This window comes from uncultured Porphyromonas sp., assembly GCF_938046015.1.
Taxonomy (GTDB): Bacteria; Bacteroidota; Bacteroidia; order Bacteroidales; family Porphyromonadaceae; genus Porphyromonas.
Genome location: NZ_CALIXW010000046.1, coordinates 1 through 115,343, shown reverse-complemented (window position 1 = coordinate 115,343; position 115,343 = coordinate 1). Strand labels below are relative to the sequence as shown.

The following is a 115,343-nucleotide window of genomic DNA, read 5'->3' as shown; positions in this document are numbered from 1 at the left end:
CTCTCCATCTCGACCCTCGTCACCCTCGTACTCATCCCCACGCTCTACGCGGCCCTCGAGGCACGCCGTCTGAAGCGCCGACGCATCTAGCCCCTAGCCTACTGATATGAAAAGTGTATTCATCTCCTACAATCAGGCCTACCACGAGGAGATCATAGAGCTCCTCGGCAAGCTCAGCCTACGCGGCTATACCTACTGGGAGGTCACCCAGGGACGCGGCAGCGCCACGGGCGACCCCCACCTCGGCTCGCACGCCTGGCCTACGCTCAATTCGTCCCTCTTGGTCATCGTGCCCGCTGACAAGGTGCCCACCCTCTTGGAGCGCCTCAAGGCCATGGACGAGGAGACGCCCGCTCAGGGCCTCCGCGCCTTCGTCTGGGCGGTCGAAGCCTCCATCTAGGCGAGCCTCCTCCCCCTCGGCTCACAAGAGCCCTCACGAGCGGTCTGCATCCTCTGTAGGCCGCTCGTGCCCTATATATAGAGGTATAGGAGCCGAAGGGTATCCCCGCTGAGCCGACGCGCCACGGCTCCCACCGAGCGCCTCTGAGGAATATCAGTCCAGGAGCTGACTGATGCCCATCAGCGCGCTCACTGCCGTCCCTCAGGGAGCTGAGGGATATCCCTCAGCAGCCCCACCCCTATCCCTGCAGGCAGCCGAGCGCCCTCCATCCCCCTCGTCCTAGGCTAAGGATAGGTGCGTGAGGCCACTAGGCGCTTTGCCTTCGGCCCCGTGGGGCGCTAGCCGTTTGATAGTCAGAGGGAGATTGCGTACCTTCGTAAGGAACGAATACGATAGATCACGATAATGAGTCAAGAGAAGGATTGGGGCAAGGCAACACTTGTCTCCTCGCAGCGCATCAAGGCCGGCACACGCTACTACTACATAGACGCTAAGCTCGACAGCAAGGGCAATAAGTACATCGTACTCTCCGAGACCAAGCTCAAGGAGGGCGAGGCCAAGCCCGAGCGGCACCGTATCTTCGTCTACGAGGAGGACTTTGCCAAGCTCACCCGCGCCCTTGCCGAGACCATCCTCAGCCTCTCTGGAGAGCAGGCCCTCGCCGAGGCTATCCCCGCGCTGAGTGCCGTGAGCCAGGAGCTCCCCCAGCCTCAGGACGAGGAGACGAGCACAGCCGCAGCCCCTCGAGGGACGGAGGTTCACAGAGACCGCAGCGTGCTGGAGCTGATGTCCTCCCTACGTGCGGACGAGACGGAGGACGAGGACGACGAAGATCTGAGCCTCGAGACGATCAATATCGAATGGACCGATGAAGCCTAGCCACCGACACGCCTACCGGACGGCCGCCCTCTTGTGGATCATCGCAGGGGCCAATGTGGTGCGCCTCGGCATCCTGAGCTGGCAGCGCTATGAGGGCAGCCTCCTGCTGCCCCTGCTGTGGCTCGCGGCGAGCTTCGCCTTCTTCGGCCTCTTCATCTTCCCCCGCGTCTCACGGCGCAATCTAGACTATGTCGCTGCGCTCGAGGCCCCCTATCTGTGGCAGTGCTTCAGTCCCCGCTCCTGGCTCATCATGGGCTTCATGATCGCCCTAGGCATAAGCATACGCAGCCTGGGGCTGGCCCCCGATAGCTTTATCGCGGGCTTCTACTGCGGTCTGGGCAGCGCCCTGCTGCTGGCCGCACTTCCCTACCTACGCAAGGGCTGGCAACGAGGATGACCGACCGCACACAGTTCGAGGACAAGAAGGCAGCCTACTATACCCTAGGCTGCAAGCTGAACTTCGCCGAGACCTCCACCATCGGGCGGCAGCTCCTGGCCGAGGGCATACGTAGCGTACGGCCTGGGGAGCGTGCCGACATCTGCGTCATCAACACCTGCTCCGTCACCGAGCAGGCCGACCGCCGCTGCCGCTACATGATCCGCAAGGCTCGGCGCGAGCACCCCGACTCCTTCGTCATCGTCACGGGATGCTATGCTCAGCTGAGCCCCGAGGAGGTGGCTCAGATGGACGGCGTGGGGCTCGTGGTGGGCGCAGAGCAGAAGCTCGACATCGCCCCCTACCTCGAGGCTATCAGCCGCCCCTCGGCCGAGGCACGCCTGGTGCACGGCCGCACGCGAGACATACACAGCTTCCACCTCAGCTCCTCCAGCGACGAGCGTACCCGCCACTTCCTCAAGGTGCAGGACGGCTGCGACTATCACTGCAGCTACTGCACCATCCCCAAGGCGCGCGGCCGTAGCCGCAATGGCTCCATCGCCTCGCTCGTCGAGGAGTCCGAGCGTATCGTCGCCTCGGGCGGACGCGAGATCGTGCTGACGGGCGTCAATATCGGGGACTTCGGCCGCAGCACGGGCGAGCGCTTCATCGACCTGGTGCGCGCCCTCGACCAGCTCGAGGGCCTCGACCGCCTACGTATAGGCAGCATCGAGCCCAACCTCCTCACCGATGAGCTCATCGACTACTGCGCCACCAGCCAGCGCGTAGCGCCCCACTTCCACATCCCCTTGCAGAGCGGCAGCGACGAGGTGCTGCGACTGATGCGCCGCCGCTACGACAGCGCCCTCTTCCGCCAGCGTGTGGAGCATATACGCCGTGTGCTGCCCGAGGCCTTCATCGGCATCGACGTCATCGTCGGCACGCGCGGTGAGCGGCCCGAGTACTTCGAGGACTGCTATCACTTCCTCGAGGGACTGGACTTCTCCCAGCTGCATGTCTTCTCCTACTCCGAGCGCTCAGGCACCAGCGCCCTACAGATCCAGTACACGGTGAGCCCTCAGGAGAAGCACAAGCGCAGCCAGCGCCTGATGCGTCTCTCCGAGGCCAAGCTACGCCGCTACTATGAGCGCCACCTCGGCCGCCCGCAGCGCGTCATCTGGGAGCAGGGCTGCTACGAGGGCCTCATGCTAGGTCACAGCGAGTATTATCTACGTATGGCGCAGCCCTACGACGCAGCTGCTGTAGGCACGCTCTCGTGCATCACCCCCCAGCAGCTGCTGGAGGGCGAGCAGGGGCTCTACCTACGCTAGCGCAGCGCACTCGAGGCCACAGCACGGGAGGAGGAGGGAGACAGCGAAGACAGACACTACATACTACCCCTATACGATATACCACAGCTATGTCATCTGCTACTACCCCTAAGGTCGGCGTACTGGTGCTGAACTGGAACGGCCGACAGCTGCTGGAGGACTTCGCCCCCTCCTGGGTCACGCACACACCAGACTATGCCGAGCTCGTCATCATCGACAACGGCTCGACCGATGAGTCCCTCAGCTTCCTCCAGAGCGCCTATCCCGAGGTCAAGGTCCTTGCCTTCGAGGAGAACTACGGCTTCGCAGAGGGCTACAACCGTGCCATCGCCGCCCTCGACCACCCCTACGTCGTGCTGCTCAATAGCGACGCTGCCCTCAGCGCGGGCTGGCTGGACGAAGCGCTCCAGCTGCTGGAGACGGAGCCCGAGCTGGGCGCCGTACAGCCCAAGATCCGTGCCCTGCGGTCGCCCGAGGCCTTCGAGTACGCAGGCGCAGCAGGCGGCTACATCGACGCCCTCGGCTATCCCTTCTGCCGCGGCAGGCTCCTGGACACGGTGGAGGTAGACGAAGGGCAGTACGACGAGCCGGCCGAACTGCTCTGGGCCTCGGGCGCCTGCCTCATCGTGCGCCGCAGTGTGTACCTCGAGCTCGGGGGGCTGGACACGCGCTTCTTCGCCCATCAGGAGGAGATCGACCTGTGCTGGCGCATGGTGAGCCGCGGCTGGCGTATCCGCCTTGCCCCTAGTGGCGTCGTCTATCACCTCGGCGGCGGGAGCCTCTCGGCAGAGAGCCCGAGGAAGGTCTTCCTCAACTTCCGCAACAACCTCCTCATGCTCTACAAGAACCTCCCCACGCCGCGCCTCTACCTCGTGCTCCTGCTGCGCCTCATCCTCGACGCCGTGGCAGCGCTCGTCTACCTCCTGCAGGGACGAGGACGCCACGCAGTGGCCGTGCTGCGCGCCTGGCGGGGCTTCCTCATCCTACGCCCGCACTACGAGCTGCCGCGAGGCAATAATATGCGCGCTCGGCGCACCGACCTCCCGCTGCCGCTGAAGCCCTACAGCCTCCTCCTCCACTATTATCTCCTCGGGCATAGGCGCTACAGCCAGCTGCCCTAGCCCTTAGCCCAACCTCCTCTCACCTATGACTCTACTCAAGCCACTGGCCGAGCGCATGCGCCCGACGAGCCTAGAGGGCTACTTCGGTCAGCGCCACCTCGTGGGCCCCGAGGGCGTCCTCAGACGCATGATCGAGCAGCAGCGCCTGCCCTCGCTCATCTTCTGGGGGCCGCCAGGCGTGGGCAAGACGACGCTGGCGGAGATCATCGCCCGCAGCCTCGACACCAGCTTCCACAGCCTCAGCGCCGTGCACTCAGGCGTCAAGGAGGTACGCGAGGTGCTGGAGCGCATCGGAGGGGAGCAGGCGGGACTCTTCGGCCGCAGCATCCGTCCCATCCTCTTCATCGATGAGATCCACCGCTTCAGCAAGAGCCAGCAGGACTCGCTGCTGGGCGCCGTCGAGCAGGGACTGGTGACGCTCATCGGCGCCACGACGGAGAATCCCAGCTTCGAGGTCATCCGCCCCCTGCTCTCGCGCTGCCAGGTCTACACCCTCGAGCCGCTGGGTGCCAAGGAGCTCCTGGGGCTCCTGGAGCATGCCCTCACGACGGACGAGCAGCTACGTACGCGGCACATCGAGCTTAGGGAGACGGCCGCCCTGCTGCACCTCTCGGGCGGCGATGCCCGCCGCGCGCTCAACATCCTCGAGCTCGTCACCCTCTCCTCCACGGCCGATCCGCTGGTGGTGACGGACGCCCTCGTCTCCAGCCTCGTGCAGACCAATCCGCTGGCCTTCGACAAGGGCGGCGAGCTGCACTACGACATCGCCTCGGCCCTGATCAAGAGCATACGCGGCAGCGACCCCGACGCCGCCATCTACTGGCTGGCACGCCTCATCGAGGGGGGCGAAGACCCGAGCTTCATCGCCCGCCGCCTGATGATCTCCGCAGCCGAAGACATCGGCCTAGCGAACCCCAATGCGCTGCTGCTGGCCGAGGCCTGCACCGCCAGCCTCGAGCGCATCGGCTGGCCCGAGGGACGTATCCCGCTGGCCGAGACCGTCATTTACCTAGCCTGCAGCGAGAAGAGCAACTCCGCCTACCTCGCCATAGACCGCGCCCTCGCCCTGGTGCGCCAGACGGGCAATCAGCCCGTACCGCTGCACCTGCGCAACGCCTCGACCTCGCTGATGAAGGACCTCGGCTACGGCAGCGACTACCGCTATCCGCACAATGCCCCGGGGCACTTCCTCGAGCAGCAGTACCTGCCCGAGGCGCTCCGAGGCCAGCAGCTCTGGGAGCCCCAGCCCCACAGTGCCGCCGAGCAGCAGCTGGACGAGCGGCAGCGTAAGCGCTGGCGTCGCTAGCCGCACGCTCCCTTACGCTTCGGCTCCTCGCCCCTTAGCTGGGCACTCCGTCCTCAAGGCCCCGTCTACTCCCCCGAGTAGGCGGGGCGCTGCCTTTCTAGGGGGCTCAGGCAAGTCCCACCCGTTCCCACGAGTACCCTAAGGAAGCAAGTGAGGCAAGGCTAGGAGGCAGGCAGGGCGGGAGGCAAAGCAGGGACGTGCAGCGCTCCCAGCTAAGGGGGAGCGAGCGGAAGGATAAGGGGGAGCGGGAAAAGTAATATAAGAATGCGGCAAATATTATATTACTTTCAGCCAGATATTATATAATATTCCTCCGAATATAATATAAGAATTGCCGCAAAGTAATATAAGAATCGGCGGCAAGCCCTAAGGGGCAGCACGCCACGCCTTAGTTCGCAGGGCCATCCGAGCCTGCTGTCGCCTCCGCCAAGGCCGTGGCGAGAGGCTGCAGCTAAGGGAGCAGAGCGCCCGCAAGAGGGGCACAGAGCGAGCGCCCTAGGGAGGCGCAGCGGCCTAAGCCCTTAGCCAGAGCCCCCCTTCGAGACTAGCCGCAGCGCAGTGGAGCCGCAGCCCTCGGTAGCGGCGTGAGCCGTGGGCGGGCACTCCGCGAGACGGGTGATACATGGTATTCGATAAATAAGTAACTTTGCGTATCACTTAATTAGAACAGCACCTTATGAGAATCACAACTAACCTCATCTGCGTCGTCGCCACTGCGGGTAGCCTCGCGGCACAGACGAGCAAGAGCCCCATCAAGGGGACGCTCCTCGGCGGGAGCACGCAGCGCCCCGTGGACTTCGCCAGCCTGCTGCTCCGTAGTCCCAAGGACAGCACCCTCGTGACGGGCACCCAGAGCAAGGCTGACGGCTCCTTTCGCTTCGAGGCCCCCCACGGCAGCTACATCCTCGAGGTACGTGCCCTAGGCTACAAGACCTGGTACCGACAGCTCACCCTCACCAGCGCTACCGACCTAGGCAAGATCCTCCTCAGTGAAGACGCTAAGCAGCTCGGGGAGGTGCAGATCGCCGCTAAGCGACCCATCATGCAGCGCAAGGCCGACCGCATGGTCTTCGACCCCGAGCAGCTCGCCCCCGCAGGGACTACCGCCCTAGACCTCCTACGTGAGACCCCTGGGGTCAACGTCACCGACCAGGGCATCAGCCTCATCGGCAAGGGCTCGGTCGTCGTCCTGATCAATGACAAGCGCGTCCGCCTCTCGGGGACAGCGCTCGCCAACCTCCTACGTAGCTACTCCAAGGCCGACCTCAGCGAGGTGCAGATCCTCACCACACCGCCTGCCAAGTACGAGGCCGAGGGCAATGCGGGCGTGCTGAACATCGTGCTGAAGAAGGCCAAGAATGACTTCTTCGGCGGGAACATCAGCACCAGCCTCAAGTATCGAGACGAGCATTGGGGCTACTCTGCCTCCACCGGGCTCAACTATAAGAAGGGTCGCATCAGCTCCTCCCTGCAACTCAACGCAGGCCAATTCACCAGCGTCGGCGGCTTCGCCACCTACCGCAGCTACACGCAGCGGCCGCTCTACTCCAGCAGCGAGAGCAAGTTCAACATCACAGGCCAGTGGGCGGGACTACGTGCCTCACTCGACTACCAGCTGAGCCCTGAGCTGAGCCTTGGCGCCAGCCTCTCCTTCTCACCCAGCATAGAGAAGCCCCGCCGAGAGAACCTCACCGAGGACTACACGACCCTCCCCTCAGGAGAGCGACAGCTCCAGCTGCGCATGCCGGGGACGGCCGATGAGCGCGAGCGCGCGGGCTATACCTCGGCCAACGTGCACCTGGAGAAGAACTTCGCAGGACACGCTGGGCGCCGCCTCAGCTGGGACGTCGACTACGTGGGCTTCGATAGCCGGGAGGAGCGCAACTTTGACTCCAAGAGCTACGACGGTACGGGGGCCCTCCTGCCCGGGCAGGACTTCCGCTTCGACTCCGAGACCCATCAGCAGACACGCTCCTATATCAGCAGCATCGACTACAGCCACCCCTTAGGGGCTATGCAGCTGAACTTCGGGGCTAAGGGCAGCTGGACGCGCACGAGCAACGTCAATGACTACGCCGCCAGCAGCACGCTCGGGGAGCGCCACGACCAGCTACGCTTCGACGAGCATATCTACGCCCTCTACGCCGACATAGCACGCCCCCTCTCGGCTCAGTGGAGTCTACGCAGCGGGCTGCGCCTAGAGTACACGCATACCGATGGACAGGTCAACGGGCAGCACCGCCTCAAGACGCGGGACTACCTCAACCTCTTCCCCACGGTCTTCGTCGGCTATACGCCCAGCGAGCGCCACGCCTTCAGCCTCAACGGGAGCATACGCCTGCAGCGTCCTCACTTCGGCCAGCTCTCGCCCTTCCCTAAGTATGAGAACCGCTACAGCACCCTGCAGGGCAAGGAGGACCTCCGTGCGGCACAGCAGGCCAACCTTAGCCTCGGCTACACCCTCGGCGGGAAGTTGAACCTCCAGCTCTCGGGGAGCTACCTCTGGGATGGCATCGCCCAGGTCGTCCGCCTCGACCCCGCGACCAATCAGGCCTACTACACGCACGACAATGCCGCAGAGGATAGACGCCTGACGCTGGATATGAGCTACGTCTTCAACAGCTGGAGCTTCCTGCAGAGCTACATTAGCCAGCAGGTCAGCTACACAGACTCGTACACCCGCTACGAGGGGCGCAAGCTCTACGGCAGCACGGGACTCAGCTACAACTTCAACATCAACAACACGCTCTTCCTCAACCGCAGCAAGACGCTCCAGGGGACGGTCTCTCTCTACTACAGCTCGCCTACGTATGACGCAGGGCTTCGGATCGGCCACATCCTCAGCGGAGGGCTAGGGCTCTCCTACAGCCTTCTGGAGGGCAAGCTCCGTCTCACCACAGGGCTCTCCAACCTCTTTGCCAAGGATGTGGTCACACGTCTGAGCAATGCCGACTACGGGATGCGCGTCGTCAATTCGGCTATGCCCAACGACTTCAAGATCGGCCTCAGCTACCACTTCGGGGCGCCCGTCAAGGGCAAGGAGGCCCGCCGCAGCGCTGAGGAGCTGCGCTCCCGCATGTAGCCCCGCCCTATGGATAGCTCCACGACACGCGGCACCACCCTTGGCCTCTGCCTCATCGCCCTGCTGGCCCTCAGCGTCACGCTGCTAGCCGAGTGTAGCTGGGCCCAGCAGCTACGCCTCAGTCCCATGGTACTGGGGGTCGTGCTGGGGATGCTGCTGGCCGATACGCTGCGCCCGCAGCTGCCCGAGGGCTGGGACGGCGCCTTCCGCATCGCAGGCAAGCAACTGCTACGCGCGGGGATCGTCTTCTACGGCTGCCGCCTGACGCTGGAGGCACTCACCGAGCTCGGCCCCGAGGCCATCCTCATCGACACGATCATCGTCCTGGGGACGCTCCTCCTTGGGGAGCTCCTCGGCCGTGCCCTAGGGCTGGAGCGGAGCGAGCGGCTCCTCATCGCCTCGGGGAGCGCCATCTGCGGCGCCGCAGCCGTGCTCGCCACGGAGCCCGTAGTACGGGCACGCTCGCACAGCACGGTGGTGGCAGTGGGTACGGTGGTACTCTTCGGGACGCTCTCGATGTTCGTCTACCCGCTGCTCTACCGCTGGGGCGCGCTGGAGGCCCTAGGCCTGCGCGGCGTCGGCATCTATACGGGCGCCACGGTCCACGAGGTGGCGCACGTCGTCGGGGCAGGGGCGGCGATGAGCCCCGAGATTGCGGCACTAGCGACCCTGACCAAAATGATACGCGTCCTGCTGCTGGCTCCCGTGCTCCTCGGGCTGAGCTTCCTGATGCGCGAGCGGCATGCTGACGACAGTGCCTCGGGCAAGGGGCGGGTGCAGATCCCCTGGTTCGCCTGCTACTTCATCCTCGTGGTGCTGGCCAACTCCCTCCTAGCTCACCTCTCCAGCGCAGGCGGCTGGACGGAGAGCTATAGGATGGTGACGGGCTGGATACAGACGGCCGATACCTTCGTCCTGACGATGGCCATGACGGCCATAGGCATGGAGGCGCGGCTGGCAAAGTTCCGTCAGTCGGGCGTGAAACCCTTCCTGCTGGCCCTCGGCCTCTACCTCTGGCTCGTCGGTGGCGGCTACCTCCTGGTACGCCTCCTCGCCTAGTGCGAGCGCGACCCAAGCGGTCTTCCGACCCGATCCCCTCCCGCTCTAAGGGCCTTTTAAGAGCACCCCCCCAGCGCCCGCAAAGGTAGCGGCGCCCTCCAGACGAGTAGCCCGAGGGGGCTGTCCTGAGCGGCCTAAGCGCTTCTCCTGAGGCCTCTCCCACCTCCTTCCTCCGGTAGCCCGATACGCCACGCGGGGCTCACCCATCAGTCGATGGATGAGCCCCGCGTGGCTTTTGTCGCCTCTTGGGAGGGCTGCAGACTAGCGGAGGAGGACGGTCACCCCGCGGGCACCGTGAGCGCCCATGACGAGGGCCTGCTCGATGTCAGCGGTCTTGCTGGGCCCGCTGATGAAGCCCGAGAAGGGGCTCTGAGGATTGAGCTGACGCACGCGGCGCATGGCCTGATGCATGTTGTCCACAAGGTCGGAGCGGTTCAGGACAAAGACGAGGTTCTCCGCGATGAAGAACTCCGCCCGCCACTCGTCCCGCTGCTCGACCCAGCAGCAGCCGTTCTCACAGACGCCGAGAGGCGTCTCGACGATGGTGACATCCGTACCGTTCATGGCCGTCGGGTCGCCTGCCTCACTGGGACGCAGGCTGCCGAGGCCGGGCAGCTCGAGGTCGCTGATGAAGCGCTGGGCCTCGGGGTAGAGCTCGCGGATGATGGCCGCCAGATCGTCCCCAGGCTGCAGCAGGACGACGCGTCCGCCGACCTCCGTCATGATGCGCTCGAACTGCTGGACGCGGTCCGGGTAGGTAATCGCTGCGAAGCCCTCTAGGTCGGGGTGAGCCTCGCGATGGGTGGTATAGCGTCGGATGTTCTCCAGGACGCCTTGCTTAGCGTGTGACATAGGCCTTACTTCTTCTTTACTTGCGTCTTGATCCACCAGTCGTTGAAGCTCTGAGAGGCGAAGTGCGGGAGTTCGCGCGCCTGCCCCCAGGCGTTGAGCTTATTATAGAGGAGGAAGCGTGGGAGGTGGTTGGCGACGGGCGCACAGCGTAGGGCGGTGTTGAAGAGCCCTGGGCGCTCCATCAGGAACTTCAGGCCGTAGCTCATCAGCTTCTTCTCCTTATTGGCCTGCCCCAGCTTGTCGAGCTGCTGGCGCCAGCGGTAGATCTGCTCGCCGAGGTCGATCTTGACAGGGCAGACATTGGAGCAGGAGAGGCAGAGCGTACAGGCCGAGACGTTGCCCGCATAGCGCACGGGGTCGTGCGCCATACCGAGGTTGATGCCGATGGGCCCAGGAATGAAGTAGCTGTAGCTGTAGCCGCCCGAGCGTCGGTAGACGGGGCAGGTATTCATGCAGGCGCCGCAGCGGATACAGTTCAGCAGCTTGTCGTGCTCCTTGTCGGCGATGATCTGCGAGCGCCCGTTGTCGACGATGACGAAGTGCAGCTCCCCGCCCTCCTGCGGCTTGCGGAAGGAGGAGGTGTAGGTCGTAGAGGCCTGTCCCGTGGCACTACGAGCCAGTAGACGCTGGAAGACGGCCAGCTGGTCGAGGCTCTCGATGACCTTCTCGATGCCGAAGGAGCAGATGTTGAGCTTCTGGCAGGCCATGCCCATATCGGCGTTGCCCTCGTTGGTGCAGACGACCACCTCACCTGTCTCCGCGATGGCGAAGTTACCACCCGTCATCGCGGCATCGGCCTCGAGGAAGTGGCGACGCAGGTTGGCACGCGCCGCATGCGTCAGGTAGGTCGGGTCGCTATTGCCTGGCTCGGTGCCCATCTCACGGACGAAGAGCTCAGCCACCTCCTCGCGCTTGATATGAATCGCGGGCATGACGATGTGGCTAGGATGCTGGTGCATCAGCTGGAGGATGCGCTCGCCGAGGTCACTCTCTATGACGTCGATGCCGCGTGCCATGAGGTAGGCGTTCAGCTCACACTCCTCACTGAGCATAGACTTGCTCTTGACTAGGCGCTTGACACCGTGCTGCTCCAGTAGGCCATGGACGATACGATTGTGCTCCTCGGCATCTACGGCCCAGTGGACCGTGACGCCGTTGGCCTGGGCCTGGGCCTCGAAGCGCTCCAGCAGGCTATCTAGGTGGGTGACGTTGTAGCGCTTGATGTCGTGTGCCAGCTGGCGCAGCTCCTCCCACTCGGGGAGCTGCTTGCTCACGCGGTCGCGCTTCTGCCGTACGAACCATAGGGACTGATTGTGCCAGCTCGTACGCTCCATATTCTCGATAAAGCGGGCTGCTGCCGCTGCATGTGAGGTACTCATAGGTTGGCTGCTAGGATTTCGATGGCGTGAATGGTCTGTATAGGATAGTGCTCACGGTCAATGACGCCCTGCATGTGCATCAGGCAGCTGCTGTCACTACCCGTGATGTAGGCAGCGCCCGTACTCATGTGGTCCTTGACCTTGTCCCGACCCATGCAGGCACTGACCTCAGGCTCCTCGATGGCGTACATCCCCCCGAAGCCACAGCACTCATCGATACGCTCGGGCTCGACGACCTCGATGCCCTCGACGAGCTCCAGGAGGTTGCGGATCTTGTTCATGTAGGGGAGGTTACGCTCACTGGGCGTAGAGAGGTGGAGCTCGCGTACTCCGTGGCAGCTGTTGTGGATGCTGACGCGGTAGGGGAAGCGGCTGGGCAGGGAGCTGACCTTGAGGTCATCGTGCAGGAACTCGATGACGTCGCGCACGCGGCCAGGGGTCTGGCAGCGGTGCTCCCCGGCGAGGATATGGCCATAGTTCTCCTTGACGAAGGCGACACAGCTGGCCGAGGGGCCGACGATGACGTCGAAGCCCTCAAAGAGCTCCTCGAAGCGTCGCGCAAGGTTCTTGGCTTGGTACTGATAGCCCGCATTGGCCATGGGCTGGCCACAGCAGGTCTGGTTCAGCGGATACACTACGTCATGGCCTAGAGCTGTCAGTAGCTGGTAGGTCGCTATCCCTACGTGGGGGTAGATAGCATTGACGTAGCAGGGGATGAATAGTCCTACTCTCATATACTATAAACCGTTTAGAGTGATGAGGCGAAGCTGTTCCTCCATGTGCTTCGTCCACTGCTAAGGTAAAACCTCTTGAGGACAATACCAAATACCTTGCGCAGAGCCTTGTGCCTGCAGGCTCAGCCGACTAGCGAGCACCCTACTCCCCGCCCGCACGCGCTCCCCTCCTCTCCGAGTTCACCCGGAATCCTAAGCCTAAGGTCAGCGCCGTCCCCCTTAGCCGCGAGGCTAGCACCAGCCGCTATTCCGAGAGCTAGCCCTCAAGGTAAGCGACGCGCATACCCATACTTGAGGTAAGGGCAAAGGGAGCCACAAGCACCCGCGGGGAACACCCGCAACGCAAGCCAGCGTGAAGTCGAGATCCTAGGGCGACGGCACCACGACGGCTCGGAGGGTCGCCCCTGTAGGGCTGTGTTTCTTATACTTGCGGTCTACCCAGGGTTTGGTCGCCCTTTCAGGGCCGCGCACCCTGGGCTTTTCCGGGGTCGCCCCTGTAGGGGCTTAGCACTCCGTCCGAGCAGCACGCGGGGCTAGGGGGGAAGGCGCGCGAGGGATATCAGTCAGGGCGCTGAGGGACGTCCTTGAAGCGTCTGAGGGATACCCCTCGCGGGGGCGCACTGATATCCCTTAGCGAGGCTCGAGGCTCGCCCTCGAGCGCACTCCCATCGAAGCATAAAAAGGCGCAGCGCCCCGACGTCACGAGGACGTCGAGGCGCTGCGCTCAGTTGATGAGCCTTTCAGGCGCTCGCTGAGGGCTCGGAGCTAGAGGCCGCGGCCGTGGCAGTGCTTGAACTTCTTGCCGCTACCGCAGGGGCAGAGGTCATTGCGACCGACGCTGTGCGTAGCGCGGGCAGGCGTGCGGCGCTGAGCCTCCTCGTGCGCCTCGCTGCCGACCTCATCGCGTCCCTCGCGGTACTGCTGCTCGGCGATCTGTCGCTGCGTCTCGGCTGCCTGGATCTCGAGCTCGCGGAGCTCCTGGTCACTAGGCGGCGCGATGTTGAGGTGGACGCGCATCAGCACGGAGGCCGTCTTGCGGTTCATCTCCTCGATCATCTGGCGGAAGAGCTCGTAGGACTCCAGCTTGTAGACGAGGAGGGGATCCTTGTTCTCATAGCTAGCGTTCTGCACCGAGTTGCGCAGCTCGTCCATCTCACGCAGGTGCTCCTTCCACGCCTCATCGATGTGGTGCAGGACGACGGACTTCTCGAACTCCTTCATGATCGTGCGGCCCTCGCTGGCATCGGCGTCGCGGAGGTTGCAGCTGACGTTGTAGACCAGACGGCCATCGGTCAGCGGTACCATGATGCGCTCGTAGATCTGGCCCTGCTCCTGGTAGACCTGATGGAGCACAGGATAGGCCTGCTCGGCGATCAGAGCGGCACGGCGCTGGAAGGCGGCCTCGACGGCGTCGTAGAGTAGGTCTGCTAGCTGATCGGCCTTGGTCCTGCGGAAGGTCTCCGCGTCAAAGGGCGCCTCGATGGCGAAGGTACGCATGACGTCCACGCTGAAGCTGTCGAAGTCCTCGGCCTCGCGGTGTGCGTCGACGAGGATACGCCCAGCGTCGTAGAGCGTATTCATGACGTCCATCTCGATACGCTCACCCATGAGGGCATGGCGGCGACGCTTGTAGATGACCTCACGCTGGGAGTTCATCACGTCGTCGTACTCGAGGAGACGCTTGCGGATGCCGAAGTTGTTCTCCTCGACCTTCTTCTGTGCGCGCTCTACGGCCTTATTGAGCATGCTGTGCTCCAGTACCTCGCCCTCCTGGAAGCCCATCTTGTCCATCATCGCGGAGAGACGGTCGGAGGCGAAGAGACGCATCAGGTGGTCCTCCAGCGAGACGAAGAAGACAGAGGACCCGGGGTCACCCTGACGACCTGCACGACCACGCAGCTGGCGGTCTACACGGCGCGACTCGTGGCGCTCGGTACCGATGATCGCGAGCCCACCTGCAGCCTTGACCTCGGGCGTGAGCTTGATGTCGGTACCACGCCCAGCCATGTTGGTGGCGATGGTCACGACACCGGGCTTACCTGCCTGGGCGACGATCTCGGCCTCCTTCTGGTGGAGCTTAGCATTGAGGACATTGTGGGGGATCTTGCGCAGGGTGAGCATCTTGCTCAGCAGCTGCGAGATCTCGACCGAGGTCGTACCGACCAGCACGGGGCGTCCACCCTCGACGAGGCGGACGATCTCCTCAATGACGGCAGCGTACTTCTCACGGGCCGTCTTGTAGATGCGGTCGTTGAGGTCGTGGCGCGCGATGGGGCGGTTGGTGGGGATGACCACGACGTCCAGCTTGTAGATATCCCACAGCTCACCAGCCTCGGTCTCGGCCGTACCGGTCATCCCAGAGAGCTTGTGATACATGCGGAAGTAGTTCTGCAGCGTGATCGTGGCGAAGGTCTGCGTAGCGGCCTCCACGTGGACGCGCTCCTTGGCCTCGATAGCCTGGTGCAGCCCGTCGGAGTAGCGACGGCCGTCCATGATACGGCCCGTCTGCTCGTCGACGATCATTACCTTGCCGTCCATGACGACGTACTGGTCGTCCTTCTCAAAGAGCGTGTAGGCCTTGAGGAGCTGGTTGACCGTGTGTACGCGCTCGCTCTTGACGGCGTAGTCGGAGAGCAGCGCCTCCTTGCGGGCAGCGTGCTCCTCGGGCGTGAGGCCCTCAGCGGCAAGCTCCGCCAGGAGCGAAGCGATGTCGGGAAGGATGAAGAAGCGGCTGTCATCGGTGCCTTGCGTCAAGAGGTCGATACCCTTGTCCGAGAGCTCGATGCTATTCTGCTTCTCGTCGATGACGAAGTAGAGCTCGTCGGTGACGATATGCATCTGGCGCATGTTGTCGGCCATGTACTCCTCCTCGACCTTGAGCATACCGGTCTTGATACCAGGCTCGCTGAGGTACTTGATCAGAGGCTTGCTCTTGGGCATACCCTTGTAGGAGCGGAAGAGTAGGAAGTAGCCTTCCTCCTGCTCCTTCTTGTCGTCGCTCCCGATCTTCTTCTTGGCGTCGATGAGGAGCTGCTGGCAGAGGCGGCGCTGCGCCTCGACGACGGTCTCCACATTGGGCAGGAACTGCTCGAAGAGCTGGTCGTCACCCTTGGGCACAGGGCCCGAGATGATCAGTGGCGTACGGGCGTCGTCGATGAGCACGGAGTCCACTTCGTCCACGATAGCATAGTTGTGCTTGCGCTGCACAAGGTCCTCGGGGCTGGTGGCCATATTGTCGCGCAGGTAGTCGAAGCCGAACTCATTGTTCGTCCCGAAGGTGATGTCAGCGTTGTAGGCCGCGCGGCGCTCGGGCGTGTTGGGTCGGTGCTTGTCGATGCAGTCGACGCTGAGACCGTGGAACATGTATAGGGGGCCCATCCACTCCGAGTCACGCTTGGAGAGGTAATCGTTGACGGTGACGACGTGCACACCGTTCCCCGTGAGGGCGTTGAGGAAGACGGGCAGCGTCGCCACCAGCGTCTTACCTTCACCCGTAGCCATCTCGGCGATCTTGCCGCGGTGCAGTACCGTCCCCCCGAAGAGCTGCACATCGTAGTGCACCATGTCCCAGGTGATCTCGTTGCCCCCAGCGACCCAGTGGTTCTGATAGACGGCCGTGTCGCCCTCAATACGGACGAAGTCGTGCGTCACGCTGAGCTCGCGGTCGAAGTCCGTAGCCTGTACTCGCAGCTCGGGAGCCTCCGCAAAGCGGCGCCCCGTGCTCTTGACGATGGCGAAGGCCTCGGGGTGGATCTCGTCGAGGACGAGCTCCAGCTTGTCGAGGATCTCCTTCTCGAGCTTGTCTACCTTGCTCCAGATCTCCTCGCGAGCATCGAGGTCCTTGCCCTCGACGCTGGCCTTGAGGGCCTCTACCTCGGCACGCTCGTTGGCGACATAGTCCTGGATGCGCTGGCGAAGGGCTGCCGTGCGTGCACGCAGCTCATCGTGGCTGAGGGCGTCGATCTCGGGGTAAATAGCTTTGACACGCTCCACCCAAGGGGTGATCTCCTTGAGGTCACGCTGTGATTTGTTGCCGAAGAGCTTCGACAGAAAGTCTGTAAATCCCATTATGTATCTTGTGTTTGTTGCTTGGAAAGGGTGTGGAAGCTCCCCCAAAGGCGGGGGGAGCCCATGGCCTAGGCTAGGCCTCAGAGGGGCTCGGCGCACGCTCCGAGGAGGGCGCAGTAGGGTCTACGAGCCTCTCGGCTAGTAGGCGGCGTTGGGGGGGCGTATCCTCAGGACACGGGCGATGGCCTTGACGACGTCGGGCGCCGCGAGGATAGGATAGTCGAAGGTCTTAGGCGTGAGCCCCGCTCCCCAGAGGATGCAGGGGGTATCGACGCTGAGGGCCTGCAGCCATAGGTTGGGGCTGTCGGCACTCTCCTCCACCTCCCAGCCGGGCAGCAGACTCCAGTAGACATCTGCCTGATAGCGGGTGTGGACGGCACGGCGAAGGGCTAGAGCCAGCTCACCCGCAGCGCCCTGCATGAGGCGCCCGCCAGCGACGGCCGCTCCTACGCCCTCCATCTCAGCGAGGAAGGCGGCGGACTCGTCCTGCAGTGAGGCGAGGCTGAGCTTGCGGCTCTCAGCGAGCTTCTTGTTCAGGTAGAGGCGGCCATCAGCGCAGCGCTCCACCCAGCTGCCCTGACCATGCAGGGCGGAGAGATAGAGGTTCAGCAGGGCCGCGCCCTTCTTGGCACTGAAGCGCCCCGAATGCGCCTCCAAGGCCTTGGGCCGTGGCCTGCGGTAGTGGCTGTAGCCTGTGCCCGTCAGGGCAATGAGGCAGCGCCCGCGGCCGAGCTTGCGCTCCAGCTCGCTGACGATGCTCGCCAGATCTCGGTCAAGACGCACGTAGGCATCGACCTCCTCACTGCTCAGCTCGCTCGTCTGCCCCTCGGGGGCTACGTCGAGGCTGTAGGAGAGGGCTAGGAGGCCTGGGGTCTTGCTCTCGGCATAGCCGCCCTGGTCGATAAGCTTGAGCGCCAGGCGCGTGACCTCTTCGTTAGCCAGCGCACTGCGCTTGAAGGCCTGGGCATCCCCGCTGGGATAGCGGTGACTGAAGCTACGCCCCCAGTCCGACCAGCTCTGTGCCGGGCTGGTATAGCGGCTAAGGGGTGACCAAGCGAGCTGCCCTGAGACGAGGCGCTTATTGGGCCCGTCGCTGCTGCGATTGTAGGCCTCCAGCGTGGCGGGCATACGCTCGTAGTAGCTGCTGCTGGACCAGGCCGCCATGCGGCTATCGAGCCAGTAGGCTCCGTTGGCCGTCCAGCCGCCTGCAGCGATAGCCGTGGCGGCATCGGCCGAGAGGCTGTAGACGATACTCGAGCCGCCCGAAGCCTCCTTCATGCGGTCGCCCAGCGTCTGTACCAAGAGCGCCTTGGGCGAATAGCTGTCGCGGGTATAGTTCCCCTGATAATTAGTGTCGTAGAAGAGCTCCTGCACGCGGCCAGCGTGCGGCAGCCAGACGACAGGGCGCTCCACCCCGTGCGTGGCGGGGTAGGCTCCCGTATGGAGCGTAGCGGTGGCGGAGGCTCTATTGAGCTCGGCCAGCGGATAGCTAAGGCGGGGATAGACCTTGCCCTCCTGCATGAGGCGCCCGAAGCCGCCCGAGCCCAGCAGCGGCTGCAGCTGCTCGAGGTAGTCGGTGCGTAGATCCTCTACCGTGATGTAGACCACGAGCCGAGGGAGCTCCTCGGCACGTAGTCCCTGCTGCATCGCCACGAGGGCTAGCAGCGAGGTCATCAAGTAGCGCATGCTGCGCTGCTCTAGGGGGGAGAGGAACTTACTCATTACTTATCTAGGGTCCACCTCGGGACGTGGGCGAGGCATGAGGTACAGCAGGCGCGCCAGGATCCACAGCGCGAGGGCCGCGATGAGGAGGTACATGGCGGGGTGGAGTGTCTGCCCCGTGAGGTAGGCCAGCAGCGGGCAGAGCAGGAGCAGGACAAGCTCCACGCGATAGGCCAGGCGACGGAGCAGCATCCAGCGCGCACCGAAGAGCTGCAGGACGAAGGAGGCGAGGTAGAGGGGATTCAGCGCCAGTACCGCCACATTGGGGTAGGTCATCGGATGCTCCGAGACGAAGACGATGAAGCAGAGGAGCGTGCCAGCAAGGCCTGCTAGGAGGAAGATCAAGCCCTCCACGATCCCTGGGAGACGACGCCTCTGACGGCGGAGGATGAAGTGCCCAATCGAGGCGAAGAGCAGCAGACTAAAGACGGGCAGCGGCGCTAGGAGCTCCGACCAGAAGGAGTCCTCGACGGGCGCGGGCGGCGGAGTCACCCCCTCGGGAGCCTCCAGCCAGCGTGCCGAGAGCACGGGGCGGATCTTGCGCGGGCCCTCAGCCGTAGGATAGCAGACGAAGAGCTTGGTTAAGAGCTCGGCAGCCGTCAGCGGGATGAAGAACTGATCCCGCAGCGTCATCAGATCATCCAGCTCACGCCCCATCGCCAGGTCCGTGCCGAAGACAAGCCAAGGCGAGGGCGCCTCCAGCTCGTTGATCACGCTGCGCCAGCTACGGGGTGGCACGCTATCGGCGGGGTCGACATAGTAGAGGGTAGGCGGCCCTTGCTTGGGATCATAGCCCGGGAGCGTCTCCAGATAGAGGTCTATGGGGCGGGTGCTGCAGTTGTTGCGGAAGGCATTGTACCTGTAGGTAGCGTTCTCGGGACGGATGTTGTCCAGGAGTCGCGCCCACAGCTGGGCACGCTGCAGGCTATCGGTGAGGAGTGTCACCTCGCGCACGGCACCACGGCTGAGGTACTCGGCCAGATAGGCCTCGGTGGGCATGGGGACGACCAGGTAGTCCGTCTTGCCCTGGGTAAAGCGGATGGTGAAGTCGTCGTCGAAGTTGAAGATCCCGTAGTTGAAGGTCACATCCAAGCCCTGCACGGCATCCTGTACACGCAGCCCCGCATGGCCGTAGAGCGTATAGGAGGCCTCGGCACTCGGCGCGGCGGCGAGGAAGCTGATCTGCGCCTCAGGGCTCAGCTGAGCGGGCAGTCCCTGCGTGGCGCTGGTCCCTAGGCTCTGAGCCGCGACGGGAAGCAGGGCGCTGAGCAATAGGCACAGCACTAGAGCCACCTGCAGCAGTATCCGCCTGTAGCTCAAGCCGCGCCCTTCGACGCGCCCCTTATATAATAGATGTATAGCTTCTATATCCTTCACGCTTTCACAAAGGTACGAAATAGCCCGCGAGGCATCAAACACCCGCCCCGCCTCTACTCATAGGGTAGCCGCTGCCTCCCCCTACCCTAACCCGACTGAGCCCCCAGCGTAGGGAGTAAGGAAGGCTGAGGAGGCGGCCAAGGATCCGTATGGAGCCCAGCGCTAAGGGCGAAGGCTCACGAGGGATACCCGTCACGGAGCTGAGGGATGGCAGTCAGCGCCGTGAGAGATAGCCATCAGCCGCGTGAGGGATAGCCCTCAGCGCGATCAGCTAAGGCCGTCACCACGCCGCCGCGCCTTGTATCGCGCCTCGGGGAACTAGGCGGAGCTCCTTCGCCTTCCCTTCGCCCTCACTCGGGAGACAAAGGCCAGCGCCCTCGCCCTTAACCCCAATAAAAAAGCGCCCTGCTCCCGAAGGCCGTCGTGGCTTAGGGAGCAGGGCGCTTGTATGCTTGCCTAGCGCTTGACACGCTCAGGGTTCTGCTTGACGAAGTCCGCCCAGTTCTTGGCCGCGCCCGCCGAGGCACGCTGCAGGGGCGAGGAGGTGAGGAAGTGATGGCAGAGGGCGGCCGCAAGGCCGTCCGTGGCGTCCAGCTCGCGCGGCATATCGGCCTGGGGGATCTTGAGGTAGCGCTGCAGCATGCCCGCGACCTGCTCCTTAGAGGCCGCACCGCGGCCCGTGATGGCCTGCTTGATACGCATCGGGACGTACTCGGTGATCGGGAGGTCACGCGCCAGCGCCGCGGCCATAGCTACGCCCTGGGCGCGGCCGAGCTTGAGCATACTCTGCACGTTCTTCCCGAAGAAGGGGGCTTCGATGGCCAGCTCATCGGGGTGGAACTCGTCCACCAGCGAGAGCACACGGTCGTAGATACGCTTGAGACGCAGGTAGTGATCCTCGTACTTGTCGAGCTTGATGACGCCCATGGCCAGCAGCCGCGCCTCCTGCCCACGCACCACGATCAGGCCGTAGCCCATCACGATGGTACCTGGGTCTATGCCCATGATGATGCGTTCGTGCTGGGGCATCAGTGCACTAGAGGCGAAGTGGTCAGCTCGAGGGAAACCTCCTCGAGGATGGTGCTGAAGCCCAGGACACGTTCGCCGAAGGTATCCACCAGGCGCTGCGCCAGCCCCAGCCCATGATCCGAGAGCAGCTCCTGCAGGTGGTAGCCGCTCGGCACGTAGAAGTGCAGGGCATAGCTCTCACTATCCACATCGCCGTCCTCACGCAGGACGCGGTGCAGGCGCAGCCCCTCCACCTGCCCCGCGCGCTCCAGCACGGGCAGGTAGTGTGTACGCATAAACTCGATGAACTCGCCCACCGTGGCGGGCGCCATGACGAAGGTCGTATTGTAGAGTACCATAATGCTCGTATAACTAAGGGCCAAGGGGATAAGTTCGTCCCCCACTAGCCCGAGTGCCTTAAAGGACGCAGCGCTACCGACCTCGGGGATCGATAGCGCTGCGTCTGGTGGAGCCTCTTGTCGGATTCGAACCAACGACCCCGAGATTACAAATCACGTGCTCTGGCCAACTGAGCTAAAGAGGCAGGTGGGTAAGCGACCTATATCGCACCGCTACGACCTAATACCCTTGCTGCGATCAAGCCCTGGGGGAGTCAAAGGGAGCTGGTCGTATAGGACTTACCCACCGCAAAGATAGCGCAAATCCCCCATACCGCCAAGACTGCGCTCCGCCGCCTCCCTTCAGAGGAGCAGCAGCCCCTCCCCCCAATACGAGCCCCGCCTCATAGCAGTAAGGACATGCCGACATAGCACTCCAAGAGCAGCAGCATCAGCAGGAGCACACTCCCCCAGCGGCGCCGGCACTGCATCTGCGGAGGCTCCATGCGGAAGAAGCGGAAGTACAGCTGGATGTCTCCTCTGAAAAAGCTAAGCCTATAGTACACGACACCGCTCAGGAGGGTAAGAAGGACGCAGTAGGCTATCCCTAGAGGTCCCCTATCTAAGCCCCAGAGCACACCCACACCAAGGACAAGCGCATAAACAGGGGCGGTGAAAGCAATGATCAGAATGACAAACATGGGCTTCAGGGCATAGACTTCGGGGACCTTATCCACTGCTTCGTTCATCCGCCGCTGTCTGTGCTGCATATACTCCTCATAGGTCCAGCCTGCTCGCGGCGTAGTCTTGCGGTAGAGGTAGCGCGTTAGCTCGTAGGGCGCGAAGGGCGCACCGTAGATCGTCTTCGCATAGAAGCGAAAGACCTGATAGTGGAGGTTACTCCCGATCAAAGCAAGCACAGACCACATAGCAAATACCCGAGATAACTTCACCTCAAAGGCCAGCAAGCCCCCTAACGCCCGTCGTAGAGCTTACTTCTTCACCGTGTCGGGCTGAGCTAGGAGCCGATCGAGATAGACGCTGTCCACAAAGCGCTGACCATCGATCTCCCACAGCATCCCGAGGCTATCCAAGGGGACGAAGCAGTACAAGTTCACTCCCTCAGGGTCGCGCTCGTAGTAGAGCGAGAAGATGCGGTTCGCCCCGCGGTCCTCACTGCTGCGGATGAGGAAGGACTCGACCTCCTTCCCTCGCGTGTAGACGAAGCTCTTGCCGTCGATCCGATAGCTCGGGACCATCGTACCGTACTTACGGAAGGAGTAGCGCCCCTGGCGGTCCCGCTTGACACGGAAGAAGGTACGCCGCTCCCACGACCGCTGCTGCACTTTGCTCACCCCTGACTGGGGCTGTGCCCCTTGGTGCTCCGCGGACTGGGGCTTCATCCCGAGGCAGAGGAGGGCGAGACCTAAGAGGCCACCCCAGAGGATACTACGCTGTTTCATCTTCTTAGCTATTGGTATAGTTGGTCTAAGGCTCGCGTGCGCTAGGGACGGAGCACGGGCTGGTGGGGGCGGACGTAGCGCTTGACGTAGACCTTACTGAGGTGCAGGCTATCTACATAGCGCTCGCCATCGACATCCCAGATCACCCCGAGGGAGTCCCGAGAGGTAAAGGTGATACGCTTCGGCCGCTTTGCCGTATCCGTTTGCTTATAGACAGTGAAGATACGACTCGGCCCTACGACCTCGCTCCCGAGGATCCCGTACTCGTCCTCCTGAGTGATCAGTCTATTGCCGCGCAGCCTATAAGAGGTACGGGTATTCAGGTCTTCATAAGTGCGCAAGGCGTACTGCCCGACCTCCTCCCACTCTATGAAGAGGAAGGTCTTATCCTTCCAGTCACCTGCCAGCACCTGGGTCGCCACGCCCTGCGGATCGGGCTCAGGGACCTCGTCATACTCCTCACGCTCCTGCCACGAGGCAGGGCGACGGCTGCAGTACTCGGAGCTATCGTCCGCGTCATGGGGGCAGGGATAGTGCTTGAAGGGGAAGCGACTCCGATAGCGAGCGTCCACGTATCGGTTCTCCCCCACCTGCCACTGGATGCCAAGGCTGTCTAGGGGTGTGAAGCGGAGGTGCTCTACATACTTTGGGTTTCCCTCTGCAGTAAGCGTGAAGACCTGACTGCGTCCCTGAGCCTCGCGCTTACGAATGTCATAGGTATACTCCTCCATGCCGAAGGTCGCGACGAGTCGATTACCCTCGATCGTATAGCGGGGGTTCGTAGCCTCACAGTAGTCATAGATCGCGTACTGCCCCGTGCTATCTCGCTGCAGGCGGATAAAGACACGCGACTTCCACGGCTGCGCCGGGGTCTTCACCTTGCTGCGCTGGGGGACGGGCTCTGCCGTGACGGGGCGCAGCCGCATCCCGAGGCAGAGGAGGGAGCAGGCGAGGAGCGCGCCCCAGAGGATGTTCGTTCGATTCATCATACTAGCTTGGTGTCCCGACTGGGGCTATAAGGGTGCTCGTCATGCTCCTCGTGCGACCATGCTAGACCTTTAGCTCGGGCAAGACGTGCTGCGGATCGGCAACTCAAGCAGAGGGCCCGACAGGGCTTCCATCAAGGCTTGATGCTAGAGGAGGGCGATCATGGGAAAGGCTCCAAGGCAGATAAGGATCATAAGCAGCATAGCCACCCAGCGACGCTGGCACTGCTTTGCAGGGGGCTCCTGGGCATAGTGCTCAAAGTAGGGAATGTAGCGTCCTTTGTATCGGACGACATAGTGATCGAAGAGTATGGAGAGGCCAACAATCGTCAAAGGGAAGGCAATGACCGCCTGCCACGACTTACCCAAGTAGAGCCATAGGTTTACCCCCAAGAGCCACTGAAGGATGTTTGTAAAGGCTAAGACCAGTAGGATAGAGGAGAGTCCAGAGATACGAGAACTGCCAGCCTTAGCTAGGTCCGAAACGAAGCGGTTCGTCAAGTCCTGCCGCTCGTACATGAAGGCAGCATAGCTCATCCGTCTATGCGCTGGACCCAGTCTATACCAGAGGTAGCTCAGTTCATAGGGAACGAATGGAGCACCTTCCAGCTTTGCATGCAAGCGCAAGGACTGATAGTAGACATTCATCCAGAGGGACAGCAGAGGGTTCATTGCCAGGGGCTGCTCGCTAGGTAGTTACTAAGTCCCCAAGGGTCCTTCCCAAGGGATTCTGAGGGCGAAGCTAAGTAAAAGACGGGACACAGCAAAGCTCGGCACATCGCCCCCCTCGGGAGCCCAGCTGTAGGCTGCGGGACACGACCGCGCGGCGCGCTGCTTGAGCCTGAGCTGGGGACTAAGGGGACGGGGGCTGACCGATATCCCTCAGCGGGCTGAGGGACGGCAGTCACGGAGCTGAGGGACGCCCGTCAGCACCGTGAGGGCTATCCCTCACGACAGCCCAGCGCAAGGCTTCCCGAGCGGGCGACCTATCTCAAGCCCTCCTCGGGGCTCAGAGGGGCGTAGGCCTGCGGGCGCTTGGCCTCAGTCGCGAAGCTCGTACTGGTGGGGAAGGACGTAGCGCTTGACGTAGACCTTACTGAGGTGTAGGCTATCTACATAGCGCTCGCCATTGACATCCCAGATCACCCCGAGGGAGTCCCGAGAGCTAAAGGTGATGCGCTTCGGCTGCCTTGTCGTATCGGCTTCGTTATAGACGGTGAAGACGCGGCTCGGCCCTACGACCTCGCTCCCGAGGATGACGTACTCGTCCTCCTGAGTGATCAGCCTATTGTCGCGCAGCCTATAAGAGGTACAGGTATTCAGGTCTTGATAAGTCCGCAAGGCGTACTGCCCGACCTCCTCCCACGCTACGAAGAGGGAGGTCTTATCCTTCCAGTCGCCCGCCAGCACCTGGGTCGCCACGCCCTGCTGCTCGGGCTCAGGGAACTCGTCATACTCCTCACGCTCCTGCCACGAGCTAGGGCGACGGCCGCAGAGCTCGGAGCTATCCTCCGCATCATGGTAGCAGGGATAGTGCTTGAAGGGGAAGCGAGTACGGAAGCGAGCGTCCACGAAGCGCTCCTCCCCCACCTGCCACTCGATGCCGAGACTATCGAGGGGTGTGAAGCGGATACGCTCTACATACTCTGGGCTCCCCACTGGAGAGGCCACAAAGATATAGCTGCGGCCCTCGGTCTCCGTCCTACGGATGACATAGGTCAGCTCATCCATCCCCCAGTCATGGTAGAGCTGCGCCCCCTTGAACTGATAGACGGCTATGCGCGCATCACAGTAGTCATAGATCGCGTACTGCCCCGTGCTATCCCGCTGAAGGCGGTAGAAGAGGCGGGACTTCCACGGCTGCGCCTGGATCTTCACCCTACTGCGCTGGGGGATGGACTCTGTCGTGAGGGGGCGCGGCCGCATCCCGAGGCAGAGAAGGGAGCAGCCGAGGAACGTGCCTCAGAGGATATTCGTTCGATCCATCATACTAGTTTGGCGCCCCGATCAGGGCAAAGGAATACTTAGTCTAGGAGAGGGCGAAGAGTGAGCATACGCCGCTCCTGGGAGCCCGTGCCTTAGAGATCCTGCTGCTAGCCCCGTCCGAAGAGGGTCTGCCCCGCGCTTACAGTCAAGATAGGTAATCCCCAGGGAAGAATACGGGGAGTTCTCCTCTGAACTGCCGGTAGGCCGTGCTCATGATACGCTTAGCGCGCTCATAGCCCTTCACACCACTATAGAGCTGGAGATCCTGAGCCTGCTGCGTGTTCTTGATAGGCCCCTGCCAGTAGCACTGCCAGAAGAGGATCTGGCGGCTCTCAGTCTCCTTGGAGATCAGCGCGAAGGCCCGACGTGGATCCTTACGCATCAGTTCCTCCATCAGGCCGAAATGAGCGCTCGGGGCATCGGCTTCCCAATAGCCCCCGACCATGATATTGAACAGACGCTTCATCTTCTCCGCCTCGGAGACAAAGGTCAGCCCCTTAAAGGCATCGAAGTAGGCGGTGTAGTCCAGAGCCTCCGTGGCGCTAAAGCGATCCAGGACAAAGCAGGTCTGCAGGCCGATGAAGTACTCGGGATAGGCCTGGAAGAAGGCGCGCTGCTTGAGGCTGTCGCTGGGCTGGGTGCGTAGCTCAGCAAAGGCACGCTCCAGCTGCTGACGAGGGGTGAGTTCCTGCTGCTGTGCCGCGAGGGCGCTGCTGCTCCCGAGGAGGAGTAGGGATAGTAAGATAGTACGCATCGATTATTAGGGTATCAATAGTTGGTATTCAGGCTAGAGAGGAGCGAGACACGATGAGGCCATCGTGCGAACGAACTTAACTCGAGGCGGAGGCGCGGACTTAGACATGATCAAGCACGGGCAGCTCGCCACGGAAGTCCTCATAGGCGGCACGCATGATACGCTTCTCTGCGTCATAACCCCTGACCTGCATGTACAGCTTCAGGTCTTGCTCCTGTGAGGGATCCTTAACTGGATTCTCCCAATAGTACTGCCAGAAAAGGATTTGCCGCACCTTACGTTGCTTCTTAATTATGGAAAAGGCTAGCTGGGGTTGCTTGCGCATCAGCCGCTGCATTAGATCTACATGCATGGAGGGCGCATCGGCCTGCCAATAGCCACAGAGCATCAGGGAGAACAGGCGCTCCATCTTCTCCGCATCCGTCACATAAGTCATGCCTTCAAAGGCTCGAACATAAGCCATGTAGTCCAGCTCCTCGGGCTTGAAGCGGTTGGAGACAAAGCATTCCTGCAGCTCGGTGAAGGTCTCGGGATAGGCCTGGAAGAAGGCGCGCTGCTTGAGGCTGTCACTGGGCTGGGCGCGTAGCTCCGCGAAGGCTCGCTCCAGCTGCTGACGAGGTGTGAGCTCCTGCTGCTGGGCTCCGAGGAAGCTGCTGCTCCCGAGGAGGAGCAAAGAGAGGAGCACGGTGCTGAGTGCACGGCTTAGAGCGCGTCCTCGGACGGCATCGCCCTCGTGGCGGATGTCCTTGTGCGTAGTGCTGGATTGCATAGGTGTCGTGTAGGTCTAGTTACTAAGTCCCCAAGGGTCCTTCCCAAGGGATTCTGAGGGCGAAGCTAAGCAAAAGGCGGGACACGGCAAAGCGCTGCACACCGCCCTCCTCGAGAGTCCAGCTAGAGGCTGCTCAAGGTGGCTTACCTACCCCTCCCTGGGGAAGTTAGGAGTAGCCCCAGCGGGAGGCAGGACAGCTCCATCCCGAGCGCCCCAAGGAGCCCCGAGCTCACCCCACCACGCCCCTACCCGAGTCAGGGGCTAAGGAGGCGGGGTGTTGAAGGATATCGGTCAGCACGCTGAGGGGCGTCCGTGGCGACGCTGAGGGACGTCCCTCAGCACCGTGAGGGATATCCCTCACGACAGCCAAGCGCAAGCCCTCCCGAGGGGGAGGCCATGCTAGCCGAAAGCGCGGCCCCACCCCGCAGAAGGCTGTCTCATCAAGCGTCCTCCAAGCTATACCCAGCCCTTAGCAAAGAGCCAACGGCCACGCAAGCCCCAAGGGGGCGACCCGCCCAAAGCCCAGGGTAAGGGAACGCTACAGGCGTGACGGAACCCTGGGTTCGGATATACATATACCCTAAAAGCCCTACAGGGGCGACCCTCAAAACGAGTAATCGCGAAGTCGGAGGAGCACGACTGGGACAGTAATACCGCTTTGAGGGTCGCCCCTGTAGGGCTTTGTCTCTTATTCTTGTGGCCTACCCAGGTTTGGGCGCCCTTACAGGGCTGCGCACCCTGGGCTTGGGGCGGGTCGCCCCGCTGGGGCTTATCCTACATGTAGAAGCAAAGCACACACGAGGATGATGAAGGATAGCCTGACGCCCCTTAGCGGAGCTCAAGGAGGCGCACCTATAATCAGCGCTGATGATACGTCGCCTTACTCCTTGACCCTCGAAGGGAGGCAGCCGCGGCGAGGGGGCAGGGACAAGCTACAGCCAGGGGCGGCGTAGACCGAGGGGTCTACGCCGCCCCTGGCACTTGAGGAGGCTGCTCGCTAGCCGAGGCTAGAAGCGATAGGAAGCGGTGAACTGCAGCGAGCGGCCGGGCATGTGGTAGCCGTCCTTCTCCGTGTAGTACTCCGAGAAGATGTTGTGGACATTGGCCCCGACGCGCAGCTGCTTGGTCAGGTTGTAGTGCGCGGAGGCCGACCAGACGAGGGCTGCAGGGTGCAGCAGCTGACCCGCCTGCTCTAGCTCGGGCATCTCAGCCTTGTTTAGCGCCGAGAGGCCAGGGCGTACATCCGAGTAGTAGCCGTACCAGTTGTGCTCGTAGCGCTTACCGAGGTAGCGCCCCGTCAGCCCCAGGTCAAGCCCATAGGGCGCCTTATACTCGATGCCGAAGGTGACATTCTGCTTGCGGATCGACTCCAGCTGCGTCCAGTCACTGGCGCCCTTAGCCTTGTAGCGGCTGTCGAACATGAAGGTAGCGTTGACATAGGTGCGCAGCGAGTAGCGATAGGCCACGAGGCTACCGAAGTCGTAGGAGGCTACGAGCTCCAGCCCGCTCATGTGCGCCTTGTCGGCGTTGTCGAAGCTCGTCACCGTGAGCTGCTTGGCCTGACCATTATTGTCCAGGATGGGCTTACCCTGCGCGTCGAGTGCGGCCTGCTTGCCTGCGGCCACCTTCACGATCTTCTGTCGGTGCTGCGTGTCGAAGTAGGTAGCATCGAGCTGGACACCGAGCTCACGGTTGGTATAGCTCAGCCCGAGGTCGTAGGTCAGCGAGGTCTCGGGGCGAAGGGAGGCATTACCACGCGTGATGCCGTAGGCCGTCTGGTACTCCCCAGCCTTCTCGTAGGCCGAGGGGGCAGAGAAGGCCGAGCCGATGCTGGCGTGCGCCATCAGGCCTTTGGTGAGCTCGTACTTGAGGCCGAGGTTGGGGCTGAGGATGCTGAAGGACTCGGTCGTGGCCTTACTGCGCAGGTCGGCGTTGTCCTTGAGCGAGAGGCCCATGAAGTCGGCGCGCAGCCCTGCCGAGACGCTCAGAGCGTCGTCCAGCAGGCTGGCATGCCCCTGAGCGAAGAGGCCCAGCCCGCGCGTAGAGACATTGGGCTGGTAGGGCACAGCGGCCGAGCCGTCGGCCTTGAAGCTACGTGTATCGGTGTCCTGATTACGCGTGTCGAGCCCCAGCACCAGGCGATGTGCGCCGAGACGCAGCTCGTCCTGCAGGATGGCACCCCAGCTGCTATTGATCGAGGAGCTATTGCGGTAGTCCGTGCCCGTACCCACCTTATAGTTGTCACTCTGCTCGCGCGAGTAGTAGGGGGTGAAGGTCAGGAGGTGCGCCCCGAGACGCCCACGCAGCTCAGCCGAGGTCATGGAGCGGTTGAGGTCCTTCTTGCTCGTGCCGTAGACGCCCCAGATGGAGCCGCCGTTCATGATGCCATCGCCGCGGAAGAGGTCCTCGAAGATGTGCAGCGACCAGTCATCGTTGAACTGATAGCCTAGGCGGGCATTGGCCTTGATCACGCCGAAGGTGGAGCCCGGCATTACCGCTCCCTTCTTCGTGGGGTCAAGGATGGCGTCCTCGAGCTTAGTCGTCTTGAGGAAGTTATGCTTCCCTACCGTGTAGCTACGCGCCTGCGACTCATAGGAGGCATTGACGTCGAAGGAGAGGCGCTCGGTGATGCTGCCGCCGAAGCTCACCGCCCCGCGCCCCGTGCCGAAGGAGCCTGCCGAGGTCGTGAATACCCCCGAGATCGGGCCCGTGTGGCGCTTGGTGATGACGTTGATGACGCCGCCCATAGCATTCGTCCCATAGATGGAGGAGAAGGGCCCCTTGAGCACCTCGATCTGCTCGATGCCGCCGAGGGTGAGCGTGGAGAGGTTGGACGTACCCGAGGGGATGCCATTGATCAGCACCGCTACATAGCGGGAGCGGGAGAAGTCGGGGATGAAGCCGCGGATACCGACATTGGAGAGGAAGCCGGGGTACTGGATGACGTCGACGGAGCTCTTATTCTTGAGCACGTCCGTCAGGTCCCTCAGCCCAGCGGCCTCAATCGCCTCGGGGCGAATGACCTCGATCTTGCCAGGGACACGCTTGAGGGGGACAGGCGTACGCGTGGAGTAGACCAGGACGGCATCCAGCTGGTGCGTGGAGATGCTATCGGCACTCGTGCCCTGAGCCAGCAGCGTCACTGGAGCTAGGGCGGAGAGGAGAAGCAAAGTTTTCTTCATAATTACTATTGGTTAATAAACTAATACTTGTATTGTGGTAGGGGTATAGGGTGAGGGGCTAGTTGAGCCGCTTGTAGAGGATGCGCACCAGCAGCTGGCGGAGCTCGGTGAGCAGCAGCTCGTGCCGCTGCTCCACTGCCTGCCCCAGCGAGCCGATGTAGGCACCCAGCTGGTAGCGCCGTGCGATGTAGACGAGGCCCAGCTGCGCGAGCGCTACGAGGCTAGCCCAGCTGATGAGCCCCCAGCGCCACTGGTCCACCAGGTGGAGCAGTGAGGCGATCTGCGCCGAGAGATGCCCATCGGCCGCTAGGCCCTCCAGCGCCTCCCGCCGTGCCTCCTCGCTCTGCCGCGCCTCGGGGTACTCGGTGCGGTAGCATGCCAGCAGCGCCTCAGCGCCGAGGCCGTAGCGCAGGCCCTGCTGGAGGAAGGAGCTCTGTCGCTGGGCGTTCATACCCGACTGCAGCTCCAGGGCGCGGGTGACGGCCTCCTTGACCGACTGCCCGATCATCTCTCCGAGGAGGACATGCTTGCCCGCCCCATAGAGGACGGTCTCGGACTCCTCATTGCACACAGCGATGAGGCTATCCGTACCCGAGCCCGTGGCTAGGTCCTCGGAGTAGCGGCTCGGGGCCATCAGCTCCTGCAGGGCAGCCGTCTTGGCCTCGGTGGCGGTGATCATGGCGCGGGTGAGCGCCCCTGCGTCGAGGCGCGCGTTGATGAAGAGGAAGATATTGATCGTCCCAGGCGGGAGCAGGAGGCTGCGGCGCTCGAACTCGTCGTAGCTGGCCTTGTCCCCCGCACGCCCACCGTTGACGTCGATGCCCGCCGTGGCTACGGCCTGGACGGTCACCCCGTGGTAGCTACGCTCGGCGCGGGCATGGTTCTCGATGAGCGCCGCCGTACCCATACCCGTCGTAGTGGCGGGGTCGAGGCCCAGCTCGGTGGCGATGGCGGCGTAGTGCTCGATGATGTTGGCGCCCTTGAGCCCTGGGCAGCGCTTCTGCAGGATATTGGGGTCGCGGCCTACGCTGTGGTTGAAGGCATAGCGTAGGTCAGCGCGGTAGCCGCCATTGAGGTTGGAGCTGCTGACGACGCCGCGCCGCCCGCCGAAGCAGACGATCATCGCCTCCTGGGCGAAGTACACCGCGTCGCCTAGAGGCGTATGGAAGAGCAGCTGCTCGGGGCTGAGGCTGGGGGACGAAGCTAAGGTCTGGGGCATCAGGAGCTAGGATCTAGTGCGGACGAAGGAGGCTGCGTAGCTGCGCCAGTTCGTCCAGGTGATAGTATTCGGCCTCAAGGCGCTCAGCGAGCTGGCGTGCCTTGCCGAGGCGGACGAAGCCGCTCTCGGTATCGATGACGAGGCAGCGGTGGCAGCGCTGCTGCAGCAGCCGAGCGGCCTCGGTGATGCGGTCGGCTTGGTTCTCACTGCGCTGCGAGGAGGTGGCACGGCCATCGGTCAGGAGCAGTACCACGGGGAGGCACTCGGCCACGCGACGCCGCTCGGCATCGAGATACTGCGCCGCGCGCTCTATGGCCAGCCACAGCGGCGTGCGCCCGCCCGTACGTATATCCTGCATCAGCTGCGCCGCGCGCTCGGCGCTGTGGGTAAAGGGCAGACGCAGCTCCGCCTCATCCTGGGCGAAGGTGATGAGGCCGACCTGATCGCGCTTGGCGTAGGCCTCCTTGAGCAGCTCGAGGATCGTACCCTTGACGAGGCTCATCCGCTCCCGCACACCCATAGAGCCCGAGACGTCGAGGACGAAGAGGATATGATAGCCGCCGCGGTGGCGGTACTGCCTGCTGCGGTAGTCCTCGGGGCGGATCGAGAGCCGCGCGGGGGCACGGTCCTCCGCCCCAGCACGGAGGCGCTGATAGGGAATGGCGGCGCGGATGGTGGCAGGGAGGGAGAGCTGAGCAGTCTGGCTGCTGTAGGGGCGCACACGTCCCAGGCGTCCGCGGCGGCTGGGCTGCTCGCTGTAGAGGCGGCGCCCCGAGCCGAGGAGCTCCCTCAGGCGCTGCACCTCTCTGCCCAGTGGATCGCGTAGGAGGCAGGCCTCAGCGGCCTGCTGTAGGCGCGCCTCGGAGGGCGGCGCGGGGCTATCCGTAGGCTCCGTCTCGGGGGACGGCAGCTGCGCGGGCTCGGGGCTGTGAGCCCCTGCCTCGGGCGCTTCGGCGCCCGCCGCATCCTCCTCCGAGCTGGAGGGCGGCACTTCGCCCTCCCCTTCGGAGCCATCGTCGGACGCCTTGTCGGGCTCAGGTGCCGACTTGTCCTGATCCTCCTCGGGGCTCTGTGGACTGTCCTCGGGCGCTTCCTGCTGCTCCTCGTCCTCCGCTCCCTCGCTGGGGGGCTCGGTGGCAGGGGGCTCGGGCTGCGTCTGGAGCCAGCGATGCGCCAGCGCTAGCTGCCGCACGGCGTCGACATCGCTGCGCTCGGCACGCGGCTTGCTCTGCCAGGCTGCCCACCCTAGGGCGCTACGTGCGAGGGCGAGCTCCGCCCTATGCCCCAGCGTCAGCGGCTCGGCACAGACCTGCGCCACGTAGTGCAGCAGCTCCACCCCCAGCGTCATCCGCCCCAGGCGCTCGCGCGCAGCCTCCAGCAGGCTGAGGAAGGTCGCATCCTCCCCCGCCTCAGGCTCGCGAAGGGCCTCGCTGAGGATACGCTTGCGCAGCGCCAGATCCTCCGTGGGCTGGAGCTCGACGAAGAGGTCGAACTTATCCAGCAGCGCCGAGGCGACCGCCCCCTCCTCGGGGTTGGTCGTGGCGATGAGCGTACAGCGCCGCTCTTCGGGCAGCTGCTCCTGGTAGGCCAGCAGCTGACTGAGGAGCTCGCGGCTGTGCAGCGGCAGCTGCTCCACCAGCAGGATGCGCCCTTCGAGGCGCTCCAGCAGGCCCGAGCGCCAGCGCAGCCCGCCCTCAGCGCCCAGCGTATAGCTGGGGTAGAGCATCTCGGGGCTGAGGCTCAGCGGCAGGTAGCTCACCTCCTCGGGGTACATCGCTGCCACGCAGGAGAGGAGCATAGACTTGCCGCTACCGCTCGTACCACTGAGCAGCAGGCTCGCGCCCTGCCTCCGCAGCAGGGTGAGGATGAGCGCCTGGCGTGCGGCCTCCGCCCCGATCCACTGAGAGAAGCGATGCTTCGTACCCACGAGTGTCCTTATCCTTATTTAGACTCCTTGTTCATACTCTCGGCAAAGAGGCGCTCGCAGAGCTGACGGATGTCCTCGGCCGAGAAGTAGCGCTCCTCGAAGGGCAAGCGTCTCAGGCGATGCGGCAACACCAGTTCGGCCGCTGTATAGACGTGCTCGGGGCTAAGCTCCTCTGCCCCCTCGAGGGCGGCGGTAGCGAGGGCGGCCTTGAGCAGCATGATGTCCGAGCGGTGCCCGTCCACCTGCAGCTCGATCCCGAGGCGGGCGACGAGCTCCACCAGCGGCTCGGAGTAGCGTAGCTGAGGTAGGCGAAGGCGCGCCTGACGGAGGCGCTCACCGAGCTGCTCTTCCTCCTCTTGGTAGCGGGCACAGAAGGCCTCGGGGTCGCGCTCGTAGTCCAGACGGCGCTGCAGCACCTCACGCCGAGCAGCGACACTCCGCTCCCCACGCACCTCGACGGAGAGGGCGAAGCGGTCGAGGAGCTGCGGGCGCAGGTGGCCCTCCTCGGGGTTCATCGTCCCGACGAGGGTGAAGCGCGCGGGGTGGGTATGCGAGATGCCCTCACGCTCGATATGATTGACGCCCATGGCCGCCACATCCAGGAGGATGTCGACGAGGTAGTCCTCGAGGAGGTTGACCTCATCGACGTAGAGGATCTGCCCGTGGGCACGAGCGAGGATGCCGGGGGCGAAGCGCAGCTCACCCGTCGCCAGGGCATGCTCCACGTCGATGGAGCCGACGAGCTTGTCCTCCGTCGTGGCTATGGGCAGCTCCACGACAGAGAGCCCCTCGAGGAGCTGACTGAGGGCGCGCACGATGGTGGACTTGGCCGTGCCCTTCTCCCCGAGGATGAGGACGCCGCCGAGGCTGGGGTCTACGAGGTTGAGCAGCAGGGCACGCTTCATCTTCTCCTGGCCTACGATGGCGCTGAAGGGGAAGTATCGAGGCTGCGTGCTAGAGCCTGGGGGCGTGGGGCTGGAAGAAGTACTCATTACTTAAAGGTCTAGTGGGGTGGACTGGGCTGAGGAGCTAAGGAGCTGGGGCTAGTGGGCGGGGAGGAGCACAGGGATGGGCGGGGGGCAGGAGACGGGCTAGGACTGTGGCGCGGCAGCCGCAGGCTGAGGAGCTGCGGCGCTCTCCTCGAGCTGCCCCTCGCAGGAGAGGTAGACCTCGGTGATCATCTCGAGGGTCTCGGGGCGGGCCTGCCACATGCCGCGCTGGGCGGCCTCCAGGAGGCGCTGCGCGATCTCGTAGAGCGCCCAGGGATTGGCCGACTCGAGCCACTCCCTATTGGACGCATCGCCGAGGAAGTGCTCCGCCAGCGCCTCGTAGTTCCAGTCCAGGACGCTGTCCGCGGTGGCATCCCAGCCGAAGACGTTATCCATATTATAGGCCACATCATAGGCGCCGCGGTAGCCGTGACGCTTGAGGCCCTCGATCCAGAGCGGATTCAGCAGGCGCGAGCGGAGGACGCGCGCCGACTCCTCGGCGAGGCTGCGCACGACGCTGTGCCGCGGGTCGGAGGTATTGCCGTAGTAGGACTTCGGCGCCTCGCCGCGGAGCTTCTTCACCGCTGCGATGATCCCGCCGTGGTAGATGTACTCGTCGTCGATGTCGTAGAGGTCGAAGCCAATGATGTTCTGATTCTTGACCGTGGCCTCGACGCGGGAGAGCTTGCGCTCGAAGGCGCCGCGGGACACACGCCCATGCAGCTCCTGGCTGTAGGCATGGCAGCCCCAGGTGATGGCCGTCTCGCCGAGGTCGTCGCTGCTCTGCCACTGCTTAGTCTCCACGAGGATGGCGACACCCCCGCCGTAGGTCCCTGGGGGACAGCCGAAGACGCGGAGCGCAGCCTCCTGCCGTGCCGTCTCGGGGTCTATCCCCTCGGCCTGCAGCTGCTCGAGCTCCTCCTCGTAGTGCTTCTTCACCCAGTTGTCCTCGGGCGACTCGTCAAGGGAGAGGACGAGGCGCACAGCCTCATCCAGCAGCGTGATCAGTGTGGGGAAGGTGTCGCGCAGCAGGCCCGAGATGCGCGAGACGACGTCCAGACGCGGACGCCCTAGTTCGCTGAGCGGGATGACCTCCAGGCCAACGACCTTATCGGAGTGGTCGCTGAGCCACTGGGGACGCAGCCCCATCAGCCAGAGGATCTCGGCGATGTCCTCGCCCTGCGTCCGCATCTGGTCGCCCGAATAGAGGACGAAGGCCGTGGACTCGGGCAGACTGCCCGCCGTCTCGAGGTGCTTCTCCAGGAGCTGCTGCCCGAGCTTCACCCCGATCTGATAGGCGGCGTGTGAGGGGATCTCGCTCGGGTCGATGGCGTACATATTGCGCCCCGTGGGGAGGATCTCCAGCTGGCCGCGGCTCGGGCTGCCTCCCTTGGAGGGCGGGACGAAGCCCCCGCGCACCCCAAGGGCGCAGTGGTCCAGCTCCTGAGTGATGCCACAGAGACGCGGGTAGACCTCGTCCAGCGCCAGCTGTAAGACGGCTCGAAGCGCGTCCGCTTCGCCTAGGCAAGGCCCGAGGACGGCCTGCAGCTGGCCTTCGGTCGGCTGTGCGCCGAAGCCCTCTGCCAGCATCATCGTGATGAGCTGGCGGCCGCGCTCGGTCAGCTCATCGATCAGCATCGAGGCCGTCTGCGTGGGGCTGACCTTGGCCTCCAGCTCGGCGAGGAGCCCTTCCTCGGTGTAGCCGTAGTAGCGAGCCAGCGCATCCAGCAGCGTCGTCACCGAGCCGTGGGGCAGGCGAAGGAGCATCCGTATGCTCGCCTCCATTCGCTCCTCGGTGGGTACCTGACCGAAGATATGCAGGCCGTCGCGCACCATGGAGGCCTTGAGCTCGGCCAGCCAGTTGTGCAGGGCGACGAAGAAGTCCTCCTCGACCTCCCCTGTCGCAGGGTAGCCGAGGTCCTGATGCAGCTCGAGGGCGCGGGCCTCCTCAAGGAGCGCCTCACGCAGCACGGGGCGCTGGCTCTCGGCCACCGCACCGCTGATGTAGCTATTGAGCCGCGCGTCGAAGTCCGCCAGTCCGCCGTAGGTCCCCCCCTCACGCATCGCGGGCTCCATATGATGCAGGAGCACGGCGGCCGAGCGGCGCTTAGCCTGAATAGCCTCCCCGATGACAGCCGTGTGGTAGATGTAGAGGTGCGGCATGTCCAGCGTGTTGAGCTGGGGGAAGCAGGAGTAGGAAAGGGCCTTCTCCTTGCCCGGGAGCCACTCCAGCGAGCCGTGCGTCCCGACATGGATAAAGAGGTCGGCGCCGAAGACGTAGCGCACCCAGCGGTAGAAGGCGATATAGTAGTGCGGGCAGACGATATCCGTGCTGTGGTAGATCGCCTCGGCGTGCTCCTCGTAGCCACGCGGTGGCTGCAGGCCGATGAAGACCTTGCCGTTGATAATCCCAGGCACAGGCATAGCCCCCTCGACGACCTTGAAGTCCCCCGGCGCCTTACCCCAGCTGGCCTCGAGGCGCTGCTGCACCTCGGGCGTCAGCGCCTCGTACCACTCTTGGTAGCGCTTCACAGGGATGCGGTCCACGGCACGGCGCATCACTTCGCTCGGCTCGAGCCAAGAGCTGTCGTTGGTCACCGCACGGATGATCTGTTGGATGATGGCGTCGCCGTCGGCGTAGTGCTCGGGCAGCTCTATGCCCTCGGCGCGTAGCCTATTGATGAGGTGATGGACGGAGGCAGGACTGTCGAGGCCCGCGGCACAACCGATACTATCGTTGCGCGGGGGCATGTTGTGGAAGATGATCGCGATACGCTTCTCCGACTGGGGCTTGCGCTGTAGCTCGGCCCAGCGCATGGCGAGCCGTGCCACCCAGCCGAGCTCCGCCTCCAGCGGGGCGAAGTAAGGGAGGCCCTCACCATTAAGCTCACGCGTGGCGATGGGATAGGCGTCGACCTGCCCGTCCAGCTCTGGGTAGCAGACATTGGAGATCAGCCCTATGGTGTCGAGGCCGTCCACACGGCGGTGGTACTCCTCGGCGCTGTAGCCCGTCGCATAGGTCTGCAGGATGGGCAGCGCCAGCTGCTGCACGATGCCCGCACAGCTGTCCTCGGGCTGGGTATAGATCGCCCCACTCTGCTCGAAGATCCCCAGCGCATAGGGCATGAGGTTGATGATGCAGTGTGGCAGCACCTCGCCCTCGGGGCGGAAGTAGCGATCCAGAGCGTAGCTGATGCCCCGCTCGCCCGTCACGGCATCCTCCGCTCCCGTAGAGAAGAGGGCATGGGGCTCGCCTCCAAGGTGACGCAGCGCCGCCAGCAGCGCATCCACATGCCGCAGGTTGTCCGAGCGATAGAGGTAGAAGGGGATGATGATCCCGATGATGCTGCGCCCTCGCCGCCGTGCCTCGCCTAGCTCCGTGAGGCGTGTAGCCTCCTCGTCCTCTCTGTAGCCGTAGAGGCCATGCCAGCGGGGATAGCGCGCAGGGGCGTAGTCGAGCTCCAGCCCGCCGAAGCGCGACGCCAGGAAGCGGTGCAGCTGGGTAGCGTTCGCCCGGTCGTAGCACTTGACGTAGCGCTGTATCGTCAGGTAGTCGGCAGCACTGAGACGCAGCTGCGGCATGAGGGCAGCGCACTCGTCCTCCATATTGTTGTGCACAAAGAGCGTCTGCTCCATCCTCAGCCCCGCGATGAGGCGCTGCAGGCCGCGGAAGCAGGAGACCGAGCCATGCGTCAGCACGAGGATGAAGTGTGCCTGCTCGGTGAGCTGCCAGGCAGCGGCATCCTGTGCGTTGAGGCGGGAGATGGCGACGCGATCGACCCGCAGCTGCGCCTCGTCCTCCGAGGGAGCGACCGCGGTGTGCGCGTCTAGGATGTAGAGTATGCGGTAGGGCTGGGGCGTCATGGTCTAGGGATGAGAGGGAGAAGAGGAAGCGAGCAGCGCTAGGAGCTCGCCTATCGAGCCCGCACTACGGGGGCTGCTGGTGGAGGTCGTGAGCCACCAGCAGCCCTTTTCTATTGTGACGCGAGGGAGAAGGTCGGGGCTGTCCAGCACCTCGTAGCCCAGGCGGCTGAGTGCGCGGCGTGTCCAGAGTGCCTCGAGGCCTTCGCCCACAAGGGCAATGGGCTGGGTGTGCTGCTGTAGGGCGGTGAACTCGCCCGTCTGTCTGTCGTAGCTCAGCCCTGCACCGCCGAAGGTGCACTCGAAGGCTCCGCTCAGCACCAGATCCTCGGGCGTGCCCGTCGTAATCTGCCCCGAGCCGTCGAGGAGCCAGACCGTATCAGCCCAGGAGAGGGCCAGCTCCAGTTCGTGCGTCGAGATGAGGATGCTGCGCCCCGTCTCGTGCGCCAGGCGCCGCAGCATGAGGATGACCTCCAGGCGTGAGGGGAGGTCGAGGTGCGCCGTCGGCTCGTCCAGCAGGATGAGTGGCGTCTGCTGCGCCAGCGCACGGGCGATCATCGTACGCTGCCGCTCGCCATCGCTGAGCGCACTCAGTGGGCGCGCCTGGAGCCCCTCGAGATGGCAGAGGCCGAGCGACTCCTCGACGATCGCCTCATCCGAGGCACTCAGGCGACCGAGGTAGCCGATATGAGGGTAGCGCCCGATGCGCACCACATCCCGCACCGTCATCGTGGTGCTGGTGATGCGCTCGGTGAGCACGAGGCTCAGGAGGCGGGCGGTCTCCGAGAGGGAGCGCCCCTGGAGTGCTTCGCCCGCAATGGAGACCTCGCCTGCCAGCGGCGGGATGAGTCCCGCGATGGTGTGCATGAGGGTGGACTTACCACTGCCGTTGGGGCCCATGAAGAGCACCAGTTCGCCTGGGGCTATGCTGAGGTCGAGCCCCTCGGAGATGCGCTGCTCCTGTCCGCGGCGCTCCCTGTAGCCTGTGGTGAGGCCGCGGAGCTCTAGTCCTAATTCTGTCTTCATATATAGAGGAGGCTAAAGCGAGAAGCTCCCGCGCTGGCTACGCAGGACGACAAAGATCACCACGGGGGCACCGATGAGCGAGGTCAGGGCATTGATCGGGAGCGTGAGGCCGCGCCCAGGCAGCTGCGTCAGGAGGTCGCAGACGAGCAGCAGCAGCGCCCCCGAGAGCATCGTCGCTGGGAGCAGGATGCGGTGGTCGCTGGTGCGGAAGAGCGTACGGACGAAGTGCGGCACCGCCATCCCAAGGAAGGCAATAGGCCCCGTGAAGGCCGTGATGCTCCCCGCCAGCAGGCTGGTGATGGCGATGAGGGCAAAGCGCACACGCGGCACATTCGTCCCCACCGAGCGGGCATAGCCCTCGCCGAGGGCTAGGGCGTTCATAGGCTTGGGCATCAGCAGCGCCAGGCCCAGCCCGAGCGCCACCACGGGCATCAGCAGATGCAGCTGGCGCCAGGTCGTCCCCGCAACGCTCCCGAAGGACCACAAGAGGTAGGTCTTCAGCGTCTCCTCGTCGCTGAAGTACTGCAGGATAGAGATAATGGAGCTGGCGAGGAAGCCGACCATCACCCCTACGATGAGGACAGAGACGACGCTGCGCACACGGCTCGCCACGCCCGTGATCAGCAGCAGCACGACAGCCGCCCCGATACAGGCCGCGAGGATAATCCCCCAGGAGGAGACGCCCGAATTGAAGAGCGCCACCGTGGGGAAGAAGGCATAGGCCATCGTGTAGATGGCGACGCCGACGCCTGCCCCGCTATTGATTCCGAGGATGGAGGTATCGGCCAGCGGGTTGCGGAAGAGGCTCTGCATCTGCAGCCCGGCTACCGCTACGCCCGCCCCAGCGAAGAGTGCCGTCAGGGCCTTGGGCAGGCGGAAGTGCCGCACCACATAGGTGCCCGTCACGCTGTCATCGCCCGTCCAGAGCGCATCCCACACCTCGCCCGCCGAGAGCGAGGTCGCCCCCCACATGATATCGAGGAAGAAGGCCGCGACGATCCCCAGGGCCAGCAGCAGGAAGAGCAGCTGCGGGCGCATCGCCGCCCAGCTAGCGGAGGAGCATCCAGTAGCGTGTGTCATAGTCGGGGAGGAGCTCGGGGTGAGCAATCTTGATGAAGTCCTTGAGGACAAGGTCGGGGTGATAGGGGCCGCTCTCCCAGAAGTCGTTTCCTCCCTCGCGATTGAGCTCCTTGCGGTCTACCCACACCTGCCCCTCACGGGCGGCGTCGAAGTGGATGTAGCGCTCGTTGAGGCTGAGGAAGTCGGAGAGCTTATCCAGCTTGCCCGTCATCAGGCAGAGCCAGATCTTCTTGTGTCTATTGCGCTCGAAGACGTACTCGAAGCTGCTGGGGCGGCTGTCGATCTGCCCTGGGATGAAGTCACAGCTGACGCCCGCATCGGCGAAGGCCTTGACGATGTAGGAGTGCTCGCCGGGCACGTACCATACCCCCTTGTAGTCGAGGCCGTACATGACGGGCGTTACCTCACGGGCGCCCTTGGCCAGCTCGGCAGCGGCGCGGTAGTTGGTCTGCATGGCGCGGAAGGCCGAGTCCGCCACGGCATTGCGCCCGTAGAAAAGGCCTACGACCTTGAGCCACTCGGCGCGCCCGAGGAGGTCCTGCTCCTTCCAGTTGTTGAAGTAGACGATCTTGATCCCCGAGGCGATGAGGTCCTCATCCTTCTCCGTACCGCTGTAGAGGTCCTGCAGGTAGACCTCGGGGCGTAGGGCGATGAGGCCCTCGATATCCTTGCTCATGCCGCGGCCGATACGCTGCACCTTGCCCTCCTGGATGCGCTGGCGGGTGATGCTGTCGTTGACCTTCTCGGGGTCGGAGACCGCGACGAGCTGCTCCTGCAGCCCCAGCACTGCCACTGCCCCGACGTGAGGCGAAGAGCTGACAGCGAGGGTGCGTGCGGGCACGGCGAGGTAGGTCGCTAGACGACTCGCCACGCGCGGCTCCTCCTTACCGCGTGGGTAGAGGATGTAGTAGGCTGCGGTGTCGCGCGTGCCGGGCTGGTACATCACCAGCTCCTTATACTCGGGGTGATTGGTCACGGTGAAGCCATGGGCATACTCGACGGTGACAGGGAAGGCGAAGTCTGTGGAGTCATCGCCGAGGGCGACGCTAGACTGCTGACTGCGCTGCTGGCCTCCACCGCAGGCGGTGAGGCTAAGGACTAGGGCAAGCGCTCCTAGTGAAAGGGGGACATTGAGCTTCATACTATGCCTTGATTACGAGCCGAATTAGCATTGGTCTCGGGTCGGAGGCATAGAGATCGGGGTATGGAGTGCGCTGGGCTGCTGGCCCGAGACGCATCATTACCCTCATGGTATATATGTACCTAGCTCCTGCTCTTCTACCCGAGAGCCGTCTACCAGAGGCAGCGGAGGGCGCAGCAGGACATGCTGGCAGCCGCGGCTCTGGCAAGCTGATGGCGCTGGAGGCAGGTCTTCCGGCTCGGCCCGAAGTGCTACGCCTTCCCACCCTGTGTGTCGGGGCAGTGGCCTAAGGTAGCACCATGATGGCCTTACGGCTACGGGGATAGCGCTGGCATCGCACCAGCTTCCCTTTTAATCCACCCCAGGGCGCGCAGCATCCTGCTCGTCGGGGGTAGAACCTTCAGCGTCCGTACCTAGGCGGGGCTATCCCCTCTCTAGATACGGACGCAAAGTTAAGGAAAAGACCGATATAATCGGCGGATAAGATACAATAGGCAAATGGGAAACCTAATCGAAATCTCGTTCAGCTGCCACACTAAGAACGAACTCGGTGTCAAAGTCTAGAACGACCTTAGCCCGAGCAGCTCTCCCCGCGTATTGGGTAAAAAAGGAGAATGACTCCATCCCATGAGGTCGTAGCTCTGAATAGGTAATAACCCCTGTATCTTGAGTAAGCTCGCTGCCATCTTCCTTGTAAAAGGTTACGACATACTTAAGATTGGGGAGCCTATACTCAGTGTTGTTCTTCACAACACCTCGCCCACTCGCATAGTCAGAAAGAGCATCCCAAGTCAAGCCCTCTACAGTTACATGCTCGTGCAAGTATTGCACGAATTTCTTTACGTTTTCAACTAGGGCTTGACGTGATTCAGCAATCTTCTGAAGGATCTGCTGGTCTGTCAGCCCCGCTTCCTTGAGATAACCTCTTCTTTTCGCGAACTTATAAAAGAGGTCATCGTTGAGACTAGCGAAGCCCTTTGAGTCATAGATGGTATACCCTTCACCAGGCTTATCTTTGTTCACGGGTCTAGTAAAGAAGGTCATTTCAGTCACCGTGGTTTTACCTATCCCATTCGTGTACTTGCTCGTCAGCGCGACCTGATACTCATCGTTGGAGAGCTTATCTATGCTCTTTATGATCATCGTGTCGGACTTCCAGTACTTTCTGATACTATCTAGCTCGGGATAAAGCTCTACCATTCGCTCCTCATTCTCCGCCTTTAAAGCAGAAAAGAAGTCTTGGACTACTGTCTGAGCCTCCTTCTTATATCCACACGAGGTTAGTATCAGCGTCCCGATAAGAAGAAAAGCTAGCTGTTTTAGGTGTTTCATAGAATACATATTTTACGGTTGGACTTACAACGCAAAGTTAGCAGTTTCCTCTGATGTATAGAGCACGAGATCTATACATATCCCTTTTCCAAGACACATCATTACAGCTAACACCTTTGGAGGCCAACTCCAGCTACGGGAGGAGCCTTCAACTAGGCATACTAGCATGAGCACACGAAGTGCTGTTGCACTTATCAAGCAACCTAATCCTGTGCGGCATAGGGCGCACACCTCCGAATCTATGAGGCTACGAGCTACAGAGCTCCGACTTCATGTACTAGAGCCAGCTGCAACATCACGTTCAGTAGGCGCTCGGCAGCGGGCATTCGCAGCGGCTAGCTACGCTGGTAGATATGCAGGGTGTTCTCGGCATCCAGCAGGTAGAGCTTATCCCCCGCATAGTATAGGGGACGGCTCGCGACCAGGCCATTCCCCGTCCGCTCTCGCTCCTGGCTGGGGATGACCTCGCCAGCCCACAGCAGTCTGCGCGCCTTGAGATCAAAGACCCCAGCCCACCCCCAGCTATAGCTCGCTCCGTCCCGCTCTGCCCTGAAGGTAAAGTAGTCCCCTTGGAACTGAGCGATGGCGAAGTACTTAAAGGCAGGGATCCCATCAGGGTCTACATCGGCGAAGCGGTAGCTCTCGAGACACGCAGCCGTAGCAGCATCGAAGATGCGTACCCCAAGGCTATTGATGCTCACGATGGCCTTATCCTCCTCGCGGAAGAAGCAGACCCCCAAGCTCTCGACCATCGTATAGCGGGGATTCGTGCTGTCGTAGGAATTGGACGAGAGCCGATGAACCAGCTCCCCCGTACTAAGGTCGAAGGCTACCAGTCGCCCAAAGTCTGTGTAGATCCACAGCAGCCCAGCAGCCACCCCCAGTAGGCTCTTGAGCTGATCCTTTGCATTGGGGCTATAGGAGGCTCCACCCAACCTCATGATGCGGTAGCTCCACAGCGGCTGCCCCGAGTGATCCAGAGGACAGATCACCTGCCTATAGGGATCGTGACCGAAGGCCATCCCCTCCCTTTCATACAAGCGATAGGGTACGCCTTGAGCTAAGAGCGGCTGCCCATCGGGGAGCGAGAGGAGATTCTCATACGCCACGAAGTCCTCACCCCAGACATAATGCACGGCATACGGGCCTACACCTCTCTTTGGGCTATAGTCCTTGTCGAAGACCTGGATGAGGCTATGCCCCGAATAAACCGCTAGGGTGCCCAGGCTACCATACCATACGTAGACATAGTCGCCCACGGAGACGATATCGAGGGCCGCCTCCTCCTGCTCGAGGAGGACGCCATCGAGGTAGAGATAGCCACGGCCGTCCTGCTCGTAGGAATAGTCACCCGTGGCGGGATTGACGGCCAACACGTTCCTGACCTTGTCCGTCAGTATATACTCGGTCATAGTCACTAGGTAGGGAATAGATAGTCTAAGGCCCGCGAGGCTAAGGCCCCACACGCTGCAGCTCGTAGTCCTGACCGCAGAAGTGCGCCCTGAGGCGGTCGGGGCTCGCGCCACGCCTGAGGACGAGTAGCTCCTCATCCATACGCACCTCCTTGCCGTTGGGGAAGAGGAGGCTGGCGCGCAACTCGTCCCCCTGCAGCTGGAGCTCCGCGATCCGCGTCGTCGTGGCATCCGTCACCCCACCCCAGCGCAGGGTGGGCGGTACGGGACGGTTCGTCAGGACGAAGCTCCGCTGCCAGAACTGGCTCTTCAGCTCGATGCGGTCAGGGTTCGCCTCATAGCGTATCTCGAACTTCGTCTTCCGCCCTGCGTCCTGCCAGCTGCCGTAGTAGGGCATCAGCGCACGGACGATCATATCCCGCCAGCGCTGCATCGAGTCCCTGCGCGCCACGGCTGCATCGTCGACGTAGAGCAGACGCTGCAGCTCGCGCTCCTCGTCCCACAGACGGCTCTGCAGCTGACCTAGGCTCTCGAGCAAGCCCTCGAGACGCGTCAGAGCCGCACTGAGCTCGGGGGAAGGCCCCTCCTCCGACGCGGCCATCTGCTCCTCCTCGAAGGCTCGGACAGTGCCTCGAAGGACGGAAATACTGTCTGCCAGCTCGGCCTGCGCCGCCTTGAGCAGCGAATCGGCCGAGAGGAGCTCCTGCTCCCAGCGCTCCAAGGGGGCTAGGCCACTCAAGGCATAGGCGATCTGGAAGGTCTGATAAAAGGCGCGCTCCTCCTCAGTCCAAGGCTCGAAGACGTAGCGCTGTGCGCGCGATGGCGTGAGAGGTATCTGAGGCAGCGGCCGCGTCGCACCTAGGCCGTGCGCTACCAGCGGCAGGCCTAGGACAAGTAGGAAGAGAGCGGCAAGGCTACTTCGTTTCATTCCGTTCATCTTAGAGGGCTATTAGTGGGGTACATCCCTTGTACCCAAGGCAAAGATACTTCCTTTGCCCCAATGCCTCGCGCCGCTGTCTACCTTAGCGCGAGGGCTAAGCATCGCCACGCGGGACCGAGGGCAAAGCCCTTGAAACTTAGGCAAGGTGCAGCCGAGCTCGATGGGCTGACCTTGCTGGCATCCGAAGTCGGCGGGGGGAGCTGGCCCTGCGGAGCAAGCCGCAAAACGCTGGTAGCGCCGTAGCCAGCCGCCTGCACTTTGCTCTTGCTTGCCTTAGGGCGGAGTCAATGGGCGGATGCCAAGCGCTTGCTCCTTAGCGAGGGGCTGAGGATAGGCCGTGGGATCAGCCTTCGTCCGCCCTCTCCAAGATCGCCTCACAGCAAGGTGCGCCGAGGCTGAGGGATAAGGTGGACAGAGCTGAGGGATAAGGTGGGCGGAGGCGAGGGCTAAGGGGCAGCGAGAGAAGTAATATAAGTTTGCACCAATTCTTATATTACTTTCAGCGGATTATTATATTACTTTCTAAGGATTATTATATCATATTCCCGCCATTATTATATTACTTTTCCCGCTGCCCCTTATCCCTCCGCTCCGCTCCAGCAGGATCAGAGGACGCCGCCCCTAGCCTTAACCCTCCCCCCACCCTAAGCACGGCACGCGTCCTCTGCCCCCAAACGCAGCTCGCCCCACCGTGCGGACACGGCGGGGCGAGCTGCGTTAGGGCTTCGGCGCTCCCCTTAGGACAAGGAGACGCCGTGGCTCGGGAGGCTAAGCGAAGAGATCGTTGAGCCCCTCGGCGATCGTCGGGTGGGTGAAGATCTGCGAGCGGAGGTAGCTAGCGGGGATATCGTTGTCGATAGCCATCTTGATGAGGTTGGCCAGCTCGTGCGCCTCGGCACAGAGCAGCGTAGCCCCGAGGATGAGGTCGGTCTCGGGATCGACCAGCGCCTTCAGCAGGCCATCGGTCTGGGTGAGGACCTTCGCCTTAGGGATGGCGCTGGCAGGGAGCTTGTGCAGGCGGTACTTGATCCCGCGGCGCTCGGCCTCCTGCTCCGTCAGCCCGATCTGGGCCAGCGGCGGCGTGGTGAAGACGCAGGTAGGCAGGACGCCGCGGTTGTGTATCGTGCGCTGCCCCGACCCGAGGAGCTGGTCGCGCACGATGCGATAGTCATCCAGCGAGACGTAGGTGAACTGCGGGCTCCCCGCGACGTCGCCCATCGCCCAGACACCCTCGCCAGCACGCAGCTGTTCGTCCGTCACGATGAAGCCGCGCTCATCGGTACGTATGCCCGCACGATCGAGGTCGAGGGCCTCGGTATTGGGTACGCGCCCCACGGCCAGCAGCACGGCTTCGCTGTCGAAGCGTCCCGCCGTCGTCAGCGTCGTCACGGCTTCCGCCCCCGACTCGAAGCCCTCGACGGCCGCCCCCAGCACGATCTTGATGCCCTTAGCCTCCAGCAGGCGCTGCATCTCCTCGGCGACGTCTCTATCCTCACGCGCGAGGAAGCGATCGCCCTGCTCCAGCAGAGTCACCGCCGTGCCGAAGGCCTGGTACATGCAGGCGAACTCGAGGGCGATATAGCCTGCGCCCACGATGACGAGGCGCTCGGGACGCTCCGCGAGGCTCAGCAGCGCGCGGCTATCGTAGATACGCGCGTCCGCAGCCCCAGGGAGCTCGAGACGGCGGCTGCGCGTGCCCGTGTTGATGAAGATGCGTGCGGCCGTGACCTCATAGTGCCCTTCGGCCCCCTCGAGACGTAGGCGGTGCGGCCCGACGAAGTAGGCCTCAGCCGTGAGCACACGGAGGCCGGGGATACTGGCGAGCTTGTCGTAGTTAGCCGCACGTAGCGCGGTGATGAGCTTCGTTTTGCGCGCCATAGCGTCGTGGTAGGCTGCGTCCTTATCCTCGAGGCGGGCACTGAGCTCGCCCTCGACCAGGAGCGTCTTGGAGGGAATGCAGCCGACATTGATGCAGGTGCCGCCGTACATAGCGGCATCACGTTCGACGAGAAGCACGGACTCGCCCGCACGAGCTAGGTCTGCGGCAAGGGTCTTACCCGCCTTGCCGAAGCCTATGATGAGGTTGGTGACTTGGATCTGTTCCATAATGTATCGTGATGAATGTGCGTACAAAGGTACGTGCTTTAGCCGCTTCTTGGTTCCGCCTCGAGCCGCGGCCTAGCTAGAACTTCGCAGCCCTAGGAAGGCGCTGTAGGGAGAATTGCGTATCTTTGTACGTCCGACCAGGTAGAGCAAGCGGCTCTCGAAGGTCGTACCTACAGCCCCGAAAGCCGGGAGCCTATGCCGAGCCTAGGCTGACCTCGAGGCACAGCGCGAGCGAGCCCGACGATGCCGAATCCTGGCGTAGGTATGTTGAATCCAAACACTCTTTTATGACGTTGAAAGGAATTCTTTTCGGCGCATGTGCCTGCTGCCTGACCCTGCTGGTGAGTGCAGCGAGTACGCCCCACCGTGCCTCCGCCGATGGACTCACCGTGGGTGATGTGCTGCCGAAAATGAAGTCTCTGGACGTGGGCGGACGTAGGTCCCTCACCGAAGCACCCCGCCAGCACTACACCCTCCTCCACCTCTGGGCCGCCTATGACGCCGAGAGCCGTGCAGAGAACGTAGTCTGGGACCAGTACTTCAGTGCCCGACCCAGTACACAGATCAGCTACCGAGCACTCTCGCTCGACACCGACAGCGCTGTGTACCATCGTACGATCGCCTTAGACCAAGTGGATGTCCTAGCCCAGAGCTGCGCCCCCGAGGGCCAGCGCAGTGAGCTCATCAGCTCACTCGGGCTACAGCAGGGTCTGCATACCTACCTTGTCGATGCACAGGGTGTGGTACGCGCCGTAGACCCGACACCACAGGAGCTCACCAAGTACATCAAGTAAACCCTAATTAAAGCCTCCCCACAGGCACAAACAAGAGCGGCACGCCTGGACCTCCTGGTCCTAGCGTGCCGCTCTTGCTATTTCGTACTGCGCGTAGCGCTGGCTCGCGAGCTGCCACCAGCCTATTGCCGCTCCGCCCCCCTCCGCCGCTGGGTACTATCAACTGCGACTCACACGTCCCCCGAGCGACCAGGACAGGAGGGGCTGCGCCAGCCGCACGAGGACTTCGTAGAGCAGGATGCAGATCCCCAGCACGACGAAGCCGCAGAGGAAGTAGCCTGGGAGGGTCTCCAGCCAGCCGCGCTTGAAGAGGAAGCCGCGTACGAAGCTCAAGATCAAGACCTCATGGGCGACGTAGATGAAGAAGACATAGTGCTCCAGCTTCTGAGCCCAGTGTAGCAGGGGGCTCCGACGCTCATACAGCAGGTAGCCTAGGCGCAGGAAGGTCACACTCGCCAGCGGAATATAGAGGCCTTGCACCAAGGTGTAGGTCCCATTCATCGGGAGGAAGGGCAAGACGGAGCTCATGAGGACGAATAGGCCAACGGGGATCCAGCCCAGCCGTACCGCTAGGGCGACAAAGTCCGCCCTACGCAGGCCAAAGACAGCCCCAAGGGTGAAGTAGACGGCTCCCGTGAAGTTCCACCACGTAGACACATTGGCTCCGTGCCAAAGGTAAACGCAGTAGATGAGCAGGACCAGCCAAGGAGCACGACGAGCGATCCAGTATACCAAGGGAGCCAAGGAGCACAAGAAGATCAAGTCTCGCAGGTACCATAGGGGGAAGTTCGCTGGCTCAAAGAGATAGGAGTGCAGCAAGCGCTGCGGATCTAGAGACAGGCCCTGCACTCCTCCAGAGCCTAGAGTCTCAAGCAGCAGATGCGAGAGCAAGGCGAGGCTACACCAAATGAAGTAAGGGATGACCAGTACCTTAAAGCGCTTCTTCATCTCCCCTAGGTAGACGCTAGCATCATTCCAGGCCTTCGGCTTGAAGAACATGTAGTAGCCCGAGAAGAGGAAGAACATCGGCACAGCCATAGCCCCTATACCAAACGAAATAATCCTCGAGACATAGAAGTACCAGGCAGAAGCGGATAGCGGGAGGCCCAGGGGTAGCGCGGGTATAGCATGCTCTGGCAGGGGCACATGAATCAGCACCACGAGAATCATCAAGGGGAAGCGTGCGGCGCTGACGAGCTGGGAGAGTCTCTCGGACAATGGGGTTACTTGCATAAGGGATTTACGGAAGAGGGCCTATGGTTGGGATCAAAATAAGATGCGAAGCCTGTCCCCCTATCAGGAGAGCGATCAAAGGGGAGACACATCAGAGCCAAGGCGGCGACTTACTCGTAGGTCAGCATCACTTGCTCGTAGACCTGGGAGAGGTCACGGGCGATGCGCTTGGGCGTGAAGCGCTCTACGTAGCTGCGGCCCTCATCGATCATGAGGCGGCGCAGGGAGATATCGATCAGCACTCGGTCAATGAGCGAGGCGAGCATATCGGCATTGTCGGGATCGGTATAGAGGCTCGTCGGCCCACCAGCCTCCTCGAGGCAGGAGCCCGTGGCGCCGATGACGGGGACGCCCGCATTGAGCGCCTCGATGATCGGTATGCCGAAGCCCTCGAAGCGCGAGGGATAGACGAAGACCTCCGCCCCACCATAGATCCCAGGCAGATAGGTCGCCCCCACCTGATGCAGCAGATGTAGGCGCGACGTCACCCCGAGGCGACGCGCACGATCCAGCACCTGCTGGACGTAGGGCGTGCGGCGGCCTACGGCGACGAGGTGAAGCTCCTTGTCCTGTAGCTGCGCCAGCGCCTCGACAGCCAGCAGGAGGTTCTTCCGCTCCTCGATGCTCCCGACGAAGAGCATATAGCGCTGCGGCAGGCGAAGTGCTTGGCGGGCAGCAGCGACTTCCTCGGGCTGGATCTGGGCGAAGCGCTCGGAGCAGCCTTGGTAGACCGTCGTCACACGCTCCTCCTCCACGCCGAAGATGCCGATCACGTCGCGGCGCGTCTGTTCGCTCACCGTGATGACGTGGTCGGCGGCACGTGCCGAGGCCCCATACTTACGGCGGTAGAGCAGGCGGTCGATGGGCTTGTAGTACTGCGGATAGCGGATGAAGGCCAGGTCGTGGATCGTCACCACCGTCCCGACACGCTGGGCGCGGTACAGCCCGAGCGGCAGCTCATTGGAGAGCCCGTGGAAGAGATCGACCTTAGCCTCACGCACCAGCCGAGGGATGGAGTAGTTCCGCCAAAGGCTCCCGCCGAGGAAGGCCAGCGCTCGGTGCGGCGTATGCAGCTGCACGGAGCGGTGCTCGAGCAGCTCCCGATAGAGCTCGGGGCGTCCGATGGAGGGCGAGTAGAGTAGATAGCGGTTCTCTGGCCTATACTCCGTGAGCGCCTCGAGGACGAAGCGGCTGTAGTTGCCGAGGCCCGTAGCGTTGTTGGTGATGCGCTTAGCATCGAAGGCTATGTTCATCGCTGCGCAGGTCTTGAGAGCGGCGTGAGGACGAGTGGCCTAAGCCTCCGCCACATCCCCCTTGTAGCGGAAGAGCAGGGCGAAGAGCAGCGCCACCACAGCCGCGTAGGCTGCGAAGATATACCAGCTGACACTCCAGCCAGCGAGCATCGCATGCGCGTCGTGCTCGCTATAGACATAGTGATTGACCACGGCCTGCGCCCCGAGGGAGCCCAGCGTAGCGCCGATCCCATTGGTCATGATCATGAAGAGCCCCTGCGCGCTGGAGCGGATCGAGGGGTCGGTCTCCTTATCCACGAAGAGCGAGCCCGAGACGTTGAAGAAGTCAAAGGCCACCCCATAGACGATCATGCTCAGCAGGAAGAGCCATACGCCCGAGCCAGGGTCCCCAAGCCCCAGGAGACCGAAGCGCAGTACCCAGGCCACCATCGCGATGAGCATCACGTTCTTGATCCCGAAGCGACGCAGCGCAAAGGGGATAAGGAGGATGCAGAGCGTCTCGGAGAGCTGACTCAGGGAGATGAGGATGTTGGCATACTTCACCCCGAAGGTCTCCGCATAGGCAGGGATCTCGCCGAAGGTGTTGATGAAGGGGTTAGCAAAGCCATTGGTGATCTGCAGGCTTACCCCCAGGAGCATGGAGAAGACGAAGAAGAGCGCCATCTTGCGCTGGCGGAAGAGGACGAAGGCACGCAGCCCGAGCGCCTCCACCAGGCCCTTGCTCTCCCCCTTGGGAGCCGTCGGGCAGTGTGGCAGCGTCCACGAGTAGAGCGCCTGAATCAGCCCGATCGTCGCAGAGACTGCGAACTGCCCGCTCGTGGACTCGACCCCGAGCAGGCTCACCGAGATCATCGTACAGATGAAGCCCACCGTACCGAAGACGCGTATCGGCGGGAAGCTCTTCACCAGATCCATGCCCGCCTGCTCCAGCGAGGTATAGGCTACCGAATTGCTCAGCGCCAGCGTGGGCATGTAGAAGGCGACACTCAGCGTGTAGAGGGCAAAGAGCGTGCCGTAGTCCAGCGTGCTGCTGCTCTGCGTATAGAAGTAAAGGCCAAACATCAAGCCCCCTGCCAGCAGATGGCAGATCCCGAGCAGGCGCTGGGCGGGCACCCAGCGGTCGGCCACGATCCCCATCAGGGCGGGCATGAAGAGCGAGACGATCCCCTGCATGGCATAGAAGGAGCCGATATGCTCGGCGAAGCCTGCCGAGGCGAGGTAGCGCCCCATGGAGGTCAGGTAGGCACCCCAGACGGCGAACTGGAGGAAGTTCATCACCGTCAGGCGGAGCTTGATGTGTGAGGTCTGCATAGGTAGTAGTGCTAGTGTATGGTGGTCTTATAAGCGAGGCAGGCAATAGACCTGATGCGCTCGTGCATCGGGGTCTATTGCCTGCCTGACTAAAGGTCTACTGCTGCTGGATGAGCGAGGAGACGAAGCCGACGCGTAGCGTCTCGGGTTTCTTGGAGAGGCGTACGAAGTTGGGGAAGAGATTGGGCTGCAGCGTCAGCGTCACGCCCTGACTCGTATTGTAGCTCACGGGGTAGATCTGCACCTTGAGCGGCTCAGTGACCGTCCAGCCGTCCGTGGTGTACTTGGCATGTGCCGCCAGGTGCCGCATGATCAGCTGGGCGACATTGCGGAAGTTGTACACGGGGCGCTGCACCTGGTAGCGATCCGAGATATAGGAGTAGCCCGCACGCACGGAGGGCGTAGCAGAGCCGAAGAAGCTACGCACCGAGTCTGACTCCAGTAGCACCATGAAGGACGAGGGGTTGAGCGTCAGCTGAGCGGGATTGTCCACACGCAGCGACAGCGGAGCATCGGCCAGCATCCACACGCGGCCGAAGAAGTCGCGAGCCGTCATCCCCGAGGCAGGTGCTGGAGCCTTGCGCGCCAGACGCTGCAGGTCAGCAGCCGAGAGCGTCAGCTCGGTGGTCACCCCAGCGGGGCCCTTAATATAGGTATAGTCGCTGCTGGGAGCGGTGAGGGCACTGAGGTCGGTGGCGGATATGCCATTGAGGCGCGGCGTCAGCAGCGTGCTGACCATAGGCTGCTGGGCCTTGACGATGCTGTCGGGCTTGAGGCGTGCAGGGTGGTGGTAGTGCAGGATGAGCTCGGTCTGAGCGATCTCCAGCAGGTAGCCACTCCCCGTAGCAGGCGTCACCAGGAGACCTCCGAGGACGTTCTTCCCGAAGCTCTCCTGCGTGAGGAAGTACTCGGGATTGGAGCGCGAGAGATTGAGGATACGCTGCCCGAGGTCGGAGTAGACGCCCGAGGCATTGCGTAGCGGGATGTTGATGTAGAAGGCCGAGTCCGTCCCGTCCTTGAGCTTGATGGCGTCACGCCCTGGGACTATGGTCTTGGAGGTAAGCAGCTGAGCCGTCTTGCGGTAGTTCTCTAGGTCCTTGACCGAGACGCTGCTGCCCGTGAAGCCCTTAGCGACCTCGTAGACCTCGATATTGATCGGGGCAAGGGCGTTACCAGCACGCTGCTGGTAGAAGAGGCGCAGGCTCACCGAGTCAATGCCGCCCCCAGCGGGTAGCGAGTCGATCTTGAATCCCGCAGCCGTACGCACCTGGGTGATGTACTCGCCGCGCACGGTACCATACTGTGCGTCTACGAGTTCGCCTAGGAGCGCCTCCTGCGAGGAACTATTGACCTCGGGCGAGGCCACGGTGGAGGCAGCAAACTGCACGTAGGTGATCTGCCCCGTGACCTTATCCTGACCAGGCTGTACACTCTCCCCGATGTTGGAGAGGCTATCGGAGCAGGCCGCCAGGAGGGGCAGGGCCACGAGGGCGCCGAGCCCCCAGCGGAGCGACTTGAGCTGCTTCATCTTTGTCTTTTGCTTTAGAGTTGGTTATAGAACTCCTCGTAGGCGGCTCCCCCACCCTTGACGCCCTGGTAAGGCAGGAAGGGAACCCCCGTCTCCTGGATGTAGGAGAGGAGCTCGGGCTTGATCTGCTCGCTGCCCTGTACGACGCCATGAGCGTAGTGGATCGCCAGGCGGCTCAGCGCCTCGTAGTCGGTCTTGCCGCCGAGGGGCGTGAGGGCGGAGGGCTTGAACTTGTCGAACTTCAGCGTCTCGAAGAGGCGATCCGTCAGCTCTACGGGCTCCACCTCATCATAGAGGCTGAAGACGAGCTTAGCCTTCTTCAGGCAGGGATCATCGTGGTAGTACTTCTTGAGGTAGAGCATCCCCAGGGCTACGAAGGTGCCGTGGCAATGGATGACATCGGGGATCCACTTGAGCTTCTTGACCGTCTCCAGAGCGCCACGTACGAAGAAGACGGAGCGCTCATCGTTGTCATTCACCCCCTTGGGGTCAGGGCCGTAGAGGCTCTTGCGCTTGAAGAAGTCATCGTTGTCGATGAAGTAGACCTGCAGCTTGGCTGCGGGCAGCGAGGCTACCTTGATGATGAGGGGATGGTCGTTGTTGTTGAGGATCATGTTGAGCCCCGAGAGGCGTATGACCTCGTGGAGCTGATTGCGGCGCTCATTGATCAGACCGAAGCGCGGCATGAAGACGCGGATCTCATTGCCTTGTTCTTGGATTTCCTGCGCTAGGTGTCGTGCGGTCAGCGAGATGTCAGACTCGTCTAGATAGGGGGCGATCTCCTGGGAGATGTACAGTATTCGTCTTGATTTCATTCGTCGATCGATGAGCTAGAGGGCTATAGGCCTACGCGTTAAAGCCCGCCTCAGGCTCTGTCGCCAGCGCCCAAGGAGCCGTCTATATCCTTGATTTATATACGCAAAGATACGGAAAATAGTACATTCCCCAGCCAGATCACACGCCCCGCAGCCCCATCGCGGACAGCGCTCCACACCTGTAGCCCATCCCGCGACAAAGAGGCAGCGCCCACAGTCGCCATCCTAGTGGCGACTGTGGGCGCTGATGCTTGGCCCTTATCCGAGCCTTAGCTGAGGCTGTCCTTAGTCTAGGGCAGCTCCTCGAAGTCTACATACTCATCGCTGGAGCTGCGGGCGAATTTGCGTGCCTCGATCGCGTCCAGCTGCTCCTTCTGCGAGCGGCTACTGCGCTCGTCCTGGGGCTCTTGGCCTCCTTCGGCGAAGCCCTCCTCCCTACGATAGCCGCCCTGCGGACGCTGGGTACGCTGCTGCGCTCCCATAGCCTCTCCCATACGGCGCTGCACGCGGCGCACCAGCTGCATCGCCAGCCAAGCCTGAATGGGGGCGCGGAAGAGGTAGTATATGATATAGATCAGCAGGAGGATCAGGAAGAATGTCATAGGTCTATTACTTCTTTTACTTGTTCGACATAGCCCTATTCCTACAAAGAGCGTGCCAAGCCCATAGTACAGGGACAGGCAGGCAGTAGCCTAAGCCTCGCGAGGGGCAAAGAGCGAGAGGAGCAGATAGGTAGCAATGGCGACGCTACAGCCTAGCCAGCCGAGGAAGGCTACGGCAGCGAGCGTGACGAGGATGAGCGTCAGCTGCGGCCAGAGGCTGCGTAGCGGTGCGGGCTTGAGCTTGAAGGAGAACATCGGTAGCTCACTCACCATCAGGAAGGAGAGCGCAAGGCTCAGGAGCAGATACAGCGTGATCGTAAGCTCGACGCCCAGGAGAGAGGCGATACCTGAGACAGCAGGGCTCATCCCGAGCCAGAAGAGGGCGTTGGACGGTACGGGCAGCCCACGGAAGGAGGTCGTCTGGCGCGTATCGTTATTGAACTTCGCCAGCCTTAGCGCCGCAAAGGGAGCTAGGATGAAGACCCCATAGCTGTAGGGATTGCCAGGAGCCACAGCCTCCAGCGCCGACCAGACGAGTACGCTGGGGGCGAGGCCGAAGCTAATCACGTCCGCCAGCGAATCCAGATCCTTACCTATGGGCGAGGCCACCCCGAGGGCACGTGCTACGAGCCCATCGAAGAAGTCGAAGACTGCTGCCAGGACGACACACCACGCGGCCCACTCGGGCTGGTCGTAGCGCAGCGTCAGCACCACGGCCGCCACCCCCGAGAGAAGGTTGCAGCAGGTGATGGCGTTAGGGATATGTTTCTTGAGCTGCATGAGGAGGCGGGCTTAGCGGGGAAGGGTCGCGATGTCGGTAATGTTCCCCTTGACACGGTCCCCTACACGTACGTGCACCTCGGTGCCGAGAGGCAGGTAGAGATCCACGCGGGAGCCGAACTTGATGAAGCCGAGGTTCTCATTGATCGCCACCTGCTGCCCGACCTCCGAATAGGTCACGATACGGCGAGCGATGGCGCCAGCGACCTGACGCACCAGCACCTGGTCACCGCCAGCGGTGCGGATGACGACTGCCGAGCGCTCATTGTCGGTGCTGCTCTTGGGCAGATGCGCCGAGAGGAAGCGCCCTGGGGTGTGCGAGACATGCTCTACCACACCATTGCAGGGGATCCAGTTGACATGCATGTCGAAGATGTTCATGAAGACCGATACCTGCAGGCAGCGGCGCCCGAGGATCTGCACTTCGTCCGTCTCCTCGATGACCACGACACGCCCATCGGCGGGGCACACAACCTCGCGGTCGCCGTCCGTATGCTTGCGCTCGGTGTATCTAAAGAAATTGACCACCGCCGCGTAGAAGGCCAGCGAGAAAAGCACGGGGATCACCGTGAACGCACCGAGGAAGAGGTAGATAAGGGCATTGATGCCTAGTAGCATAATGGCGAAGCCCACCAGGGGACCTCGTCCCTCTCTATGTAGTCGCATCTAGTCTATGTATTAAGAGCTTTTGTAAATTCAATAATGCGCAAAGATACTAAATCACGCCCAAGCCACCGCACCGCAGCCTCCCAGAGCCCTCGAGAGGCAGGCTCCGCCACCCCCTTAGGCCGCCTCTCCTCGCACCCCTCGCACCCCACTCGAGGTGCTGCTTAGTCCGCCAAAGTGGCAGTCGAAGCCGCCCCACCCCGCCGCGAAGCAAGCCCACCCTCTGCCGCGAGGCAAGTCTACCAAGCCTTACGAAGCCTATCCCAAGCCCTCCCGCCCAAGCTCGCATGGAGCCCGCAGTCCTAGCCCACCTCCACCCACTGATATCCCTCAGCCTGCTGACTGACGGCTCTCACGCGGCTGGATGACGTCCCTCAGCGCTGCGACTGACATCCCCTGAAGAGCACTCCCTTATCGCGGGGGAGCGCGACACGCCGAGGAGGCGGGACGGAGGGGTAAGGGCGGCTAGGGTCCAAGGCCTGGCTGGGGGAGCTTGGGTAAGGGACAAAAGCAAGCAGCCCGACTCCTCGGGGAGGAATCGGGCTGCTTGGTAGATGGGTTAGTAAAGGCTAGCGAAGCTGCTCCGCAATATGCTCGCGGATGGCCTCAGCCTCCTCGTCCAGCGGTATGCGCTCCAGGACGTCTTCGGCGAAGGCATGGCTCAGCATCAGCTTAGCCTCCTCGCGCGGGATCCCGCGCTGCTGCATATAGAAGAGCGCCTCGGGGCTCAGCTGCCCCGTGGTCATGCCGTGCGAGCACTTGACATCGTCGGCATAGATCTCGAGCTGCGGCTTGGACTGCATGCGTGCCGTAGGGGAGAGAAGCAGGTTACGATTGTTCTGATAGGCCTGCGTCTTCTGCGCGTCCTGTGCTACGAGGATGCGGCCAGTGAAGACACCGCGGCTATCCCCGAGGAGGATGTACTTGAAGAGCTCGTCGCTCGTACAGTGGGGTACTGCGTGCTCGATATAGGAGAAGTTGTCCGCGTGCCCCTTATCCTTGCTCAGCGCAAAGCCCGAGACCTTGAGGTCGGCTTCCTCCTCTGCCAGCGAGATGTGGTAGTTATTGCGCGTCACGCCTCTGGCGAGCGTCACGGCAGAGAGGTCGACGTGGCTGGCCCCCAGCTGACGGACGTAGAGCGAACTGACGCGCAGCTGCCCTGCAGCACTCTCCTCTCGGTCGACGAGGATGAAGCGCGCCGTGCGGCCGACATAGATCTCGAGGGTGCGCAGGACGAGGTTCGTCACCTCAGCGGCGGGCTCATCGAGGACGAGCGCAGCCTCCGTAGCATCCTCGAGGATGACGAGTAGGCGCTCGGCGGAGAGCTGCCCAGCCAGAGCACGGCCTAGGCTGCGCACCGAGAGCGGTGCACGGAGCTTGGCGCCCTTAGGCAGGTAGAGGACGAAGGCCTCCGCCGTCAGGAGGCTATTGAGCGCCACGAGCCCATCCTTATCCAAGGGAGCTAGGCGGCCGTAGTGCTCCTGGGCGAGCTCGGGCTGCTGCTGGTAGAAGTCCGCCAGCGTGCCGACGAAGGCGCCCTCGGGGAGCTCCGTCGCCTCCCAGGCAAGCGGCAGAGCCTCGGTGGCGAGCTGCCATTGGGTGCCGCTGAGCAGCGTGGGGAGGTCGGTGCGCTGGTAGTCCTCGCTCTTGAAGCGTGGTAGACCCAGGCGGGCGAAGGCATCGAAGGCCTCCTCGCGGTAGTGCTCTACCAGCGGGGAGCGACCTCGGAGCTGCTGACTGTACTGCCCGTAGAGGTCGAGGTACTGCTTGGTGATTGCTTCCATCGCTCCTGTCTTAGGCCTCCTGGGCGTCTACCTCGTCCTTGATCCAATCGTAGCCTCGGCGCTCCAGCTCGAGGGCGAGCTCAGGGCCACCGCTACGCACGATACGCCCCTTGTAGAGGACGTGGACGAAGTCGGGCTTGATATAGTCCAGCAGACGCTGATAGTGGGTGATGACGATGGTGGCGTTCTCGGGGCTGCGCAGCTCATTGACGCCCTTGGCTACGATGCGCAGGGCGTCGATGTCGAGGCCACTGTCCGTCTCGTCGAGGATGGCGAGCTTGGGCTCGAGCATCGCCATCTGGAAGATCTCGTTGCGCTTTTTCTCTCCGCCGGAGAAGCCCTCATTGACGGAGCGGCTGGCGAGCTTGCTATCCAGCTCGACGAGCTCACGCTTCTGCTTCATCAGCTTGAGGAACTCAGGGGCGGGGATAGGGTCGAGGCCCTGCGCCTTGCGACGCTCGTTGAGGGCCGCACGCATGAAGTTGACCATGCTGACCCCAGGGATCTCGACAGGGTACTGGAAGCTCATGAAGAGCCCCTGATGAGCGCGCTCCTCAGGCTCGAGCTCCAGCAGGTCTTCGCCCTCGAAGGTGACGCTGCCGCCCGTGACCTCGTAGTTGGGGTTCCCGACGAGGACCGAGGAGAGGGTGCTCTTACCCGAGCCGTTGGGTCCCATGATGGCGTGGATCTCGCCCTTATTGACGGTGAGGCTGATCCCCTTGAGTATTTCCTTATCTCCTATGCTAGCATGGAGGTTCTCTATCTTAAGCATATTCTATCGTTGATGTATGATGTGGGTGAGGGATAAGGGGAGGCCTAGCCGACCGAGCCCTCGAGGGAAATGGAGAGGAGCTTCTGCGCCTCGACGGCGAACTCCATGGGCAGCTGGTTCATCACCTCCTTGGCATAGCCGCCGACGATGAGCCCGACGGCCTCCTCGACGCCGATACCGCGCTGCTGGCAGTAGAAGATCTGGTCCTCGCTGATCTTGCTCGTCGTAGCCTCATGCTCGACGATGGCGCTGTCATTATCTACGTGTACGTAGGGGAAGGTATGGGCGCCGCAGCGGTCGCTCAGCAGGAGGCTGTCGCACTGCGAGTGGTTGCGGGCGTTCTCTGCCCCAGGTCCTGCGTAGACGAGGCCGCGGTAGCTATTCTGGCTGCGGCCTGCGCTGATCCCCTTAGAGACAATGCGGCTGCGGGTATTCTTCCCGAGGTGGATCATCTTCGTCCCCGTGTCGGCCTGCTGGTGGTGGTTGGTCACCGCCACGGAGTAGAACTCGGCCACGGAGTCGTCGCCCTCGAGGACGCAGCTGGGGTACTTCCACGTGATGGCCGAGCCCGTCTCTACCTGAGTCCAGGAGAGCTTGGCACGCGCCCCACGGCAGAGGCCTCGCTTGGTCACGAAGTTGTAGACACCGCCCTTACCCTCCTTGTCGCCAGGGTACCAGTTCTGCACGGTGGAGTACTTGACCTCGGCGTCCTGCTCGACGATGATCTCGACGATAGCGGCATGCAACTGGTTCTCGTCGCGCTGCGGAGCGGTGCAGCCCTCGAGGTAGCTGACGTAGGCGCCCTCGTCGGCGACGATGAGCGTACGCTCGAACTGTCCCGTGTTCATCGCGTTGATGCGGAAGTAGGTCGAGAGCTCCATCGGGCAGCGCGTGCCCTTAGGGATGTAGACGAAGGAGCCATCGCTAAAGACGGCGCTATTGAGTGCGGCGAAGTAATTATCTGTATAAGGGACGACGACGCCGAGATACTGGCGCACCAGCTCGGGGTACTCCCGTACCGCCTCGCTGAAGGAGCAGAAGATGATCCCCTTCTCAGCTAGCGTCTCGCGGAAGGTCGTCTTGACCGACACGGAGTCCATGACGGCATCCACCGCTACCCCCGAGAGCACCTTCTGCTCCTCGAGGGGAATACCCAGCTTCTCGAAGGTACGGAGTAGCTCGGGGTCTACCTCGTCGAGGCTCTTGGGCCCCTCCTTCTTCTTCGGCGCTGCGTAGTAGATGATATCCTGATAGTCGATGGGGGGGATCTGAAGGAGCGCCCAGTCGGGCTGCTCCAGCGTCAGCCAGTGGCGGTAGGCCTGGAGGCGGAACTCCAGCAGCCACTCCGGCTCGCCCTTCTTGGCCGAGATAAGGCGTACGGTCTCTTCGCTAAGGCCCTTGCCTATCGTCTCGGTCTCGATCTCGGTCGTAAAGCCGTATTTGTAGTCACCACTGGTGACCTCGTCTATGATCTGATCGTTATCTTGCATGTAATGTCTCGTTAGAGGCTTTGTCCTCTCCTAGCATGCTAACAGAGGCCTCGCGGGGATTGTTTCTCCGCAATCGAATGGGGTGGGCAGCACGCTCCCTAGCGGGTGCGGGCTACTTGGCGTAGCTGACGCTGCGGGTCTCGCGGATGACGGTGATCTTGACCTGCCCAGGGTAGGTCATCTCGTCCTGGATGCGGCGAGCGATCTCCTCGGAGAGCGTAGCGATGGTGCTATCATCGGTGTTCTCTGCCCCGACAATGACGCGCAGCTCGCGCCCTGCCTGGATGGCGTAGGTCTTGACGACGCCGGGGTAAGAGGCGGCCAGGGTCTCAAGGTCGTTGAGACGCTTGATGTAGGCCTCTACGATCTCACGGCGGGCACCGGGACGGGCGCCGCTGATGGCGTCACAGACCTGTACGATGGGGGCGATGAGGCTCTCCATCTCGACCTCGTCGTGGTGGGCGCCGACAGCGTTACAGATGTTGGGCTTCTCCTTGTACTTCTCACAGAGCTTCATCCCGAGGAGAGCGTGGGGCAGCTCGGGCTCGTCGTCGGGCACCTTACCTATATCATGCAGGAGCCCAGCGCGCTTGGCGTGCTTGGGGTTGAGTCCCAGCTCGGAGGCCATGACGGCACAGAGGTTGGCCGTCTCGCGGGAGTGCTGCAGGAGGTTCTGCCCGTAGGAGGAGCGGTACTTCATCTTACCGATGAGGCGAATGAGCTCGGGGTGCATGCCGTGGATCCCGAGGTCGATGACGGTACGCTTCCCCGTCTCGATGATCTCCTCCTCGATCTGCTTGCGCACCTTGGAGACAACCTCCTCGATGCGGGCGGGGTGGATACGGCCGTCCTGCACGAGCTGGTGCAGCGCCAGACGCGCTACCTCTCGGCGTACGGGGTCGAAGCTGGAGAGGACGATGGCCTCAGGCGTGTCGTCGACGATGATCTCTATACCCGTGGCGGACTCCAGAGCACGGATGTTGCGCCCTTCGCGCCCGATGATACGGCCCTTGATCTCGTCGCTCTCGATGTGGAAGACGGTGACGGAGTTCTCGATCGCCGTCTCGGTGGCGACGCGCTGGATGGACTGGATGACGATCTTCTTAGCCTCCTTGCTGGCCGTCATCTTGGCCTCCTCGACGATCTCATTGATGTAGACCTGGGCCTGGTCCTTGGCCTCAGCGCGCAGGCTCTCGATGAGGCGCTCGCGGGCCTCGTCTGCGGAGAGGCCGCCGAGCTGCTCGAGGCGCTGCTGCTCGCTGCGGCGGAGCTCCTCGAGCTCCTGCTTCTTCTGCTCGTACTCGACCTTCTTGACCTCGTATTCCTCCTTCTTGAGCTCGATGCCCTCACTCTGTAGGGCGAGCTTCTCCTTGAGGACGTCGATCTCGCTGTTGCGCTTCTCGAGGTCAGACTGACGCTGGTTGAGGGACTGCTCGCGTCCCTTGAGCTTGTTCTCGATCTGCTTGAGCTTCTCGTTGCGCTGTGCCACCTGCTGCTCCAGCTCGCCCTTGAGCTGGAGGAACTTCTCCTTGACCTCAAGGAGCTTCTTCTGTTTGAGCACCTCGGCCTCACGCTCGGCCTCGGAGAGGATACCTGCGGCCTGGGCCTGGGCATGCTCGCGCTGGCGAGGGATGTAGACGAGGAGCATCCAGGCCAGCGCGGCTAGGATGACGAGGAGCAGACAGATGATGATGATGGTAGATGTTCCCATTCCTTACTTATTTGTTAGTCTTCTCTATGCTAAGGGGGTAAGGAGGGGACAAGCGCGCCATGAGGCAGCACGACCCGCGGCGAAGTGCCTCGAGGGGTCGCGGCCCACTAGGGCTGCAGCGTAGCAGTAGCCTGAGTGAGGAGCTCCTCCAGCGTCTCGTTGAGCTGGCTGAGGCGCGGCCCGAAGTGACGGCTACGCACCTCGCGCTCCTCGAGGAGCTCGCGGTAGCGCGTGGCCACGTCTAGGGCCGACATCGCCAGATAGGTCTGTCGACCCACCTCGGAGACATTGGGGTAGCGGGCGTGGTAGCTCTGACTGGTACGCACCAACTCCTCACCAGCTAGGCGGTAGCGCTGCTCCTGCTCGCGTGGTACACGCAGGCTGAGGCGCTGCCCCTCGATGGCGATGGTGATGCGCTGTAGGCTATGGTCACGTCCGTCCTCACTCATTATATATAGAGCCCCGCGGGAGCGGGGTCTGTATCGCTAGGTCTGTAGAGCCAGCTGGGGGATCACTCGTGCTCGAGCTGCTGGATGCAGCGCTCGACCTCCTGAATGAGTCCATCCAGGAGCTGCCGTGCGGCAGCACGCTCCCCCGCGCCCTCGACGAGTGCCTGCGACAGGATGCTGGTGGCATGCTGTGCCTGCTCCTCCGAGAGGGCGGTGCGTAGGCTCTGTAGCTCGCTATCCTGTAGACTGAGACGCTCCTGCAGCTGCCTAATGCGCTCATCCTGAGCGCGCACGAGCTGCACCAGACGACCTATATTTACTTCTAGGCGTCGGAGCTCTAGGTCTTCATTCTCTGTCATAGCGTGGTCTTACCTTACCTTAGAAGCAAAGGTACAACAATTTAGGCAGAGGGCTGGGCTCCCGCCCGTGATGCAGGGGAAGGCGCACCGAAGCCTCCTCCCCACCCCCATAGCGCTAGCCTACACCCCTCCCCCAGCACCACACAAGGCTGTCCCAATCGCCGCCGCTCCCCTAGCCCGCAGCCCTAAGCCCTATCCCCCAGCCACCTGACCGATATCCTTCAAGGCGCTGACTGCTATCCCTCACGCGCCGCATGGACGTCCCTCAGAGCGCTGACTGATATCCCTCAGGAGCCCTCCCCCTAGAGCCGTGCGCTGCCCCGACCCAAGTCGCCCCTCCCCTATCCCCCTCACCCAGCCCAAGCCCCTCGGGCGCGCTATCTGCCTCAAAAGCGCTATTTTTGTTCCTCATAGAGGCCTCCTAGCTAGGCCTCAGATCACAAGGAACTCAACAACGACAAGTATCATAAGCGCAAACGAGCATCATGGCTGAAGAACTCACCCCCCTCTCTGGCGAGGGCGAAGCAAAGAAGAGCCTCAACTTCATCGAGCAGATCGTCGCTAGCGACCTAGCGGCAGGCAAGAACGGCGGACGCCTGCAGACCCGCTTCCCACCCGAGCCTAACGGCTACCTGCACATCGGCCACGCGAAGGCCATCTGCATGGACTTCGGCATCGCCCAGCGCTATGGCGGCGTGTGCAACCTCCGCTTCGACGACACCAACCCCACCAAGGAGGATGTGGAGTACGTCGACGCTATCCGCGAGGACATCCAGTGGCTGGGCTTCCAGTGGGGCGCTGAGTACTACGCCTCGGACTACTTCGAGCGCCTGTATCGCTTCGCCGAGGAGCTGATCCTAGCGGGCCACGCCTACGTCGATGAGCAGACGGCCGAGGAGATCGCCCAGCAGAAGGGCACACCTACGACCCCTGGGGTCGCTAGCCCCTACCGCGACCGCCCCGCCCAGGAGAGCCTCGACCTCTTCCGCCGCATGAACGCTGGGGAGTTCCCCGAGGGGGCGATGATCCTGCGTGCCAAGATTGATATGGCCGCGCCCAACATGCACTTCCGCGACCCCATCATCTACCGCATCATCAAGGTGCCCCACCACCGTACGGGCACCCAGTGGAATGTGTACCCGATGTACGACTTTGCCCACGGGCAGAGCGACTACTTCGAGGGCGTCACGCACTCGATCTGTACGCTGGAGTTCGAGGTACACCGTCCACTCTATGACTACTTCATCGAGCTGCTCAAGCAGGTAGAGGGTCAGCCCGACGACTACGCACCCCACCAGTACGAGTTCAACCGCCTGAACCTCACCTACACCATGATGAGCAAGCGCAAGCTGCTGCAGCTCGTCAAGGACGGCCTCGTGGCAGGCTGGGACGACCCCCGTATGCCGACCATCTGCGGCCTACGCCGCCGCGGCTATACGCCCGAGTCCATCCGCAGCTTCGTCGATAAGATCGGCTACACCAAGTACGACGGTATCATCGACATGGCGCTGCTGGAGCACGCCGTACGCGAGGACCTAAACAAGCACGCCCTGCGTGGCTCGGCCGTCCTCGACCCCGTCAAGCTCATCATCACCAATTACCCCGAGGGACAGACCGAGGATATGCCCTTCCTCAACAACCCCGAGGATCCCGAGAGCGACAGCCACAGCATCCGCTTCGCCCGCGAGCTCTACATCGAGCGCGAGGACTTCATGGAGGATGCGCCGAAGAAGTACTTCCGCATGACCCCCGGGCAGGAGGTGCGCCTCAAGAGTGCCTACATCGTCCGCTGCACGGGCTGTGCTAAGGACGCAGCGGGTAACATCACCGAGGTCTACGCCACCTACGATCCCGAGACGCTCAGCGGCCGTCCCGAGGCGGGCCGCAAGGTCAAGGGCACCATCCACTGGGTCTCTGCTGCCGACAGCGTGGAGGCCGAGGTACGCCTCTACGACCGGCTCTTCACGGACGAGAACCCCAGTGAGGTCAAGGACAAGGAGCTGGCCGAGCTGCTCAACCCCGCATCCCTGACCGTCGTCCAGGGCGCTCGTATCGAGCCCTTCCTCGCCCAGGCTAAGCTCGGGGAGTACTACCAGTTCCAGCGCGTAGGCTACTTCTGCCTCGACCCCGACAGCCGTCCCGATCACCTCGTCTTCAACCGCACGGTCTCGCTCAAGGACACGTGGAAGAAGGTCAGCAAGTAAGCCTCAGCTATGGTAGAGCACCTCAGTTTCCTCCAGGACATCCTGCAGCACCTCGACTACTTCTGGGTCACGGTGCTCATGGCTGTCGAGTCCTCCTTCATTCCCTTCCCGAGTGAGGTGGTCGTCCCCCCTGCTGCCTACCGCGCAGCCAACGGGGAGCTGAACATCATCCTCGTCGTCCTCTTCGCGACCCTAGGGTCCAATATCGGGGGGGTCGTGAACTACTATCTAGCGCGCTACCTCGGTCGCCCCGTGGTCTATCGCTTCGCTGGGAGCCGCCTCGGACGCCTCTGTCTCCTGAGCCCTGAGAAGGTCGAGCAGGCCGAGCAGTACTTCAATCGCAACGGCGCTACCTCGACCCTCATCGGCCGTCTCATCCCCGCCGTACGTCAGCTGATCTCCATCCCCGCGGGGCTGGCAGGCATGCCGCTCGGCCGCTTCCTCCTCTACACGACGCTGGGGGCAGGGGCGTGGAACATCGTCCTGGCCGTCCTCGGCTGGGTCATCGGCCGTACCGTACCGCCCGAGCGCTTCGCTGAGACCATCCAGAGCTACAGCTCCACGATCGGTCTCGTGATCGCTGGCGTCCTCATCGTCGGCGGCCTCGCCTACTACCTCCTCAAGCACCGCAAGAAGTAGTGACGACCCTCCAGCTCAACCTCTCCCCCGAGGAGGCTGCCTCCGACGCGTCCATCCGCAGCGCCGTCGCCCGTGAGCTGCGCCTCACCCCCGAGGCCATCACGAGCGTGCAGATCCGCCGCCGCAATATCGACGCCCGCCAGCGCCGCATCCGCGTAGGGCTGAGCGTAGAGGTCTACCTCGAGGGCGAGCAGCCCGCAGTGGATGACTTCAGCGACCTCGTCTACCCCGATGTCTCGGCCGCGCCCTCGGTGGTGGTGGTCGGGGCGGGTCCCTGTGGGCTCTTCGCCGCCCTGCGCCTCATCGAGCTCGGGCTAAGGCCCATCGTGCTGGAGCGCGGGCAGGACGTGATGCAGCGCCGCCGCGACATCGTTCAGCTAGAGCGTACGGGGATCGTCGACCCAGAGTCCAACTACAGCTACGGCGAAGGCGGGGCGGGCGCCTTCTCCGACGGTAAGCTCTACACCCGCAGCAAGAAGCGCGGGAGCGTCGAGAAGACGCTGCGCATCTTCTGCCGCTTCGGTGCCGACCCCAAGATCCTTGTCGATGCCCACCCACATATCGGTACGGACAAGCTCCCCATCATCATCCGCCGCATGCGCGAGCAGATCATCGCCTCGGGCGGTGAGGTACACTTCGGCTGCCGCATGGACGAGCTCATCCTAGAGCGCGGACGGGTGCGCGGTGCGGTGAGTGCCGACGGACGGAGCTTCGAGGGGCCCGTCGTGCTGGCCACAGGGCACTCGGCGCGCGATGTCTACCGCTACCTACACGCCGCGGATATCTTCGTCGAGGCCAAGCCCATCGCCGTGGGCGTACGCCTCGAGCACCCGCAGCAGCTCATCGACCAGATCCGCTATCACAGCCCCGAGGGACGTGGCAAGTGGCTGCCCGCGGCCGAATACGTCTACAAGGCGCAGGCCTCGGGGCGCGGCGTCTACAGCTTCTGCATGTGCCCAGGCGGCTTCGTCGTCCCAGCCTCCACGGCCCCGGGTGAGACTGTCGTCAATGGGATGTCGCCCGCCAACCGCGGCTCCCGCTGGGCCAACTCCGGTATGGTCGTCGAGCTTCACCCCGCCGACATCCCTGCCACGGGCATCGCGGTCGAGCAGCTCGAGAGCCCGCTGGCGCTGATGGAGTGGTGCGAAGAGCTGGAGCGTCGCTGCTATGCCGCCGCCCAGCAGAGCCTGCGCGCTCCTGCGCAGCGTATGACGGACTTCATGCGCGGGCGTCTGTCCACGAGCCTGCCCTCGAGCTCCTACTCGATGGGACTGACCAGTAGCCAGCTCAGCGACTGGATGCCGAGCTTCCTCACCGAGCGCCTCAAGGAGGGCTTCCGCGCCTTCGACCGCTCGACGCGTGGCTTCCTCACCGAGGAAGCCCAACTGATCGCCCTCGAGAGCCGCACCTCCTCGCCCGTGCGCATCCCCCGCGACAAGGACTACCGCCACCTCACCTACGAGGGGCTCTACCCTGCAGGCGAAGGCGCGGGCTACGCAGGTGGGATCGTCTCGGCAGCCATTGACGGGGAGAACGCCGCCACGGCACTGGCCGCCTGGCTGAGGGGCGAGGGCTAAGTCCGCCCACCTCCTTCGGCGAGTCCTCGCTCCCTTGTAGGCAAAGGCACCCGCCCCACCCCGCAGAGGCGAGTACCGCCCAAGGCCTCCCTCCGCTCCCATACCCACCGAAGCCACACAGCGCGCCCCCAGAGCTCACCGCAGCTCTGGGGGCGCGCTGTCTATTCCTCTCGTTGCGCTACCCTAAGGCCCTCCCCGCGTGCATATCAGCCCTTTGCCGAGCGCACATCAGGCCTTTCCCGAGCGCGCATAAGGCAGTTCACGGAGAAAGTAATATAAGTTCGCAGCCGTTCTTATATTACTTTCGGCGTATTCTTATATTACTTCTCCCAGATTATTATATAACTTCCCTCGAAATATTATATAACTTTTCGAAAAATATTATATAACTTTCCGCGGATTGTTATATAATATTCCGCGGAAAGTTATATTATTTTTCCCCGATTCTTATATTACTTTTCTTGCCCGCATCAGTCAGTTCGCTCGCTGAGGGTATTATGCGGGCTCGGGGACAGCAGTCCGTGAGCGCTCTGAGGGGCTTTGCTTACCTTTGTGCAGTGGGCTTCAGCAGCCTGCTCCCGCACTATGTACCGACTCATCCTTTGCCTCCTCCTATGCCTTATGTGTAGCCCTTGCAGCGACGCCGCAGCCCGCGACACCCTCGACCTCCACACGGGCTGGCAGCTCTATCACTCCAAGCTCCAGCGCTGGATCCCCGCCACCGTCCCAGGCGTCGTCCAGCAGGACCTCATCCGTCAGGGCCTACTCCCCGACCCAGGCTACAGGACGAACGAGGATAGCGTGCAGTGGGTCAGCGAACTGGACTGGACCTACCGCCTGCGCTTCACCCTCTCCGCCCGCCAGCTCGCCCAGCCCTCGCTGCGCCTCTACTTCGGCGGGCTGGACACCTTCGCCGAGGTCTGGCTCAACGGCCAGCGCATCCTCACGAGCAGCAACATGTACCTCGAGCATGAACTGGAGGTCAAGGGGCTCCTGAGACGGGACAACGTGCTGGAGCTGCGCTTTGCCTCCCCCACCCGAGCCTCCCTGCCGCGCTATGAGGCCTCGGGCATCAATTACCCTGCGGACAATGACCACGCACCCATCCACCTCAGCGTCTTCACCCGCAAGGCTCCCTACCACTACGGCTGGGACTGGGGCGAGCGCCTGCTGACGCTCGGCCCTTGGCGGGCGGTGCAGCTCCGCCTCGGGGCTAAGGAGCACTTCGCAGGGCGTCCCTACCTGAGCTATCACCCCGAGGCGAAGGGGCGCGAGCTCCAGCTGCGCCTGCGTCCCGAGGACATCGCCGCGCCTGCGGACACGCGTCTGAGCTACACGCTCCTCGATCCTCAGGGGCGCAAAGTCTACCGTCGGGAAGGACGCGTCGCGGACTTCCTCCCCCAGGTGGGGCAGCCCTTCGCCCACAGCCTCCCCGATCCCCAGCTCTGGTGGCCGCGCGGTATGGGGGAGCAAGCACGCTACACGATGCGCCTCGAGCTACGTCGCCGCGGCGAGCGTCAGCCGCTGGACAGCTACACGACCCGCGTCGGGCTGCGCACGCTGGAGCTAAGGCGCGAGGCCGACAGCCTCGGGCGTAGCTTCACCTTCGTCGTCAATGGCGTCCCCTTCTTCGCCAAGGGAGCCAACTACATCCCCGGGACGCTGATGCTGCCCACACGGAGCGACGCGCAGCTGGTGCAGCTCTTCGAGGACATGCATCGCAGCCACTTCAACATGCTGCGCGTCTGGGGCGGCGGCGTCTACGAGAGCGACCGCTTCTACGAGCTGGCCGACCGCTACGGCATCCTCATCTGGCAGGACTTCATGTTTGCCTGCACCCCTTACCCCGCCGACAGCACCTTCCTCGAGGAGGTGCGGCAGGAGGTCGTGCAGAATGTACAGCGCCTCAGACAGCACCCCTCCGTAGCCACCTGGTGCGGCAACAATGAGATCGCCGAGGCGCTGAAGTACTGGGGCTGGCAGCGCAAGTATCCCAAGGAGACCTTCGAGCGCTTCGAGCGCGACTACGCCCGCCTCTTCCGTCAGCTCATCCCCGAGCTCCTCAGCGAGCACGATCCCCTACGCCCCTACATCGAGAGCAGCCCCGACACGGCGAACTGGGGACGCCCCGCAAGCCTCGGCCTCGGCGAGAGTCACTACTGGGGCGTGTGGTACGGCCGCGAACCCTTCGAGATCCTGCGGGAGCGGATGCCGCGCTTCATGAGTGAATTCGGCGTACAGTCCTTCCCCATGCCCTCCAGTATCCGCCGCTTCGCCCGAGAGGAGGACTACGACCTCGAGAGCCCCGTGATGCGCAGCCATCAGAAGAGCAGCATCGGCAACGACGTCATCCTCCACTACATCCGCCAGGAGTACCCCGAGCCGCGGGATTTCGAGGACTTCGTCTACGCCTCGCAGGTGATGCAGGGGCGCGGCATCGCCCTCGGCATCAAGGCACAGCGCGCCGCCGCCCCGCGCTGTATGGGCAGCCTCTACTGGCAGCTCAATGATGCTTGGCCCGCGATCTCTTGGTCGGGCATCGACTACTGGGGTGCGTGGAAGGGGCTGCAGTATCAGGCGGCCCGCGCCTTCGCCCCCTACACGATCCTCCCCAGCCGCGACGGGCGCCGCCTCTCCATCGTGTGGGACGAGCAGCCCGAGGGCGAGCACCGCGTACGCCTTGAGGCCGAGCGCTTTGCCTTCGACGGACGCGGGGAGACGGGCCGTCCTTGGTCGCGGGAGCTGACGCTCACGGGCCGCAGCGGCGTCCTCGAGCTGGACATCCCGCTGGAGGAGCTGCTGCCCGATGAGGCCTCCAAGCGCCAGAAAGGCATCAGCTACCGCCTCAGCGCGGGTTCCGAGCTACTCTGCGAAGAGCTCTACTACGCCCTCCCACCCAAGGAGCTGGAGCTGCCGCCCTTCGCCCAGCCCGAGCGCTGCGAGCTCGTGCGCGCCGCCGACGGCAGCCACTACACGCTGCTGCTGCGCTCCGACCGCCTGCTGCGCGACGTGTATATCGACACGAGCAGCCCCGAGCTACAGCCCGAGGAGAACTTCCTCGACCTCCTACCACAGCGCGAGTATCGCATCCGCATCTTGCCTCGCGCAGGCGCTGCAACGCCCCTTCCCCCAACCCTCCCGCTCAGGCTCAAGGCGCTCAACCCACAGCGCTAGCGAACCCTAGAGAGGACTTGCAGAAATTCGAGCATTACTTTATTTTTGTAGCTATCTCCTGAGACTTACTAAGCGGGTCTAGCCAGGAGGCATCTCTCACCAATACCTCTATATATATGACACCTAAGAAACTGTGGTATGCGTTAGCGGCAGTCCTCGTACTGTCCTTCGGCGTCCTAGGCTTCTTCGGGATGGAGATCTTCCGCACCATGCCGCCCTTCCCTAGCAAGGTCGTGACGACAGACGGTACGGTACTCTACGAAGGACAGGACATCAAGGACGGGCAAAACGTGTGGCAGTCCATCGGCGGCCAGACCGTCGGTAGCATCTGGGGACATGGAGCCTACATCGCTCCAGACTGGAATGCGGACTACCTACACCGTGAGTCTGAACTAATGCTCGAGAAGCTAGCCGCGCAAGACGGGCTAGAATACAGCGCCCTTTCCGAAGCCGAACAGGCCAAGTACCAGGTACTCCTACGCGAGGAACTCCGTCGGAATACCTACGACCCGAAGACCGGCATCATCACCTACACCCCGCTACGCGCAGCGGTAGCCAAGGAGATCGGGCAGCACTACGCTAAGCTCTTCCTCGGTGACCCAAGCCCCGAGTACGCCAAGCTCCGCACCGCCTACGCCCTGCGTGAGCACTCGATCGAGGATAGCGCACGCATGGAGCAGATGAACGCCTTCTTCGCCTGGTCCTCCTGGGTCTGCGTCACTAACCGCCCAGGGGATGACGTCAGCTACACCAACAACTGGCCTCATGACCCCATCATAGGGAATATCGCCCCGACCTCCCTACACCTATGGTCAGGCTTCAGCGTCCTGATCCTACTCTTCGCCGTAGGGATACTCGTCTACTACTACGCGCAGTCTAAGGAGGACGAGGAAGGCCCCATCCCCAGCAGTGATCCCCTACGCGGGATGAAGCCCACGGCCTCGATGCGCGCCAGTCTCAAGTACTTCTGGATCGTCTCCGCACTGATGCTCGTGCAGATGACGCTGGGGGCCATCACAGCCCACTACGGCGTCGAGGGGGATGCCCTCTTCGGCCTACCGATCCAGGACTTCCTCCCTCAGGCTGTCTCGCGCAGCTGGCACGTACAGCTCGCCATCCTCTGGATCGCGACCTCCTGGCTCGCTACAGGGCTCTATATCGCCCCTGCCGTATCGGGTACGGAGCCTAAGTATCAGGCCCTCGGCGTGAATGTCCTCTTCGGCGCCCTCGTCTTCGTCGTCGTAGGCTCGCTCATCGGTCAGTGGATGGGGGTCATGCAGAAGCTCGGCCTCATCGAGAACTTCTGGCTCGGCCATCAGGGCTACGAGTACGTCGAGCTGGGACGCCTCTGGCAGATCCTGCTCCTGGTCGGCCTCGTGCTCTGGCTCTTCCTCATGATCCGCGCCCTTATCCCCGCGCTCAAGCGTAAGGATGAGAACCGCCACCTGCTGACGCTCTTCATCATTGCCTCGCTGGCGATCGCCTTCTTCTACGCCGCAGGGCTGATGTACGGCCGCCAGACCCACATGGCCATTGCAGAATACTGGCGCTGGTGGGTCGTGCACCTCTGGGTAGAAGGCTTCTTCGAGGTCTTCGCTACGGTGGTGGCTGCCTTCCTCTTCTGCCGCCTAGGGCTGCTGCGCATCCAGTCGGCGACGACCTCGGTGCTCTTCTCTACGATCATCTTCCTCTCAGGGGGGATCCTCGGGACCTGCCACCACCTCTACTTCAGCGCTACGCCTACTGGGGTGCTTGCCCTCGGGGCGACCTTCAGCGCGCTGGAGATCGTACCCCTAGTGCTCATCGGTATGGAGGCCTACCACAACTACCGCCTCTCCAAGGCTAGCCAGTGGCTCGAGGACTACAAGTGGCCGATCTACTGCTTCATCGCCATGTGCTTCTGGAACTTCCTCGGCGCAGGGATCTTCGGCTTCGCCATCAATCCTCCTATCGCGCTCTACTACCTGCAGGGGCTCAATACCACTGCGGTGCACGGGCACGCAGCGCTCTTCGGGGTCTATGGTATCCTAGGGATCGGGCTGATGCTCTTCTGCCTGCGTGGGCTCTACCCCGACTACAAGTGGAACGATAAGCTCATCGGCACGGCCTTCTGGTCGATCAACATCGGGCTCTTCCTGATGGTGACCATCAGCGTACTGCCGATCGGGATCCTCCAGGCGCACGAGTCTATCACCAAGGCCTACTGGTCGGCACGCTCGGCAGACTTCCTACAGCAGGACTTCATGCAGGTGATCCGCTGGATGCGTATGCCAGGGGATATCCTGCTCGGCCTCGGCGAGGTACTGCTTGTCGTCTTCATCTTCGGCCTCCAGTTCGGTTGGTCACGTAAGGAGAAGCGCTAGTCCCCTAGCGGACAAGCAAAGGAAAGCCCCACATCACCTCAGGCTTAGGGAGGTGATGTGGGGCTTTCCTTGTATCTACAGGAGGCAGCAGCTACTCCATCGTCCAGCGGCGACGCAGCTCAGGCAGTGCCTCCGCCAGCGCCTTCATCGAGGGGAAGACGAGGTGTGCCCCGCGATCGGTGAGGGCGCTATCAGGCAGTAGACCCGTATTCACCGCTATGGTGAAGATGCCCGCAGCGACGGCAGCCTCTACGCCCATGGGCGCATTCTCTACCACCAGCGCCTCCTCAGGGGCGACGCCCGCCTTCTCCAGCCCCATCAGATAGGGCTCGGGGAAGGGCTTGCCCTGCTTGACGTCCTTGCCCGTGACCATCAGCGGACGGGAGAAGACCCCAGGGAAGGCCGTCTCGAGACGCGAGAGGAGCGTAGGCTGCGAGGAACCCGTGACGACGAGGCGGCCGAGGTCGGACACTGCCGCCAGCACCTCGGGGACCCCTTCGAGGATACCGCCCTCGTCATAGCGGACGAAGAGCTCGGTCTTCAGCTCATAGAGGTACTTGGTCTCCTCGGCAGTAGGCTTGCGCCCGAGGCAGCGCTCGTAGAGCAGCTGTATCGTATAGCTGCCCGTCTGCCCCTCGTACCAGTAGGCGTCCTCGGGCTGCATCTCGAGGCCGACACTGCGAGCGGCCTCCACCCAGGAGCGGCTATGCGCAGGCATGGAGTCGAAGAGGACGCCGTCCATATCGAAGAGGACGGCACGGAGCTCAGGCAGTGCGGCCTCAAGGCCACGCTCCTGACGGTAGCGCGCGAGCGCGAGCGAATATCTATCCATCTATACTATCTGTAGTCGGGCCTGCCGCAGGTGCCTCACTGGGCGTCGCGATCAGGCGGTCAATGACGAGGGCAATAGCTCCGTCGCCCGTCACATTGCAGGCCGTGCCGAAGCTGTCCATCGTGATGTAGAGTGAGATCATCAGGGCCTGCTGCTCCGCGGTGAAGCCCAGCACCGAGGCCAGCACTGCCAGCGCGGCCATGATCGCCCCACCGGGGACGCCAGGCGCTGCGACCATCGTGATCCCCAGCAGCAGGATGAACTGCGTGAAGAGCCCGAGGTCGTAGGCCCCACCGCTCACTAGGATTAGGGCCAAGGCACAGGAGACGATCTTGAGCATGCTGCCCGAGAGGTGGATGGTAGCACAGAGCGGGATAACGAAGGCACTGATGCCCTCGCTGACGCCGTTGCGCCGTGTCCCAGCCAGCGTCACGGGGATGGTCGCCGCCGAAGAGGAGGTGCCAAGGGCGGTGAAGTAGGCGGGCATCATCGTCAGAAGGAGCTTCAGCGGATTGCGCCGCGTCACGAGCCCCGCTACCGTGTACTGCAGGAGCAGCAGCCCGATATGCAGGACGAAGATCACCCCTATGATCTTAATGAAGACCAAGAGCACGCCCAGCACCTTACCACTGGAGGCCATATCGAGGAAGATACCGAAGATGTACAGCGGCAGGAGCGGCACGATGACCGTCTCGATGACTTTAGTGACCACCTCCTTCATATCCACGATGAGCCCGCGCAGCGTCGGCACCGAGAGGTGCGCGCTCGCCAGTCCCAGGACAAAGGCCAGCACCAGCGCAGTCATCACCCCCATGACGGGCGGCAGCTCGAGGCTGAAGTAGGGCTGTAGCCCCTCGGCAGGCGCTGCGATCGCGGAGGCCTCTGCCCCCTCGATGAGTCGCGGGAAGATGCTCACGCCCGTAAAGTAAGCCAGATAGCCCGAGAAGATCGTCGAGCCGTAGGCGATAGCTACCGTCAGGAGGAGCATACGTCCCGCCTGATGGCCGATGCTGCCGATGGCCTCGGCCACCAGCGCCAGGATGATCAGCGGGATGATGAAGTCAAGGAAGTGGGCGAAGAGCCCGTTGAGGGTGAGGAAGAAGCGGACGAAGGTCTCAGGCACGAAGCCTCCGAGGCTAATCCCCAGGACGAGCGCCAGCAGGATGCGCGGCAGAAGTCCTATACGTAGTCGTGATAGCATAGTATAGTAGTAGCGAGGAGTTGCTGAGCGGACTAAGCGATAGGACAAATTTAGGCTTTTCACCTCAATCGCAAGGCAGCGGGGCCTGCCAGCTAGGAACACCCGCTTGGGGGCGCATCCTGCTGGCAGGCCCCGCTAGCTGTAGCGGCAGGAGCTAGCGCTGGGGGCGGCTAGCCGCGGCTCTGGCGCTTGCGCTCCGTCTCGTCAAGGATGATCTTACGCATACGCATCGAGTGCGGTGTGATCTCCACGTACTCATCGGGGCGGATGTACTCCAGCGCATCCTCGAGGCTGAAGACGACGGGCGGTGCCAGCGAGACCTTGTCGTCACTGCCGGAGGCACGCATATTCGTCAGCTTCTTGCTCTTGCATACGTTCACCGCGAGGTCGCCCTCCTTGGTGTGCTCGCCTACGACCTGACCGGCATAGACCTCTTCCTGTGGGGAGATGAAGAAGCGGCCACGGCTCTGGAGGTTGTTGAGGGCGTAGGCATAGGCCGTACCCGTCTCCAGAGCAATGATGGAGCCGTTGCTGCGGCGCTCAATGTCGCCCTTCCAAGGCTGGTACTCAAGGAAGCGGTGGGCCATGACGGCCTCCCCTGCCGAGGCGGTGAGGACGTAGTTATTGAGCCCTATGATGCCGCGCGAGGGGATGGTGAACTCGAGGAAGGTGCGGCCGTCCTTGGTGTCCATCATCGTCATCTCGCCCTTGCGACGGGTGACGACGTCGATGATCTTGCTGGCGTACTCCTCGGGGAGGTTGACCGTGAGGTGCTCGACGGGCTCGTGCTTGACGCCGTCGATCTCGTGGATGATCACCTGGGGCTGCCCTACCTGCAGCTCGTAGCCCTCACGGCGCATCGTCTCGATGAGGACGGAGAGGTGCAGCACACCACGCCCGTAGACGATCCAGCTATCGGCCGTCTCGGCGGGCTCGACGCGCAGCGCCAGGTTCTTGTCCAGCTCCTTCATCAGGCGGTCGTGAATGTGGCGCGAGGTGACGAACTTACCCTCCTTGCCGTAGAAGGGCGAGTTATTGATCGTGAAGAGCATGCTCATCGTGGGCTCGTCCACCGCGATGGTATCCAGCGGCTCGGGCGTGGTAACGTCGGTGAGCGTCTCGCCGATCTCGAAGCCCTCGATACCGATGAGTGCACAGATGTCGCCCGAGGAAACGCTCTCGACCTTGGCACGGCCGAGGCCCTCGAAGATGTTGACCTCCTTGATGCGCATCTTAGCCACCGAGCCATCGCGCTTGCAGAGGGCGACGTCCTGCCCCTCGCGGAAGGTACCGCGGTGCACGCGCCCGACGGCGATACGCCCCACGTAGCTCGAGTAGTCGAGCGAGGTGATGAGCATCTGTGCGGGACCCTCGATCTGCTTGGGCGCGGGGATCTGCTCGATGATGGTGTCTAGGAGGATGGAGATGTCCTCGGTGGGCGTCTTGTAGTCCTTGCTCATCCAGCCCTGCTTGGCCGAGCCGTAGATGGTCTCGAAGTCCAGCTGCTCCTCGCTCGCATTGAGGCTAAACATCAGGTCGAAGACCATGTCCTGCACCTCCTCGGGACGGCAGTTGGGCTTGTCCACCTTGTTGATGACGACGATGGGCTTGAGCCCCATCTCGATGGCCTTCTGCAGGACGAAGCGCGTCTGCGGCATGGGGCCCTCGAAGGCGTCGACGAGCAACAGGCAGCCATCGGCGAGGTTGAGCACGCGCTCTACCTCACCGCCGAAGTCAGCGTGCCCAGGCGTGTCGATGATGTTGATCTTGACGTCCTTGTAGCGTATGCTTACGTTCTTAGAGAGGATGGTGATCCCGCGCTCCCGCTCGAGATCATTATTATCTAGGTAGGTGTCTACTTCGGCAGCCTTATCATCTCTGAAGAGCTTACCGGCGAGTAGCATCTTATCTACGAGCGTCGTCTTACCGTGGTCGACGTGCGCGATAATCGCTACGTTGCGAATGTCCTGCATCTGTTCTTAATGTCTTCTTATATACGGCTGCAAAGGTAGTTAAAATCTGTGCAGCGCTCACCCTAAGGACGCGTATTCGGCCTCAGGAAGCAGCGTCCAGGGCACCTCGTCCCCTTTGTGGAGGGGCGGGAATGTGGGCTGCGAAGTGCCTTGTCTAAGGCGGGAGGAGGGTAGGAAAGCGGGAAGAGCAAGCGGATGCGGCACGCGGGGCCAGGATGCTAGGAGATCTGGCTCCAGCTCGGGCGCTCGCGGAAGAGCTCATCCAGACGTCGACGCAGCGGCGCGTGCTCGGGCTGGCTAAGCTCGGGGTCCGCCTCTAGGATGCGCTCGGCCAGCTCACGCGTGTACTGCACCATAGCGCCATCGGTGGCGGGATTGGCGATGCGCAGGCTCAGCAGCTGACCGCTCTGACGCGTGCCGTCGATCTCCCCGAAGCCGCGGAAGCGCATATCGGCCTCCGCGATCTCGAAGCCATCGTTGGTCTCCACCATCAGCTGCAGGCGACGCTGCGCCTCCTCGCCGAGCTTGCTGCCCGTGACGAGGATACAATAGCTCTGACTCGCCCCGCGGCCTACACGCCCACGCAGCTGGTGGAGCTGCGCCAGCCCGAAGCGATTGGCCCCCTCGATGACCATCACGGAGGCATTGGGCACGTTGACCCCGACCTCGATGACGGTCGTGGCGAGGAGGATCTGCGCCTCGCCCGAGACGAAGCGCTGCATCTGGGCATCCTTCTCCTCGGGCTTCATCTTGCCATGCACCATTACCACCTCAAGCTCGGGGAAGCGCTCGCGATAGCGCATCATCCCCTCCTGCAGCGCACGCAGCTCGGACTGCTCCTGCTCCTCGATCATGGGGAAGACGACATAGGCCTGCCGCCCCTCGGCGATCTGCTGCTCGAGGAAGCGGTAGACGCGGAAGAGCTCGCCCTCGCTGACGTGGTAGGTCTGTATCGGCTTGCGCCCCGGGGGCAGCTCGTCGATGACGGAGATATCGAGGTCGCCGTAGAGCGTCATCGCCAGCGTCCGCGGGATGGGCGTGGCACTCATGGTGAGGATATGGGGGTACCAAGAGGCGTTCTTCGCCCACAGCCCCGAGCGCTGCACGACGCCGAAGCGGTGCTGCTCGTCGATGATGCAGAGGGCTAGGGAGTGGAAGTGTACGCTGGGCTCGATGAGGGCATGCGTCCCGACGAGGATGGGCAGCTCGCCCGAGGCCAGAGCGGCGTGCAGACGGGTGCGCTCGCGGCGGCGTGTGCTGCCGATGAGGAGGCCCACCTCTAGGCCGAGCGGCTCGAGCAGCTCCGCCAGCGAGGCATGGTGCTGGCGCGCGAGGATCTCGGTCGGCGCCATCAGGCAGGCTTGGTGACCGTTGTCCACCGCCAGCAGCATCGCGAAGAGGGCCACCAGCGTCTTGCCGCTGCCCACATCGCCCTGCACGAGGCGGTTCATCTGCCGTCCCGAGACGACGTCGGCCTGGATCTCTCTGAGGACGCGCTTCTGCGCCTCCGTGAGGTCAAAGGGTAGGCTCGTGTAGAGGCTACGGAAGTGCTCCCCGACGCGCGGCAGTAGGAGCCCGGGGCTGGTCTTCTTACGCTCCAGCTTCATCCCCAGCAGGCGCAGCTGGATGAAGAGGAGTTCGTCGAACTTCAGTCGCCTACGTGCCGCCTCCAGCAGCTCCTTCGTCTCGGGGAAGTGGATCTGCTCCAGCGCCTCGGCGTAGGGCATCAGCTGGGCGCTCCTCAGGAGCGAGGCGGGCAGGGGCTCCGTGAGCTGTCCGCGCAGTAGCTCCTTGAGCGTGTAGAGGAGCTGGCGCATCTGACGGCTCGCCAGCCCGACCCGCCGCACGGCGTCCGTGAGGGGATAGACGGGCATCAGCCCCGAGCCTACAGCCTGCTCCTTCTCCACATCATCCAGCTCGGGGTGGGTAATGCTGTAGCCGCCCGCGAAGGCCACGGGCTTGCCAAAGACGAGGAACATGCGCCCCTCGGGATAGAGCCTGCGAATGGTCGCCAGCGAACGGAACCAGGTCAGCTCGATCGTCCCCGTGCCGTCAGTGAAGTAGGCCACGAGGCGCTTCTTGCGCCCCTCCCCGAGCTCCTTGTAGTCACGGATGTAGCCGCGCAGCTGGATGCTGGGGAGCTCGCCACGCAGCTCGCGGATCTGATAGGTGCGCGAGCGGTCGACGTACTTGGTGGGGAAGTAGAGCAGGAGGTCCTGGTAGGTATAGAGCCCCAGCTCCGAGGCAAGCACGGCGGCTCGCTTCGGCCCTACACCAGGCAGGTAGGTCAGCGCGGTCTCGAGGAGGGACATCGTGGGGCGGGCTTAGGAGTGGGCTTAGTCCTTCAGGAGGAGCTCGGCGAGCTTGAGGTCCAGCGGCTGGGTGAGCTTGATGTTCTGCGCCTCACCAGGCACCAGCTCGGGGGCTGCGAAGCCCGCCGCCTCCCAGACGGAGGCGTCATCGGTGAAGCTCGGGCGGTAGGGCTGGCGGTAGGCGGCGTGCAGCTGGTGCAGCTGGAAGGTCTGCGGCGTCTGTACGGCGACGTAGTCGGCACGGTCGACGGCACGACTGCTCCCCTCGTGCAGCTGGCGCAGGCTGTCGGTGACGGGGAAGGCTGGGAGGGCGGCCTCAGCACGCGCGGCCGCCTCGAAGCAAGCCTCGATGAGCCCAGCGCTCAGCAGCGGACGTACCCCGTCATGTACCGCGACTAGCCCCTCCTCGGGAAGCAGGCTCAGGCCTGCTGCGACGGAATGGAAACGCGTCTCGCCGCCCGCGGTCACCTCGTGCGGGAGGGTGAAGTCGTGCTGCTGGCAGAGCTCTGCCCAGTAGCCGCGCTGCTCCTCGGGAAGTACGAGGACTATACGCTCCACCAGCGGGGCGAAGCGCTCCAGCGTGTGCATCAGGACGGGTCGCCCCCCTAAGGGGAGGAACTGCTTGGGCAGCGCCGCACCCATGCGCAGGCCACTGCCGCCTGCCACCAGTAGGGCATAGCGCCCCGCCTGCAGGCTAGCCATGGGCCTCCTCATTATCCTCGCTGAGCTGCGCCATGAGGCTCGTCAGCTGCTTATCGGCCTCGGTGAGCTTGCGGCGGCAGTACTTCGAGAGCTTCACCGCCTCCTCTACGAGCTTGGTGAGCTCATCGACATCGGGGCTGTCCTGCTCTATGTAGCGGACGATCTGCTCGAGGCGCGCGGCGGCCTCCTTATAGCTTAGGGTCTCCTTCATACCTTGTCTTATCTAGATAGTGCAAAGATACAGGGATTTGGCACAAGAGCCGCCGCCGAGACAAGCGCGAAGTCGGGCGAAGGCAGCACCTACCCCCGCACAGCTATCCGCGCACCTAGGGACGCCTTGCCCCCAAAGTAGCCCAGCGAGGCGCCCCACCTCGCCCAGCCACGGGCCTGAGGCGGCGAAGTAAGGCGACCCTCCTGCGGGAGCGCCCCTGAGTGATATCCCTCGGTCCTCTGAGGGATATCCCCCGCGACGCTGACGGGCGTCCCTCACGGCGCTGACTGATATCCCTCACCCGCCCTACCCTTGGCCTAGACTGCCCCACAGGACCTACCCCAGCTTCACCGAAGGAGGCTTGGGGCTTAGCGCTGCCCCCTTTGCCCTAAGGCCTAGGTGGACTCCCAGAACAAGACAAAGAGCCCGCCCCGAGAGCAATAGCGACTCGGGACGGGCGCTGCACTAGAAACAAAAAAGGCTACCGCACCCGAGTAGGTGCAGTAGCCTTCGTAAGTGGGTAAGCTTAGCTAGCAGCCCCAGCGCAGCAGCGTGCGGCGGTAGACGAAAAGCAGCGCGCGGCGCAGGAAGGGCATACTTGGCCACAGATGCTCGGCACACCACCAGAGGCAGCTGCCCTGGGTAATGAGGTGACGACCACGACGCACGCAGGTCGCCTCCGCTAGGATCTGACGCGGGATGCAGGCCTCACGCTGATAGGGATTGCCATCCCCGCGGAGGATGATGCGCCCGCCCGGGTAGATGGTCTCGATACGATGAATAGCGTAGCCACGCGAGATCCGCACCAGGACGACACGCCCCGGCTGGATGGACTCCTCGGTCAGCGGCGAGAGCGTGATCGCATCCCGCTGGCTGCGGATGAAGGGGAGCATACTGCGCCCCTTGGCGATAATATCCACCCGATAGCCCTCAGCTATGCGGCTCAGGACATCATCGAAGGCATCCTCCAGCGTGATGCGCGACGGTGCTCCCCGCCGCGTACTAGGTCTACGCTCGTCGCTCATCTAGTTCTCCAGTAAGGGTCGCGTGCAGGAGACCGCCTCCTCGTCGGGACGGCAGTCGAGGCGATAGACAGGGATACGCTCCAGGACGTCGGCCACGGTGTTGAAGATCGCCAAGTGGCGGACCTTGTCCGAATGCAGGAAGGCCGAGGAGGAGTAGAGGGAGTCGAAGCTATCACGCCCATGTAGCTTCGTCAGCTTGTTCTCGGGTGACTGATGGAGATGGACAAAGGCCACGACCTCGGCCGACTCATTGCGGTAGCAAGGTGTGCTCCCACTCCAGGGGCAGCCATAGACACGGACGGAGCCGTCATCCTCCACGCGCACCATGGGCTCGTCGTCATTGAGCAGCTCGGCACCGGGGACATAGCGGCGCCACAGACGGCTGTGCGTGCTCTTGCCCGTACCGCTGACCCCAAGGAAGAGGAGCGCACGGCCGCGTAGCATCGTCACCGAGGCATGCACCTTGAGCATGCGGTGCGGAGCGATCGCCGCCGCGTAGCCGATGAGCAGGAGCCTATTGAGGTGCTCTGCCGAGGAGAGGTCATCCATCTGCACGTCGGACTGCAGCTCGCGCCAGTCCTCGCCGATGAGCATATTCTGCGACTGGCGGAAGATCTGCAGCTCTAGGATCAGCCGCTCCCCCTGCGTACGATAGATACGGGCATGGGTAGCTTCGCTCGGCTTGTCCTCTAGGAGGTCAAGGCGCTTATAGCCACTGAGGTCCACATCGCCCGTAAAGGTAAAGAGCGGCTGCTGTCCCTCAGGCAACGCGTCGACACGGAAGGGCTCGTAGTTCGGCAGGAGCGCTCGTGTGGCCTGGGCTGAGGACGTATTGAGGACGATATACTCTTTGGCGATGCAATAGATGAGTTGCTCGTACATGGGCAGAAGTGGAGGGACTAACTATATTGAGGTGTAGGTAGGAAACGCTTGATCCCGAGGAAGAGGCGAGGAGCTCTGAGGAAGAGCTCATTCCTCAGCCGTATGCCCCAGCCTCCTGGGGCAAGGGGCTCTCCGTGCAGGGAGCGGGTATAGGGCAGCAGCAGCGCAAGGAGCTCGGGCTGCTCCGCCCGATGGCGGTCGGCCCAGAGGACGAAGATGATGAGCCGTCTCAGTAGGAGCTCATTGACCAGCGGGCGGTAGGGGGAGTCGCGCTCGATAAGGCGCTCGCGCAGCTCTAGGACGTTCTCAAAGAGGTGGCAAAGGCGCCCATCCCAGTGCTCTGTAGAGCTACCTGAGCGCATGACGCGATAGTGGTAGCCACAGCTCGGGAGGTAGGCGTAGGCCGTAGTCCTCATGAGCACCTCCAGCACGAAGGGGGTATCCTCGAAGATCCGCCCCTCGGGGAAGCGTAGGTCAGAGGCCACAGAGCTGCGGTAGACCTTCCCCCAGGGCATGCCCGAGACCTCTGCCGACAGGGCGAGGCTACGCACGGCCTCGAGCGAGGTATAGCGTAGTGAGCTGTGGAGCTGCGGCTGGCACCGTCCGTCGGGATACTCCTCGACGAAGCCAAACTCTACCAGCCCGAGCTCAGGCTCGGACTCCAGCAAAGCGACCGCCTCCTCGAGCACCTCGGGACTGAGGTAATCATCCCCGTCGACAAAGGTGAAGTAGGGGCTGCGGACGAGCTCGAGGGCTCGGTTGCGTGCCGCTGACTGCCCCGCATTGGGCTGATGTAGGACCTTGAGCCGTGGCTCCTCAGCAGCCCAGGCCTCTAGGAGCTCGCCCGTCGCATCAGTCGAGCCGTCATCGACCACGATAATCTCGAGGTCGGTGAGGCTCTGCTGACGGATGGACTGGATGCACTGCTCGAGCCAAGGGGCGACGTTGTACGCCGGTACGATGACCGTGAGCCGAGGCTGAGGTGCAGAAGGGATCATAAGCTCTGAGGCAGGTGCCGTAGCACGTGGCTACTTGACCTTGAAGCCTAGGCGGTGCATGATGCGCTGACGCAGGGTACGCTTCTTGTGACCGTAGCCGTAGCCATAGCCGTAACCATAGCCATAACCGTAGCCATAGCCGTAGCCATAACCGTGGCCGCTGCCCTGAGCATCGTTGAGGATGATGGCCATATTGGTCAGCACCTGATCATCGTAGATGCGCTGCAGGTCAGGCATAGCACGGCGGTCGAACTTACCGGCACGCAGCACGAAGAGCGTAAGGTCAGCGACACGGTTGGCGATGGCAGCATCGGCGACGCTACCGAAGGGCACGTTGTCGTAGAGGACGTAGTCGAACTGCTCGGTCAGCATCTCGGCCAGATCATCGAAGCGCTGATGTAGGAGCAGCTCCGTAGGATTGGGCGGCACGGCACCAGAGACGATGACAGCGAGCTCAGGGTGTGCGGGATCCTTGCGCAGGATGTCGCTGAGCTTCATCTGCGGATTGGCGAGGAACTCACTGACGCCAGCGCCACGAAGGCCGAGACGACGGGAGATCGTCCCCTTACGCAGGTCAAGGTCGACAAGCACCACGCGCTTGCCCGAGGCCATGAGCGTGAGGGCAAGGTTGTAGGACACGTAGCTCTTACCCGCAGACTCACCGAAGGAGGTGAAGATGATGCGCTTGGGGCTATTGTCATTGGTCCCGATCATGAAGCGGAGGTTCTCACGCAGCACGCGGAAGGCCTCACTCACGCTATCGGTACCCTGAGCGCTGACGACACGGCCGAGCCCTTCCTTACTCTTCTCTGCACGGGGTACGTCCCCGAGGAAGGGGATCGTGACGCGGTCCATGATATCCTTACGCGTGTGGATCTTGGTGTCGACCACAAGGCGGATGATCAGGAAGATGCTAGGCACGACGAGTCCCAGCAGGAAGGCGATCATGAAGGTACGGAAGTTATTCGGGCTGACGGGACCAGAGGGAGCGTCGTCCATATCGAGGACGTAGGCGCTGTCCTGAGTCATGGCCTGGCGCAGGGCATATTCCTCGCGCTTGTTGAGCAACTCGGTGTAGAGACGCTCACGGATTTCCAGACGGCGCTCGATCTCAGCCTTCTCACGGCCCTTGCTCGAGACGTCGGGGAGGGCACCTGCGAGGGTGGACTGCTGCCCATTGGAGTTCTGCAGTCGCACACGGAGGACGGAGGCATAGCGGTTGAGTGCCTCGATGGTGGCGGCACGCTGCTCCTTGAGGGCCTGGTCGTAGTTGGTGATGACGGGGTTGGCGACGCTACCACCAGAGGCCTCGACGAGCTTGTTGCGCTGCAGCTGCAGCTGGTTGTACTGAGCGATGAGTTCGTCCAGGCCAGGTGCATTGATGCCGATATTCAGCGGCATGAAGTCATTGGCCTTAGAGGGGCTGCTGAGCTGCGAGAGCATGAAGGAGACGAGCTTGAGCTGCGTCTCGAGTTCGTAGGCCTCGACTTCTGTCTCAGCCGAACGAGCATTGTAGCGCAGCACCTTACTATCGTAGTCGATCGTGCGGGTCTTGACCATGAAGCGCTCCATGTCCTCCTCGACGATCCCGAGTTCTTCGCTGAGGGCAGCGATACGCTCATTGACGAAGTCTGCGGTATTCTTAGAGATCTGGTTACGCACCTCTTCGTCCTCACGGTTGTAGGCAGCGACCTGCGCCAGGAGGATGTCGAGAGCCTTGCGCTTGGAGCGGTCCTGCAGCGTGATGTCAAGCGTCGAAGAGCGCTCCAGTGGCTGTGAGACAACGACCGCATGCTGGTAGTAGCGCACGGTGTTGCTGAAGGACATACGGTCGACCTTGATCTCCTTATGATCCCAGGGACTATTGAAATTGGAGCGGGGCTCGACGATGAACTGCTCCTTGCCAAGGCGTACGGGTACGTTGAGGGGCACCTTCTGCACCTGATCACTACCCGCACGGCGGATGCCTACATGCCCCGCATCTTGGTAGGTCACCTCCCAGGAAGAGGTGTTGTCCAGGCTATCGAGGAAGCGTATCGAGAAGGGAGCACGGTCGTAGAGCTCTACGGAGCGCAAACCCTCATTGACCCGGTAGAGGACATTGGCATTGACCGTATGTACGGCGCGCTCGAGGATACTGCGGGAGGAGAACTGGAGTTTCTCGTTCTCCATGTTGAGGCGCGAGGTATTACGCATCACGCGCACCATATCCGCATCCAGCATCGTACGCTGCGAGGCCTCACGGATCAGTACCTGGATAGAAGACTGATAGGTGTAGGGCATGCGCGCATTACGGTACATGCTGAGGATACAGAAGGCCGCGATACTGACGATGTAGATGGGCCAGTAGCGAAGCAGGTAGAAGAAGACGTCAATCAGATTGAAGTCCATCCCCTGCGCCTTGTTGGCAGAGGCTGAAGAGTCGTGGGTGGCCATAGATCCTTACTTCTTGAAGAATGTGACGATAGCCAGCAGGGAGACGAGCGAGGAGACGATCGTCGAGGTATAGGTCAGCGCCTGTGAGGTGCGCTGATCCGCATCACGACGATACTTGTACTCGGCGTAGACGATGTCGTTCTGGCGCAGGATGAAGGCTGGAGACTCGAAAAGGTCGCTGGAGAGCAGGTTCACACGATAGATGACATAGCCCTTGGGCTCCTTACGAATGATGTTGAGGCGCTCATAGTTGGCCTGCTCCATCAGTCCGCCTGCCTGAGCAACGAGCTCGAGGATATTGGTCTGAGGATCATCTAGGTGGAAGACCCCCTTATTAGGGAACTCATTGTTATTGTAGCGCTCTTTTTCATGAACTCCAAGCGCCCCGAGGAGGTAGACTCGGAGGTTATCGAAGGTCGTCGTGACGTGGGCATCCGCGAGGTATTTCTCCGAGACCAGGCGTGTACGCAGGTACTCGCTCACCTGATCGAGGGTCATCCCAGTGACCTTGACTGAGCCGAGCAGCGGGAACTGGATGCAGCCCTCAGCATCTACTAGGTAGGCCGCCTGGGCCGCAGGCGAAGGGGTGGGCGTGACACCCTCGGGGAAGTTGACCGTGGGGAACTGGCTGACGTTGCTCACTGGAGCCGTTATACGCTTCCCAGCTGGCGTCTTCGCCGTCGTAGTGGTCTGCTGAGGCGGGTTGAAGGGGATGGTCAGCTCGGGATTGCGGATACTGCTGACCAGGATGCTGAGCTTGTCACCCTTCTGTATGGTCAGCCCCATGTCGTACTTGACGCCATAGGTCTTGGCGACCTCCATGTCGCGAAGGTAGTTGGTGCGATAGACCTGGTCGCAGGAGGTAGCGAGGAGGAGCACTGAGGCCAAGAGCCCCACACTCCAGGAGCGTAGAGATTTATTCAGATTCATGTGTTAGAATTTCTTGCCGAAGATGATGGACTGGGAGGTCAGGAAGATGATCTTGATGTCGGTCCAGAGGGAGTAGTTCTCTAGGTACTTGATATCTAGGTCGAGGCGGCGGATCATCTTTTCCAAGGTATCGGTATAGCCGTTGTAGAGCGTCGCGAAGGAGAAGAGCCCTGGGCGGAGCGCATAGAGACGCTCGTAGTCGGGACGCACAGCGCTGATCTGGTCGATGAAGTACTGACGCTCGGGGCGAGGTCCGACGAAGGACATATCCCCCTTGATGACGTTCCACAGCTGGGGGAATTCGTCCAGGTGATGAGCGCGGATGAAGGCGCCGATCTTCGTCAGACGGGGATCCTGCTCCTGATAGAGCTGAGGAGCATTGTCCTTCTCCGCATCCATATACATGGAGCGGAACTTATAGAGCTTGAAGGGACGACCCTTATAGCCTACACGCTCCTGTGTGTAGATGACATCCCCATCGGGCTCCTCACGTCGTATCAGGATCGCGATGACGAGCATCACGGGCGAGAAGAGAACCAGAGAGACGAGTGCTAGGGTGAAGTCGAAGGTTCGTTTGATGCAACGTTCGATACAGTTCATTGAGCGTCTTTGTTATTTCCTATGATCAGTTTGGGCTAGTAGGTCGGTGTATATCTCGATGAGGCGGTTGATCATCTCCACCTTAGTGAAGACGTCGTAGTAGCGCTGGCGGGCGCCGCGGCTATAGAGCTGCCAGGTCTCGGGGTTCTCACAGATCTCGCGGATGGCCTTAGCCATGGCAGGGGCATCCTCGATCGGGACGTTCAGCCCAGAGACGCCGTGGGCATTGACCCAGGAGACGCCCGACTCGGGGATCTCGGTGGCGACGATGGGGCGGCCTAGGCTCATGGCCTCGACCTGGACGATGGCGTAGGCCTCGGTCTTCATCGTCGAGCTGAGACAAAAGAGGTCACAGGCCCCGAAGTAGACGGGCTTCATGGCGCTGGGGACGTAGCCGAGGATCTCGACGCGCTGCTCGAGCCCGAGCTCCCGCACCAGGGCCTCGAGCTCTGCACGCAGCGGGCCATCGCCGCCAACCCATAGGATGTACTCCTCGGGCAGGAGGGCCATCGCCTGTATCAAGTGATGGTAGCCCTTGTAGGGGACGAGGCGTCCCATATTGTAAATTATCTTCTTGCCTGGATAACGGCTGCGCAGCTCCTTCACCTCATCGGAGAGCCAGGGCGTGGGGTCTATCCCAATGGGGAGGTAAGAGGTCTTGTGCTGCACCTTCCTCAGGAAGGGAGACTCCTCCACGTAGACTGGTGTAGTACCAAGGATCAGATCGGAGCGCTTAATGAGCCAGTTCTGCAGGGGCTTGAAGAAGCGGAGCAGCGTCTTCTGCTTGAGGATATCGCTATGCCAATGTAGGATCACACGTCCCTTGTAGCCCGAGAGGAATAAGGCGAGGGTCGCCATCGGGTCGGGGTGGTGGATATGGATGATGTCGTACTCGTGACAGATCTTCCTAAGGCGGACGATCATCATCGGAGAGATCATCGTGGCTGCGACCTTGAGCAGGGAGGGGGCGCACATGATACGCGACTCCTCACCAAGGATGATATCACCCACGTGGCCATCGTGTGCAGCACAGAGCATATCACTCGGATAGCCACGCTCGGCGAGGCCCTCGGTGAAGATCTCCATCACACACTCGACCCCGCCTTTGATCGGGTAAAACTTACCTAATTGCAATACCTTCATATCCCTGCAAGCCTTGAAGACATACGCAGCTGTGCTCCCCTACGGCAGTGCTTGGCACTCAGGGCTGTAGCTCAGCCACTTTCGCTTGTAAAGATAGTTAATAATCTTCAATTTCCGTTTCCGCGCGGCCGCTCTTTGCCCGCACACTAGTCCGCATTGATGCCTATATATATGGTGCAGGCACCGGGGAAGATGCTGTGGTAGAATGCCTCACGAAAGCCTGCTGCACGCAGGATCTCCGTCATCTGCTCGCGCTGCGGCACGGCGGCGATGCTCTTGGGCAGGTAGGTATAGGCACTTTTGTCCCCTGTCAACAATCGCCCGAGCATAGGGATCACCGTACGTGTGTAGAGGCTGTAGCCAAGGTGGAGGAAGCGGTTGGTAGGCTCGCTCAGCTCGATGATCACCAGCACGCCCGAGGGGCGCAGGAGGCGGTGAAGCTCGCGGGCAGCGGCAGGGATATCAGTGAAGTTGCGTATCCCGAAGCCTATCGTAGCTGCGTCGAAGCTCGCCGTCTCCAGGTCCGTCGCCGTCGAGTCCTGACGGCTGAAGCTGATCTGCTGGCTGAGCCCGAGGCTGGCGACCTTGCCTGCCCCGACACGCATCATCTCCTCCGAGATGTCGATCCCGAGGACCTCACGCACACTGGGGACATGCTTCAGCAGCTCGATGGCGAGGTCGCCCGTCCCCGTGGCTACGTCGAGGACGCGCTTAGGGGCGTAGGGAGCCAGCATGCCGAGGGCCTTGCGCCGCCACGAGCGATCGAGGCCTAGCGAGATGATGCGGTTGAGGAGGTCGTACTTGGGGGCAATGTTGTTGAACATCTTGCGCACCTGCTCGACCTTCGGGGTCTGATTATCGTTGTAGGGTGTGACCATACAATTACTATAGGATGAGAAGTGGGGGCTTAGGGCTGGGTGAAGTAGAGGCTGAGTCGCTCCTGCGAGCCCGAGCTGTGATGTAGGGTGAAGACCGCCAGATAGTTCCCCTGTGGGAGCTGTATGGGGTAGCTCTGACGGCGGCTCATGAAGGGGCGCTCGTCCCGCTGGATCAGTTCGCCGAGGAGGCTGTAGACGCGCAGCTCGACGCTGGTGTAGCGGGTGAAGTCGCCCTCGAGGAAGAGCTGCTGCCCATAGGCGTAGCAGCGGGTCGGCTCCTCGGCCTGTGTACTGCTGCGTCCTAGGCGTATGGGCTGCGCGGTCTCCACCAGGAGGTCGATCCAGTAGGCCCCATTGGGGAGGCTGAGGTTGCGCTGCCAGCGGCCGTCGAAGCCCTTGATCCAGGCGGTCCAGTCGGTCTCGCTTCGTCCCCCCGAATAGCTCAGCAGCGGCAGCCCGAGGCTATCGCCTGAGGCCGAGCGCAGCGAGAGGAGGTAGTCGCCTGCGGGTAGGCTCAGTTCCTCGGGGCTGGGATTGGGGAAGAAGTCCTCGATGCTATCGAGGCGCGTGGCGCGCCTGAGGTCCTGGAAGCTGCCCTTGTCCGTATCATAGGCGACGTAGGCTCCCATACGTGTGGAGGCAAACTGGCTGATGGGCTGGGCGATGCTGCCACTGCGCTCCAGCTGACTGAGGCTGAGAGCTACCTGAGGCAGCTGGGTCTTGGCCAGCTGGCGGGTGCTGCGGAAGACGACATAGGCCCCCAGGATACGTAGGCGCTGCTCCGCGGGGAGGGTGAAGACGTTCCCGAGCTCGAGGATCGAGCGCTGCGGACTGTAGGTATCGGTCGGGAGGAGGCGCTGCTGATCGGGCGTAGCAGGGTCGGGGTAGAAGAGGCTCAGGCGCTGCACGAAGCGTGTCCCGAGAGGATCATAGCCTGCACAGGTCGTGGCGCCGCTACCCGTAGGATCGAGATGTGGCTCCAGCCCACCTAACCGATCCGTGCTCCCTGCGGGAAGCGTCCAGCTACGTGCCAGCGCCCAGTAGTAGTCGTCATAGGGGCTGTCGCAGGTCGAGCCTCCGCCCGAGAGGGCCCCGATGATGAAGCCCGAGCCGTCGAAAAGCGGCGAGCCCGAGGAGCCTGCGGCCGTCGTACCCGTAGCCCAGCTATGGACGTGCCAGTGCTTGCCCCACCAAGCGCGCCCACCTGCCCCGCTGATGTCGTAGTCCTCGATGCTAAGCGAGCGGTCGTTCGCCTCATTGTAGCGCTTGGTACTGCTGGCGGGATGATGGATGGTAAAGTATGGGAGCGTGGGCTGCTCGGTACGATCCCAGCCCGCGAAGTAGGGGTTGTAGGCGGCAGGGATGGGGAGGCTGGTGCCGTCGCTGGCCTTAGGCAGGCCCTCGATGCGCAGGAGGCACATATCCGAGTCCTCATTGTAGGCCACGAGGCTCGCCCCGCTCAGCGTCTGCTCCTCGGCAGGACGGATATAGCCCGCACGCTGGGGACTCTGGTACCCGAAGAAGAAGACCGTCGTCGCGGCCCTAGCACGCACCTTCGCCAGATCGGTCACGCTGTAGAGGCTATTGATGCAGTGCGCCGAGGTCAGCACGTAGGGCGTACCGTCAGAGCGGGTATTATTGATGAGTGCAGCCGAGGAGGCCTGCGTCCCCCCAACGATGATCTGCAGCGTGCTGCGCGTCTGAGCCCAGCGCTGGGGATAGGCCAGCACGTTGGGCGCGCAGAGCAGGCCCTTGATGCCTCGCTGCCCCCCGAGGTCATAGAGCGGCTCGCCTGGGTGTGCCGTGTCGAAGTCGTCATCCTCGGGATGCCAGGTGCGGAAGCCATGGTAGACGGCCGCGATGCGGAAGGGGAGCTCCTCCCCACGCGGAGTATAGCCCTCGGGGAAGTCGTAGCGCAGCGTCAGGCTAGCGCCCACCAGCGGACGCAGCTGCAGGAGGCTGTCGGGCGAATTGTTCTGCTCCGTCAGTGCCCCGATGCGCGTCCCATCCGCCGCCGTGACGTAGAGCTGCCCGCCGCGAGGCAGGGCGAAGTGCGAGAGTCGCAGGCCTACATTGCGCGCCCCCGTCGAGCGGATCACCGCCTGCCAGCTGTAGTTGCCCGCCCCATCGGTGAGGTACTGCCCGAGACGATCGGCCCCGAGCTCCAGCGGGCGTTCGATAGCGAAGGTATAGACACGCGCCATCTGTCCGCGCCCCAGCACCTCGGTGTAGGCACTCGCTGGCAGCGGTGGGAGGACGAGGCGCTCGGTACTGGGGCCTACGCTACGGCTACGACGAGCCGAGGGCTCTGCCTGAGCGACGGGCTGGAGGAGACCGCTACGTGGCTGTAGCGGCAGGGTGTACTGAGCCTGTGCCTGCTGGAGCAGCAGCAGTAGAAGGGCGAGGAGGGTAAGGCAGCGCCTAGGCATGGTCGTCTGGGTGGGGGACTAAAGTAAGTATCAATCTGCGCCCTACAAAGATACGGCTAGTCCTGGACTCTGAAGCCCAGGCGCTCCACCGCCTCCCGCTCCTCGGGACGCACCCCGCGGAGGGTATAGGCGGAGGCCTCTCGAGGGAAGACGTAGTCGTGGCGGATCTCGGCGAAGCGCTCGGGCTCGGCCTTCAGCAGCTGGCTACAGCCTCTGGGGTCAGCGCTATGGAGCTGTGCCCTCAGGATGCGCTCGCCCTCAGGGAGGCTATTGAGGTCGAGGACGGGCTCCTCGGGCTGCGGCAGCACAGAGCTATCCCAGAGCCCGCGAGGCTCGGGGAGCTCCAGCACCTCACAAACTGCCGCCAGCGCCATACGTGAGCCACGCCACTTGCCGTCGGCCGTCCAGCCCGCCACGTGGGGCGTGGCGATGAAGGCACGGCGCGCTAGCTCGGACGAGATCTCGGGCTCGCCCTCCCAGCAGTCGAGGATCAGGTCACGGAGCTGCCCCGACTCCAGTCCGCGCAGCAGCTGGGCCGTGGGGGCTACCCCACCCCGACAGGCATTGATGAGTAGCGGGCGGCGGGAGCAGTGCTCGAGGAAGCCTTCGTCCACCATCCCCACCGTCGCATAGCGCCCCGCACGTATCAAGGGCACATGCAGCGTGACGATATCGCTCTGCTCCAGTAGCGTCTCCAGCGGGAGGAAGCCTTCCTCACCCTCACGCTCGGCACGGGGAGGGTCACAGAGTAGCACACGGAGGCCAAGAGCCGAAGCCCGCTCCGCGAGGCGCCCCCCGACATGCCCCACCCCGACGATACCGAGGGTAAGCCCCTCGAGGTCGACACCCCGCTCCAGCGACCAGGCTGCCAGCGACGAGAGGACGTACTGCACTACCCCACCCGCATTGCAGCCTGGGGCATTGCGCCAGGCGATACCCGCGGCATCACACCAGGCGCCATCGATATGGTCGTAGCCCGCTGTCGCGGTGGCGATCATACGCACACGGCTCCCCGAGAGGAGGGCCGCGTCGCAGTGTACGACGCTGCGGATCAGCAGGGCATCCGCCTGGGCTACGCGCTCGGGGCTAAAGTCCCGGCTGGCGAGCGTGGTGACCTCACCCACCTCACGGGCGAGGTCCTCTAGATAGGGCAGGCTGCTATCTAGGATGAGCTGAGGGATATGCTTCATCTTCTCTTATATATAGGTAGAGCTACCCCCATGAGGGAGTAGCTCTAGTTATCTACCTACGGTGAGGCAGAGCGTGGGGCTTAGTTGGCCTCCCCAGCCTCGAGGCTATCCTCGGGCAGCTCGATGGTACCGAGCTCGCGCTCATAGCCTTCGAGGAAGTTCGCCAGCTGACGATGCAGACGCTTGGCATTGGCAGGCGTGAGGATCTGACGGCTGTGTACGCGTGCCGTCTGGACGCCTGGGAGCAGGCGTACGAAGTCAAAGACGAATTCTCCCTGCGTGGGGTTGAGCAGGACGAGGTTGCTGTACTCGCCCTGGGCGATCTCTTCGGGTAGCTCGATGTTGAACTGTGGGGCTTCCGCTTGCTGCTGTGCCATAGTGCTTATCTTATTCTTAGTGTGATGCCAGCCCCCTGACCTCGGGGTGCTTGCTTAAGTCAAAGGTAGCAAATCCCCCGCGTCCCCGCAAGAAGCCCCGCCACCTCAGCCGCACATACCCTCCCCTAGCACCAGTAGCCCGCAGAGGATAAGTAGGACTGGTCGTTTCATGATAAGGGCTCGTGGGTAGTAGTGCGCCGTCAGCAGTCCCAGGTACTCCACGGGACAAGCTGATTACCGACTCTAAAGGTAGGGAATTATCCTCTGTCCTCAGCCCGAAGTAGCGTTGACACTTTACGACACAGAGATCTAAGCCAAGCGGGGAGATATCGACCTATGGAGCGCTGCCTCTCTGTGTCCTCTTCCTCATCTAGGTCGAGAACGTGTATGTCGCTATGGTCGAGCTCTGTCTGAATCTCCACGTAGAGCTGCCCATCGTGTACGCCGATGCTCGATATTCGGTTAAGATTCCCTGGTGTGTAGTCAACCTTAACCTCTGGGAGCATCTCGTGCGTACGTAAGTCGATAGCCCCAACGTAGAAGTAATAGTTCAGTGTTCCATAGAAAAGATAGTCCTTGTAGACCGTCGTTACATAGGTACTGGTGTTATAGCCTGGGAACTTATACGTTTGAAAGGCTCCAGTCCGTACGTCGAGCTCTGCAAGCTGGTGATTATCTCCACGCTCATATCCATCCTCCCAAAGTGAAGAGCGGAAGAATACTAGCTTGTCCTCTCCGTACTTTTGGTACTCTCTTGCAGCATCATTCTCCCACAATACCTTCCCTGATGGCACCTCTACGCACAGCACCCGATTCGTTCCCTTACTCTCTATATCCCGAAACCATACGATAACCACCTTATCCTCATAGGGGTAAACTTGGCTGACACAAGCATCAGGATGGTCTAATTCCCAAAGCACCGCACCAGTAGCGAGCTCGATGAGCTGACAAGCATTTTCTTTATGTCTTCCTATGGTGCCCCATAGGAGAGCATAGTCCCCAAACTGCTCGACGAGTCTATAGGGATATGATCTAGTCCATAACACCTCCCCATTTTGAATGTGTCTATAGACGTGATCGTTTGTTTCTTCATCCCATTTATTCATTATATAGAAATGGGGGAGTTCTCCTATCACAGGATATCCTACAGCTTCATCTACTTGTAGCTGTAGCTTGATTCCACTCGAAGTCATCTCGTAGATGTCTCCACCAGGAATCATAGCCGCAAATACCCCTCCTCGCAAGCCTGGCTCAAGGAAAAGTGCCTTACTTGAAATTTCAACCCCATTCAGTTCTGTGCTTTCTCCGCGAAACCACATAATGCCTAGAGGACTGTTTCGTATGTATTCAGCCCCCCTTATGACCGCTTGTACTTCTTTGATCTTCATAATCTATCTTACTACAAATACTCCATCAGACGATGGTACGCCCTATCCATTCAACGCTCTGTAGCCCGTCGGCCTACAGATGGGAGAGTAGCTTTGCTTCGCCTCGGCCTCGACAAGGCGAAGGCGCTACAGCGCCCGCCGCTTGGCTTGGGCTGCGAAGACGACCCGAAGCCCAGCCATTAGGTGGCGGATGTAACTAGACTTCCAAGCCTTCCTTCAGCCGCTTCATTCCCTTAGATTAGGCTAAGGCCGAAGGAAGTCGCTGGCCTTTGCTGGCTCGGTCGAAGAACTTAGCAAGGGCGCTTGAGGCAGGCTCGAGACGAAGTCCCTAATCTTCCTCCCAAAAGTAACTAATCTTTTCAGAAAAAGTGGCTAAACTTTTGCGCAAAAGATTAGCCACTTTTCTTGATTCATAAGGTACTTTCCGCAGCAGCCTTAGCGCCTGCGCTCGGAAGGCTCACTTAGCCTGCCCGTCAAGTCCCTCACCCGCCCGCCCTTTGGTCGCTCACGCCCTAGACAGCCTTGACGGACTTTACGCAAGTATAAGGGGAAGGCTCGTGAGGGCTATCCGTCAGCGTGCCGAGGGACGGCAGTCAGCGTCACGAGGGACGGCAGTCAGTGCCGTGAGGGCTATCCGTGGGGAGCGCGAGGGATAAGCCATCTGTTCGCCCCGCGACGGGACACGCCGCGCCAGCAGCAGACGAAGAAAGCCCTACGGGACGACCTGAGAGGCAAGCCTCATCTAGATCGTCCCGTAGGGCTATTCAGTAGGTAAGCGAGGTAGGTGGCTTACTTCAGCAGCGCCTCCATCTCCTCGGCCTTCTCCTCGAGGCACTGCAGGTAGCGGAGCTGGGCACGCGTGCGCTGCAGGTTGTGCTCGGGGTGCTTGACCTTGAAGTACTTGTCGCCGTCGATGTAGTCGGCCAGGAAGCGTACCGTCTGCATGTAGGTCATCAGGCGACCGCCGTAGGCGATGAGGCTGCGCTCGATGGGCGTGAGGAACTTGCCCGCCGTCGAGAGGTAGCCCTCGACAAAGGCGCGGTAGATCTCCATATTGACGCCGATCTTGCTCAGGTCGGGCTCATCCTCGGGAGCGAAGTTAACCCCCGAGCGGATGAAGTCACCCACGTCGCTGAGGATATAGCCAGGCATCACCGTATCCCAGTCTACGACGCAGAGGACGCGGCCGCTGCGGTCGAAGAGCACGTTGTCTACCTTCGTATCGCAGTGGATGGTACGCTTGGGGAGCTTGCCCTCCTCGTGCAGACGCTCCTGGATGAGCATGGCATCCTCACGACGCCAGATCTCCTCGAGAATGTCCTGCACCTTGGCCACGCGGCCCAGCGGATCCTTAGCGATGGAGTCGCGGAGCTGCTGCAGGCGCCAGGGCATGCTGTGGAAGTTGACGATCGTGTCGCCAAGGACGCCCTCAGGGATACCCGAGAGCATTTCCTCGAACTGACCGAAGGCTTCGCCCGCGAAGCGTGCAGCCTCGGGCGTCAGCTCGGTCATGCTCATGCTGTCGGGGATGAAGCGGCAGACACGCCAATAGTTCTCGCCATCATGGTAGTAGTTCTGGCTAGGATCGTCGAGGCGTGGATAGAAGTAGAGGTACTTACGCTCGGGCTCCTCTACGCCTGCCTCCTCAAGCCGCTGGCGGAGCGTATCGGAGACGATGGCTACATTGCGCTGCAGCACCTCGATGCGAGGGAAGACATGGTGATTGACTCGCTGCAGGATCCAGCGGCGTACACCCTCGCGGTCGGTGATCGCGTAGGTGTCATTGATGTGGCCGCCACCGAAGGGCTTCACGTCCCCGATCTGATCCAGGGGAAGGAACTGACTGATGATATGTTCCATTAGTGTAGGGTGTGGTGTTAAATGCTTCGCATTATACTTATTGAACGTCTACAAATATACAAGAAAAGCCCCAAGCAGCGGCAAGGACACTGTCCTAGCACTGCTTGGGGCTTATTTGGGCTCTAGGAGCAGGCACCGCGCGGGGTGCTCACTCGGGGCTAGAAGCGGTAGCCGAGACCGACGAAGAAGGAGCTATTCTTGCTCGTAGCCTTAGCTACAGCGTCCTTGAGGTTATTCGTCATACCGATCTCGGTACCTACGCGCAGGTAGAGCTTGCTGTACTCGAGGGCTGCGGAGGCGTTGAGGCCAGCGTCGAAGCGCTTGTAGGTCTTGTTCTTGAAGACGTCCTCAGCATCCTTCACCGAGGAGACGGAGGAGAAGCCATAGGCGAAGCTAGGACCAGCCTCGACAGAGACCGCGAGGGCGTCGGTCAGGCCGACACGGATACCGAGGTTGACGGGGATCCCGAGGTAGTTGAGGCCTACGGAGTTCTTGACCGTCTGGCCGAGGACCGTGTGCTCTTCCTTAGCACCCTCCTGACGGAAGACCAGCCCAGGGGCGAGGTAAACGCCAGAGGCCAGATCGATTTCGGCAGCGACACCGACGCGGACACCGGGACGCACCTTGAAGCTGAGATCCGTACCATCACCTGTCTTAGCCTGGATCTTGGCAAGGTTGAGGGCAGCCTCGACACGAGGATGGATGGACTGTGCCTGGGCGCTGACACCCAGCAGGAGCAGCGCGAAGGCTGCACTTAGTACTTTCTTCATAATTCCTTTCTTTCTACAGATTAGAGACCAGCGGCGAAGATCCGCTAGCCAGTACAAAGGTAGTGCTTGTCCACTGATATAGCAATAGACGCACTGCCCCTATAACGCGACTGCCCCCCTAGCTAGTATAGCGCGCCCCCTTAGGTAAGGGCGGGCTTAGGACGAGCTAGGGGGGCTGTAAGGCAGGGTAATGGGCAGAGGGGAGGCGGTACAGTGCCTAGCCCTTACGCCCATAGTCCGCGGGGATCTCGCCCCAGCGTACCGTGTCCCACTTGTAGAGGGGGGCTGTCGTGCGGTGGGTGGCGAGCCAGCGCTCAGCCCGCTCGATGAGGGCGAAGAGCTGCGCCGTCTCGGGGGTGCGCTCCAGCAGCGTCTTGCAGCGGCCACGCCGTACCCAGGAGAGGGCTATAGCGCTATCGGAGTAGACGACCATCCCCTCGAGGCCCTGCTGCTCGATGAGCGCCAGGGCGTGGACGATGGCCAGGAACTCCCCGATATTATTCGTTCCACGCGGGAAGGGGCCCATCTGGAAGGCCACCGAGCGATCTCGGAGGTAGACCCCGCGGTACTCCATGACCCCGGGGTTGCCCGAGCAGGCGGCATCCACCACCAGCGCTCGCCCCAGCGGCACCTCGGTGAGGGCCTGCTGCTCGGGGGCTACCTGATGGCGGCGCTGATAGCCTGCGTAGCCCTCCTCGTAGGCGCTGAGCGCCTCGGCACGTGAGCCGAAGCCCTTGTACCGTGCCCCCGAGTAGCCCGAGATCTGCCTGAGGCACTCATCCCAGCTGTCGTAGACGCCAGGCTCGTGCCCTGCCCAGACGACGTACCACTTCTGCTTGGCCATAGAGCGTGCTAGGGGACGAGGCTCAGCTCATCGATGAGGCGACGGGCACCGCCCAGCTCATCGATGATCAGCAGCACGTAGCGGATGTCGCAAATGATGCTGCGCTGATAGGAGGGCAGGTACTGGATGTCGCCAGCGACGCCCTCCCAGTTGCGGTCGAAGTTGATCCCGATGAGCTGTCCCTTGGCATTGAAGACGGGGCTACCGGAGTTGCCGCCCGTGGTGTGCGTCGTGGCGGTGAAGTTGACGGGCATCACGTAGCTGCCATCGGCCTGCTTCGAGGCCCAGCGCTTGCCCGCCCCGTAGCTCTGGGTGCGGTAGATCTCCTTGAGGCGCTCGGGGACGACGAACTCCCAGCTCGTGCTGTCCTCCTTCTGCATCACCCCCTGCAGCGTCGTGGGCACCGTGTAGCGCACCCCGTCGCGGGGGCTGTAGCCCTGGATCTGGCCGTAGGTGAAGCGTAGCGTGCTGTTGGCATCGGCCATATAGTCCATGAGGCCTCCCCCGCCCTGAGCCGCCCGTGCTAGGCCGAGCCCAGCGAGGTAATCGCGGCGCCCCTGGCTGATCTCACTATCGAAGGGCTGGAGCGCCTTCTGAAGCTGGCGCATCTTGGTACGCACCGAGGTCGCCAGGCGTGCCAGCGGATCCGTCTCGAGGACCTTCGTCTGCTCAGCGGAGGGCAGAGCTGTGAAGCTCGCGAAGCCCTGCTCCGTGGTGAAGCGCGTCCCAGCATAGACCGCGTCTACATAGGCCTCCACGCTGCCGTAGCGCGCCAAGCCCGACGCCAGCTCCTCGGGCCAGTCGGCACGCGGCACCTGACGGCAGTACTCAGCGAGGAGCACCTTGGCGATCTTGGCATCCACCGCAGGCGAATAGTCCTTATTACAGTAGCTGCGGAAGCTACGCTCCAGGCTCACCAGCGGCAGGTCCACCCCTGGGGCCTGCATCGCCTCGATGCCCTGCCAGAGGCCTTCGTCCAGCCACCACAGCTGACGGCGCAGCGGCCCGCGCTCGGCCACAGCCTGCTCGATACGGGCGATCCCGTCGAGGTAGACCTTCCCCTTCTTGCGGTCACGCTGCCCTGAGGCCCAGCGCTCGACCTCGGAGCGCAGCTCCTCGGATCGGCGGAGGAAGTCGGGACGCGAGACGCCCCAGTTGGCCCCGATGGCGCGCTTGTAGCCGTTCTGCGAGCGGGCGTACTTGGCCGCGTACATGATGTTGGTCTTGGGATCGGCGAGCATCTCGCGGAGCATCACCTCCTGCCTGAGCCCACGCATACGTATGCGTATCGTATTGTCAATGTCGCGCCACTCGGTGATCTCGCTGGGCAGGGCGTACTGATTGGTGCGCCCAGGGAAGCCCATGATCATGGCGAAGTCCCCCTCCTGCACCCCTGCGGTCGAGATGTCGAACCAGCGGCGCGGACGCAGCGGCACGTTCTGCTCGGAGTAGGGCGCGGGGTTGCCGTTGGCATCCGCGTAGATACGGAAGAGGCTGAAGTCCCCCGTATGGCGGGGATAGCTCCAGTTGTCCGTGTCGGCACCGAACTTCCCCACCGCGCTGGGCGGCGCCCCGACGAAGCGAATATCCGAATAGACCTTCTTGACGAAGAGCAGGTACTTATTACCGTTGTAGAAGGGCTTGATCTCCAGCTCGATCCCCTGCTGCCCTCGCTGGTAGCGCTCGCTGTAGTGGCGGCGAGCCAGGCCGTTGAGGTAGCTGGGCGAGAGGAACTCCATGCCCGTGCCGCCCTTGAGCTGACGGAGCTGTCCCTGCACAAAGTCCGTGACGTCCTCGATCTTGTCGATGAAGGTCACCACGACACCGCGCGCAGGCAGCTCGTCCTGGAGCGTCCGTGCCCAGTAGCCCTGCTCGAGGTAGTTGTGCTCCACGCTGCTGAGCTGCTGGATGGCGTCGTAGCCGCAGTGATGATTGGTCAGCACGAGGCCCTGCGAGGAGATGATCTCGCCCGTACAGCCGCCGTCGAAGCTGACGACGGCATCCTTGAGCGAGCTGCCGTTGGGGCTATAGAGGTCGTACTCCTTCATCTGAAGGCCACGAGCGGCTAGGCTGCTGTACTTCTGGCTCAGCTGCTCCATCAGCCACATACCGCCGTCAGCCTGCGCACTGAGGCTGACCAGTGCCCCCACCAGGAGGCTTAGGAATGGTCTACGCATAGGTCTATAGTCTTGTTAGGTGTACTTAGTCGGTCCAGCGGGCGCAGTACGTCGGCGTCCGCTGCGGCGAGGCTAAGGCGCCCCGCCCTAGTCCTCCTCGTCGGCGGAGAAGCGCTGCAGACGCGTGGGGCGCTTGCTCCTGAGGCGCTCGCGCCCCGCTTCGTCGCGGTAGCGGAAGCGGTCATTAGGCCACAGCTGCCCTTCGCTTCGGCGCGGCTTATCGCTGTCGAAGCGACGCTCTCTACGCTCGCCATCGAAGGCGCGGCGGGGCTTGTCCCCATCGAAACGGCGTTCTCTACGCTCGCCGTCGAAGGCGCGGCGGGGCTTATCCCCGTCGAAGCGGCGTTCTCTGCGCTCGCCATCGAAGGCGCGGCGGGGCTGGTCTCCGTCAAAGCGGCGTTCTCTGCGCTCGCCATCATCAAAGGCGCGGCGGGGCTTGTCCCCGTCGAAGCGGCGTTCTCGGCGCTCGCCATCGAAGGCGCGGCGGGGCTTGTCCCCGTCGAAGCGGCGTTCTCGGCGCTCGCCATCGAAGGCGCGGCGGGGCTTATCCCCGTCGAAGCGGCGCTCCCGACGAGGACGGTCACCCTCGGGACGCGGACGACGCTCCCGACGCTCGATGCGGGGCGTGCGACGCTCCTCGCCCTCCGCCCCGTGCTGCTCCGACTTCTTGCCCGCGAAGAGCTCGTAGCCGCGCAGCTCACACTCCAGCGCACCGTTCAGCAGCTGGTAGCGCGCCGAGGGACGCAGACCGATCTTGGCGAAGTGCTCCGCCTTATCGGTGATGATCCAGGCCGTACAGCCGGGGTAGTTATGCTTCAGGCGCTCACCGATCATGCTGTAGAGTGCGTCGCCCTCGCGCAGTCTGAGGCGCTCGCCGTAGGGCGGATTGGTCACCAGCAGGGCGGGTTCGGCGGGGCTCGGGCAATCCTCGAGGGCGCGATGTTCCACGTGGATCACTTCCTCCAGCCCCGCTAAGCGTACGTTGTGCCGCGCGATCTGCACGGCCGAGATCGCAGCGTCCGAGCCGTAGATATGATGGTCGAAGGGGCGCTGCTGCGCCTTGGCCTCCTCCTCGATCTGACGGAAGAGCTCGGCATCGTAGTCGTGCCAGCGCTGGAAGGCAAAGCTACGGCCGTAGCTCCCCGGGGCGATGCCGCGGGCGATGAGGGCCGCCTCGACGAGCAGCGTCCCCGACCCGCACATGGGGTCGATGAAGTCGCACTGTCCATCCCAGCCCGCCAGACGCAGGATGCCCGCAGCGAGCACTTCGCTCATCGGCGCCTCCGTCTGAGCGGCACGCCAGCCGCGCTTGTGCAGGCTCTCGCCCGAGCTGTCCAGCGCCAGCGTCACCTCCTCCTGCGCAATATGGATGTGGAAGCGCAGGTCAGGGTTGTCGAGGCGTACCCCTGGGCGCGTCCCCTCCTGCTCCATGAAGTAGTCCACCAGCGCGTCCTTGGCTCGGTAGCCTACATAGCGGCTATGGGTGAAGGTGTCGGAGTAGACCACCGCGTCGAAGGCGAAGGTATCCGTCGGCCGCATCCACTGGCGCCAGTCGAGGCGGCGCAGCGCCTCATAGAGCTCGTCGGGGGTACGGGCGCGGAAGCTGGCCAGCGGCAGCAGCACGCGCAGCGCCGTACGCAGCTGATAGTTCGCGCGATAGAGGAGGGACCGATCGCCGCGGAAGGAGACCATACGGCGGCCTTCCTCCACCTCCTCGGCACCGAGGGCGATAAGCTCTTGGGCCAGGACGGGCTCCAGGGCCTGGAGCGTCTTGGCGATCATTCGGTAGGACTGATGCATTGAGTATCTAGGATCAAGTTGCGTTATTTCTTTGCTCTGTGCCCACAAAGGTACGACGCTTTGCCGAGAGCCCCGCCCCCACCTCCTATATAATAGGTACACGCGCGCGAGGCAGTACTCACCACCCCATTTCTAGGGTCGCCCCTGTAGGGCTCTAGAATTGGGGGCATGGGCGCCCCCAGGGTTTGGTCGCCCTTGCAGGGCTGCGCACCCTGGGCTTTGAAAAGGGTCGCCCCGCTGGGGCTTACCCCGCCGCCATCGAAAGCCCCCAGGGTTTGGTCGCCCTTACAGGGCTACGCACCCTGGGCTTTGAAAAGGGTCGCCCCGCTGGGGCTTACACCGCCGCCAGGAAACTGCCAAGGGGCTCGACTATCGGGGCATAATACCTCACCCCGCACTACGCGGGATAAAAGGGCCGCTCTGAAGGAAAGAGCCGCTCTATAGGAAAGGGCCGTGCTGTGGAAAAGAGCCGCTCCGCGGGTCGCCCCTGCAGCCCCGGGCTTGCCCCAACGGCCGAGCAAGCCCCTATAGGGGCGATCCCTCCTCAAAGCCCAGGGTGCGTAGCCCTGCAAGGGCGACCAAACCCTGGGTTAGGCAGCCCTCCACACAAAGAAGCCCTACGGGGGCGACCCCTCCCCAAACCCTGAGCGCCTCAACGACGGCACAAACCCCAACGGCCGGGCAAGCCCCTATAGGGGCGATCCCTCCCAGAGCCCAGGGTGCGTAGCCCTGCAAGGGCGACCAAACCCTGGGTTAGGCAGCCCTCCATACAAAGAAGCCCTACAGGGGCGACCCTTCCAAACCCTGAGTCCCAACGACGGCACAAACCCCAACGGCCGTGCAAGCCCCTATAGGGGCGACCCCTCCCCAGAGCCCAGGGTGCGCAGCCCTGCAAGGGCGACCAAACCCTGGGTTAGGCAGCCCTCCATACAAAGAAGCCCTACAAGGGCGACCCTCCCAAACCCTGGGGATACTCAATCCCGAAGCAGGTAGCGCAAGTCATAGGTCTCGCCATATAGTTCAAGGAGGCGCTTCAGCTCCTCCACGGTCGTCCAGCGCTCGTGGTGTTGCTTCTGCTGCACCACATAGCAGCGCGTTGCCTCCAAGACCGAGGCCGACACGGAGAACGCCCCATAACCTCCCTGCCAAGCAAAGGAGCCATAATAGGGGTCTAGCCGCTTGAGCCAGCGCCCCGAGCTACTCTTGACCTCGCGCACCACTTCGGAAATGGTCCTATTCTTACTCAGGCGAAAGAGGAGATGCAGGTGGTCGGGCATGCCACCTATAGCTATAGGACTGCAATCCAAGCTCTCCAGCAAGGGGCGGAGGTAGAGGTGCAACCGTTCTTCCTCCTCTCTTCGGACAAAGGGCGAACTACTAGCCACATGAAAGACTAGGTGTATATAGATAGGTGCTAATGATTGGCTCATGAGGATACTAGACGTAAGATGTGTCTGTCAAAGGTAGTAAATATCGTAATCACCCACCCCAAGCGAACCCAGGGTTTGGTCGCCCTTATAGGGCTACGCACCCTGGGCTTTGAAAAGGGTCGCCCCGCTGGGGCTTACCCCGCCGCCGTCGAAAGCCACCCAGGGTTTGGTCGCCCTTGCAGGGCTACGCACCCTGGGCTCTGGAAAGGGTCGCCCCGCTGGGGCTTACCCCGCCGCCGATAGTTGACTACCCTTATAGTTTACCTGATTGTAGAATCAACCCACGTACACGCTGACGGGGTGCCGACATCTCCGCTTGCTGGCATGAGGAGGGATTTATACCCCGCCAAGGGGAGACTAGGATTAGGACGCTCCTCGGGTGGCTGCGCAAGCCCCTATAGGGGCGATCCCTCCCAAAGCCCAGGGTGCGCAGCCCTGCAAGGGCGACCAAACCCTGGGTTAGGCAGCCCTCCATACAAAGAAGCCCTACAGGGGCGACCCTTCCAAACCCTGAGTCCCAACGACGGCACAAACCCCAACGGCCGTGCAAGCCCCTATAGGGGCGACCCCTCCCCAGAGCCCAGGGTGCGCAGCCCTGCAAGGGCGACCAAACCCTGGGTTAGGCAGCCCTCCATACAAAGAAGCCCTACAGGGGCGACCCTTCCAAACCCTGAGTCCCAACGACGGCACAAACCCCAACGGCCGTGCAAGCCCCTATAGGGGCGACCCCTCCCCAGAGCCCAGGGTGCGCAGCCCTGCAAGGGCGACCAAACCCTGGGTTAGGCAGCCCTCCACACAAAGAAGCCCTACAGGGGCGACCCTCCCCAAACCCTGGGACCCCCAAGCACAACGCCCCTCCTTTACCTCCGCCCCCACTAACATCCCCCCCGAGTACTCCGCCCACAAAGCGGAGCGCCCACGCCGCCCGAGTCCGTGACTCGGCGCAGCGTGGGCGCTCTGGTGATTTCCTCGTCTAGCGAGGTGCGGGGGCTTAGTAGTCTGTAGGATAGCCAGGTTTGTTCTCGCCCCAATTCTGTTGACGTAGCTCACCCCAGTCATTACCACCATAGGAGGGATCCTCGGAGGAGGTGTCGACGGAGAACGTATCAAGTACAGTCAGGGCCTGTCTGAGCTCGAAGCTCTCTACGGTAGGAGCCTCGTAGGCCTGCTTATATTCTCTTTTCATCTTCTTATTCTGTCTTGATGGTGATACTACTTCTTGATCTTGTACTGCTTGAGAGCCGCGTCATAGAGAGGGTAGCTCACGCCTCGATGGCTAGACCACCAGGATGACCCAATATCCATACGATTAGACTCGATCGTGAAGGTGACGAAGTAGAACTTATTGTCGGCACTCTTGCTTCGGATCGAGCGCTTACTGTCGCTTGGACTGGTAGGCGTATTCTGAAGCTTGACGAAGGAATTTTTGTCATTGGCGAGCCCATGGAATACAATGCGCTCGCCTATATCCTTCCAGTTACCCTTCATCTGGGAGAAGGGCGAGCCATCGTAGAAGAGCTTCTTAGGAGATCTGTAGGCGATGCTCCCCCTATCATAGGGATTAGGGCAGTAGACGATCACGAACTGCTCCCCTTCGGAGAACTGCGTATCGCTAGGAGCCGAGCCCACGGGGACATAGAAGACCCCTGCGCTGGTAGCGTCCAGGAAGTTTTCGCGCTCGTCGTTCCCGTGCGTCTTACCCCCAAAAGGTCTACCATTCTTGTCATAAGCCGAAGCCTTAAAGCCAGGGCTCATCACACGCTGGCGGATGATATTAGGACCAGCCAGCTCTTGATCTCGGCCGACACTGAACTCGCCGCTGCTCGTGCTATAGGAGATCTTCGTCTGATAAGTCGCAGAGAGGTTGTCGACACGGAACATGATGTCGAGGGGTGGGCGATCAATTACCTGAGCAAATTTGGGCGAGGCGTACTTCTCCTTGCCAGTAGGGCCAGTAGCATAGGGATCCGAGCTGAGCTTATCCCAAAGGTACTTGTACATCTTCTCGGGGAAACGGTTACGGAAGCGAGCCCCGATGAGGTAGCCCTGCATCCCGAGAGTCACCGCCTTAGTGGGCGCGATCGTCTTCGAGGCAGCATCGTACTTCAGGGGAATATCCGTAGCCTTCAGCATGATGTAGTTGCCCCCAAGGGTTACCTTCTGACCAGCCTTATACGTGATGAGCTGAGCCCCCTTGTTCGTGAAGGTAGCATCACCATCGTGTCCGATGATAAAGGCCAGCTTTACACCCTCCATCTTCTTAGCGGCAAAGGACTTCATAGGCTCAGATTTGGAATCAAGCAGCATCCCGAGGGTGAGCCTTACGGCCTTACCGTTCTTAGTCACCGTAGCACGCACATTGGTTTTGGCTACACCCTCCGAGCCATAGAGGTACAGCAGTACGGGCACCTTCCCATCCCCCTCTGGGGTGATGTGGTAGGAGATCGCGCTGTTGATATCAGGACCACCGACGATAGCCTCCGTCGCACGGGCACCCTGCTTAGCATCTTCGCCGACGAAGGCGCCACTACCGATTGCGAAGGGCTCGACATCCGCATCGAGGCTCAGACGAACAGCACCGGGGGTATTAGGGTCGACGACCTGAAGGGCAGCCTCCTGCTCCTGCTGCGTCGACGGCTGGAGCTGGGGCTCGGCGTTCTCCTTGGAGCAGGAGAAGAAGAGACCGACAGCTGCGAGCGTCATGAAAATCTTTTTCATTCTTTCTATATAAAACGTTATTAATATAGCGCCAAGGTAGAGGTCGCTCCATCGGGAGAGGGTGACCAGCGTTGCTTGTTACCCCTAATCATATACTGCTAGGAGGAGGTGGGGCTAGGGGCTAACACCTATATTCCACTATAGGGATACCCTTCGCCAGATGCCAGACTCTACCATCCCCTTGGGGATAATTACCATGAACCTAAGCGCTCTTATCGGCTACAAAGGTACAACAAAAATTAATACAATGTACATCTAGCCGTACACCCACCGCTCCCAGGGCTATTCCAAGGCCACAGATAGCAGGCAGAGTACCAGGATACTAAGGGCCCAGCTCCCTCATGAGACCTCCCATCCAACGGGCGCAGCGAGGCACACCCGCCCAAGCATCCAAGCAGACACCGTAAGCACCCACAAGCACGCCGCAAGGGGGACCTCCTAGCCCTCGAAGGCTTCCGCCAGCGGGTCCCGCAAAGGGCTGGCGAAGGCCGAGACCTATAGGAGCGCTCGGCGAGCCTAGGAGGAGCCTCTGTGAGGGATACCCCTCACGGCTCTGACTGTCGCCCGTCAGCGCCCCGACTGCCGTCAGTCACAGCGCCGATGGATATCAGTCAAAGCAGCGCTAGGGTTTGGTCGCAATTAGAAGGCTTTGGGAAGGGTCGCCTCTGCAGGGCTTCGGGATTGTGGGCACGAGCGAACCCAGGGTTTGGTCGCCCTTACAGGGCTACGCACCCTGGGCTTTGAAAGGGGTCGCCCCGCTGGGGCTTCGGGATTGTGGGCACGGGCGAACCCAGGGTTTGGGCGCCCTTACAGGGCTACGCACCCTGGGCTTTGAAAAGGGTCGCCCCGCTGGGGCTTCGGAAATGTGGGCACGGGCGAACCCAGGGTTTGGTCGCCCTTGCAGGGCTGCGCACCCTGGGCTTTGAAAAGGGTCGCCCCGCTGGGGCTTCGGGATTGTGGACACGGGCGAACCCAGGGTTTGGTCGCCCTTACAGGGCTACGCACCCTGGGCTTTGAAAGGGGTTGCCCCGCTGGGGCTTCGGGATTGTGGGCACGAGCTAACCCAGGGTTTGGACGCCCTTGCAGGGCTACGCACCCTGGGCTTTGAAAAGGGTCGCCCCGCTGGGGCTTGCCCCGCCGCCAGGGAACTGCCAAGGAACTCGACTATCGGGGCATAATACCCCGCCCCGCACTACTCGGGATAAAAGGGCTGCGCTGTGGCAAGAGCCGCGCTGGGGGAAAGAGCCGTGCTTTGGAAAAGGGCCGTGCTGCGGCAAGAGCCGCTCTGCGGGTCACCCCCGCAGGGCTTCGGGATTGCAGCCCCGGGCTTGCCCCAACGGCCGTGCAAGCCCCTATAGGGGCGCGATCCCTCCCCAAAGCCCAGGGTGCGTAGCCCTGCAAGGGCGCCCAAACCCTGGGTTAATCAGCCCTCCATACAAAGAAGCCCTACAGGGGCGCCCCCTTAAGCGGCCGTGGTGCGTATCGTGGAGGCTCTTATGGAGACGGAGGCCTGTCGCTCTGTTGGGAGGGAGGGCCTGTCGACACATTGACCGATACGCCTCAGCAGCGCCCACAGCACCCAAGTCCTAGCGGTAGACTGGGGATAAAAGGCGCCAAGCCTCTAGGGAAGACGCCGCGAGCAGAGGCAGGCACCAATGCAGCGCGCCCACGCCGCCCGAGTCCATGACTCGGCGCAGCGTGGGCGCTATTGGGTGCCTCTCACAAGCGAGGCCAGGGATATCTGTGCAGGCTACACAGAGTGCGTCCTACCAATTATTGACGCTCGTGTAGGTATCCTCTACCCCCTCCTGAATGGGGTCGATAGAGCCATCCACAGAGAAGGAGAGTAGGATGCTTAGGTCGTTGTTGAGCTCGATCTTGCTGAACTCGGGAGCCTGGTACAGCTCTTTCTGTATCTTGTTCATCGTCTGTTCTTCTTTGCGTTATCTTACTACTTACCGACTACCAGAAGGATGTTGTGGAACTTCCCAGAGGTAACGTCCTTCACACGACGGCCTATTTCCTTACCGGCCTCATCAAGGCCCCAGTAGTAGGGACGGTTCTCGTAGTTACCCTTGGTCAGGAAGATGTTCGTACGCTCATTGCCATAGGCCATGCGGATCCCCCCATAGGGCTCAACCCCGGGGAAGAGGTAGAGCGTGTAGGCTGCATCCGACTTGCTCTGGTCATTCGCTCTATTCAGATAGGGAGACTCACCATTACCCTTGATGTAGTAGGTCTTATTATCACTGAAGCCTACGAAGACCCCTTCCTTACTGCCACTAGAGGCCACCGCTACGCGGAGGACGGGACGATTATTGAGGTTAGGCTTGGTATCAGGAGCAGGAGCATCCAGTCGCAGCCCGAGGATACCATAGCCTCGTACAGCGAAGCCATTATATCGAGCCTCTACGCTTCGCCCGTTGGTCATACGGCAGCGGACGGACACGAACTGGCCATAGAGCTTGAAGCGGTGACCCGTGCTGTAGTAGTCGCGAGCGCCGGCCTTAGTCCCTGGCTTGACATCTACATAGTAGCTGGTGAACAGGGGATAAAGCTTGGAGAGATCCATCCCAGGCTGCGTGCGTAGAGCGGTACGGGGGAAAGAGTAGTACACCGCACCTCCACGAGTATCGACGATCCCAGGCTTCTCGATACTCTGTTCGTTTATGTAACCACCGAGGTAGATACTTGCCTTATTGAATGGCAGCTGCCCAGGCTGAAGACGCCCCGTAGCAAGCTCCCCGTGGAAGGTCACCTTATTCCCCTTCACCTTGAAGGTGACTTGGCGAGCGAGGCCATTGACCGAGCCAGGATTCGTAAAGCCCTTGTCATTATAAAGATAGATAACGCCGGGGACGTCCTCCGAATCCTCGACCGAAACGCCCTTGAGCAGCTCGTTATGAGGGCCTCCGACGGTCGCCTTGAGGTTCAGAGCACGACCTTCCTGGTCCTTGACGACGACATCCTCACGCTCGCCTTCAATGTGGAGCGTGATCGTTTCCTGCTCTGCGGCATTTTGATTCTGCGTCTGCGCCACTGGCTCATCAATGCTCTTCGAGCAAGCGGAGAGTGCAACCAGAGCCGCAGCCATGCTTAGCATGAGTTTTTTCATACTGTTCTTTTTTGGGTTACTAATAATACTGTTAGATAGACCCGCGCAGCCCATATATATACTGCTAGGGTAAGGAGTGCACCACCACGATAAGACGAGATGCACCAGTTCGAGTAGCGTGCTAGGCCACATAAAGGAGCCTTGACACAAATAGAGAAAGGGCAGGACAAGCTACAACTTCGGGCAGCCTTTAGTGCCGCCTCAGGGCAGAGCTATTATACCTGGGAGCTCCAAGCCCGTCCTACCACTTGCGCCTGCAAAATTACAACAAATCTTAACAGTTTGTACACCCACCCAAAATTAGGCTCGCAAATCGCACACCACAAAGTCCTCACTGCCCCTCCAGCAGCAGCGGGGCGGGGCAGTGAGTCCTTCAGGGCCTACAGCCCGTGAAGCACCTGCGAGCTGACCCCATCATGAGCCAGCGCACGGCAGCCCTCACCACCGCCCTACCCTAGCATAAGGGGCCCCTCCGTGAGAGATATCCCTCATGGCTCTGACTGCCGCCCCCGAGCGCCCCGACTGCCGTCCCTCACAGTGCCGATGGATATCAGTCAAAGCAGCGAGGGCTAACTGGGACGAAGGGGGAAGCTGAGTAGGAGCAAGGGCCGCCTAGATGTGAGGGGCGCGAAGGGAGGCACAGCCCGTGGAGACTGGGGGCGCAATGGCTGCAAGCAGACCTTGCACGCGGCGTGCGCCTACCCCGCGGCGAGCTGTCGCACACAAAGAAGACCAGCGCAGCCTGATGAGTGGGAGATGCACAGCACCATCACCATAGGGGCGGATTTGCTTCTCTAGCGAACAATGTTTATCTTTGCACTGCTTTCCAGCCAAGAAAAATCAAGGAGAGGTGCTCGAGTGGTTGAAGAGGCACGCCTGGAAAGTGTGTAAACGCCAAAAGCGTTTCGCGGGTTCGAATCCCGCCCTCTCCGCAATAAAGGGTGTAAATCAGCGAGTTATGCAATTTACACCCTTTATTGCACCCGAGAATCAAGCTAGCTTAGATGATATAAAAACGAGCCATTGGTCAACCTCTTATGAGGAACACCAATGGCTCATATATGTGGAGATGACTTCCAGACTTGCAAAGCTCTAAGACTTACTCACCGATACTCTTGCAGAATGCATCATATTGCTCTCTATCTTTCCTTTTGATTGTGTCAAGAATATACTGAGCACATTTCTTTATATCTGCATTATCAGAGATTGACATCCCTCGTTCTATGAGTCCACCTAAATGTGACAGTTCGTTGTCGATACGATCGATTGTTGTGGCTGCACAGTTATCCGAGAAGAAACGCTTCATCTTGTTATGAAGTGAGTCTGCATCATTATCGGGATACTTGTAGTAAAGATATGCCTCTAAGAATTTACGAGCATTATTCCCAAAATTATAGAATAGCTCATAGTTATCTGTGCTTGCCTGACTACACTTGTAGATTTGATGAAACAGATAGTTGAACTCTGTCACATGCTCTTTCATATACTTCGGCATAACACTGATAGACGACGAATTACCCTGCCGTTCCAATAAGAAGCGCTGCATTTGAATATCCCTTTGCTTTATATCGCCTTTCTTATCTAGATAGGGTATAGTCAGCCCCTTTATATGGAGTCGTTTGAGATACCTCAAGAAATCGAGATTGTGGGTAGATATAAAGAGCTGTGTCCACTGGTGCTTAACCACTATTTGCTGGTCTATCAGCGAGAAAATAAAGAACACATGATTAGCATCCAAACTCGATATAGGATCATCAATCCAAATCATTGGCTTCTCTGAAGCGGTATCGACGTCTTCTAGCTTTGCGACAAAGTAGGCAAAAGCTACAAGATTACGCTCTCCTTCACTCAAATTATAAGCCTTTTTATCCCCTCGGAACACATCAAAGTAGACACCTTCCTCATTCTTTTTTTTGATCGCTCGAAGTTCTATAAATCGATGACCAAAGTAATTCTGTAGAATAGCGTTGACCCTTCTCGCTCCTTCCTCTTCATTCTGGCGAAGCCTTTCCTTGGCTTTAATCTCTTCCTCTTTGGAGCGAACTGCCTCTTCCTTTTCTCTTTTTGCTCTTTCTTTCTTTTCGAGTTCAGCCTCTTTCTCTGATATAGCCTTGACTTGGTCGTCATAGCCTATATCTTCCTTAAAGCGAGCGACCTCAGACAAGCGCAAAGCAGTCTGGGCTTTGGTGTGCTTCTCCTTAAGCTTAGCACCACACTCAGTTGCATCTTTCTCAAGCTTCTCAACCCGGGCATATATCTCATCCAGTCTAGCAAGATCAAATGTATGCTCTTCATAAGTAGGAGTAGCATAAAGGTTCTCCTGCTTTCTCTTCACCTGCAGTAGGATATCCTCCAGAATAGAGAGGACTTCCCTTCGACGTTCCTCCATCTCTTTATTAATGCTCTCCACCTCTGGTTTAAAGTACAGATAGTAGTTCTCAGGTAAGATCTTGTAAAGTTCTTGTATAACTCGTTTCTGTTCTTCTAGCCAAGTAACCGCCTTCTCTACCTTATCTTTCAAGCTCTTTGTAGCTTCGTCATAGTGACGCTCTAGCTCAGCCCAGCGATTTTCCGTGATTTCTCCACCACAGAATAGACAAGTCTTTTTGCCCTTATGAAGTTCGCACCCAGTCTCTACCCATTTGTTTGCTATTGCATTATGAACCAATTCTTCAATCTTTCCAGATGGCATTATTGGCTGCTCCACAATATCCTTGACTCTCTGATTTATATCCTCAAAGTTTGGAAGGGAATATTTTGACACGTGCGGGATTTGCTTTGCCTCTTCTTTTAAGGAAGCCTTCAGTGTATCTATTTTCTCATCTGACAATCGATTGGTTTGAGTAACCCGCTCTAGTTCTTTTCTTAGCTTGGATATATTGTAGTTCTGATCACCATAAATTTGAGGTTGATTCCTGATTCCGGATCCTTTAGCCGTAGCTTTCGTAGTAAGCTGTTGCTCAAGGTTATGCTGAAACTTTTTGAAATCATTCTCGGCTTCTTGATAGTCCTTGATAGCATTCTTCCTCTCCAAATAGAGTCCAGTTTCACTCCCCTCGTTTGCTGTTCCTAACAGGGTCTTTAGCTCTTGGATTTCCGACTCAATCTGGGCATTACCTCCCAATACCGCAAAAGGTGTCACACCCTCATCAGGATTGCCTATAAAGAGAAGATTCTCCTTCACAAAGTCTTCATTGAAGACACGAACTGGGCATGGGAATCTTTCTATAGATTGCTTGTCTATAGTATTTCCATCCCTTAACTCTAACTTAAATGAGCCACTCTCGTACTTTTCGAGTCCCCCTTTTAACTCGAAGGAACGAAAAATCCGAGAAAGAGTGGTCTTCCCCGAATAGTTGCGCCCAAAGAAGATGTTTATATCTGCCAGGAGCATTGTTTTCCCTTGGCTGTCTATAACATGCTTGTTCCATTCAAAATCTTCAAAGACAGCAAAGTCTTTAATCTCAAGTATTTTCTTAATCATACTTCTATCCGTTTTAGATATTCACTGAGGACTTCATATTCCATCACGCGCATAGTTCGCTCCATATATCTATAGTCGGGTAAACCATCTTCTAAGGCTGGTAGTATGATAATCTGTCGCTTCATGCGCTGAGCATTGAACTTATAGCCGTAGGCATACTTACCCTTTTGCTGAGCGATTGCCGTAGAGAGGTAAAGCAAAGTGTATTTGTTGTTTGCCGCTTCATTCTTCCAGCGTACTCGCTTCACATCATCTGAGAAGAGTGCTTCATATGGATGATAGAAGGAGAAGCCTACACTTCCATTATAGTTAACTCCCAAGACATTGCTTTCTAAGCTGGCATTGCTATTTGCAATAAAAGCTGTAACTCCATTGCTTGCTTCCGAAGCTCCAATAAATGGTCTACTTCCTTCCTGCATATCAGCCTTGGTTAAGCGCACGCCATTAGCGATAGATAAGACATCCTCCATGAAGTAGGCTTGCATTTTACCCCCCCCCCCCCCCCCCCGATTTTCATTTCTTTACACTTCAGCTTGAAGAACTGAAGAGCCTTGCTCAAAGTCTCCTGTTCTACTCGTTGCATAAAGGCAGACATAAATGCCCAATCGGGTGCGCCGTCAGATTGGACAGGGAGCAGCAATCGCTCTCTAGAGATTCTTGCATCGTTGATTTCTCTATTAAAGCTATACTTCTCGGAGAGTCTAGAGATGATGGGTAAAAGGAATAAATAGGCATATCTATTCAAGCCTTCTTTTTTTAGGCTAGTCACGTGATCACTTGCGACAAAATCATATAGCTGAAAGAATGCACTACCTACACTTCCACTATTTGCCAAGCTTATGCAATCTCGGAAGATACGTACTCCTTCAGTATTCCCTACAAAACCATCGACACCATTATTCCCTGCTGTAGATGAAACATAAGGCACCTCTCCTTGTAGATGATTATCTTTCTTTAATCTCTTTCCTCTTCGAATACTCGTGAAGATATCGGAGAAGTAGAATTCCTTCCACTCTCTATCCGTCAGCTTCAGCTCCCTACTCATCATTCTTCGTATTATCGAAGAGGTAGCCTCTTCCGTGGGTAATCATATTGAATTGGAAGGTCAGATAGTCCGCCATTGTCTTACGGAAGTCTTCTTCACTCGGGATTTCATCGTTGAAGTAGTAAAACGAATGCAACCATTCATCCTCGGCCTCAATCGTTGTCTCCACGCAGAACTTACTCACACTCTCTGTGCGTCCGTGCCATACATCCAAGAGATGTTGCTTGCGGTCTTCAGCTGTGCCATTGTCCACAAGTCCGACATGCTTAGCTACGACAAAGCCGTCATCCTCGAAGTTGATGAACTTACACTTCTTCTGTTTGGGATGAGGCACACCAGCCGTAAAGACAGCAATACAAGGATTAGTGCCAACTCCATAAAAGGTATTATTGTTGAGTGTGATTACGCCCTCAAGCGTATGCTTCTTAAGGATACTCTTCTTAACAGCCTGCTCTACTTTCGTCTTGCCTGTCACCGAAGATTGAGGGACAATTACCACGGCACGTGCGTCTTCACACAGAGAATCTAAGAGATGCTCCGTAAAGGCTATCTCGTACTTCTCAGGATCCTCCTTTCCTCCCTGCGAGTAAGGCGGATTCATCATCCCGACGGTGCAAGGCATATCCTTCTGTATTTTAGACGCTGGTTGAGCGAGGAAGTCGAAGTTATGGAGGTTGCTCTTCCCATCGCCACGCAGAATCATGTTTGTGGTAGCGATGGTAAACATATAGTCCTGTAGCTCGATTCCCATAAGACGTTGCTTGCGTATAGCTCGTTGTTCGGTCTCATCATCCGTTTGCTGAAGCATCGCATGCATCGCAGCTATAAGGAAGCCCCCCGTACCACAACATGGGTCAAGCACTCTATCTGTTGACTTAAGATTGACTAGTTCACAGAATAGCTCGGTGATATGTTTCGGGGTGAGAACAATGCCAAGACTCTGGCCATCTTTCCCCGAGTAGGACATAAACTCGCCATAGAACATTCCCAGATAATCATCTGCTGACTGAGCATAACGGATCGAGTTGTGAATACTCGTACGCAAGAACTCTGTATACTCTCTCAGCAGGGTACGCCCACTCTTAGAGTCTCTGTCGTTAATCTTTCGATTGTCTCGAATCACAGCAAACTGAGCGAGAATCTTATCTCGCTTAGTCTCTGGAGATACGTCTGCACGGGTCAAATTAGCCTTGATGGCATCATAGATTTTCTGTCCATCGGACTTAATACTATCTCCTGTTAGGTCTTCCACAGAGAATCCCTTAAAGCTCTCCTCACGAAGCGCAAGCAAAATACCCGATACAACAAGTGGCTTCTCTTGATTCGTCAGACCTCCCTTCCACAGCATCTCGTGGAGTGTCTGTGCATCTTTAAGAATCTCGGCTGTCGTCTTTTCCTCGTTGCTAGACTCTCCTAAGACCTCACGATGATAGTAATGATCGATATTAGCCTCATTGAAAGAGACAAAGGTTTCTACATTGGGAAGTTCTCTTGGGTAGAGACTATCATCGATGAAGATTGGAGTGATGAGATGACGTTTTTCATCTCCCGACACCCCAATCGCTATGACTTTCTTATAGCTCGTCTTATTTATGATGTGACGTGCATAGTGCAAAGCACCATTAAGTGCATAGGCTTGTTTGCTCGCTGTATCGTCTAGCAGATTGCCATCATTATCTCGATGTGCATGCTGTGAAACCTCCGCCTTGTTCTCTATGACAAGTACGAAGTTCTTAACCACACCAATAAACTCAGGCTTTCCAGCCTTGCCAGTATCAGCCTTAGAGGCTGTCTTAAGTGCTTTCTCTAGCTCTGGTACATCGGAGCCTTGGTAAGTCAGCTGTATTTTGGCTGACTTAAGCAGCTCGTGTACCCATATATCTG

The 115,343-nt window shown here is 61.3% G+C and carries 88 protein-coding genes, 2 tRNA genes and 1 riboswitch (1 of these 91 running past the window's edge); of the genes, 16 read left to right on the top strand and 74 right to left on the bottom strand.

The window, feature by feature from the left end:
- From Q0248_RS07005 to Q0248_RS06965, 9 genes are all read left to right on the top strand, one after another.
- Positions 1-90 carry the 3' portion of an efflux RND transporter permease subunit gene (locus Q0248_RS07005; protein WP_299321022.1) on the top strand. The gene continues 2,997 nt to the left of window position 1, outside the view, so 90 of the gene's 3,087 nt are visible here — the last part of the coding sequence; its start codon lies beyond the left edge, outside the window; its stop codon occupies positions 88-90.
- Between the two features lie 16 nt (positions 91-106).
- Positions 107-400 carry a PG0541 family transporter-associated protein gene (locus Q0248_RS07000; protein WP_299321020.1) on the top strand — a complete coding sequence of 98 codons (294 nt, stop codon included), beginning with the start codon at positions 107-109 and terminating at the stop codon, positions 398-400.
- Between the two features lie 405 nt (positions 401-805).
- Positions 806-1,279 carry a DUF3276 family protein gene (locus tag Q0248_RS06995; protein ID WP_299321019.1) on the top strand — a complete coding sequence of 158 codons (474 nt, stop codon included), beginning with the start codon at positions 806-808 and terminating at the stop codon, positions 1,277-1,279.
- The gene (locus Q0248_RS06990; protein ID WP_299321017.1) at positions 1,269-1,676 is read left to right on the top strand and encodes a hypothetical protein; all 408 of its coding nucleotides are present in this window, start codon (positions 1,269-1,271) and stop codon (positions 1,674-1,676) included. The genes Q0248_RS06995 and Q0248_RS06990 overlap by 11 nt, the downstream gene beginning before the upstream one ends.
- A complete protein-coding gene (gene mtaB, locus Q0248_RS06985; protein WP_299321016.1) occupies positions 1,673-2,986 on the top strand; it encodes a tRNA (N(6)-L-threonylcarbamoyladenosine(37)-C(2))-methylthiotransferase MtaB in 1,314 nt (437 codons plus the stop codon). Before Q0248_RS06990 ends, mtaB begins: the two co-directional genes overlap by 4 nt.
- An 89-nt stretch (positions 2,987-3,075) precedes the next feature.
- Positions 3,076-4,107: a glycosyltransferase family 2 protein gene (locus Q0248_RS06980; RefSeq protein WP_299321014.1), complete on the top strand. Its 1,032-nt coding sequence runs from the start codon at positions 3,076-3,078 to the stop codon at positions 4,105-4,107.
- 25 nt (positions 4,108-4,132) lie between these two features.
- Positions 4,133-5,413 carry a replication-associated recombination protein A gene (locus tag Q0248_RS06975; RefSeq protein ID WP_299321013.1) on the top strand — a complete coding sequence of 427 codons (1,281 nt, stop codon included), beginning with the start codon at positions 4,133-4,135 and terminating at the stop codon, positions 5,411-5,413.
- Between the two features lie 676 nt (positions 5,414-6,089).
- Positions 6,090-8,495, top strand: coding sequence for an outer membrane beta-barrel family protein (locus Q0248_RS06970; protein WP_299321011.1), 2,406 nt, complete (start codon positions 6,090-6,092; stop codon positions 8,493-8,495).
- A gap of 9 nt (positions 8,496-8,504) precedes the next feature.
- Positions 8,505-9,554, top strand: a complete 1,050-nt coding sequence (locus Q0248_RS06965; RefSeq protein WP_299321010.1) for a putative sulfate exporter family transporter — start codon at positions 8,505-8,507, stop codon at positions 9,552-9,554.
- A gap of 261 nt (positions 9,555-9,815) precedes the next feature.
- Here Q0248_RS06965 and Q0248_RS06960 read toward each other — a convergent pair whose 3' ends face one another.
- The 28 genes from Q0248_RS06960 to Q0248_RS06825 form a co-directional block, all read right to left on the bottom strand.
- A complete protein-coding gene (locus Q0248_RS06960; protein WP_211788802.1) occupies positions 9,816-10,406 on the bottom strand; it encodes an LUD domain-containing protein in 591 nt (196 codons plus the stop codon).
- A 5-nt stretch (positions 10,407-10,411) separates the two neighbouring features.
- On the bottom strand, positions 10,412-11,785 hold the full coding sequence (locus Q0248_RS06955; RefSeq protein ID WP_299321007.1) for an LUD domain-containing protein: 1,374 nt from the start codon (positions 11,783-11,785) through the stop codon (positions 10,412-10,414).
- Positions 11,782-12,519: a (Fe-S)-binding protein gene (locus Q0248_RS06950; protein WP_299321006.1), complete on the bottom strand. Its 738-nt coding sequence runs from the start codon at positions 12,517-12,519 to the stop codon at positions 11,782-11,784. Before Q0248_RS06950 ends, Q0248_RS06955 begins: the two co-directional genes overlap by 4 nt.
- Positions 12,520-13,284: 765 nt before the next feature.
- Positions 13,285-16,587, bottom strand: a complete 3,303-nt coding sequence (secA, locus tag Q0248_RS06945) for a preprotein translocase subunit SecA (protein ID WP_299321004.1) — start codon at positions 16,585-16,587, stop codon at positions 13,285-13,287.
- A 138-nt stretch (positions 16,588-16,725) separates the two neighbouring features.
- Positions 16,726-18,309, bottom strand: coding sequence for an alkaline phosphatase family protein (locus tag Q0248_RS06940; protein ID WP_299321003.1), 1,584 nt, complete (start codon positions 18,307-18,309; stop codon positions 16,726-16,728).
- 3 nt (positions 18,310-18,312) lie between these two features.
- Entirely contained in the window at positions 18,313-19,581 is a 1,269-nt protein-coding gene (locus Q0248_RS06935) for a DUF4105 domain-containing protein (protein WP_299321002.1), read from the bottom strand.
- A gap of 561 nt (positions 19,582-20,142) precedes the next feature.
- Positions 20,143-20,715: a crossover junction endodeoxyribonuclease RuvC gene (gene ruvC, locus Q0248_RS06930; RefSeq protein WP_211788796.1), complete on the bottom strand. Its 573-nt coding sequence runs from the start codon at positions 20,713-20,715 to the stop codon at positions 20,143-20,145.
- A complete protein-coding gene (locus Q0248_RS06925; protein WP_299321000.1) occupies positions 20,715-21,053 on the bottom strand; it encodes a DUF4286 family protein in 339 nt (112 codons plus the stop codon). The genes ruvC and Q0248_RS06925 overlap by 1 nt, the downstream gene beginning before the upstream one ends.
- A 108-nt stretch (positions 21,054-21,161) precedes the next feature.
- A tRNA-Thr gene (locus tag Q0248_RS06920) sits at positions 21,162-21,238 on the bottom strand.
- 198 nt (positions 21,239-21,436) lie between these two features.
- Positions 21,437-21,952 (bottom strand): hypothetical protein, encoded by a 516-nt coding sequence (locus tag Q0248_RS06915; RefSeq protein WP_299320998.1) that lies wholly within the window; start codon positions 21,950-21,952, stop codon positions 21,437-21,439.
- 72 nt (positions 21,953-22,024) lie between these two features.
- A complete protein-coding gene (locus Q0248_RS06910) occupies positions 22,025-22,495 on the bottom strand; it encodes a hypothetical protein (RefSeq protein ID WP_299320997.1) in 471 nt (156 codons plus the stop codon).
- Between the two features lie 41 nt (positions 22,496-22,536).
- Complete coding sequence (locus Q0248_RS06905; RefSeq protein ID WP_299320996.1) at positions 22,537-23,484, bottom strand: hypothetical protein; 948 nt, start codon at positions 23,482-23,484, stop codon at positions 22,537-22,539.
- A gap of 144 nt (positions 23,485-23,628) precedes the next feature.
- Entirely contained in the window at positions 23,629-24,018 is a 390-nt protein-coding gene (locus Q0248_RS06900) for a hypothetical protein (RefSeq protein ID WP_299320995.1), read from the bottom strand.
- Between the two features lie 504 nt (positions 24,019-24,522).
- Positions 24,523-25,407: a hypothetical protein gene (locus Q0248_RS06895; protein ID WP_299320988.1), complete on the bottom strand. Its 885-nt coding sequence runs from the start codon at positions 25,405-25,407 to the stop codon at positions 24,523-24,525.
- 205 nt (positions 25,408-25,612) lie between these two features.
- Positions 25,613-26,221, bottom strand: coding sequence for a hypothetical protein (locus tag Q0248_RS06890; protein ID WP_299320987.1), 609 nt, complete (start codon positions 26,219-26,221; stop codon positions 25,613-25,615).
- Positions 26,222-26,321: 100 nt separating this feature from the next.
- Positions 26,322-26,990 carry a hypothetical protein gene (locus Q0248_RS06885; protein WP_299320985.1) on the bottom strand — a complete coding sequence of 223 codons (669 nt, stop codon included), beginning with the start codon at positions 26,988-26,990 and terminating at the stop codon, positions 26,322-26,324.
- 1,007 nt (positions 26,991-27,997) lie between these two features.
- Positions 27,998-30,172 carry a TonB-dependent receptor gene (locus tag Q0248_RS06880; protein ID WP_299320984.1) on the bottom strand — a complete coding sequence of 725 codons (2,175 nt, stop codon included), beginning with the start codon at positions 30,170-30,172 and terminating at the stop codon, positions 27,998-28,000.
- A 58-nt stretch (positions 30,173-30,230) separates the two neighbouring features.
- Positions 30,231-31,391 (bottom strand): adenosylcobinamide amidohydrolase, encoded by a 1,161-nt coding sequence (locus tag Q0248_RS06875; protein ID WP_299320982.1) that lies wholly within the window; start codon positions 31,389-31,391, stop codon positions 30,231-30,233.
- A gap of 13 nt (positions 31,392-31,404) precedes the next feature.
- Positions 31,405-33,318, bottom strand: coding sequence for a VWA domain-containing protein (locus Q0248_RS06870; protein WP_299320981.1), 1,914 nt, complete (start codon positions 33,316-33,318; stop codon positions 31,405-31,407).
- 14 nt (positions 33,319-33,332) lie between these two features.
- Positions 33,333-34,310, bottom strand: a complete 978-nt coding sequence (locus Q0248_RS06865) for an AAA family ATPase (protein ID WP_299320979.1) — start codon at positions 34,308-34,310, stop codon at positions 33,333-33,335.
- 99 nt (positions 34,311-34,409) lie between these two features.
- Positions 34,410-38,171 (bottom strand): cobaltochelatase subunit CobN, encoded by a 3,762-nt coding sequence (locus tag Q0248_RS06860; RefSeq protein WP_299320977.1) that lies wholly within the window; start codon positions 38,169-38,171, stop codon positions 34,410-34,412.
- A gap of 3 nt (positions 38,172-38,174) precedes the next feature.
- Positions 38,175-39,194 carry an ABC transporter ATP-binding protein gene (locus Q0248_RS06855; protein WP_299320976.1) on the bottom strand — a complete coding sequence of 340 codons (1,020 nt, stop codon included), beginning with the start codon at positions 39,192-39,194 and terminating at the stop codon, positions 38,175-38,177.
- 12 nt (positions 39,195-39,206) lie between these two features.
- Positions 39,207-40,232: an iron ABC transporter permease gene (locus Q0248_RS06850; protein ID WP_299321038.1), complete on the bottom strand. Its 1,026-nt coding sequence runs from the start codon at positions 40,230-40,232 to the stop codon at positions 39,207-39,209.
- Between the two features lie 10 nt (positions 40,233-40,242).
- On the bottom strand, positions 40,243-41,415 hold the full coding sequence (locus Q0248_RS06845; RefSeq protein WP_299320974.1) for an ABC transporter substrate-binding protein: 1,173 nt from the start codon (positions 41,413-41,415) through the stop codon (positions 40,243-40,245).
- Between the two features lie 205 nt (positions 41,416-41,620).
- Positions 41,621-41,832: riboswitch (cobalamin riboswitch) on the bottom strand.
- Between the two features lie 90 nt (positions 41,833-41,922).
- Positions 41,923-42,747, bottom strand: a complete 825-nt coding sequence (locus tag Q0248_RS06840; RefSeq protein ID WP_299320973.1) for a hypothetical protein — start codon at positions 42,745-42,747, stop codon at positions 41,923-41,925.
- Positions 42,748-43,082: 335 nt separating this feature from the next.
- A complete protein-coding gene (locus Q0248_RS06835) occupies positions 43,083-44,159 on the bottom strand; it encodes a hypothetical protein (protein ID WP_299320971.1) in 1,077 nt (358 codons plus the stop codon).
- A gap of 40 nt (positions 44,160-44,199) precedes the next feature.
- Complete coding sequence (locus tag Q0248_RS06830; protein ID WP_299320970.1) at positions 44,200-45,087, bottom strand: hypothetical protein; 888 nt, start codon at positions 45,085-45,087, stop codon at positions 44,200-44,202.
- A 780-nt stretch (positions 45,088-45,867) separates the two neighbouring features.
- Entirely contained in the window at positions 45,868-47,205 is a 1,338-nt protein-coding gene (locus tag Q0248_RS06825) for an FAD-dependent oxidoreductase (protein ID WP_299320968.1), read from the bottom strand.
- A gap of 287 nt (positions 47,206-47,492) precedes the next feature.
- Between Q0248_RS06825 and Q0248_RS06820 the strand changes: the two genes are divergently transcribed.
- A complete protein-coding gene (locus Q0248_RS06820) occupies positions 47,493-47,999 on the top strand; it encodes a hypothetical protein (protein WP_299320967.1) in 507 nt (168 codons plus the stop codon).
- Between the two features lie 159 nt (positions 48,000-48,158).
- Here the strand turns inward: Q0248_RS06820 and Q0248_RS06815 are convergent, their stop codons facing one another.
- From Q0248_RS06815 to Q0248_RS06750, 14 genes are all read right to left on the bottom strand, one after another.
- Positions 48,159-49,232, bottom strand: coding sequence for an acyltransferase (locus Q0248_RS06815; RefSeq protein ID WP_299320965.1), 1,074 nt, complete (start codon positions 49,230-49,232; stop codon positions 48,159-48,161).
- A gap of 110 nt (positions 49,233-49,342) precedes the next feature.
- On the bottom strand, positions 49,343-50,485 hold the full coding sequence (locus Q0248_RS06810) for a glycosyltransferase family 1 protein (RefSeq protein ID WP_299320963.1): 1,143 nt from the start codon (positions 50,483-50,485) through the stop codon (positions 49,343-49,345).
- A 39-nt stretch (positions 50,486-50,524) separates the two neighbouring features.
- Complete coding sequence (locus Q0248_RS06805; RefSeq protein ID WP_299320962.1) at positions 50,525-51,796, bottom strand: MFS transporter; 1,272 nt, start codon at positions 51,794-51,796, stop codon at positions 50,525-50,527.
- Between the two features lie 97 nt (positions 51,797-51,893).
- Complete coding sequence (locus Q0248_RS06800; RefSeq protein ID WP_299320960.1) at positions 51,894-53,324, bottom strand: DUF4270 family protein; 1,431 nt, start codon at positions 53,322-53,324, stop codon at positions 51,894-51,896.
- Between the two features lie 14 nt (positions 53,325-53,338).
- Positions 53,339-54,139 (bottom strand): glycogen/starch synthase, encoded by an 801-nt coding sequence (locus Q0248_RS06795; RefSeq protein WP_299320959.1) that lies wholly within the window; start codon positions 54,137-54,139, stop codon positions 53,339-53,341.
- A gap of 290 nt (positions 54,140-54,429) precedes the next feature.
- Positions 54,430-54,741 (bottom strand): DUF4834 family protein, encoded by a 312-nt coding sequence (locus Q0248_RS06790; protein ID WP_299320957.1) that lies wholly within the window; start codon positions 54,739-54,741, stop codon positions 54,430-54,432.
- A 90-nt stretch (positions 54,742-54,831) separates the two neighbouring features.
- Complete coding sequence (locus Q0248_RS06785; RefSeq protein WP_299320956.1) at positions 54,832-55,521, bottom strand: CDP-alcohol phosphatidyltransferase family protein; 690 nt, start codon at positions 55,519-55,521, stop codon at positions 54,832-54,834.
- Between the two features lie 12 nt (positions 55,522-55,533).
- On the bottom strand, positions 55,534-56,187 hold the full coding sequence (locus Q0248_RS06780) for a phosphatidylserine decarboxylase family protein (RefSeq protein ID WP_299320954.1): 654 nt from the start codon (positions 56,185-56,187) through the stop codon (positions 55,534-55,536).
- Positions 56,188-56,756: 569 nt separating this feature from the next.
- Complete coding sequence (locus Q0248_RS06775) at positions 56,757-57,971, bottom strand: SufD family Fe-S cluster assembly protein (protein WP_299320953.1); 1,215 nt, start codon at positions 57,969-57,971, stop codon at positions 56,757-56,759.
- A gap of 10 nt (positions 57,972-57,981) precedes the next feature.
- On the bottom strand, positions 57,982-58,743 hold the full coding sequence (sufC, locus tag Q0248_RS06770) for a Fe-S cluster assembly ATPase SufC (RefSeq protein ID WP_211788767.1): 762 nt from the start codon (positions 58,741-58,743) through the stop codon (positions 57,982-57,984).
- Positions 58,744-58,787: 44 nt separating this feature from the next.
- Positions 58,788-60,233, bottom strand: a complete 1,446-nt coding sequence (sufB, locus tag Q0248_RS06765; protein WP_299320951.1) for a Fe-S cluster assembly protein SufB — start codon at positions 60,231-60,233, stop codon at positions 58,788-58,790.
- 112 nt (positions 60,234-60,345) lie between these two features.
- The gene (gene rny / locus Q0248_RS06760; RefSeq protein WP_299320949.1) at positions 60,346-61,944 is read right to left on the bottom strand and encodes a ribonuclease Y; all 1,599 of its coding nucleotides are present in this window, start codon (positions 61,942-61,944) and stop codon (positions 60,346-60,348) included.
- 107 nt (positions 61,945-62,051) lie between these two features.
- Complete coding sequence (locus Q0248_RS06755) at positions 62,052-62,393, bottom strand: cell division protein ZapA (RefSeq protein ID WP_299320948.1); 342 nt, start codon at positions 62,391-62,393, stop codon at positions 62,052-62,054.
- 62 nt (positions 62,394-62,455) lie between these two features.
- Positions 62,456-62,752, bottom strand: coding sequence for a hypothetical protein (locus Q0248_RS06750; RefSeq protein ID WP_299320946.1), 297 nt, complete (start codon positions 62,750-62,752; stop codon positions 62,456-62,458).
- A gap of 485 nt (positions 62,753-63,237) precedes the next feature.
- On the opposite strand from Q0248_RS06750, the gene Q0248_RS06745 reads away from it, so the two are divergent.
- The 5 genes from Q0248_RS06745 (at position 63,238) to Q0248_RS06725 (ending at position 72,709) form a co-directional block, all read left to right on the top strand.
- Positions 63,238-64,956 (top strand): glutamine--tRNA ligase/YqeY domain fusion protein, encoded by a 1,719-nt coding sequence (locus tag Q0248_RS06745; RefSeq protein WP_299320945.1) that lies wholly within the window; start codon positions 63,238-63,240, stop codon positions 64,954-64,956.
- A gap of 9 nt (positions 64,957-64,965) precedes the next feature.
- Positions 64,966-65,595 carry a DedA family protein gene (locus Q0248_RS06740; protein WP_299320943.1) on the top strand — a complete coding sequence of 210 codons (630 nt, stop codon included), beginning with the start codon at positions 64,966-64,968 and terminating at the stop codon, positions 65,593-65,595.
- Entirely contained in the window at positions 65,595-67,172 is a 1,578-nt protein-coding gene (locus Q0248_RS06735) for an FAD-dependent protein (protein WP_299320942.1), read from the top strand. The genes Q0248_RS06740 and Q0248_RS06735 overlap by 1 nt, the downstream gene beginning before the upstream one ends.
- A gap of 621 nt (positions 67,173-67,793) precedes the next feature.
- Positions 67,794-70,346 (top strand): glycoside hydrolase family 2 protein, encoded by a 2,553-nt coding sequence (locus Q0248_RS06730; RefSeq protein ID WP_299320940.1) that lies wholly within the window; start codon positions 67,794-67,796, stop codon positions 70,344-70,346.
- A gap of 116 nt (positions 70,347-70,462) precedes the next feature.
- Entirely contained in the window at positions 70,463-72,709 is a 2,247-nt protein-coding gene (locus Q0248_RS06725) for a nitric-oxide reductase large subunit (RefSeq protein WP_299320938.1), read from the top strand.
- Positions 72,710-72,800: 91 nt separating this feature from the next.
- Here the strand turns inward: Q0248_RS06725 and Q0248_RS06720 are convergent, their stop codons facing one another.
- The 28 genes from Q0248_RS06720 to Q0248_RS06585 all read right to left on the bottom strand — a co-directional run bounded on the left by Q0248_RS06720 (position 72,801) and on the right by Q0248_RS06585 (position 108,930).
- The gene (locus Q0248_RS06720) at positions 72,801-73,541 is read right to left on the bottom strand and encodes an HAD-IA family hydrolase (RefSeq protein ID WP_299320937.1); all 741 of its coding nucleotides are present in this window, start codon (positions 73,539-73,541) and stop codon (positions 72,801-72,803) included.
- Entirely contained in the window at positions 73,534-74,742 is a 1,209-nt protein-coding gene (locus Q0248_RS06715) for a dicarboxylate/amino acid:cation symporter (RefSeq protein WP_299320935.1), read from the bottom strand. The genes Q0248_RS06720 and Q0248_RS06715 overlap by 8 nt, the downstream gene beginning before the upstream one ends.
- Positions 74,743-74,912: 170 nt before the next feature.
- Positions 74,913-76,715, bottom strand: a complete 1,803-nt coding sequence (gene typA, locus Q0248_RS06710; RefSeq protein ID WP_299320934.1) for a translational GTPase TypA — start codon at positions 76,713-76,715, stop codon at positions 74,913-74,915.
- A gap of 218 nt (positions 76,716-76,933) precedes the next feature.
- Positions 76,934-79,027 carry an ATP-dependent DNA helicase RecG gene (gene recG, locus Q0248_RS06705; protein WP_299320932.1) on the bottom strand — a complete coding sequence of 698 codons (2,094 nt, stop codon included), beginning with the start codon at positions 79,025-79,027 and terminating at the stop codon, positions 76,934-76,936.
- A gap of 24 nt (positions 79,028-79,051) precedes the next feature.
- The gene (locus Q0248_RS06700; RefSeq protein ID WP_299321037.1) at positions 79,052-79,720 is read right to left on the bottom strand and encodes a 2-C-methyl-D-erythritol 4-phosphate cytidylyltransferase; all 669 of its coding nucleotides are present in this window, start codon (positions 79,718-79,720) and stop codon (positions 79,052-79,054) included.
- Between the two features lies 1 nt (position 79,721).
- Positions 79,722-79,940, bottom strand: a complete 219-nt coding sequence (gene xseB / locus Q0248_RS06695; RefSeq protein WP_299320931.1) for an exodeoxyribonuclease VII small subunit — start codon at positions 79,938-79,940, stop codon at positions 79,722-79,724.
- Between the two features lie 530 nt (positions 79,941-80,470).
- A complete protein-coding gene (locus Q0248_RS06690; RefSeq protein WP_299320929.1) occupies positions 80,471-80,965 on the bottom strand; it encodes a S24/S26 family peptidase in 495 nt (164 codons plus the stop codon).
- On the bottom strand, positions 80,966-81,847 hold the full coding sequence (locus tag Q0248_RS06685; protein ID WP_299320928.1) for a hypothetical protein: 882 nt from the start codon (positions 81,845-81,847) through the stop codon (positions 80,966-80,968). It abuts the gene before it with no gap.
- A gap of 17 nt (positions 81,848-81,864) precedes the next feature.
- Positions 81,865-82,845 carry a glycosyltransferase family 2 protein gene (locus Q0248_RS06680; protein WP_299320927.1) on the bottom strand — a complete coding sequence of 327 codons (981 nt, stop codon included), beginning with the start codon at positions 82,843-82,845 and terminating at the stop codon, positions 81,865-81,867.
- Between the two features lie 30 nt (positions 82,846-82,875).
- Positions 82,876-85,281, bottom strand: coding sequence for a polysaccharide biosynthesis tyrosine autokinase (locus Q0248_RS06675; RefSeq protein WP_299320925.1), 2,406 nt, complete (start codon positions 85,279-85,281; stop codon positions 82,876-82,878).
- A 6-nt stretch (positions 85,282-85,287) separates the two neighbouring features.
- Positions 85,288-86,211: a polysaccharide biosynthesis/export family protein gene (locus Q0248_RS06670; RefSeq protein WP_299320924.1), complete on the bottom strand. Its 924-nt coding sequence runs from the start codon at positions 86,209-86,211 to the stop codon at positions 85,288-85,290.
- A 3-nt stretch (positions 86,212-86,214) separates the two neighbouring features.
- Positions 86,215-86,811, bottom strand: a complete 597-nt coding sequence (locus tag Q0248_RS06665) for a sugar transferase (protein ID WP_299320922.1) — start codon at positions 86,809-86,811, stop codon at positions 86,215-86,217.
- 12 nt (positions 86,812-86,823) lie between these two features.
- Positions 86,824-87,954: a glycosyltransferase gene (locus tag Q0248_RS06660; RefSeq protein WP_299320921.1), complete on the bottom strand. Its 1,131-nt coding sequence runs from the start codon at positions 87,952-87,954 to the stop codon at positions 86,824-86,826.
- 146 nt (positions 87,955-88,100) lie between these two features.
- Positions 88,101-88,832 carry a bifunctional demethylmenaquinone methyltransferase/2-methoxy-6-polyprenyl-1,4-benzoquinol methylase UbiE gene (gene ubiE, locus Q0248_RS06655; RefSeq protein WP_299320919.1) on the bottom strand — a complete coding sequence of 244 codons (732 nt, stop codon included), beginning with the start codon at positions 88,830-88,832 and terminating at the stop codon, positions 88,101-88,103.
- A 29-nt stretch (positions 88,833-88,861) separates the two neighbouring features.
- Positions 88,862-91,261 (bottom strand): trypsin-like peptidase domain-containing protein, encoded by a 2,400-nt coding sequence (locus Q0248_RS06650; protein ID WP_299320918.1) that lies wholly within the window; start codon positions 91,259-91,261, stop codon positions 88,862-88,864.
- A 56-nt stretch (positions 91,262-91,317) separates the two neighbouring features.
- Positions 91,318-92,451, bottom strand: coding sequence for a 4-phosphoerythronate dehydrogenase (locus Q0248_RS06645; protein WP_299320916.1), 1,134 nt, complete (start codon positions 92,449-92,451; stop codon positions 91,318-91,320).
- A gap of 80 nt (positions 92,452-92,531) precedes the next feature.
- Complete coding sequence (locus Q0248_RS06640) at positions 92,532-92,828, bottom strand: DUF3467 domain-containing protein (RefSeq protein WP_211788742.1); 297 nt, start codon at positions 92,826-92,828, stop codon at positions 92,532-92,534.
- A gap of 257 nt (positions 92,829-93,085) precedes the next feature.
- Positions 93,086-94,216, bottom strand: coding sequence for a PQQ-binding-like beta-propeller repeat protein (locus Q0248_RS06635; RefSeq protein ID WP_299320915.1), 1,131 nt, complete (start codon positions 94,214-94,216; stop codon positions 93,086-93,088).
- Between the two features lie 789 nt (positions 94,217-95,005).
- A complete protein-coding gene (locus Q0248_RS06630; RefSeq protein WP_211788740.1) occupies positions 95,006-96,076 on the bottom strand; it encodes an aminoglycoside phosphotransferase family protein in 1,071 nt (356 codons plus the stop codon).
- 158 nt (positions 96,077-96,234) lie between these two features.
- Complete coding sequence (locus Q0248_RS06625) at positions 96,235-96,846, bottom strand: porin family protein (protein WP_299320912.1); 612 nt, start codon at positions 96,844-96,846, stop codon at positions 96,235-96,237.
- A gap of 217 nt (positions 96,847-97,063) precedes the next feature.
- Complete coding sequence (locus Q0248_RS06620) at positions 97,064-97,690, bottom strand: ribonuclease H family protein (protein WP_299320911.1); 627 nt, start codon at positions 97,688-97,690, stop codon at positions 97,064-97,066.
- Positions 97,691-97,698: 8 nt separating this feature from the next.
- Positions 97,699-99,867: a S46 family peptidase gene (locus Q0248_RS06615; protein ID WP_299320909.1), complete on the bottom strand. Its 2,169-nt coding sequence runs from the start codon at positions 99,865-99,867 to the stop codon at positions 97,699-97,701.
- Positions 99,868-99,954: 87 nt separating this feature from the next.
- Positions 99,955-101,667, bottom strand: coding sequence for a THUMP domain-containing protein (locus tag Q0248_RS06610; protein ID WP_299320908.1), 1,713 nt, complete (start codon positions 101,665-101,667; stop codon positions 99,955-99,957).
- A gap of 974 nt (positions 101,668-102,641) precedes the next feature.
- Positions 102,642-103,097, bottom strand: coding sequence for a transposase (locus tag Q0248_RS06605; protein ID WP_299320906.1), 456 nt, complete (start codon positions 103,095-103,097; stop codon positions 102,642-102,644).
- 991 nt (positions 103,098-104,088) lie between these two features.
- A complete protein-coding gene (locus tag Q0248_RS06600; protein WP_299320905.1) occupies positions 104,089-104,283 on the bottom strand; it encodes a hypothetical protein in 195 nt (64 codons plus the stop codon).
- Between the two features lie 26 nt (positions 104,284-104,309).
- Positions 104,310-105,815: a hypothetical protein gene (locus Q0248_RS06595; protein ID WP_299320903.1), complete on the bottom strand. Its 1,506-nt coding sequence runs from the start codon at positions 105,813-105,815 to the stop codon at positions 104,310-104,312.
- Between the two features lie 1,766 nt (positions 105,816-107,581).
- A complete protein-coding gene (locus tag Q0248_RS06590) occupies positions 107,582-107,740 on the bottom strand; it encodes a hypothetical protein (protein WP_299320902.1) in 159 nt (52 codons plus the stop codon).
- A 26-nt stretch (positions 107,741-107,766) separates the two neighbouring features.
- On the bottom strand, positions 107,767-108,930 hold the full coding sequence (locus Q0248_RS06585) for a hypothetical protein (protein WP_299320900.1): 1,164 nt from the start codon (positions 108,928-108,930) through the stop codon (positions 107,767-107,769).
- Positions 108,931-109,774: 844 nt separating this feature from the next.
- On the opposite strand from Q0248_RS06585, the gene Q0248_RS06580 reads away from it, so the two are divergent.
- Positions 109,775-109,862 (top strand) — tRNA-Ser (locus tag Q0248_RS06580).
- A gap of 167 nt (positions 109,863-110,029) precedes the next feature.
- Here Q0248_RS06580 and Q0248_RS06575 read toward each other — a convergent pair.
- The 4 genes from Q0248_RS06575 to Q0248_RS06560 form a co-directional block, all read right to left on the bottom strand.
- On the bottom strand, positions 110,030-112,414 hold the full coding sequence (locus tag Q0248_RS06575; protein WP_299320899.1) for an AAA family ATPase: 2,385 nt from the start codon (positions 112,412-112,414) through the stop codon (positions 110,030-110,032).
- Positions 112,411-112,899: a restriction endonuclease subunit S gene (locus tag Q0248_RS06570; RefSeq protein WP_299320898.1), complete on the bottom strand. Its 489-nt coding sequence runs from the start codon at positions 112,897-112,899 to the stop codon at positions 112,411-112,413. The genes Q0248_RS06575 and Q0248_RS06570 overlap by 4 nt, the downstream gene beginning before the upstream one ends.
- Complete coding sequence (locus Q0248_RS06565; protein ID WP_299320896.1) at positions 112,845-113,459, bottom strand: restriction endonuclease subunit S; 615 nt, start codon at positions 113,457-113,459, stop codon at positions 112,845-112,847. The genes Q0248_RS06570 and Q0248_RS06565 overlap by 55 nt, the downstream gene beginning before the upstream one ends.
- The coding region (locus Q0248_RS06560) for an N-6 DNA methylase (RefSeq protein ID WP_299320895.1) at positions 113,452-115,343 on the bottom strand (1,892 nt) is incomplete at its 5' end. The genes Q0248_RS06560 and Q0248_RS06565, both read right to left, overlap by 8 nt.

What these genes read in the sequence shown, in the direction of transcription:
- mtaB (WP_299321016.1), top strand. Translation starts at nt 1,673, where the DNA reads ATGACCGACCGCACACAGTTCGAGGACAAGAAGGCAGCCTACTATACC.
- recG (WP_299320932.1), bottom strand. Translation starts at nt 79,027, where the DNA reads ATGTCCCTCCTCGAGACCGCGCTGACCTACCTGCCTGGTGTAGGGCCG.
- Q0248_RS06835 (WP_299320971.1), bottom strand. Translation starts at nt 44,159, where the DNA reads ATGACCGAGTATATACTGACGGACAAGGTCAGGAACGTGTTGGCCGTC.
- Q0248_RS06680 (WP_299320927.1), bottom strand. Translation starts at nt 82,845, where the DNA reads ATGATCCCTTCTGCACCTCAGCCTCGGCTCACGGTCATCGTACCGGCG.
- Q0248_RS06880 (WP_299320984.1), bottom strand. Translation starts at nt 30,172, where the DNA reads ATGAAGAAAACTTTGCTTCTCCTCTCCGCCCTAGCTCCAGTGACGCTG.
- Q0248_RS06730 (WP_299320940.1), top strand. Translation starts at nt 67,794, where the DNA reads ATGTGTAGCCCTTGCAGCGACGCCGCAGCCCGCGACACCCTCGACCTC.
- typA (WP_299320934.1), bottom strand. Translation starts at nt 76,715, where the DNA reads ATGCAGGACATTCGCAACGTAGCGATTATCGCGCACGTCGACCACGGT.
- Q0248_RS06630 (WP_211788740.1), bottom strand. Translation starts at nt 96,076, where the DNA reads ATGGAACATATCATCAGTCAGTTCCTTCCCCTGGATCAGATCGGGGAC.
- Q0248_RS07000 (WP_299321020.1), top strand. Translation starts at nt 107, where the DNA reads ATGAAAAGTGTATTCATCTCCTACAATCAGGCCTACCACGAGGAGATC.
- Q0248_RS06785 (WP_299320956.1), bottom strand. Translation starts at nt 55,521, where the DNA reads ATGCAGCTCAAGAAACATATCCCTAACGCCATCACCTGCTGCAACCTT.
- Q0248_RS06625 (WP_299320912.1), bottom strand. Translation starts at nt 96,846, where the DNA reads ATGAAGAAAGTACTAAGTGCAGCCTTCGCGCTGCTCCTGCTGGGTGTC.
- Q0248_RS06715 (WP_299320935.1), bottom strand. Translation starts at nt 74,742, where the DNA reads ATGCTATCACGACTACGTATAGGACTTCTGCCGCGCATCCTGCTGGCG.
- Q0248_RS06650 (WP_299320918.1), bottom strand. Translation starts at nt 91,261, where the DNA reads ATGCCTAGGCGCTGCCTTACCCTCCTCGCCCTTCTACTGCTGCTGCTC.
- Q0248_RS06960 (WP_211788802.1), bottom strand. Translation starts at nt 10,406, where the DNA reads ATGTCACACGCTAAGCAAGGCGTCCTGGAGAACATCCGACGCTATACC.
- Q0248_RS06750 (WP_299320946.1), bottom strand. Translation starts at nt 62,752, where the DNA reads ATGACAGAGAATGAAGACCTAGAGCTCCGACGCCTAGAAGTAAATATA.
- Q0248_RS06620 (WP_299320911.1), bottom strand. Translation starts at nt 97,690, where the DNA reads ATGGCCAAGCAGAAGTGGTACGTCGTCTGGGCAGGGCACGAGCCTGGC.
- Q0248_RS06970 (WP_299321011.1), top strand. Translation starts at nt 6,090, where the DNA reads ATGAGAATCACAACTAACCTCATCTGCGTCGTCGCCACTGCGGGTAGC.
- Q0248_RS06855 (WP_299320976.1), bottom strand. Translation starts at nt 39,194, where the DNA reads ATGAAGACAGAATTAGGACTAGAGCTCCGCGGCCTCACCACAGGCTAC.
- Q0248_RS06975 (WP_299321013.1), top strand. Translation starts at nt 4,133, where the DNA reads ATGACTCTACTCAAGCCACTGGCCGAGCGCATGCGCCCGACGAGCCTA.
- Q0248_RS06720 (WP_299320937.1), bottom strand. Translation starts at nt 73,541, where the DNA reads ATGGATAGATATTCGCTCGCGCTCGCGCGCTACCGTCAGGAGCGTGGC.
- Q0248_RS06610 (WP_299320908.1), bottom strand. Translation starts at nt 101,667, where the DNA reads ATGCATCAGTCCTACCGAATGATCGCCAAGACGCTCCAGGCCCTGGAG.
- Q0248_RS06755 (WP_299320948.1), bottom strand. Translation starts at nt 62,393, where the DNA reads ATGAGTGAGGACGGACGTGACCATAGCCTACAGCGCATCACCATCGCC.
- Q0248_RS06940 (WP_299321003.1), bottom strand. Translation starts at nt 18,309, where the DNA reads ATGAGTAAGTTCCTCTCCCCCCTAGAGCAGCGCAGCATGCGCTACTTG.
- Q0248_RS06990 (WP_299321017.1), top strand. Translation starts at nt 1,269, where the DNA reads ATGAAGCCTAGCCACCGACACGCCTACCGGACGGCCGCCCTCTTGTGG.
- Q0248_RS06995 (WP_299321019.1), top strand. Translation starts at nt 806, where the DNA reads ATGAGTCAAGAGAAGGATTGGGGCAAGGCAACACTTGTCTCCTCGCAG.
- Q0248_RS06590 (WP_299320902.1), bottom strand. Translation starts at nt 107,740, where the DNA reads ATGAACAAGATACAGAAAGAGCTGTACCAGGCTCCCGAGTTCAGCAAG.
- Q0248_RS06820 (WP_299320967.1), top strand. Translation starts at nt 47,493, where the DNA reads ATGACGTTGAAAGGAATTCTTTTCGGCGCATGTGCCTGCTGCCTGACC.
- Q0248_RS06635 (WP_299320915.1), bottom strand. Translation starts at nt 94,216, where the DNA reads ATGAAGATCAAAGAAGTACAAGCGGTCATAAGGGGGGCTGAATACATA.
- secA (WP_299321004.1), bottom strand. Translation starts at nt 16,587, where the DNA reads ATGGGATTTACAGACTTTCTGTCGAAGCTCTTCGGCAACAAATCACAG.
- Q0248_RS06860 (WP_299320977.1), bottom strand. Translation starts at nt 38,171, where the DNA reads ATGACGCCCCAGCCCTACCGCATACTCTACATCCTAGACGCGCACACC.
- Q0248_RS06800 (WP_299320960.1), bottom strand. Translation starts at nt 53,324, where the DNA reads ATGAAGCAGCTCAAGTCGCTCCGCTGGGGGCTCGGCGCCCTCGTGGCC.
- Q0248_RS06740 (WP_299320943.1), top strand. Translation starts at nt 64,966, where the DNA reads ATGGTAGAGCACCTCAGTTTCCTCCAGGACATCCTGCAGCACCTCGAC.
- Q0248_RS06840 (WP_299320973.1), bottom strand. Translation starts at nt 42,747, where the DNA reads ATGAAACACCTAAAACAGCTAGCTTTTCTTCTTATCGGGACGCTGATA.
- Q0248_RS06690 (WP_299320929.1), bottom strand. Translation starts at nt 80,965, where the DNA reads ATGAGCGACGAGCGTAGACCTAGTACGCGGCGGGGAGCACCGTCGCGC.
- ruvC (WP_211788796.1), bottom strand. Translation starts at nt 20,715, where the DNA reads ATGCCCCAGCACGAACGCATCATCATGGGCATAGACCCAGGTACCATC.
- Q0248_RS06565 (WP_299320896.1), bottom strand. Translation starts at nt 113,459, where the DNA reads ATGAGTAGGGAGCTGAAGCTGACGGATAGAGAGTGGAAGGAATTCTAC.
- Q0248_RS06745 (WP_299320945.1), top strand. Translation starts at nt 63,238, where the DNA reads ATGGCTGAAGAACTCACCCCCCTCTCTGGCGAGGGCGAAGCAAAGAAG.
- Q0248_RS06965 (WP_299321010.1), top strand. Translation starts at nt 8,505, where the DNA reads ATGGATAGCTCCACGACACGCGGCACCACCCTTGGCCTCTGCCTCATC.
- Q0248_RS06865 (WP_299320979.1), bottom strand. Translation starts at nt 34,310, where the DNA reads ATGAGTACTTCTTCCAGCCCCACGCCCCCAGGCTCTAGCACGCAGCCT.
- Q0248_RS06600 (WP_299320905.1), bottom strand. Translation starts at nt 104,283, where the DNA reads ATGAAAAGAGAATATAAGCAGGCCTACGAGGCTCCTACCGTAGAGAGC.
- Q0248_RS06645 (WP_299320916.1), bottom strand. Translation starts at nt 92,451, where the DNA reads ATGAAGCATATCCCTCAGCTCATCCTAGATAGCAGCCTGCCCTATCTA.
- Q0248_RS06815 (WP_299320965.1), bottom strand. Translation starts at nt 49,232, where the DNA reads ATGCAAGTAACCCCATTGTCCGAGAGACTCTCCCAGCTCGTCAGCGCC.
- Q0248_RS06905 (WP_299320996.1), bottom strand. Translation starts at nt 23,484, where the DNA reads ATGATGAATCGAACGAACATCCTCTGGGGCGCGCTCCTCGCCTGCTCC.
- Q0248_RS06575 (WP_299320899.1), bottom strand. Translation starts at nt 112,414, where the DNA reads ATGATTAAGAAAATACTTGAGATTAAAGACTTTGCTGTCTTTGAAGAT.
- Q0248_RS06615 (WP_299320909.1), bottom strand. Translation starts at nt 99,867, where the DNA reads ATGCGTAGACCATTCCTAAGCCTCCTGGTGGGGGCACTGGTCAGCCTC.
- Q0248_RS06845 (WP_299320974.1), bottom strand. Translation starts at nt 41,415, where the DNA reads ATGAAGCTCAATGTCCCCCTTTCACTAGGAGCGCTTGCCCTAGTCCTT.
- ubiE (WP_299320919.1), bottom strand. Translation starts at nt 88,832, where the DNA reads ATGGTCACACCCTACAACGATAATCAGACCCCGAAGGTCGAGCAGGTG.
- Q0248_RS06605 (WP_299320906.1), bottom strand. Translation starts at nt 103,097, where the DNA reads ATGAGCCAATCATTAGCACCTATCTATATACACCTAGTCTTTCATGTG.
- Q0248_RS06585 (WP_299320900.1), bottom strand. Translation starts at nt 108,930, where the DNA reads ATGAAAAAACTCATGCTAAGCATGGCTGCGGCTCTGGTTGCACTCTCC.
- Q0248_RS06675 (WP_299320925.1), bottom strand. Translation starts at nt 85,281, where the DNA reads ATGGCCACCCACGACTCTTCAGCCTCTGCCAACAAGGCGCAGGGGATG.
- Q0248_RS06810 (WP_299320963.1), bottom strand. Translation starts at nt 50,485, where the DNA reads ATGAACATAGCCTTCGATGCTAAGCGCATCACCAACAACGCTACGGGC.
- Q0248_RS06825 (WP_299320968.1), bottom strand. Translation starts at nt 47,205, where the DNA reads ATGGAACAGATCCAAGTCACCAACCTCATCATAGGCTTCGGCAAGGCG.
- Q0248_RS06595 (WP_299320903.1), bottom strand. Translation starts at nt 105,815, where the DNA reads ATGAAAAAGATTTTCATGACGCTCGCAGCTGTCGGTCTCTTCTTCTCC.
- Q0248_RS06685 (WP_299320928.1), bottom strand. Translation starts at nt 81,847, where the DNA reads ATGTACGAGCAACTCATCTATTGCATCGCCAAAGAGTATATCGTCCTC.
- Q0248_RS06805 (WP_299320962.1), bottom strand. Translation starts at nt 51,796, where the DNA reads ATGCAGACCTCACACATCAAGCTCCGCCTGACGGTGATGAACTTCCTC.
- sufC (WP_211788767.1), bottom strand. Translation starts at nt 58,743, where the DNA reads ATGCTTAAGATAGAGAACCTCCATGCTAGCATAGGAGATAAGGAAATA.
- xseB (WP_299320931.1), bottom strand. Translation starts at nt 79,940, where the DNA reads ATGAAGGAGACCCTAAGCTATAAGGAGGCCGCCGCGCGCCTCGAGCAG.
- Q0248_RS06950 (WP_299321006.1), bottom strand. Translation starts at nt 12,519, where the DNA reads ATGAGAGTAGGACTATTCATCCCCTGCTACGTCAATGCTATCTACCCC.
- Q0248_RS06660 (WP_299320921.1), bottom strand. Translation starts at nt 87,954, where the DNA reads ATGAAGGTATTGCAATTAGGTAAGTTTTACCCGATCAAAGGCGGGGTC.
- Q0248_RS06955 (WP_299321007.1), bottom strand. Translation starts at nt 11,785, where the DNA reads ATGAGTACCTCACATGCAGCGGCAGCAGCCCGCTTTATCGAGAATATG.
- Q0248_RS06780 (WP_299320954.1), bottom strand. Translation starts at nt 56,187, where the DNA reads ATGCGACTACATAGAGAGGGACGAGGTCCCCTGGTGGGCTTCGCCATT.
- Q0248_RS06890 (WP_299320987.1), bottom strand. Translation starts at nt 26,221, where the DNA reads ATGCGTACTATCTTACTATCCCTACTCCTCCTCGGGAGCAGCAGCGCC.
- Q0248_RS06925 (WP_299321000.1), bottom strand. Translation starts at nt 21,053, where the DNA reads ATGGTACTCTACAATACGACCTTCGTCATGGCGCCCGCCACGGTGGGC.
- rny (WP_299320949.1), bottom strand. Translation starts at nt 61,944, where the DNA reads ATGGGAACATCTACCATCATCATCATCTGTCTGCTCCTCGTCATCCTA.
- Q0248_RS06775 (WP_299320953.1), bottom strand. Translation starts at nt 57,971, where the DNA reads ATGGAAGCAATCACCAAGCAGTACCTCGACCTCTACGGGCAGTACAGT.
- Q0248_RS06670 (WP_299320924.1), bottom strand. Translation starts at nt 86,211, where the DNA reads ATGAATCTGAATAAATCTCTACGCTCCTGGAGTGTGGGGCTCTTGGCC.
- Q0248_RS06640 (WP_211788742.1), bottom strand. Translation starts at nt 92,828, where the DNA reads ATGGCACAGCAGCAAGCGGAAGCCCCACAGTTCAACATCGAGCTACCC.
- Q0248_RS06885 (WP_299320985.1), bottom strand. Translation starts at nt 26,990, where the DNA reads ATGCAATCCAGCACTACGCACAAGGACATCCGCCACGAGGGCGATGCC.
- Q0248_RS06830 (WP_299320970.1), bottom strand. Translation starts at nt 45,087, where the DNA reads ATGAAACGAAGTAGCCTTGCCGCTCTCTTCCTACTTGTCCTAGGCCTG.
- Q0248_RS06570 (WP_299320898.1), bottom strand. Translation starts at nt 112,899, where the DNA reads ATGCAAGCCTACTTCATGGAGGATGTCTTATCTATCGCTAATGGCGTG.
- Q0248_RS06900 (WP_299320995.1), bottom strand. Translation starts at nt 24,018, where the DNA reads ATGAGCTATGCTGCCTTCATGTACGAGCGGCAGGACTTGACGAACCGC.
- Q0248_RS06665 (WP_299320922.1), bottom strand. Translation starts at nt 86,811, where the DNA reads ATGAACTGTATCGAACGTTGCATCAAACGAACCTTCGACTTCACCCTA.
- Q0248_RS06895 (WP_299320988.1), bottom strand. Translation starts at nt 25,407, where the DNA reads ATGCGGCCGCGCCCCCTCACGACAGAGTCCATCCCCCAGCGCAGTAGG.
- Q0248_RS06980 (WP_299321014.1), top strand. Translation starts at nt 3,076, where the DNA reads ATGTCATCTGCTACTACCCCTAAGGTCGGCGTACTGGTGCTGAACTGG.
- sufB (WP_299320951.1), bottom strand. Translation starts at nt 60,233, where the DNA reads ATGCAAGATAACGATCAGATCATAGACGAGGTCACCAGTGGTGACTAC.
- Q0248_RS06795 (WP_299320959.1), bottom strand. Translation starts at nt 54,139, where the DNA reads ATGAAATCAAGACGAATACTGTACATCTCCCAGGAGATCGCCCCCTAT.
- Q0248_RS06875 (WP_299320982.1), bottom strand. Translation starts at nt 31,391, where the DNA reads ATGCCCCAGACCTTAGCTTCGTCCCCCAGCCTCAGCCCCGAGCAGCTG.
- Q0248_RS06910 (WP_299320997.1), bottom strand. Translation starts at nt 22,495, where the DNA reads ATGAAACAGCGTAGTATCCTCTGGGGTGGCCTCTTAGGTCTCGCCCTC.
- Q0248_RS06850 (WP_299321038.1), bottom strand. Translation starts at nt 40,232, where the DNA reads ATGCGCCCGCAGCTGCTCTTCCTGCTGCTGGCCCTGGGGATCGTCGCG.
- Q0248_RS06725 (WP_299320938.1), top strand. Translation starts at nt 70,463, where the DNA reads ATGACACCTAAGAAACTGTGGTATGCGTTAGCGGCAGTCCTCGTACTG.
- Q0248_RS06790 (WP_299320957.1), bottom strand. Translation starts at nt 54,741, where the DNA reads ATGACATTCTTCCTGATCCTCCTGCTGATCTATATCATATACTACCTC.